Source organism: Pseudomonas sp. StFLB209 (assembly GCF_000829415.1).
Lineage (GTDB): Bacteria > Pseudomonadota > Gammaproteobacteria > Pseudomonadales > Pseudomonadaceae > Aquipseudomonas.
On sequence record NZ_AP014637.1, the window covers coordinates 1,190,001 to 1,302,091 of the forward strand.

Sequence of the window (112,091 nt, forward strand, 5' to 3'; positions counted from 1 at the left end):
ATTAACCAGCCAAGCCCGTAAAACGGCTGCCGATAGCCTCCCGTCATCCGCACCTTATATATAGAGAGAGATAAGGAGTCTATGCCACGGGGCACGAGAAGACGACACCACACCGCAAGATTGTCAGACAAAATTACCAATTAAGCTTGTAGGAACCTTACAGGTACGTTATCTCTGCACCCTTGAACGACAGCCCTGCGGAATTGCCACATGCCTCTTGAAGTCCCTGCGCACAGCTCATCGCCAAGCAAGCCTGCCAGTCGTATCCGGCAGCGAAACCAGCAGCTCATCCTCAGAGCGGCCGAAGACGAATTTGCCCGGCATGGTTTCAAGGGCACCAGTATGAACACCATCGCGCTGAATGCTGGTTTGCCCAAGGCGAATCTGCATTACTACTTCAGCAACAAGCTGGGCCTGTACATCGCGGTCCTGAGCAACATCATCGGGCAATGGGACGAAACCTTCAGTCACCTGAGCGCCGAGGATGACCCCGCCGAGGCACTCGCTTCTTATATACGGACCAAAATGGAGTTCTCCAGGCGCTATCCACAGGCGTCGCGCATCTTCGCCATGGAGATCATCAGTGGCGGCGAATGCCTGAGTGAGCATTTCAATAAGGACTACTGCCTCTGGTTCCAGGGACGGGTTGCCGTGTTCCAGGCCTGGATCGATGCCGGCAAGATGGACCCCGTCGACCCGGTTAACCTGATTTTCCTGCTGTGGGGCAGCACCCAGCATTACGCTGACTTCGCCAGCCAGATCTGTCGTGTTACCGGGCGCAGCCGGCTGAGCCGCCAGGACATGGACCTGGCCACCGAAAATCTGATCCGCATCATCCTCAAAGGTTGTGGGTTAGTGCCGCCGGCCTTGTAAAATGCGCATCCCGCAATCAGACGGATGCAGCGCATGCCCTCTACCCTTGCCGGCTTTTGCGAGTTCCGCGAAGAAATCCGTAAAAGCCGCTTCATCACCTTCGCCGGCCCCGTCTCAAGCCCCGCCCAAGCGCAGGCCTTCATTGAGCAGCACAGCGACCTGAACGCCACCCACAACTGCTGGGCCTGGAAACTGGGTAGCCAGTACCGCAGCAATGATGACGGCGAACCGGGTGGCACGGCAGGCCGGCCCATCCTCGCCGCCATTGAAGCGCAAGACTTTGATCAAGTGGTCGTTCTGGTGATTCGCTGGTACGGCGGTATCCAGTTGGGCACCGGCGGCCTCGCCCGCGCTTATGGCGGCGGCGCGAATAAATGCCTGCAGCAGGCTGAACGAGTGCTGCTGATCAACCGCGAAGCGTTCAGCCTGGCGTGCAGTTTCAGTGAGCTGGCCCTGGTCAAGTTACGCCTCAGCGAGGCCGATGCCCTTATAGAAGAAGAAAGCTTTACCGCCAACGGGGTACAGCTGGACATTGCCGTCAGCCCGGAGCAACTGGAAACCCTGCGCCGACAACTGGCCGATCTGAGCCGCGGGCGGATTTTACTGCACTCATCGAACGCAGACTGAGCGACATACTTGCCCACATCTGCTGTGGGCCTGATTGTGGATAAGCTGAGCACATTACCCCAAGAGCCTTACCGGACAAGACCTGCAGAGTATTGGTCGTTTTTTGTTCAAACCCCTGGTATTTACTAAAAATGGCAGACAAACAAGCACTTAAGCGTTTTTCAAAGCTATCAGCCCAAGCAGTTATCCCCACCTCAGCAGGTTTCGCACATTAACTGTGGAGCAGCCTGTGGATAACAGGTGCACGCCTGACGCTATGGCATGTCGCGCCGGGGCCGCGAACAATCGCTCGTTTTTTGACCAGAATTTGAATGCACTCTCGGCCAATCAGAGGATCTGAAACAAGGTATCCACAGGCCAGAGCCTGGAGTAGGCTGCGAGACCTGATGCCATCGCTATCCACAACAAGGAGTTTTCCATGCCCGCTGAAAAAACGGCGCTGATCATTGGCGCATCTCGCGGCCTGGGCCTGGGTCTTGTCCAGCGCCTGACAGAACAGAACTGGAAAGTCACCGCCACCGTACGCGATCCGTTCAAGGCCGACGCACTCAGAGCCATCCCCGATGTCCGCATCGAGACACTGGACATTGATGAAAACGCTTCGGTAGAGGTCTTGCTGCAAAAGCTCAAGGGCGAAGTGTTCGATGTGCTGTTCGTCAATGCCGGCGTGCTCGGCGCCGCGCACCAGAGCGCTGCGCAGTCCACTGCCGCAGAGCTGGGCCAACTGTTCATGACCAATGCGGTGGCGCCGATCCGCCTGGCCGAATACCTGATCGAACAGATTCGCCCCGATACCGGCGTAGTGGCCTTCATGAGTTCAGTGCTGGGCAGCGTTGCCTGCCCGGACGGCGACACGCTGGGCCTGTACAAAGCCAGCAAGGCCGCGCTCAACTCCATGACCAATACCTTCGTTGGCAAACTGCCAGAGCCTCGCCCGACTGTGCTGTCACTGCATCCGGGCTGGGTCAAGACCGACATGGGTGGCGAAAACGCCGAGATCGACGTGCTGACCAGCACCACTGGCCTGGTCAAGCAACTGACCGACTATGCCGGCAAGGGCGGTCACCACTTTATCAACTACAAGGGCGAAACCATCGCCTGGTGACCCGCCGAGCAAGTGCCTGTGTTATCCACAGGCATTCTCCTCACAATCCAAGGCATGAAAGCATGATAAACGTGGCAAACAGCACGAAGTGCGTCATGCCCTCGATGGCGTTGGTCTGCCCGTCATTGAGATTGATCGCACAGACCAGCAAAGTGATGAATACCATGACTGTCTGCACCGGTGTCATGGCCATCTGAAACGGCTGGTCGTTGTACAGCGCCATCGCTTCCATGACCGGTACGGTGAGAATCACTGTGGATAACGACGCGCCCAGCGCAATGTTGACCACCGCCTGCATCCGGTTGGCCAGCGCCGCACGCAAAGCGGTGAGAATTTCCGGAGAGGCCGAGATTGCCGCGACCAGGATTGCGGTCATCACCGGCGGTGCGCCGCTGCCCTCCAGCCCCAGATCCAGGGTCTGGGCCATGACCTCGGCCAATGCGCCAATCACAACAACGCCCAGCACCAGAATGGCGATAGACATGCTCAGATTGCTGGCGCCGCCTGCGTGCTGGGCGGCGTCCTGGCGGTGCTTCTTTTCCGGGTAGCTGTAGCTGAAAAAGTAACTGTGCGGGCCGACCTGCATGCGCAGAAACAACGCGTAGAGCACCACCATCGCGCCGATGGTGAACATTGAATAAAGCTTCCAGTCACCCTGCGGGATGAACTCCGGCACGACCATCGACACGCCCATGGCCGTCAGAATCATCACACTGTAGGTACGCGCCGAACTGTCGTTGTAGGCCTGCTCGCCGTGCTTGAGCCCGCCCATCAGGGCCGCAAGACCGAGAATGCCGTTGATATCGAGCATCACCGCCGCGTAAATCGTGTCGCGCACCAGGGTTGGCGAGGGTTCATTGCTCATCATGATCGCCAGGATCACTACCTCCACCAGCACCGCTGACAAGGTCAGAATCATGGTGCCGTAAGGATCACCGACCTTCTCGGCCAGGACTTCGGCATGATGCGCCACCCGCAGCGACGCGCAGACGATAAACCCCACCAGCGCCAGACCGGCCACCAGCGCCACGGTCTTGCCATTACCCAACAGCCAGTGCTCAAGCGAGTAAGCGCCAAGCGTCGCGATGATCGCCAGCAGCAGAAACTTTTCCTGCTTGAGTACAGAGCCCATGTGCGTGTCCCTTCGAGTAATACCAGTTGATTGCCGTCTCAGAGCCGTGGATGTGTCAAAAGGTTTCAAGATATCGACATAACCGTCCTCAAAGCTAGCTTTCTGCCCCGCCGCCGTCTTACCGGTTGTAAAATGCCGGGCCATTGCACCTGATGAGAACAGACCATGTACGACTGGCTGAACGCCCTGCCCAAAGCAGAATTGCACCTGCACCTGGAGGGCTCTCTGGAGCCAGAACTGCTCTTCGCCCTGGCCGAACGCAACCGCATCGTCCTGCCGTGGAATGATGTAGACACCCTGCGCAAGGCTTATGCCTTCAACAACCTGCAAGAGTTTCTCGACCTCTATTATCAAGGTGCGGATGTGCTGCGCACCGAGCAGGATTTCTACGACCTGACCTGGGCCTACCTGCAACGCTGCAAGGCGCAGAATGTTATCCACACCGAGCCGTTCTTCGACCCGCAGACCCACACTGATCGGGGCATTGCGTTTGAAGTGGTGCTCAACGGCATTACCCAGGCGCTCCAGGATGGCCGCCAGCAATTGGGCGTCGACAGTGGCCTGATCCTCAGCTTCCTGCGCCATCTTAGCGAAGACGAAGCACAGAAAACCCTCGACCAGGCCCTGCCGTACCGCGATGCCTTCGTCGCGGTGGGCCTGGACAGTTCGGAAATGGGTCACCCACCGAGCAAATTCCAGCGGGTCTTCGATCGCGCCCGGGGTGAAGGCTTCCTGACCGTCGCCCACGCCGGCGAGGAAGGTCCGCCCGAGTACATCTGGGAAGCCCTCGACCTGCTGAAGATCCAGCGCATCGACCACGGCGTCCGGGCCATTGAAGACGAGCGGCTGATGCAGCGCATTATTGACGAGCAGATCCCGCTGACCGTCTGCCCGCTGTCCAACACCAAGCTGTGTGTGTTCGACGACATGAGCCAGCACAACATACTCGACATGCTCGAGCGCGGCGTGAAAGTCACGGTCAACTCGGACGACCCGGCCTACTTCGGTGGTTACGTGACGGAAAACTTCCACGCCCTGTACACCCATCTGGGCATGACTGAGGACCAGGCCCGGCGCCTGGCCCAGAACAGCCTCGACGCCCGACTGGTCAAAGCCTGACGCTGGTCAGGCGGCAGAGGCGATCCTGCTGATTTCGCGCTGACCGTTGGACGACACTTGCAAGGTGTTGGACTCTTCGGTGGCGCGTAACCAGCCCATCTGGATAAACAACTGCAGCAGACCCGCGCCCAGCGCGCCGCCCAGATGCGGGCTGTGCTCGTGGCGGTCGGGGCAGGCACAGACGGTTTCGCGTTCACGCTGAGCCAGGGCCGGAATGTAGATACCGCGTTCGGCAAACTTGGCCATGCCTTTGCTGGTGACCTCGACACGCTGCTCTTGCTGCTCGATCCAGCCATCGCCCAACAACCGCTGGTACAACTCGGCCGCCAGTTCACCCCCCAGATGATCGCAACACACCCGTGCCCGACGCACTGGTGGCACCGGCACAGGTAGCGCCTGGCTGCGGCTGACCTGTTCGGCGCTGATCAGTGACGCACTGGCCAGGGCCTGCACGGCCACACCGATCTGCGGCGCTGCCAGCCGAAAAAAACGCTTACGCCCGCGGGTTTCCTGCTTGAGCATCCCGCCCGCCGCCAGCCTGGCCAGGTGTGCACCCGCCGATGCGGTGGACAGCCCGGCCTGCAAGGCCAGCTCATCGGCTGGCCGGGCGGCGCCATCGAGCAGCGCCCAGAGCATGGCACTGCGTTTGGGATCGGCCAGCAAGGCCGCCATCTGACTGATGCTAGGTACGTGTTCCATGTGTGTTAACTCCCTGTCGATACATTTTCCATCGCGCTGCCACACGACCCTCCATGGCATGAAGTACAACGCGATCCCTCCCCGGCCGGGATTATAGGCATGGCCTGCGAAGCCCCGACACGGGAAAACGGCCATCATCGACGAGGTGCCTGCCAGCCCTCAGGAGCACTCGCCCCATATTGGCACTCCACGGCAGATAGCATTATTAACGCCTGTCACTTTCCGAATTATCTGTAGGTTTTTTCTCCAAGCTCGGCACAGCGCTGACGCAGCATCTCCAGTAACAGATGCACGGGCCGGTTGAGTTGTGCCCGGTGGGTGCAGAGCAAATTCAGCGGCGTCGGCTCACCGAGCAGTTCCGGCATCAGCACCTTGAGGCGACCGGCCTGCACATCGCCGGCCACGTCCAGCCAGGACTTGTACGCCACGCCGGCGCCGGCAACGGCCCAACGGCGCACCACATCGGCGTCATCGCTGAAGCGGTCACCACGCACCGTCAGGCTGACCTGGCGTTTACCATCATGAAAACGCCAATGGTCGTGAACCCGCTCACCGAGCATGTACAACAGGCAGTTGTGCTGCGCCAGTTGCTCGACCTGCTGCGGTTCGCCATGGCGCACCAGATAAGCCGGCGAGGCACAGAGCACCCGGCGGTTATCGACCGCCACCGGCAGCGCCACCAGGCTTGAATCCTCAGGTTCGCCATAACGCAGGGCCACATCCACCGGCTGACGAAACAGGTCGGCAATACGGTCCCCCAGCAACAGGCGCACACTCAGGTTCGGGTGCTGGCGCTGGAAATCGTCCAGCCAGGGCAGCAGCAGGTTGCGGCCGAAATCCGAGGGTGCTGACAACTGCAGTACTCCGCTGCACTGATCTTCACGCCCGCTCAGCAGGCGCTGCCCCTCCTCCAGGCTGGCCAGCGCCGCGCGGGCATATTGCAGAAAACCTTCACCTTCAGCCGTCAGCCGCAGGCTGCGCGTCGAACGGGCCAGCAGGCGTGCTCCCAATTGCTGCTCAATACGTTTGAGTGCCGCACTGGCCACCGCCGCTGACATGTCCATGACCCGCGCCGCCGCCGACAGGCTGCCCAGCTCTGCGGCACGAACGAACAATTGCAGATCATCAAAGCGCAGCATAGCGGGCCTTATTTTCAAAAAAATATTGAAAGAGCCTACCGTTTTAGCCGGTTTTATCTGGCCTGCAAATAGTCAATCATCTGCCCATCCCGTTCACCACTCAGGAAGTGCCCATGAAAGCCATTGCCTACTACCAATCCTTGCCCATCACTGACAGCCAGGCGCTGCAAGACATCGAACTGCCAGCGCCGGTCGCTGGCCCGCGTGACCTGCTGGTGGAAGTCAAAGCCATTTCGGTCAACCCGGTGGATACCAAGATCCGCCGCAATGTACAGCCCCAGGATGGCGCCGCCAAAGTGCTGGGCTGGGACGTAGTAGGCGTGGTCAAGGCGGTGGGCAGTGACGTGACCCTGTTCCAGCCGGGCGACAAGGTGTTCTATGCCGGCGACCTGACCCGCTCCGGCGGTAATGCCGAACTGCATGTCGTGGATGAGCGAATCGTCGGCCACGCGCCCTCATCGCTGAGCTTCGCCCACGCTGCCGCATTGCCGCTGACCGCAATCACTGCCTGGGAGTTGCTGTTCGAGCGCCTGCAGATTGCCGAAGGCCAGGGCGAGGGCCAAAGCCTGTTGATTGTCGGCGCCGCCGGTGGTGTCGGTTCGATTCTGGTCCAGCTGGCCCGCCAACTGACCTCGCTCAAGGTGATTGGCACCGCCTCACGCCCGGAAACTGCGGCCTGGGTACGCGAGCTCGGTGCCCACGAAGTGATCGATCACAGCCAGCCGCTGAGCGAAGAACTGCGCCGTATCGGCATCGAGCACGTCACCTATGTCGCCAGCCTGACCAACACCGAGCAACATCTGGATCAACTGGTCGAGGCCCTCAAGCCGCAAGGCAAGCTGGCGCTGATCGACGACCCGGATAACCTGGATATCAAGAAGCTCAAGCGCAAGAGCCTGTCGCTGCACTGGGAGTTCATGTACACCCGCTCGATGTTCCAGACCGACGACATGCTTGAGCAGCACAAACTGCTGGAGCGCGTTGCGCAACTGATCGACCTCGGCACCCTGAAGACCACCTTCGGCGAACACTTCGGCGCCATCAACGCCGAAAACCTGCGGCGCGCCCAAGCCCTGCTGGAAAGCGGCAAGGCCAAGGGCAAGATCGTGCTGGAAGGCTTTTAACCGCGCTGGGCCACCCAGCGCCGGGTCAGCACCGACATGCTCACCGCCAGTGCCCCGCACAGGCTGATCACCAGCGCCATCGGCGTGGCAGTGCCATCGTGCAGCACGCCCACCAGGCTGGCGGCACCTGCCGCCACGGTGAACTGCATACAGCCGAGCAAGGCCGAAGCGCTACCTGCGCGACGGCCTTGGCCGTCCATGGCACAGGCTGATGCATTGGGAATGATGCAGCCCAGGCTGGCCAGGCAGACAAACAGCGGCACCAGCAACGGCCAGAGTTGCTCGGTGCGCAGCAGGCTGATGCCCAGCACCGTCAGTGCTGCTGCCAGATAGACCCAGATCATCCGCGCCAGCATCCAGGCCGGGCCGAACCGGCGCAGCACCCGCGCGTTGACCTGCGCGACCAGAATGAACCCCGCCGCATTCGTGCCGAACAGCCAGCCGTAGTGCTCGGCGGGCACACCGTAGAGCTTGATGAAGACGAACGGCGAGCCGGCGATATAGGAGAACATCCCGGCCATGGCAATCCCGCCACTCAGCGCGTAACCGATGAACACCCGGTCCTTGAGCAGATTGAAATACTGCCCCAGCGCCCCCGACAGCGGCGCACGCGGCTGATCGGCGCGCATGCTCTCCGGCAACCCCACCGCCACGGCCACCAGACAGGCAGCACTGAACAGGGTCAGGGCCAGGAAGATCGATTGCCAGCCGTAGGCGTTGACCATCACCCCACCGAGCATCGGCGCCAGGATCGGTGCCAGGCCCATGACCAGCATCAGTTGCGAGAACACCTTGGCAGCGCCTATCGCGTCACAACGGTCACTGACAATCGCCCGCGCCACAACCATCCCGGCGCAGCCGCCCAGCGCCTGAACAAAGCGCGCCGCGATCAGCCATTCAAGGGTCGGCGCCAAGGCACAGACCAGCGACGCCAGGCTGAACAGCACCACACCGACCAACAGTGGCTTGCGTCGGCCAAAGCGGTCAGCCGCCGGACCGTAGACCAATTGGCCGATAGACAAGCCAAAGAAGTACGCGGCCAGGGTCAACTGCACATGTTGTTCGTCAGTGCCGAATGCCAGGGCCATCGCCGGGAAGCCCGGCAGGTAGAAATCGATCGCCAGCGGGCCAAACGCCGACAACGCGCCGAGGATCAGGATGATTCGCAGGTTCATGGAAATCCGTAAGCAAGCTAAGTATTCGCTAGTCTACCCGGCTTGTCGGACATTGACCTCTCGACGCAGAGAAATATTACCGGGCCTGGGCCTGATAACCTTCCTCGGCGATCAGTTCAACAATGCGTTGAGCACTCAGTGCACTGTCGACGCGGGCCTGGCCGGCAGGCAGATCGACCTCGACCCGGGCTGCCGGATCTTCGCCCTGAATGGCGTTGATCACCGCCTTTACGCAGTGACCACAGGTCATACCTTGAACATTGAAGACTTGCATGCCATTAACCTCCTTAAGTGGAATGGGCCAATCGTCAACCTTGCCATCATGGCAAAGTCAAGTTTCTCGTGCATCTGCCGGGCTGGTATTCGTCCCGGCTCTGGGCCAAGCTTGTTCATCGTCGTCTATCACAGGAGTATCAGCGATGCGCTGGTCAGCACTGAGCCTCTGCGCCATCCTCGGTCTTTTCGCAGCAGCCCCCGCCGTTCAGGCCGAGGACTACGGCATCCTGATCATTTCCCGCGAGCGCCTGGAAGTTGGCAGCTCCTGTGAAATCGGCGTGTATATCCAGGACCAACTGGCCGGCCGGGTGTTCCAGGAACAGTCGGTGTCGTTCAACCTGCCGCCTGGCCCGGTGGATATCCGCCTGACCCGCCTGCCCGGCAATGTGGTCGGCTGCGCGCCCGGCATGGAAGCTCAGCAGGTCACGCGGGTGAATGTGCGCAGCGGCGACATCCTCAAGTACCGCATTGCGGCCAATATCAGCGGTCTGTATCTCAAGCAGGCCGACCTGAATTATTGATTGCCTTGACCTTGTCCATGGGTCAAGGTTGATCCTTGCAGGCATTGAGCCTTCAAGGAGTGAACACAATGCAAGAGCCCATCGCTTTCGACCTGCCGATCAGCGGCATGACCTGCGCCAACTGCGCCGGTCGGGTCGAGCGTGCACTGGCCAAAGTGCCGGGTGTCGACCAAGTCACCGTCAACCTGGCCAACGAACACGCGTATGTCCAGGCACAGCACGATACTGATCCGCAAACCCTCATCGAGGCCGTCAGCCGTGCCGGTTACAGCGCAAGCCTGAGCCCGCCGTCCAGCCAGGAGCGTGCGCAACACGGGCATCGCGAGCGCTGGTGGGTGCTCGCCGCGCTGCTGCTGGCGCTGCCGCTGGTACTGCCCATGCTGCTGACGCCGTTGGGTATTCACGCAATGCTGCCAGCCTGGGCGCAGTTCGCGCTGGCCACACCGGTGCAGTTCATTTTCGGCGCACGCTTTTATGTCGCGGCCTGGAAGGCGTTGCGCGCCGGCAGCGGCAATATGGACCTGCTGGTTGCACTGGGCACCAGTGCCGGCTACGGCCTGAGCGTCTACGTCTGGGTCATGGCCGCCCCGGATCACGCACCGCATCTGTACTTCGAAGCCTCGGCCATGGTCATTGCCCTGGTGCTGCTCGGCAAACATCTGGAAAGCCGCGCCAAGCGCCAGACTGCCAGCGCCTTGCGCGCGCTGGAAGCGCTGCGTCCGGAACGTGCCTGGCAGGTCATCGACGGCCAGGAACGGGAAGTTGCCATCAGCGCCCTGCGCGTCGACGACAGGGTGCTGGTGCGCCCTGGTGAACGCTTCCCGGTGGATGGCCAAGTCATCGAGGGCCAGAGCCATGCCGACGAAGCGCTGATCAGCGGTGAAAGCCTGCCGGTGCCCAAGCACCCCGGCGATCAAGTGGTCGGCGGCGCCATCAATGGTGAAGGCCGCCTGCTGGTACGGGCCACGGCGTTGGGCGCCGAGTCGGTGCTGGCGCGGATCATTCGTCTGGTCGAAGACGCCCAGGCTGGCAAGGCACCGATTCAGCGTCTGGTGGATAAGGTCAGCCAGGTGTTCGTCCCGGTGGTACTACTGATCGCCCTGATCACCTTGGGTGCCTGGCTGCTCTACGGTGCGCCGCTGGAAGTCGCGTTACTCAACGCTGTGGCAGTTCTGGTCATTGCCTGCCCTTGCGCACTGGGCCTGGCCACTCCGACAGCGATCATGGCCGGCACCGGCGTGGCAGCCCGGCATGGCATTTTGATCAAGGACGCCGAAGCGCTGGAGCGTGCCCATGAAGTCGATGTGGTGGTGTTCGACAAGACCGGCACCCTGACCCTTGGTAGCCCGCGCATCACCAACATGAGCGCCGCGAGGGTCAACGAAGAGCAACTCCTGCAATGGGCCGGCACCCTGCAACGCGGCAGCGAACACCCGTTGGCCAAGGCGGTGCTGGAAGTCTGCGAACAGTGGCAACTGCAACTGGAACTCCCGGAGCACAGCCACGCCCTGGCCGGGCGCGGTATTGCCGCCACCGTGAACGGCCGCCAGTTGGCGCTGGGCAATCGTCGCCTGCTGGACGAGAACGAGCTGCTGCCGGGCGAGCTGGCCGAGTCAGCACAAGCCTGGGAAGCCGAAGGACGGACCATCTCCTGGCTGATCGAGCTGGCTCCGCAGCCCGGCGTGATTGGCCTGTTTGCCTTTGGCGATACCCTCAAGCCCGGTGCCCGGCAAGCCGTGCAGCAACTGAACCAACGCGGCATCGCCAGCCACCTGCTGACCGGCGACAACCAGGGCAGTGCGCAGATGGTCGCGCGCGAGCTGGGCATCTTCGATGTGCACGCACAGATTCTGCCGGCCGACAAAGCCGCTATCGTCGACAACCTCAAGCGCAACAAGGTCGTCGCCATGGTCGGCGACGGCCTCAACGACGCCCCGGCGCTGGCGGCCGCGGATGTCGGCATTGCCATGGGCGGCGGCACCGATGTGGCCATGCAGGCCGCCGGTATTACCCTGATGCGCGGCGATCCACGGCTAGTGCCGGCAGCGCTGGAGATCAGCCGCAAGACCTACGCCAAGATCCGCCAAAACCTGTTCTGGGCCTTCGTCTACAACCTGATCGGCATTCCCTTGGCCGCTCTGGGCTACCTCAATCCGGTGCTGGCCGGCGCGGCCATGGCGCTGTCGAGTGTCAGCGTGGTGAGCAACGCCTTGCTACTGAAAACCTGGAAACCCAAAGACCCGGTGGAGCAACCATGAACATCGGTCAGGCAGCCAGCCGCAGCGGGCTGAGCGCCAAGATGATCCGCTATTACGAAGCCACCGGCCTGCTGCAGCCGGCACCGCGCAGTGACAGCGGTTATCGGCATTATCAGGACAAGGACCTGCATACCCTGGCGTTCATCAAACGCTCAAGGGACCTGGGTTTCTCGCTGGAGGAAGTCGGCAAGCTGCTGACCCTCTGGCAGGATCGCCAGCGCGCCAGCGCCGACGTCAAGGCCCTGGCCCAGCGGCACGTGGATGATCTGCAACGCAAGATCGAGGAAATGGCCAGCCTGCGCGACACCCTGAGCGAGCTGATCGAACACTGCCAGGGCGACCAACGCCCTGACTGCCCGATCCTCAAAAGCCTGGAATCGGGTGCCTGTTGTACCCGACGCTCATAGACCGGTTTATTGCATCCACGGCGGTGTCGGCTCTTCGTCCTGCCGCCCGTTTGGCGCATCGGCAGCCGCCAGGGCTGCCTGACGGCGGGCCTCGTCGCGTTTGGCCGCTTCGATCTCGCGCATCACCCCACGCACATCGGCTTCGCGGGTCGAGTCCTGGAATTGGCCGGTCAGCGGCGTATCCGGGCTCAGGGTGCCGGCTTGATAATGGGCCCACATTTCCTTGGCGTAGCGGGTCTCTCTGAGCTCTGGGGCAAAACGTCCGAAGTAGGCGGCCATGTTGCCGACATCGCGCTCAAGCATGCTGAATGCATGATTGTTGCCCGCCGCATCCACCGCCTGGGGCAGATCGATGATCACCGGGCCGTCCGGGTCGAGCAGCACGTTGAACTCCGACAAATCGCCATGCACCAGCCCGGCACACAGCATCAGCACGATCTGGCGGATCAGGTAGGCGTGATACTCACGGGCCTGCTCCGGCTCCAGCTCGACATCGTTCAGGCGTGGCGCCGCATCGCCGTCACCATCGCTGATCATTTCCATCAACAGCACGCCATCGAGAAAGTCATAGGGCTTGGGTACCCGCACCCCGGCACTGGCCAGGCGGAACAGTGCTGCGACCTCGGCGTTCTGCCAGGCATCCTCGGCTTCCTTGCGACCGAACTTCGAGCCCTTGGCCATGGCTCGCGCCTGGCGGCTGTTACGAACCTTACGCCCTTCCTGGTATTCCGCCGCCTGACGAAAACTGCGCTTGTTCGCCTCCTTGTAAACCTTCGCACAGCGCAATTGCTTGCCACAGCGCACCACATACACAGCTGCCTCTTTCCCGCTCATCAGCGGACGCAGCACCTCGTCGACCAGACCGTCTTCGATCAGGGGTTCAATGCGTTTAGGAGTTTTCATCGGCTTTGAGTGGGGGTCCTTTGCCAGATACGCGTAAGTCGTCGTTATACGGCAATCCGCTACCAGCGAGTAGAGGGGCCGCTTGCTGATCTACACAGCAGGTGCATACAAATGTTTACCAATCGGGGTTGGAGTCACAGTTTTCACAGCCGTTCATCACTGCTTGAACAACTCTCCCGGTGTAAAACCAAACAGATTCCTGAAGGCTGCGATAAACGCGGAAGTCGAGTCATAACCGCACTGCAACGCGGTGTCCGTCACCCGGCTACCGTCTTGCAGTGCGTTCAGCGAGGCCAGCAAGCGCGCTCGCTGGCGCCAGCCACGAAAGCTCAGGCCGGTTTCACGCTGAAACAAACGCATCAGGGTTTTCTCGGATGTGCCCAGCCGTGCGGCCCACTCGTGCAGAGTCACAGGCAGACCGGGGTCGCGGATCAACTCGTTGCACAACGCCAACAGCCGCGCATGACGCGGCAGTGGCAGGCTGAAGCCGACCTCAGGCAAGACCGCCAGTTGATCGAGCAGCACGTGCACCAGACGCGCCTCGGCGCTGTCGTGTTCCGGGTAGGTGGATGGCAACTGACAAAAATGCTTGATCAGCTCGCGGGTCAAGGCCGTGACCTCCAGTACCCGGCAGCGCGGCGGTGCCCATTGGCAATCACGGCTACGCACATACAGGCTGCGCATTTCAGCTTCAGTGGAGGTCACCACTTGATGCTCAAGCCCGGCCGGAATCCACACCGCCCACTGCGGCGGCGCGAAAAAGCTGCCCTCAGGGGTATGCACACCCAGCACCCCACTGATGGCATAGGAAAACTGCACCCAGTCATGGCTGTGCGGCGGCGTCCAGGACCCGGCCCAAAGACTTTCGGCTCTGGCATAGAGCGGACGCGGCAAATCCACCAGGTCAGGAATACTGCGCTGGCCGGCAGCAGATGGCGCGCTGGCCTGTCCGTTGTTCAGCATTCTCGGCTCTTATAGCTCAAGTCGGTAATGGCTTCACAGAGTAGCCTGTCAGCCCGACACTGTACAAAAGGGCTTACATCAATCCTTCATCATCCAGCGTAATCCGGGCATAGAACACAATCGCCACGGTGGGAATCAGCGCTGAATAGCCTGGTCGCAGCGCCGTACCAAAGCGCGTCATCAGGCGTTGCAGCGGCGCGTTCCTGATTGCCCCCAGCACGCCTCTGACAGACCCGGCCACGCCGCTGACCGGCGGGGCGGTGGACGGCGAAACGGTTTTGAATGAAGCGGCCAGTGTCAGTCGCTCGGCCAGTTCATCGATGTGCCGGGCATAGGCATCCCAGGGCATGCTTCTAATACTGCTCAACGGCGCCTGGGCCAGCGGATGATCATCGACGAATGCGTGGGCGAAGAACGTCCTGAGCAGCAACGCCTCGACCTCGACGACGGTGGCGCAGTGATGCAAGGCATTTCCCAGGTCATACTGGCGGGCCAGCATGCTCAGTACCCGGGTGTAGGAAACCCCGTGACGGCGTGCGGCATTGAGCAGAAAGTGCCCGCCCACCAACTGGAACTCACGGGCGAAGGCGTAAGCCCGGTCCGGCTCATGCGCCTGCAGGCGTGTCCAGCGGCTGCTGCGCAGATGCTTGATGGCCTCATCCAGCAGGTAGGCTGGCGAGCGTCGCACCACGTCAAGCAAGTAGGCGTCCTGCAACACCGGATCGAGGTCGGCAACCGGCAACAACGCTGTATCCACCAGTGGCCCGTCGAAACCACTGAACTGCGTGGCCGCCAACACGTCGCCAAGACGCTTCCAGTAATGGTTGTGTCGATAACCGGTCATGCGCACATTGTCAAAGTGCTCCACCGGCATTCGGCCCAGGCTGCGCTCGCCGAGGTTGAGCAGCAGCACCGGGTCTTCACTGGACCAGGCATTGATCAGCCGCCCGGCGATGCGCGGGCGCAACTGCGCAGCTTCCTCTGCTTCGACCCGCACCGCCGCGCCCATCAACAGCACATCACCGATGGTCAAGTCAGGTTCGTTAGCAGCGTCCAGGTGCCTGAGCATGCTGATCAACAGCCGACCGCCCAGCGAATGGCCGATCAGGTTAATGCGTTTGACCTGCGGGTGATGCTGCGCCAGATAACTGCCCAGTTGCCGCAGCAGGACCTTGCCCATGTTCTCGGCACGGCTGCGAATGCGCGCAAAATGCATGGCCCGATCACCTGCCAACGCGGCAGCACCGGCCAACGGGTGCAAACGCGCGGCCGCCATCAGCAAACCACGGGAGCGGTTATCCATCTGCATGAAATGACTGGACGGCCAGAACGCCAGAACGTTGATGCTCTGGCGCAACTCGGCGGGGATGCTGGCCGCCAGCATGCGCCGGTCATCCAGGTCGTGACCGGCCGAATAGCCATGGACAAAGATATTCGCAACATCGCCGGTGGCGTTGGGCAGGGTCAGAAACTTGAAGTGAGTGTCCACCGGATGAAGTCTCGGCTCGCGTTCAATCGCGGAAGATAAACCGCTTGGCAATACGCTTGATAAGCCGCAAACAAAGCATGACCCCGGCCAGGGCAATCACCGCCTTGGCCACCAGCATGAACCAGGCTTCGATGTCGGCCGACAGCAAGCCCATCAGCCAGCCCATACCGGCGATCAGCAAGCCAATCAGCAACAGGCCGATATGCGGCTGCAGCCAACGCGTCCTGGCCCCCTTGTCGAACAGGTATAAGGCAACCCCTACCAGGGTCAGAAATACCAGTACCGCGATGATCAGTCCCATGCTCTACCTGAAGGGTTAGCCGAAAACAAACGCAGGCTGCGCGGGCCGATTATGCCCACGCTTGAACAGCTTTACCACGCGCCGGCCGTCCCGTCCGGAATCAGCGCTCCAGAATCGCGGTTACCCCTTGGCCACCTGCCGCACAAATCGAGATCAACCCGCGGCCCTGGCCGGCCACGTCCAGCAACTTGGCCAGATTGGCGACGATCCGCGCACCGGTGGCGGCAAACGGATGACCGGCCGCCAGCGAACTGCCTTTGACGTTCAGCCGACTCAGGTCAATGCTGCCCAAAGGCGCCGCCAGCCCCAGCCGGGTGCGGCAGTATTCAGGGTCTTGCCAGGCCTTGAGGGTACACAACACCTGTGCGGCAAACGCCTCGTGGATTTCATAGTAATCAAAGTCCTGCAGGCTCAGGCCATTGCGCGCCAACAGCCGCGGCACGGCGTACACCGGGGCCATCAGCAGCCCCTCGGCACCACGCACGAAATCCACCGCAGCCGCCTCGCCATCACGTAAATACGCCAGCACCGGCAAGCCGCGCTCTGCGGCCCACGCTTCACTGGCCAACAGCACCAGCGACGCACCATCGGTCAGCGGTGTGGAATTACCCGCTGTCAGGGTGCCCTTGGCACTGCGCTCAAAAGCCGGCTTGAGGCTGGCGAGTTTGTCCAGGGTCAGGTCATCGCGCAGGTTATTGTCGCGGTTAAGGCCGCGGTACGGCGTCAGCAAGTCGTCGTGCCAGCCCTCGGCATAGGCCGCTGCCATTTTCATGTGGCTATCGAACGCCAGTTGATCCTGACTTTGCCGATCAATACCCCAGGTCTGCGCCATCAGCTCGCAGTGTTGACCCATCGACAACCCGGTGCGCGGCTCGCCGTTGCGTGGCAGCTCCGGCTTGAGGTGCTGCGGGCGCAGTTGCAGCAGGGTCTTGAGTTTGTCGGCCGTGGACTTGGCCCGGTTGGCTTTGAGCAGAATATTGCGCAGCCCTTCGCTGACGCCGATCGGTGCATCCGAGGTGGTGTCGACGCCGCCGGCAATGCCGCACTCGATCTGCCCCAAGGCAATCTTGTTGGCCACCAGCAGCGCGGCCTCCAGGCCAGTGCCGCAAGCCTGCTGGATGTCGTAGGCCGGAGTCTGCGCCGACAGCCGCGAGCCGAGTACGCATTCACGGGTCAGGTTGAAATCCCGCGAGTGCTTGAGCACCGCCCCGGCAACCACTTCGCCCAGCCGCAAGCCATGCAGATTGAAGCGTTCAACCAGGCCTTCCAGCGCGGCGGTGAGCATTTCCTGATTACTGGCCGTCGCATAGGCGCCGCTGGAGCGGGCGAAGGGGATACGGTTGCCGCCGACGATGGCGACACGACGTGGCTGATTCATGGAAAAACTCCGTTTTTTTCAGGGTTCAGAAGAGCCTGCGGGCAAGTTGTTACACAAGATGAGCAGTACAGCGCATAGAAGAACAAATGTCGCATGGCTGTGGTCCACTGCTTTGAACCCAGACTCAAGGAGAGTGTTCCATGCCGTCCGATCGCTACATCGATTTCGCCAATTCCGACATGGGTCGTCGCCTGGTGAAAGCCGTGGGCCTGCCCACACCGACACGCCTGGAACGCTGGCAGGCAGGCCGCCTGCGCCCTATCGAAGGTAACCTGCTGATCAGCAGCGGTCCCTTGGCCGATCAGGTTCGCCAGTTTGCCCCGCGGCTGACTGACGCTCAGTACAGTCTGGGCAATGACGTCCCCGATGCGCCTCAGTGGGTCGCAGGGCAAAGCCCGCGCCTGAAGGCGGTAGTGTTCGATGCCAGCGGGCTGCATCGTGCCGAGCAACTGGTGCAACTGCGCGACTTCTTCAAGCCGGTGCTGCGCGAGCTGGAGCGTTGCGCGCGGATCGTGATTCTCGGCCATGCGCCAGCCAGCCTCGACGATCCGCTGGCGGCCAGCACCCAGCAGGCCGTCGAGGGCTTCAGCCGCTCGTTGGGCAAGGAAATGCGTGACGGCAGCACCGTGCAGTTGCTGCAGATTGCAACCGGCGCCGAAGCTCAGCTCGAAGGCGCGCTGCGGTTTTTTCTTTCCCCCAAGAGCGCATTCATTAGCGGCCAGGTGCTGCAACTGGAACTTAATGGCGATCAGGTCCAGGACTGGAGCCGTCCGCTGGCCGGACGCCGCGCACTGGTGACCGGCAGCGCCCGCGGTATCGGCGCGTCGATCGCCGAAACCCTGGCCCGCGATGGTGCGCAGGTGCTACTGCTCGATGTGCCGCAAGCCCGTGCCGAGCTTGAAGCGCTGGCGGCCCGGCTTGGCGGCCAGGCGCTGGCACTGGACATCAGTGCTCAGGATGCGGCCGAGCAACTGCGCGAGCGGCTGCCCGAAGGGCTGGATATTCTCGTGCATAACGCCGGTATTACCCGCGATAAAACCCTGGCCAACATGACCCCCGACCTGTGGGATGCGGTGCTCGATATCAACCTGCAGGCGCCGCAGCGGCTGACCCAGGCCTTGCTCGATAACGGCACCCTGCGCAGCAACGCGCGCATCGTGCTGATGGCCTCGATCAGCGGCCTGGCCGGTAATCGCGGCCAAACCAACTACACCGCCAGCAAGGCCGGCCTGATCGGCTACGCCAGAGCCATGGCGCCGATACTCAAGGATCGGGGCATCAGCATCAACGCCGTGGCACCGGGATTCATCGAAACGCACATGACCGAGAAAATGCCCTTCGCTCTGCGCGAAGCCGGCCGGCGCATGAACTCGCTGGGTCAGGGGGGCCTGCCACAAGACGTGGCCGAGGCGGTGGCCTGGCTGAGCCAATCAGGCAGCGGCGCAGTCAGCGGCCAGGTCTTGCGCGTGTGCGGGCAGAGCGTGATCGGCGCTTGAAATCCGTCAGGTAGCAACATGGCTGCCGATACAAGGAGAAACAAGATGACTGCACACTGGCGTTACCTGGATAACCTGCCACCCCTGCCAAGCCTGTTTTTCCAGGCGGCCTTGCGCCGCAAGGTCAGCGGCACCCGGTTGCCGGACCTGGGCCTGCGCAGTTGGGTAAGCGTCGATGCCGAGAAGCTTGCGGCCTATCGCACAGTCTGCGGATTCGCCGACAGCCGCCTGTTACCGCCTACCTACCTGCATGTGCTGGCGTTCCCTTTGCAAATGCAATTGATGACCAGCGAAGACTTTCCCTTCCCGTTGATGGGGTTGGTGCATCTGCGCAACCGGATCAGTGTTCACCGGCCACTTGGCGGGGTCGGCAAGGTGTACGTGAGCATTCATGCCGGCAACCTGCAGCCGCATGCCAAGGGCGCGACTTTCAGTCTGTTTACCCAGATCGATGACGGGTTGGGGCTGCTGTGGGCAGAAGAAAGCACTTTTCTGTGCAAAGACGCCAAGGTCGATGGCGTGCTTAACGACGACGTCGAGGTTTCGCATGAACCGCTGAGCGAGGTAGCCCGCTGGGAAACCCCGTCATCCATAGGGCGCCAGTACGCCAGGGTGTCCGGGGACTACAACCCGATTCACCTGAGCGCGCCCAGTGCCAGGCTGTTCGGTTTTCCCAAGGCGATTGCGCACGGGATGTGGCTCAAGGCCCGGGCACTGGCTTCCCTGGATGATCATTTGCCTGACGCGAATGTTGAAATTGCGGTGCAGTTTCACAAACCGCTGCGCTTGCCGGGGGCGGTGATCCTGTCAGCCAGCGCGGCCGGGTCGCATGGCCAATTGCAGGTGGATGGGCTCGAAGGCGGGATCAAGCATATGACCGGCAGTTGGCAACCGCTGTAGGACCGGCTTTAGCCGCAATGCTGTACTTAAGCACTGCATGCCCCTGGTGGGAAGAGCCGGCCGGCGCTCCGGTTGCTCGCGAAGAGGCCAGTAAAAACACTACATCTGCTGTGCCTTTACCGGCCCTTTCGCGAGCAAGCTCGCTCCTACTGCACTTCAAATCAGCATTGAGGTGGGATTGGGCGGGCGGTTTGTGACGCTTGTCCGGGCTTGCTGTATCGTGGCGCCCCGATAAGCTCGATTGCCCGGAGGGATGAAATTGGATCTGTTTGACGATGACAAGCGGCTGGCCCTGAAGCCGGTCGTGGCCTTCAATGCGTTCTTGCTTGAGGCGTTCGCACAGGGTGCGTGTTCTTGCATTCGCTGCCAGAAGAGCAATGGCAACCAGGAAGGCTATACCGAACTGCATACGTTTGAAGCCGATGGCCGCAAGGTTGCCCGACAGTTCACCAAAACCCTGCCCGCCGATGTCGAAAGCGTGCTGAAGAAAGCCTACAAAGCGTTCTACAAGGCCGAGCTGCCCGCACTGAACGAGGCATTGCTGTGCGAGTTGCAGGCCATGGCCAATCACGACCTGGTGGGTCGGGTCAGGCTGCTGCTGGAAGTGTCTGGTCTGTTGGCCAGCGGCGCCGGCAGCGAGCCGCAAGCCGGTCAGGAACCAGAGCCAGAATTTGTGCTGGTGTAACCAGGCAGGCTGAGGAAACCACCATGAACCTTGAAGAACTCACCCAACGCCTGCACCGCATCCGCGATAACAACGATTGGAAGCAGTTCCACGCGCCGAAGAACCTGGCCATGGCCGCCAGTGTGGAGATGGCCGAACTGGTGGAAATCTTCCAGTGGCTCAGCGAAGACCAGTCGCGCCAGTTGCCGCCGGAAAAACTCGCCCACGCAGGCCAGGAAGTCGGCGATATCGTGTTGTATCTGCTGTTGCTGTGCAGCGAGCTGGGGCTGGACATGGATCAGGTGGTGCGCAGCAAACTGGCCGACAGTGAGCGGAGGTTTGCCAAGTGAGCCAACAGCTCAATTCCAGCGACCGGCATTTCGACCAGTTGGCAACCCGCTTTGCGGAAAAAATCTACGGTGGCGCCAAAGGCGCGATTCGCCTGGCCGTGCTGCAAGCCGATTTGACCGAAGCACTGCCCGAGCGCCCGCTCAGGGTGCTGGACATTGGTGCAGGCCTTGGGCATATGTCGTTATGGCTGGCCGGTCGCGGCCATCAGGTTACGGTCAGCGAACCCGCCGCGCCAATGCTTGAGGGCGCGCGCCAACGCTTCGCCGAAGCCGGGCTGGCCGCCACCTTCATTCAGGCGCCCTGGCAAGAGCTGCCCACCCTGCTGGATGAGCCCTATGACCTGGTGGTCTGCCACGCGGTGCTGGAGTGGCTGGCCGAGCCGTTCACCATCTTGCCGGTATTGCGGCAGTTGACCCGCGAAGACGGCTGGCTGTCGCTGGCTTTTTATAATCGCGACGCGCTGGTGTACCGCAACCTGCTTAAAGGCCATTTCCGCAAGCTGCGCAGCAACGAGCTGGCCGGCGAAAAGCAGAGCCTGACCCCACAGGAGCCGCTCGACCCACGGCAACTGGCCGCGCAACTTGCGCCCTTATGGCGGGTCGAAACCCAGAGTGGCGTGCGGGTATTTCACGATTACATGCCCGCCGACTTCCAGAAGCGGGCTGATCTTGAGCAACTGCTGGAAATGGAACTGTCCCACCGCCGTCACCCGGCTTTTGCCGGGCTGGGCCGTTACCTGCACTGGATCTGCCGCCCCAACTAGATAGCGGAGACTGCCATGTACGCTCGTCTTGCCTTGATCACCATCGCCCTGGGAATCAGTGCCTGTCAGAGCGACAACCCTTACCGTGCGCAGTCTGCACCGTTACCCGCCGCACCGGCCACGGCGGCGCAAACGCTGGACCTGAGTGCCTACCCGGCAGCGCCCAGAGACTACAGCCGTTATCGCAGCTGGGGCTGGCAAGACAACCGGCTGCCGGCCGGTTCAGCCTGGCTGGACGCCGCGCAGGTCGCCGAGGCGGTGAGCAACGGCCTCGACCAGCGCGGTCTGCGCCCGGCCCGCAACGCCCCGGCCGATGTGCTGGTCAGTGCTGATAGCCGCCTGGAAACCCGGTTGCGCCAGGTGCGTGAAGATTACCCGGACCCTTACTACAGTGGCGGGCTGGGCTACGGCGGTTACCGGCACGGCTACGGCGGCTATGCGCGGGTGCCGATGGTGCGCACTTATGAAGAACAGGTGCTGGTGGTCAGCATCCGTCTGTTCGACGCCCACAGTGGTCAGCCGGTCTGGAGTGCCAGTGCCGAAACCCGCAGCGGCACGGATCAATCTTCACGCAATCAGGCCTTGCGCCAGGCTGTGCAAAAGGCCCTTACGGCGTATCCTCCCGGGTAACCTTTCGGAGCCACTGCCATGTACCTTCGTCTCGCCCTGCTGTCGTTTACCCTGCTGCTCAGCGCCTGCCAAAGCAGCCAGATCAACCGCGACTTCGACGCCCGCCGTGATTTTGCCGGCTATCGCAGTTGGAGCTGGCAGGAGCCTGCGGTGCAATATCAGCCAGCGGACCCGCGACTCAAGAGTGACCTGACCGAACAGCGCATTCGTGATGCGATCAACCAGCAACTCGACCAGCGCGGCCTGCGCCCGGCCAGCGCCGGAACACCGGCTGACCTCAAGGTTCAAGCCTGGCTGATCGTCGAAGACCGCCAGCAACTGGTCAGCACCAACTACGGCGGTGGCTGGGGCCCATGGGGCGGCTACGGCTATTGGGGCGGACCGCTGGCCAGTGAAACCCGCAGCGTCGACTACAAGGTCACCACCTTGCAGATCGACCTGTTCGACGGCAAGGACGGCAAGCTGGTCTGGCGCGGCAGCACCGAGCGCATCCTGGAGCAGAATCAAGCCAACCCGGCGGCACGGGACACAGCGGTGCGCAACACCGTGGCCAAGATCCTGGAGCAGTATCCGCCGCGATAAACACGGACCTGGTAGGACCGGCTTTAGCCGGGAAGCCTTCGCGGTTAAAACCGCTCCTAGGCCAGTGGAGATCGTAGGAGCGGTTTTAACCGCGAATCTTTTGGCACCACTATCAACCCAAGTCCTGCATTGCACAGGCCTTGGGTTTTGCTCAGTGTTTGAGCTGGACACGCACCTCCCTTTGCGCGCTTTCGCTTAGCCGCAACCGCTCGACCTGACCGGCCTCACACAGATCGGCACTCGCCAGACGAACACTGCTCAGATACACCGCATCGCCCATCACCTCGACCCGTTCCACGGCAGCCTTCATTGACTGCTGGGCATCAGACTTGGCTTTGTGAATGGCCGTCAGCACCTCGCTGGTTGCCTCCAGTAACGGCTCGGCGAAACCCTCGGCAGCCTGCGCGTGTGGCCACTGCGCGCGATGCACCGAGCCTAGCTGCCAGCAACGCCAGACTTCCTCACAGGTAAATGGCAGAAATGGCGCGAACAGGCGCTGCAAGATAGCCAGCGCCTGAGCCAGCGCGTTACGCGCAGAATGGCCGTCGTCACGGTAGGCACGGCGTTTGACGAGCTCCACGTAATCATCACAGAACCACCAGAAGAAACTCTCGATCCGGTTCAGTGCCACGCTGTAGTCATAGCCCTCCAGCGCCGCCGTGGCCTCGCCGGTGACTGCGCCGAGGCGTTGCAGCATGGCCTGGTCCAGCGGCTGATCGACAACGCCTTGCGGGTCGCCGGGCAAGCCAAGCACGAACTTCGACAGGTTGACCAGCTTCACCGTCAGGCGCTGGCCGATTTTCATCTGCCGCTCTTCGAAGGCGGTGTCACTCCCCGGCCGGCCCAGCGCCGCCCAATAGCGCACCGCATCGCTGCCGTATTGCTCCAGCAACACCTGGGGGGCAACGACATTGCCCCGCGATTTGGCCATCTTGTTGCGGTTCGGGTCGAGGATCCAGCCTGACAACGCCACATGCCGCCACGGCGCCTTATCCTGTTCCAAATGGTTACGCACCAGAGTCGAAAACAGCCAGGTCCGGATGATCTCATGCCCTTGAGGACGTAAATCCATCGGGTACACCTGGTCGAACAGGCTGTCCGGCTCCTGCCAGCCGGCCGCGATCTGCGGCGTCAGGGAACTGGTGGCCCAGGTGTCCATGATGTCGCGCTCGCCAATAAAACCCAGCGGCTGGCCGCGTTGCCCGGGCGAGTAACCCGGTGGGGTGTCCAGCGTCGGGTCCACTGGCAGGCTCGCGTCGTCGGGTACTAGCGGCTGCTGGTAATCCGGCTCGCCCTGGGCGTCAAGCCGATACCAGAACGGCAATGGCACCCCAAACACGCGCTGGCGGCTGATCAGCCAGTCGCCATTGAGGCCCTCCACCCAGTGCTGGTAGCGGCTGTGCATGAACGGCGGATGCCAGTCCAGCTCACGACCGCGCGCCAGCAGGCATTCCCGCAACGCCTGATCGCGCCCGCCGTTGCGCAAGTACCACTGGCGGGTGGCAACGATCTCCAGCGGCCGGTCACCCTTCTCGAAAAACTTGACCATATGCCGGATCGGCTGCGGCTCGCCGGTCATGCCGCCACAGGCTTGCAACAGCGGCAGCAGACGTTTACGAGCCTGGCTCAGCGACAAGCCGGCCAGTTGCGCCCAGGCCTCGCGGCCGGCGGCGGTCTGCAGCCAGGGCGGAGTGTCGCCGAGCAACCGCCCGTCTTTACCAATGACTGGCCGGGTCGGCAGGTGCAGCTCGCGCCACCACAGCACATCGGTGAGGTCACCGAAGGTGCAGACCATGACCAGGCCGGTGCCCTTCTCCGGGTCAGCCAGAGCATGTGCAAGCAATGGCACTTCAACGTCGAACAGTGGTGAGCGCAGGGTCTGGCCGAAGCGCTGGCAATAGCGTGCATCCTCCGGGTGCGCCACCAGCGCCACGCAGGCCGCCAACAACTCCGGCCGGGTAGTGGCAATGCTCAGCAGCGAGCCGTCAACTGCGCGAAACTGCAAGTCGTGCCAGGCACCGAGCGCCTCACGGTCTTCCAGCTCGGCCTGGGCCACGGCGGTCTGGTAGGTGACATCCCACAACGATGGCGCCTGTTGGGCATACAGCTCGCCACGCTGGTAGTTGCGCAACAGGGCGCGTTGGCTGACCCGTCGGGAGCGCTCATCGATGGTGGCGTAGTTCAGGCTCCAGTCCACCGACAAGCCAAGGCGGGTGAATACGGCGCGAAACGCCTGCTCGTCGAGATGGGTCAGGCGCTGGCACAACTCGACGAAGTTGCCCCGGCTGACCGCAACGAAGTCGGCACGCCGCGCCGCGACCGTCTCAGGCGGCTGCAAGTCCGCCTGCCAGGGAGCCTCCGGATCGCAACGCACCCCGTAGAAGTTCTCGACCCGGCGCTCGGTGGGCAGGCCGTTGTCATCCCAGCCCATGGGGTAGAAAACGGTCTTGCCACGCATGCGCTGGAAGCGCGCGATGATGTCGGTGTGGGTGTAGCTGAAGACATGGCCGATGTGCAGCGAGCCGGATGCGGTCGGTGGCGGCGTGTCGATGGAAAAGACCTGCTCGCGGCTGGCGCGGCGGTCGAATGCATAAGTGTCCTCGGCAAGCCACTGGTGCGACCAGCGTTGTTCGAGGTTGTCCAGCGAGGGTAAGAGGGTGGGGTCGAGCGGCAGGGTTACACGTTTAACGGTGACATGGCTTCCTCCTGTGATCACCAAACGCCGCCGCAACAAGCAGCAGCCGAAACCGGTTTATAGCGGTTGGCAAAAAAATAGTAAACCACCCATCTGCCTGGCTGGCCTGATGCCAGCGCTGTTGCCGGGGCTTTACTACACTGCCATCCACACAGGTGAGTGAACCTAAGGAAAGGAGTGCCGGATGTCTCCCCTGAATCATTGCTTTGCAATGCCTCACAGGCAGCGGGGTGCCATCGGCCTGGTCGCGGCGCTGACCCTTGGCCTGGCCTTGCTGTTTACCGTGACGGTGCTCGACAGCGGCCGACTGTATCTGGAAAAGCGCTCCTTGCAGCGCATCGCCGATATGGCGGCGCTGGAAGCGGCGAGCCGCAAGGGCAATTGCAACAGTGCCGCGACCGCCTCGCTGTATGCCACCCAGAGCGCGACACGCAACGGTTTCATCCCTGACACCGATGGCCGTACCCTCAACACCCTGTGCGGAACCCTGAGCGTGAATGCCGCAGACGGCCGCCGCGCGTTCGTGGCCAACGCCGCCAGCACCGACGCCATTCGCGTGGTCGCCAGCCACGGTGTCCCCCGCAGCATCGCCGCCGGAGTTGCCGCCCTGTTCAGCAGCGGGCCGCAACCGGCCAATGTGCAGTTGAGTGCGACAGCGGTGGCGGCAGCAACCCCGCCACTGGCGCAGCTTTCAATCCGCAACGTTCTGGCAACCGCCAGCCTGCCAATTCTCAATAGCATCGCTAAAACCAATATCGATCTGCTCGGCTGGCAGGGGCTGGCAAATATCAATCTCAACCTGCTCAGCTATCTGGACCGTTTGAAAACCGATCTGAACCTGACGGCGGTCGGCTACACCCAGGTGCTGTCCGCCAACGCCACGGTCAGCCAGTTGATACAGACCGCCATTAACGTTCTGCAAACGAACGGTACGCTCAGCACCTCGGCAACCATCCTCAATCTGCAGGCGTTGAAAGCCGCAGCGGGCAGCACTACCGTGGTGCTTGGTGACCTGATCAAGGTTCAGGGCGGAACGGACCTTGCCGGCCTGAACTCGACAGTCAATGTGTTCGACCTGATCTCCAGCCTCACTCAGATGGCCAACAAAAAAAATGGCATCACGGCTAACAGCCAGATCAATGTGCTGGGCATCGGGCAAATCACCACACAATTGAAAGTCATCGAGCCGCCACAGCTCTCCGCGATCGGTGATCCGCGCAAGGTCAACCCGGCCCTTGCCGTCGCCGATGATCCGAACCGTATCTACGTGCGTACCGCACAAACCCGCATGCTGGTGTCGGTGAACCTGCCCTTGCTGGATATTCTCAACAAGCCACCGGTCAATGCTGTCACCAAACTGGTCGGTAACCTGACCTCGGTACTCAACAACGCCCTGACCCTGAATATTGCCGGGGTGGTGGGGGATGTGACTTGCCTGCTGGGCGCCAAGTGCCTGGTCACTGACCCCTGGATTCTGCCCTCCAGCAGTTCAAGTCTACTCGGCCCCAGGATAGACCTGAGCCTCAGCCTGGCTGGCGGTGAAGCCTACGTCACCGGTTACACCTGCAACAGCAATACCGACAAGTCGCTGAGCGTACGCACCAACGCTTCGCTGCTCAATGCCCGCCTGGGCCTGATCGACAGCGCTGCGGCCTTTCCGGCCAGTACCGATCCTGCCGCAGTCATTGCCCAGCCTTTGCCCATCGTTGATATCGGCACACAAACCTGCACCCAACTCCTGAATCTGCTGGGCAGTTGCACAGCCAGGGTACCTTTTGCCGGGGGCGGCATCGGCATGAGTTTCAATACGCTGAACAATGCGCTGCTGACCAGCCCTGCCAGCGTCAATACCACCATCAACATGCCTGCAGAAATCGGCCAGCCGCCTACCCGCCTGCCCGCTGCGGCTTATGTCAAATCCAGCACGCTGCTCGATGGCGTGGTTTCAGGTGTGAATATCAATGTCTACAAGCCCCTTAACGGCAACGCTCTGGGCAGTCTCATCAGCGGCACCGGGACATTGCTCAACACCCTGCTGGGGCTGGTCGATCAGCAGGTGGAGTTGCTGCTCAAACCACTGCTGACGTCAGTTCTCGATCCATTGCTCGACACCCTCGGGCTGACACTCAATCCCACCGACGTCGGTGCCAACCTGAGCTGCAACTTCGGTCAGGCCACGCTGGTGATCTAATCCCCGTTGAACACCGGCAAGGTGATCTTGAACCTTGCCCCATCATTGGCATTGCTGACACTCAAGCGGCCCTTCATCTGTTCGATGATGCCGTAGCTCACCGACAATCCCAGCCCGGTGCCGACGCCCACCGGCTTGGTGGTGAAGAACGGCTCGAAGATCTTTTCCAGCAGGCGCGGGTCGATGCCGCCACCGTTGTCCTGGACCGTGACGATGACCTTGTCGTCAACCTGCTGCATGTCGAGGCTGATCGCCGGTTGCAGGTCAGGATTCTGCTCCTTGCGCGAGAGCATGGCGTCACGGGCGTTGACCATCAGGTTGATCAGCACCTGCTCCAGCTGGTCGGCATGCCCGCGCACCTGCACCGGCGCGCCGCGCTCGCCGGCTTCGATGTGCACGCCCTTGCCTTTCATGCTTTCACTGAGCATCGCCAGCGTGCCTTCCAGGGCGTCGTAGGGGTCGAACAGTTGCTCTTCAACCTCGGAACGGCGGCCGAACACGCGCATATGGTCGACCACCCGCGCGGCGCGTTGCACCTGGCTGTCGATGCGGTTGAGCTTGTCAGTGATGTAGTCGACATCCACATTGCCGCGCTCCAGGCGCTTGAGCACGTTGACCACCGCCATGCGCATGACGTTGAGCGGCTGGTTGATCTCGTGAGCGAGACCGGTGGCCATCTCGCCCAACGTAGCCATTTTGGCGCTCTGGTTGAGCTGCATGCGCGAACGCCGCACGTCAGTGTTGTCACGGCCCACGGCCTGGATTTCCACCAGCGTGCCGGACTCGTCGAACACACCGCGATCGGCCCATACCCACCAGGCATGTTCACGACCGGGCAGTTCCAGACAGATTTCGGCCGTGCTCATCGGCGCTTCGGGGGTCAGCAGCGCGATACGCCGCACAAAGGCTTCACGCTGGTCTTCCGAAAACCAGTCACCAAGATTGATCCCCGGCAGTTCTGCCGGGTCGCACTCCAGATAAGTTGCCAGCGGCCGGTTACCGAAACTCAGGACCAGCTGCGGGCTGTAGCGACAGATCATCGCCGGCGAGTCCTCGACCAGAATCCGGTAACGCTCTTCGCTTTCACGCACCCGCTCGGCGGCCAGCGTGGCTTCGGTGACGTCCAGCCAAAGACCGACCGCCTCGACCGGCATACCGAGGTCGTCGCGCAGCAAACGTGCCTCATCCAGCAGCCAGTGATAGTCACCATTCTTGCCACGCAGACGGTAGCGGCGGCTGACGAAACCTTCGCGCAGCAACTGGCGGTTACGCTCGAACCAGATGTCGTGGTCCTCAGGATGGATATAGCCTGCCAGTTGCCCGTCGACACACTCGGCCAGGGTCCAGCCCAGCAGCGGGGTCAGGCTGTCACTGAAGAAACTCGGTTCCAGATTGCCCTGGTCATAGCGCTGCACATAGATCACCGCCGGCGAACTGGCAATCAGGTTGTCGAGCCGCGCATGGGCCGCCGCCGCTTCGGTCTCCTGGTTCTTGATATCGCTGACATCAAGCATGAAGCCCAGCACGCGCTGCACCTGACCGCTGATCAAGGCCTGGCCCTGAATGCGCAGCCAGACAGTTTCCTGCCCAGGGTCGGCATGGGCCAGGCGCACACACAACAACATCGGCGTACCCTTGTCGCGCAGTTGCAGCAGGCGGCTGGACAACTCTTGCCGGTCAGCAGGGTGAATCAGCGCCAGCCAGTCCTGACGCGCCAGACGCTCGACCCGGTCGCTCAGGCGCAGGCTGCGTGCCAGTTGCGGCGCCAGCAGAATCTCATCACTGCCAGGCAACAGTTCCCACCAGCCGGTGCCGAGCAAATCCTGAAGCACTGCCAAGCGTTCGACGTGATGGCGGTTATGTTGCTCGGAAAGGCGGAACAGGACCGGGCCGGCCAGTGCTGAACACAAGTTCAACCATTCTCGCTCGCCCAGATCCGGTGCCTGCCGACGCGGCTCATAAAAGCCGAACATCAACCAGGCCTTGGCCACGCCGTCGCGGCTATGGGGCAGTAGAAAACCATCAGCATTGCCGAACATGCTCTGCAATGGCGACAGCTCGGTATGCCCGCCAAAATGCAGCTCGTGGGCGATGTTGGCATCCAGCAGGTCAAATTCGTTACCCAGCCGTTGGCCGACTTGCCACAGTTCAGGCGCGGTATGGGCGCTGTACTGGCTGTAGACCCGCCAGCCAATACCACTGGCTTCGGGCAAGGCCAGAGCGACGCAGGGAATGCGCCACATCTGCGCCAATTCTTCGAGCTGTTCGGCAACCACGCTCGGCAGCCGCTCGACAATACAGCCGCGAATCTTCTCGGCCATCTGCCCGGCCAGGCGCAAACATTGCTGGCGGGTACGCGCAGCGCTGGCCTCTTCCATCAGATCGCTGATATCGGTCAGTTGCAGCAGCCAGCCCTTGCCATGGTGCTGCACCCAGCCGCGCGCGTGCAGGGTGTGACCATCGTTGCTGCGAAAATCCAGGTCCAGCATGTGCCCGACCCAGTCCCCCGGCACGCCTTCGACCACCAGCGCGCTGTTGGGCAACAGCAGAATCATCAACCGCTGGTTGAGCACGGTATGCGCGCTCAAGCCCAGACGGCTGAGCAGGTGCGCACTGATACTGTGAATCTGCCCCTCGTTATTGAGCAGCAGGTACAGGTCCGCGCCGATCGCGTCAGGCTCGACGACCAGCGGAGTTGAAGGCTCGCGGGCGGGCACCTCGGAGCGCCCCAGCCAACGGCTCAAACGACTTTTTTCATGGGACAAGTTGAATGCTCGCTTGGGCAGACAGTTGGGCGGGCAAGCGCGGCACCTCGCCAATGATCGGCAGGGTCAGCGACGGCAGTACGCGCGCCAGTTTGGTTTTCGGATAGTTGATGCTGACCGTCAGCGCCGTACCGTTGAAGGTCACGCTGTAGTCGGAGGGGCCAAAATTCAGCGCGCTGGGCATCCAGGCCAATTGGCTCTGCAACACGCTCTCGGCCTGGCTGCGCACCAGAGTGCTGTAGTTGGCAACTCCAGGACTCAGCGCCACGCTGCGACGCACCGCCTCGCTGGCAGCGGCATTGAACGACTGGACCATCAGCAACGGCAGGCTATAACTCACCACACCATAGAAAATGGCGAAAAAAATCACGAACACCGCCGCGAACTCGATCGCGGCAGCGCCCTTCTGGCGATGCAGGCCTGATGGACCGCTGGCTGGCATGACGGCGTCTACCCTGACAGTACTACTCCACAGAGCATAGGATCTTTCCGAAATACAGGATGTTTTTTACTCAATGAAATTACTTTTCCTACTCATATGGTTCGCCCTCTGTGCCGAACAGGATGCCCGGCGCAGACAAATCACCAATACCCTGACACTGGGTGCTTGTGCCGCTGCACTGGGGTGGTTGCTGTATAGCGGTCAGACCTGGCTGGGCGCCGAACCCGCCGAGGGTGGCCGAGCCCTGCTATTGGCGCTGGCCATGACCCTGCCCGGTTACGCGCTGGGACGTTTGGGGGGCGGCGACGTAAAGCTGCTGGCGGCTCTGGCGCTGGCCAGTGACAGCCTGTATCTGCTGGGCACATTCATCGGCGCAGCCGTGACGGTGGTCCTGTGGCTAGGCGTCCGACGAGCGGTATTCAGAGCTCTCGGTGATGGCCTGGCTGCACGCTATAGCCCGATGAATCCTGACTCCGGGGAAAAATTTCCGTTCTCGCCGTTCCTGTTTACGGGGCTGCTGCTGGTGGCCCTTTGCATCCGCTAGTCAGAATCAGGTTTTAGTCCTATGTACATAGTCAACAAGTGCGTCTAGGTTTAAGACACACCCGAACTCAAACCCTGCACCCGTGGCAGGGATCAATGTGCAAGGAATTCGGGAATGGTCAGGCAGGGAGTAGCGCGTGAACAAGTATTCGGCAGTGAAAATTCTGGTGGTCGACGATCAGCCGCTGATCGTTGAAGAGTTGGCCGAGTTTCTCGATGGTTGTGGCTATGTCTGTGTGCAGTGCAGCAGCGCCCTGGAGGCCGTTGAGCGGTTTCGCGATGACGCAAGTATCGGCATTGTCCTTTGCGATCTGGAAATGCCCGGTATGAACGGCATTGAACTGGTCGAGACGATGAAGCAGATAGGCGGCAAGAAACACCTGTTCGAAGCCATCATGCTGACCGGGCGCGCCGAAAAAAGGGACGTCATCAACGCCCTGCGCGCCGGGATTTCCGATTACTACCAGAAACCGGTAGACCTCGACGAGTTGCTCGAGGGCGTACAACGCCAGGAATTCGCCCTGCAGGAACGGCAAAACAGCCTGCAGAAGCTTGGCCAGCTCAATGAAAAGCTGCAATTTCTGGCCGCCTCTATCGACGATCTGTACCACGACCTGGACAACGCTCGCCCGCCGCTGGTGCCGCAACTGTCGGCTAACGATCAGAGCAACAATAATGTTGTCGATGTGCCTGACCTGTTCTCTGCCCTCTCGCCTCGCCAGCTGGACGTGGCGCGGCTGGTTGGCAAGGGCCAGACCAACTACCAGATTGCCTGTGAGCTGGGGATTACCGAGAACACCGTCAAGCTCTATGTCTCTCAGGTACTGCGCCTGACCCACATGCACAATCGCACCCAACTGGCGCTGGCCTTGTCGCCGGGCGCTGGTATGGCTCGCAGCCGGGTCACCGAGCACTGAGCTGTGGCTTGACACATCTGCCCCATCAGCTCGTAGCAGCTTTGGCTGCGAAAACTTTCGTGGCTAAAGCCAACACTGTTCTGCCAGTTACCCAGATCTCGGTGGGGGACTCTATGGCCTTGGGCAAGCTCCAGGTTTTGTCTATGGAGGTTGCACAACAGCAGATTGATCCTGCCGGCCTCTTCGCCAGCAAGCTGGCTCCCACCGAGTCGGCGTTGTGCCTATCACTTGAGCCTGACGTGAACCTGGTGGGAGCTAGCTTGCTAGCGAAGACTGCGGCACATTCGCAGCAGATGCCGTGACTTTACCGGCCTCTTCGCGAGCAACCGGAACGCCGGCCGGCTGCTCACACCGGGGGCATACAGTACCTGATTGAACACTAGTGCGGCTAAAGCCACTACTGTTTCAATTGAATCGGTGGCGTCCAACAATCGCCATCAACGACTGCCCCCTGCCACCTTGCCGCCCTGCTCCTGATCGAAAAACTCCGGAATCTTGTGGTTGTTGCTGTCCAGCCAGCGCTGCAGGCTTTGTTCGCGCTCGGTGGGGGTGGCGGTTTGCGGGATTTTCGAGGCAGCACTGCCCTTGACCTGCAGCTGCAACCAGGTTTCGGTCTGTTGCTGGGCCTGCGAGGCCGGCCCCGGCTCGATGGCCCAGGCCATGCTGTGCAGACCGAATAACACAACGATACCGATCAGCGTTTTCATGGTTGGCTCCTGACGTTGGCAGTGCGGGTTGTGTCCATACCGGCGGTCATGGCTGGCGCCTGGGCCGGTGCAAGCGCCTGCGGCCGTTGGGCGGGCGCCGCAAGCTGGGTCGCGCGCTGTTGCGCGGCGCTGACCTGACGCGGCGTCAGCCCGGCGCGGGTGGTCAGCTCGGCGGCCTGCTGCCACTGGTCCTGGTAAATCAGCAGGGTCACCAGGTTCTGCGCCGGCAGGTTGTCCGAGGGTTTGAGTTCCAGCGCGGTCATGAACTGAAAGCGCGCCTGTTCCAGTTTGAGCTGGTTCAGGTAGGCGATGCCCAGGTCGTTGCGGACTTTCTCGTCGGTGGGCGCCAGTTTTGCGGCACGTTGCAGGTGCTGCTGGGCCTGTACGTAGTCACCCCGGGTGGCGGCGATCTGGCCCAGGCCATGCTCGCCTTCGGCGGCGCGGCAGGTGCCCAGCAGGCTGCGGTACAGCGGCTCGGCTTCAGCGCTGCCCAACTGGCGTAACACCCGCGCCTTGCGCAGGCGCACCTCGCCCAGCTCAGCGGGCAGGTCTTCGAGGTTGGCCAGGCTGGCATGCAGACGTCCCTCGTCTGCCATGCCTTGCGCCAGATTGATGGCCAACTCCTGATCGGAACTCAATTTGCCGCAGTTTCCCTGGCTGCTGCCACTCAAGCCCTGAACCCAGGGCGCATGCCCCTCACTGGCACAACCGCTCAACATCAAAAACCCGCATACCGCGATCACTGCTTTCATCGCCCGCTTTCCTTGTACGACGCATTCATTTACTGCCCAGTGCCTGGCTGATGGCAGTAAACCCTGGACCGGCCAGCACGATCAGCAAAGCCGGGAACAAAAACACCATCATCACCACCGACATCTTCGCCGACAGCTTGGAGATGTACTCCTGCAAGCGCGTCAGACGTCGATCGTCGATCAGTTGCTTGAGTGCCAGCAGCGAGCGCAAGGCACCACCGCCCTGATGGATCAACTGGTTGAGGATCACACAGGTGTCACTGAATTCGTCCACCGCCAGCAGGCTGGAGGTCTTGCGCAGCTCGTCACCCAGCTCCAGCCCGGAATCGACGCGCACCAGAATCACACGGATTTCCTCGGACAACACCGGCAGCAGTTCCTTGCCTTCGTTGCTCAGCACGCGCAGCGCCTGCTCCACCGCCATGCCTGACTCAAACAGAATGCGCAGCAGCGGAATGAAGGTCGACACCTCGACCACGATTTGTTTTTGCCGATGCTGAGCGACCGCCGCCAACACCCGCTTGGGTAATAGATAACCCATGCCCAGCGCAAACAACGGCGCGATCAGCGGATTGGCCGCGTCCGCGAAAAACAGCACCTGCACGAACAACGTGAGGCTGACCAGGCCCATGGGCACGCCAATCTGACACGCGGCGTACAACGAGCGCTTACTCGCACGTCGCCAGCCGATGCGGTTGAGCAGGACCTGGCTCTCACTGTCCATGTTCACCGCTTTGCGTCCCAGCGGGGTGTCACCCAGCAGCCGCAGCCAACTGCCGATGCGGCTCTCGCGAATCGTCTGGCCTTGCAGGCGCATGGCAACCTGGCGCTCATTGCGGCGCACCAACGCCATGTGCGACACCAGCAGCCCAAAGGCGGCGAGGAACATCAAGACACTGAGCAGCAGCAAGCCCATCTCAAATGCTCCTCAACATGCGCCATAGCAACAGACAGCCAGTCACTTGCATGGCAAACGCGACCAGCAGCATCTTCTGCCCGCTGTTGTCGTTCCACATGTGCAGCAAGTACTCCGGGCTGGAGAGCATGAAATAGCCGGCCAGCGAAATAGGCAACGCCCCCAGCACCACGGCGGTCAGGCGCGTTTCGCCGGTCATTGCCTTGAGCTGGCGGGACATCTGCTCACGCTCGCGGATCAGCTTGATCAGGTTTTCCATCAGTTCACTGGCATTGCCGCCATAGCGGTGGTTGACCCGCAGGCCGAGGGCGAACAGGTGCAGTTCGTCGCGCTCATAGAGTTCGGCAAAGTCATGGGCGGCATCGGGCAGGCTGACACCCAGTTGGACGTTGCGCTCGATCCTTGCCATGCCATCGCGCAGCGGCTGGTCGGCCGCCTCGATGCCATGCAGCACGGCATCGGCCAGGGTGCGTCCGGACTTGAGGCTGCGCACCGTGTGGTCGAGCATCTGCGGCAGTTGCTCGATCATCCGCAGCACCCGTTTGCGATAGCGCCATGACACGTACATGCGCAAGGTGAAGGGCACACCGAGCAGGCCTGCGAGCAGGCCAAGCCAGTCAGCCAACAGGTAACCAAAGACAATGGCCAGCCCCCAGACCGCCAGCACCAGCTTCATGCGCTCGGCCGGCCGGCCCATGCCGGCACGCAGAAACGCCCGCTCCAGACGCTGCATACCGGGCTTTTCCGGTTTTACCACGACCCGGCCCTGGTTCAGGCGCTGCAAAACCCGCTCATTGGCCCCGCGGTTCAGCGCGGTATAGAACAGATAACCAGCGGCGGCCAAGAGCACAATCGCCAGCAAGACCAGCACCAGGGTCGCTTTCATGGCCGTGTCTCCTTGCGCCTAGTACATCGGCCGCAGTTTGTCGCCTGCGGCATGCACCGCTTCGCGGTGGAAGCCATAGCCGGTGCGCTTGTCGAGGCGGAACAGGGTGTTGGTGACATAGATGTCGTCACGCATGCCCACCACCTCGACCACCTCACTGACACAGCGCCGGCCATCGGGCAGACGGGTCAATTGAATGATCACATCCAGCGCCGCACAGACCATTTGGCGCAGGGTCTTTTCAGCGATCTGGCGGCCGGTAAGGCCGACCAGGGTTTCCAGGCGCAGCAGAGCGTCCTGGGCATTGTTGGCGTGCACGGTGCTCATCGAACCTTCGTGGCCGGTGTTCATCGCGGTAAGTACATCGAGGACTTCGACGCCGCGAATCTCGCCCAGGATGATGCGGTCCGGGCGCATCCGCAGGGCATTGCGAATCAGGTCACTGGCGCGCACTTCGCCATGCCCCTCGGCATTCGGCGGGCGGGTTTCCAGGCGCACCACATGAGGGTGGCTCAGTTGCAATTCGGCGACGTCTTCGATGGTCACCAGTCGCTGGTGAGTGTCGATCAACTGGCTCAGGACGTTGAGCATGGTGGTCTTGCCGGTCCCGGTACCACCGCTGATCAGGATATTGCAGCGTTTGCCCACCGCGTCCTGGAAGAACTCGAAGATCGCCTGGTCGATGGCCTGAGTCGCCACCAGGTCAGCGCTCTTGAGCATGTCTTTGCGAAATTTACGAATCGACAGGCACGGGCCGTCCAGGGCAATCGGCGGAATGATCGCATTGACCCGGCTGCCGTCAGGCAGCCGCGCATCGACCATCGGCGATGACTCGTCCAGGCGCCGCCCCAGCGGGGCGAGGATGCGCTGCATGACCCGCTCGACATGGTGCGAGTCGATGAACCGCAGGTCGGTATGGTGCAACACCCCGTCACGTTCGATGAACACCTTGCCGGGGCCGTTGACCAGAATCTCGGTGACCGACACATCGCGCAGCAACACTTCCAGCGGCCCGAAGCCGGTGAGTTCATCCACCAGTTCTTCGGCCAGGCGCTCCATCTCGTAACGGGAAATCGCCAGCCGCAAACGTGCGACATACTCGGCGACCTTGTCGATGACGAACTGCGCCAGCGCCGGACGCGAGCCTTCCAGCAGGTTGCGGCCGTGCTCTTCGATACCGTCGATGATGTAGCGGTGCAGTACCAGCTTCAGGCCCTGGGCATCATCGCCCGGTTGCTGGCTGCGCGAAGACGCGCCAAACGGTTTGTCAGGCATCAGCGATTCCTCAATAGCCGGCTGAACCAGCCTTCAGTGCGTTTTTCGGCTCGCCCGGAGTGGCTGATCAGGTGCTCGCCCAGTTGCCGCAAACCGGCCGACAACGACTCACGCGGCGCCAGCTCGAACAGGGTCACCCCCTGATTCTTGGCGTTCAGGCGCAACTCCGGACTCAGCGCCAGCACCGAGACCACCGGCAGGCCGAACGTCTTGCCCACCGTCTCGGCATTCGGTGCCACCGCGCGCAGGTAGCGATCGACCAGCAACACCGCGTGCTGCAATTTCATGCCCTTGTCGCGCCACAGGTTGAGGATCGCCAGGTTGCGCCGACACTCAATGACACTTTGGTCGGTGTACCAGACCAATTGATCGCAATGGCTGACCAGGGTGCGCAAGGCCTCGCTGTCAGGCTGGCCGACCAGATTGATGATCACGTGCTGGAAGTGCTGGCGCAGCGCGCTGAGCAGCATGTACAGCTCGGCGGCGCTGGAACGCTCCAGGTCGTCATCGGCATCGGTGTAAGCAAGAATCCGCAGACCACTGTCAGCGGTGGTAAACGCACTGTCGATCAGGGTCGAGTCCAGCCGACGCAGGTGCCGCAGCGCATCGCCAAAACTGAATGATGACTCCAGGCCCAGCAATGCCAGGCTGTCACCGCGTGGCAAGCCCAGGTCCAGCAGCAAGGTGCGCTGCTCGGTCTTCTGCACTACCAGCGCCAGGTGGCTGGAAATCAGTGCTCCGTCGCCGTCGCACTGCGCACCGTAAAGCACGGTCAGGCCGCTCATGTTCGGGTTGGATGCCGCCGCCGGCAGGCGCTTGCCCAGCCGCCGCACCAGACCCGCCACTTCACTGGAGCGCGAGCCATACGCGACAAAGTCCCGTGCCCCGGCACGCATGGCAGTGAGCACCAGTTGATTATCCATGCCGTCGCCCAAGGCGACGATGGCCAGCATCGGCTTGGCTTCCAGCGCGCCTTCGATCAGCGCACTCTGGTTCATCAGGTGATCACGATCCAGCCCCACGAACACCACGCTGGCGAAGGTCACATCGACCAGCGCCAGCAGATCGTCGAGGCTGCCGGAACCGGCGCTGACCACCTGCCCCAACGAGCCCAGGGCGCCCTGCAGCCATTCCAGGTCGGCCGGGTTACGGGTGATCGCCAGAAAGGTCTGGCTCAGGCTCTGGCTCATTGCGACAACCCGCTGCGGCGCTCGAAGTCGCCGCGCTCAAGAAACATCATGCGGTAGAAGTTCGGGTCGTAATTGCGCAGTCCTTCGCCGGGCAACGAAGGCAGTTGCGCATCACGGGCCAGCGGCTGGACCAGGTGGGGAGTCACCACCATCAGCAACTCACGCTCTTCACGGTTGATCTGCGAATTGCGAAAGAACGCGCCCAGCACCGGGATATCGCCAAGGCCTGGAAACTTGCCCACTTCCGAACTGTTCTTGTTGCTGATAAGGCCGCTGATCACGAAGCTCTCGCCATCGGCCAGGGAGATGCTGGTGTCAGTGCGGCGCACATTAAGCGCCGGCACACTGGTGCCGGAAACCGTGATGCCGGCGGTGAAATCCAGCTCACTGACCTCCGGCGCCACTTTGAGCAAAATGCGCTCGTTGCTGACCACGGTAGGCGTCAGGGTCAGGCGCACACCGAACGCTTTGTACTCAATGGAAATCCCGCTGCCCTCGGCGTTGGGCACCGGCACCGGAAACTCGCCACCGGCCAGAAAGCTCGCGCTCTGCCCGCTCAGCGCTACCAGGCTCGGCCGTGCCAGGGTATAGGCAAAACCGCTGTTCTCCATGGCGTTGAGCATGCCCAGCACCTTGCTGCTGCCACCGCCCCAGACGATGTTGAACATGTTGTTGTTCAGCGGCACCACCGTATTGGAAGGCAGGATCGGCCCCACGGTGCCGGCCGGGGCATCAACAATCGACGGCACAATGCCCGGCGTCACCCCTAGCGAGCCGGGCACCGTTCCCGGTGAGCCGAACAGTGAGTTGTTCGAGCCCTTGCCGAAAATCGAGAAGTTGGCTTCTTTGAGTTTGGTGCGGCTGACCTCGACAAAGCGGATGTCGGTCTGCACCTGAATCGGCAGCGGCTCTTGGCCGGCCTGGCTACGCGCGGTTTCAGCCAGTGCCGCGCTGGCCTTGCCGCGCACGAACACCATGCTCTGCTGCGGCGCGCTGGCGCAGCCGGTCCAGACCATCAAGCTGGTGGCGCCGCCACTGATCCCGGTCACAATCACGCCCTGGGTGCCAGCGGCCTGCACATCGGCGATCTTCGGATCACCCACCGCAACGCGAGTAATCGTCACACCGGGGCGGATATCGCGTTGTGCCCCCTGGTCCACTTCCAGCACCGGCGGCAGGGCCGACAGCGCCGCACAGCCACTGGCTGCCGCGCGGGCAGAGCCTGCCCATACCCCTGCCAGCACACACATCGCAGTAACCGAAAGGAAACGACTGCTCATCAACTGCATCCTTGCTCAAATCAGGGGTTCGGTTGGGTAACCTGGTTGCCGCGAATCACTTCCATCGCCTTGACCGCCCGCGGCGCAGCAGCGTCATCGCGGCGCGGTGCGGGCGCCAGGGTCAGTTGGCTAAACCGCGTCAGGCTGCGCGCGGTCGAGTCCAGGCGCAGGGCGACGTCCTGGCTGCCAGGGTCGGCCGCCCAGTATTGCTGCAGGTGCCTTTCGTCGGCGCTGCGTACCGCCAGCCGCAGCACCCCGGTCTGCGAGGCAAGCATCAAGCGGTCCTGCAACGGCGCCGGCACGGCGAGCACGACGCTGCGCACATTGCCCCGCTGCTGCTCTTGCTGGACCCGGATATCGGCACCGGAGGCCTGTACCGGGCTGCCATCGAGCGCCGGGCCGAGCAACGCCCCGACCCCCAACACCCGCAATGCCGGCACCACCACCTGGCTGGAGCGCAGCGGGTTATCAGTGTCCTGCGGCAGGTACAGCAATACATCGACATAGTCGCCGGGGCTCAGATGCCCGGCCGCGCTGGCGACCTCATCCACGGCCACGGCCAGCGCCCGCTCACCCGGGCGGATCATCCGCGCCAGGCCGCCACCGGCCTCGAAGCTGGCGGCATTCAGCCAACTGCCCGCCGCCAGTGGCCGCCAGCTGTTGCGCCCGAGCACTTCTTCAAAGGTACTGAAGCTGCCCTGCGGCGCGACCTTGAGCCGCTCGATGACCAGGTCTTCGGGCTGGATGGGGACATAGGCAGGCAGGTCGCGGGCCAGCACCACGACGTTCTTGCGCAGCGCTTCTTCGGCTGAGGTTGTCGTTGCTGCGGGCGCTGGCGGCAGGGCTTCGACCGGCGCAGCCGGGGCCTGGGCGGTGTCGACAACAGCGGGCGCGGGGGCGGGCGGTTCACGACTGATCACCACCCCGAGATACCCGGCCAGAATCGCACCCAACAGGGAAAGCACCGCCAGGGCCAGGGTAACGCGACTGCTCATGACGACTCTCCGGTTGTCATCTCATGACCACTTCGACGCATCGGGTCGTGATTTCCATGCTCCATTTCGTTATAGGAATGTAGATCACCCATTCGAAAACGCCATGAGCGGTTGCAAATAACCTGTTTATACAAGCGCGTTCATGACTATTGGACGCAAGGCCGACAGTTATAACTTTAGGTTTAATGCTTTATTACGATTGTGGGCCGCGTCATTGCAGACAATGCTGTAGTTGCAACCCGCAAGATTCAGCGGTGCAGTGAAGGCTCACTGCACTGAATACGTGCAAGGAGAACGACCATGTTCATTACTCAGCTGTTTGTACGCGCCTATGTGAGCATCCTTGCTTTCATGAAAAACCGGGAAGCGGCCTCGGCGATTGAATATGCGATTGTCGCTGCCATGGTGGCAGTGGTCATCGTCGGTTTTATGGGCGACATCGGCACACAGGTCGGGAACATCTTCACCAGTATTAAAGATGGCCTGACCCCCTAAAACACCCTGATGCTGAGGTCGTTGCTGACAGTCCCGTGCAAAGGTGCCACCGTGGGCCATTTTTCGCCTCCTGCAGAGAGATAAATACAAATGGCTGTCCAACCTGCCCGCCAACAATTGTTATTGGTTGACGATGAAGAGGACGCCAATGAAGAACTGGCAGAGCTGCTCGAAGGCGAGGGGTTCTGCTGCTTCACTGCGTCCTCGGTCAAACAGGCTTTGCAAGAACTGACCCGCCACCCGGATATCGCGCTGGTCATTACCGACCTGCGCATGCCGGAAGAAAGCGGCATCCAGCTCATCAAGCGCCTGCGCGAACACACCTCACGCCAGCACCTGCCGGTGATCGTCACCTCCGGCCACGCCGATATGGAAGATGTCAGCGACCTGCTGCGTTTGCAGGTGCTGGATCTGTTCCGCAAACCGATCTATCACGTGCGTCTGATCGAAACCCTCAACAGCCTGTTCCCCGAACCGAAGCTTTATCAGGTCAGCCCCTGATCACACTGCACAACCATCCGCCGGTGCAAACGTGTTTGCACCGGCGGATCTTATTGTTGATCAAAGCTGGTAGCTGAAACTCAGGGTGAAGCGTGGGTTGCGGTTGAAGCTGTCCAGGCCGGGGTCGGACAGTGGCTTGGCGGCTTCCAGGGCAATGTTGTAATAACGCGAATCACCAAAGCGCACCCCCAGCGCCGCCGATGACATTTTTGCGTCCTTGACTGGCAAGGCATTGAACGAGGTGCGTGCAGCGTCGAGCACCGCATAAGGCTGGATGACTTTCAGCCAGCGGCCATCATCGCGGTTGAAGCTGTAGTTGAGCTCATAGGCCACCCCCCAGCCCTTGTCACCGGTGGCCTGGTCGTTGGGGTAACCGCGGCCGAAGTTCTGCCCGCCAAACTGCGCCCGTTCGCTGTCGGGCAAATTGTCGTCACTCCAGTACAGCGCTGCCGACAACACCCCCTGCCAGTGCTGCCCAAAGCGGTCGCTCTGCACCCCGGAGACGCGCAGGCGGAAAAAATCCAGGTCGAACAGCTCATCGGTGGTTTTCGCCCCCATGCCATCGATGCCCTGATAGACACCGGCACTGAGAATGCGCAACTGCCGATCCGTGGATTTGCGCCAGTCACCCTCGACCGCCAGGGCGCGCAAGTCGGTGCGGGTTTCGATACTCAACGGCAGGCCGACCACCTGGAAACGGGTCTTGTCGTTGACCGCATACAAGCGCGTACCGACGCTCAACCACTCGTTGGCGGCCGCAATCAGCGGGTGGCTGATGCCCAGCGAAAGGCGGTCGTTCTCGCGGTGCTGGCTCAGTTCCAGACCGTTATCGAGCGCCAGCCGGGTGTGCGGGTCGGCCTTGTAGCGCGAGCCCCACAGGCTCAACTGAGTGCCTTCTGCGTTGAGGTACTGGCTATAGTCCAGCCGCCAGTAGTGCTCTTTGTCATCGCCGGGCGGAAACAGCCCGCTGAGGCTCAGTTGTTCGGCCATCGCCGTCTGTGCATTGCTGTTGAGACCGAGCAGCGCCTGCATGCCCTTGCGGTTGTCATCGGTCAGCCCCAGGCTGCTGGTGAACGGCTTGCGTGACGCTGTGGCAATCAGCGTGGTGGCGCCGTCGGTGGTGCCGGGCGGCGGCACACTGGCCTGCAGGGTCACCCCCGGCACGCGGCTCATCAGGGTGGTGTAACGCTCGAAGGTCTTGCGGGTCAGTGGTCGCTCCTGACGAATCTTGTCGACCAGCTGTTGCAGATACGCTGACACCCGGCCCAGCTCCCCTTGCAGCTGGTAATCGCGCACATAGCCTTCGACCAGCACCACCCGCACCAGCCCGTCATTGAAGTCCTGCGGCGGCAAAAAGGCGTAAGACAGCAGGTAACCGTCCTGCTGATAACGCTGAGTGAGTGCACGAGTGACCTCGATCAGTTCACCCAGCGTCGCGTCGCGGCCGATCATCGGCTTGAACCCGCCAGCCAGTTCTTCAAGTGGGTAAACGCTGCCGCCTTCGATGCGAATCCGCCGCACCGCGACTTTGGTGCTCATCATCAGCGGCGCCGCTTCAGGCGGTGCAGGAGCAGGCAGTTGCAAGGCCGGCGCGGCAGGGCGATAAGCGTCGGCAGGCAGATTGGGCACCGGCAGGTTGTTCTGCCGGTCATTGCTATTGAGAAAGCTCGGCAGAGTCTCTGCCTGAACCAGCCAGGGGCAAACCGCAGCCCCCAGAACCAGAACCCGGACACATGCACGCATAGGGACACTCCATGACCATACAACAGCGGCATCTCATATAGAAAAAGGCAGGGGATCATTCCGACTCCCCTGCCTGAAATCAGCTTAGGCGCTGTGTGAAAAGCCGCTACCGGCTCGCCGCTCAAAAGCTACTGCCGGCCCAGCCCGCCCAGCGCCCCGGTGACATTGCCCAGCACACCGCCCAGACCGGTCGCAGTACCGGTGCCTGGTGTCGCACCAGGGGCATTCACCACAGTGCCGATTTGAGCCACCGTGGCGCCGACGCTGCTGACGGTATTGCCCAGCGCACTGCTGACCGCGTTGTTGCCTGTACCGGCGACCTGACTGCCCAGATTGTTCACGGCACCGCCGACCTGGGTCAGCAGACCATTGACCGGTGCGCCGATACCGGTGGCACCGCCGACTTGCTGGGTGACACTGACCACGTTGCTGACCACCGGTGCCACCGCAGCGCCCACGCTGCTGGTCAGGCCGGCGACCGGCGCGGCCACTGCGGCATTAGGCGTACCGCTACCGCCCAACACGGTGCCGAGCGAGGCGACCGAGCCGCCGATGGCGTTGCCGTTGACGCCCACGGCGTTGAGGACCCCAGCGGTGCTGCTGGCCAGCCCGCTGCCGGCCCCGGACACGACACCACCGACGGTTTCCACCAGGCCGATACCACCGGCACCGCCAATGCCGCCGCCGCCAATACCGCCAAGGGCACCGCCGAGACCGCCACTGCCGCCAGGGGCGGGTGTACCGGTGCCGATGGAGCCGGCATTGACCAGCCCGCCAGCATTGCCAAGGGTGTTGCCCAAGGCTGCAACGGTGTTGCCCAGCCCCGCAGTGACCGGGCTGTCGCCACCGGTGGAATTGGCCAGACCGGTGCCGAGGTTGTTCAGCGTACCTTTGACCTGTTGCAGCACACCGCTGACCGGCGCGCCCAGGCCTGTGGCGGTGCCCAGTTTGTCAGTGGTGGATTCGACCATGGCGACCACTGGAACCAGACGATCGCCCACTTGTTGAGTGAGGTTACCCAGAGGACCAGTGGTGGTCGCGGCGCTCAGGGTGTTGCCGAGCATGGTCACACGTTGCCCTACCCCATCGACCACTTGACCGGTCTTGTTCAGTACACCGCCCACCAGCGGAACCTGTTCGATTTGCGACGATGCACCGAATGCCGCTACGCCGCTGCCCAGCGCCGAGACACCGCCGCCCAGATCAGCAGTGGCCTTGCCGGCACCCGACAAGGTGATGCCCAGTGCGTTGCTGTCAGTGCCCAGAGTACCCAGGCCTTGGGTCACGGAGCCGCCGAGGCTGTTGGTGGCGATGCCGACCGAAGCGATCAGACCGCCGGCGCCACCGGTCAGGTCGGTGCTGTCACCGAGGGAGAGGGTGGAGAATGCCTCGCCGATACCGATTACCGCATCGCCCAGACCACTGAGCGCATTGCCGCCTTCAGAGGCCGTTTGCGCAGTGGCGAGGCTGCTGATCTGTACGCCACCGTCATCGTCACCGCCACCACCACCGCCGTTACCGCCCCCATTACCGCCGGTTCCGGCGCTGCCGCCAGAGCCACCGCCGCCAGTACCGCCGCCGGTGCCGCCTGTGCCGCCGCCATCACCGCCATCGATACCGCCGGTCCCGCCACTGCTACCACTACCACCGCCACCGTCAGTAGCGCCGGTTCCGCCCGAACTGCCAGAACCGCCGCTGCCGGCACCGCTGCCATCGGTGCCCGCAGTGCCGCCTGCGCTACCCGAGCCATCTACATGGCTTTTCGAGCCGCCACCGCCGCTGCTGCAACCGGTCAATCCAAGGCTCAGGGCCAATATCAGTGCTGTGCCTGCCTTCCAGAAATGTTGAGTGTTCATGAGCGAATCCATCCAGCAAGTGATTGCTTACCCCATCGACTCCGGGGTCCCCTTAACATGTCGTCCCTGGGGGCATCTCACGCTTCTGGCTAAACGCTCTCAACTCTCAAATTGGTATTAACCGGATATATATCCTGATCTTTGGCCTGCTGTTTTCAATGCACGCAAGTCAATAAAAACGGGGCGCCGGGAAGTTTGTGAAGCCGGTAATGTGCCGGCTGCACGAAAGTTATATATGACTAATTTATGGGGCGTTCCTGTTATTTTGCAGCCGCCCACATTTTGGTATTCGGTATATGGTCTACAACCCATACTGTTCACATACCCGCCGCATGCCTTTGTGGGAGCGACCTTGGTCGCGAAGAGGCCGGTAAAGTCACAGCATCTGCTGCGAATGGGCCGCTGCCTTCGTTGTGGTCCGGCACCCCGGCAAGCCAACTCCCACCGAGTTAACTGAACAGTATTGGGTCTACAATTGATTCACCCGACTGTTTTCAAACCGCTTACTTGAGCGTTTACAACCAACTCAATCGATGACGTTGAACTGCACCTGGGCGGTCTGGCCGCTTTCGTCCAGCACGCTGAGTTGGTAATGCCCGGAGCGGTTGAGGGTGGTGTTGAAGTCTTGCTGGTTGTCGGTGTCGGCCGCCGGTGAACCGTCGATGAACCACCAGCGCCGGCCGCTGCCGCCAAGTGCCGAGAGTTTCAGGTGCAGGGCCTGGCGGCTGCCGGCGGGCAGGCGCAGGTTGTCGCCCTCGCGCACGCCGACGATGCTCAGCGGCGTGACCATGCTGATGCCTTGCGGCGGGCAGCCAGGGTCGATGGCAGGCAGGCGCGCTTCGCGGCGTTCGGCGCGCGGTAGCCAGGGTTCCAGTGGCGCCGGCCATAGGGCGATGTCGCGGGCCACGGCGCCAGCGCAGCTGGCATCGACCCGCAAGCCTTCGGCGTTGACCCAGACTTTTTCCAGCAGGCCCAGGCCCAATGGCTGGTCGGCGGCCTGCAAGGTCGGCGGGGTGGTGCCCTCCAGGGTCCAGGCAAAGCGCTGCCGGCGGCAGTTCGGGTCGCTCTTGCTCATCGGCTGGCCCAGCGGCCAACAGATAGCCGCTACGCCGACGTTGAAGGGCACCGGTGCCACCGGGGTATTGATCCCACGCTGGCTGTCGCGGTTGGCCAGCACATCGTGGACCTGCAGCATCAGCGGTGCGGCCGAGGCCAGGCCGAACTGGCCGGGTACTGGCGTGCCATCGGGGCGGCCGATCCATACACCGACCAGAAAGCGCGGCCCGACGCCAATCGACCAGGCATCGCGAAAGCCGTAGCTGGTGCCGGTTTTCCAGGCCAGTTGCGGGCGCTGCACCAGTTCAGCGTGCGGGTCGAGGTCCGGCCGTGACTGGCCGCTGAGAATGCGCCGGATGATCCATGCCGCACCCGGCGACATCATGCGTCGCTCGCGCAAGGCGTCTTGTGGTTGCAGGCGAATATCGGCACTGACCCCACCGCGCGCGAATGCACTGTAGCCGGCGACCAGATTTTGCAGACGCGTGCCGGCACCGCCCAGAATCAGCGCCAGGTTCGGTTCGGCCAGCGGCGGCAAGGTCAGGGGAATCCCGCCGTTACGCAGTTCGGCGGCAAACCGCTTCGGGCCATAGACCTCCAGCAGTTGCACCGCCGGCAGGTTGAGCGACATCGACAACGCCGAGCTGGCGGCAATCGGCCCGCCGAACCCCGCCGAAAAGTTGCCGGGCCGGTAATCGCCATAACGCCGTGGCACATCCTGCAACAGCGATTCAGAGTGAATCAGCCCGGCATCCATGGCCATGCCATACAGGAACGGCTTGAGGGTCGAGCCCGGTGAGCGCAGAGCGCTGATCATGTCGACATGGCCGAAACGTTTGGTGTCGTTGATGTCCACCGAGCCGACATAGGCACGCACCGCCATGTTCTCGGCCTCAACCACCAGAATGGCTGCCGAGGTGCGCTCCGGCAGCCGTGCGCGCCAGCCCATCAGCAGGTCTTCCATACGCCGCTGCAGGCTGGCGTCGAGGGTGGTGCGAATCAATGGCGGGCTGTCCGGCCGGTTCAGGCGGCGGGCCAACAAGGGGGCCAGGCTCGGCTCCTGACGGGGCGCCAGCAACAAAGGCTCTTGCAGTGCCTCATCGACTCCGGACTGCGGCCAGACACCGAACTCGGCCAGCCGCCGCAACACTTTGTCCCGCGCTTGCTGGGCCCGCTCCGGATGGCGATCCGGACGCAGGCGGCTGGGCGCCTGGGGCAGCACCGCAAGCATCGCTGCTTCTGAGCGGGTCAGGTGTTGCGGTGACTTGCCCAGATACGCCCAACTGGCGGCCGCCACGCCTTGCAGGGTGCCGCCGAACGGCGCGCGATTAAGATAGATTTCGAGGATTTGTGGCTTGGACAGGTGCCATTCCAGTTGCACGGTGCGCCACAATTGACGCAGTTTGCCCGGTACGGTCCGCGCATGCGGGTCGAGCAGACGCGCCACCTGCATCGACAGGGTGCTGCCGCCCGACACCACACGGGCACCGCTGAGGTTTTGCCAGCTGGCGCGGGCCAGCGACAGCGGGTTAACACCAGGGTGGCTATAGAACCAGCGGTCTTCGTAGGTCAGTAGCGCCTCCAGGTAATAGGGCGAAACCTGGCTGCTGCTTACCGGATAGCGCCACACACCATCAGCATCGGCGAAGCGCCACAGCGGCGTACCGTCTTCGGCCAGCACCACCCTGGCCAGATCATCCTTGGGCAATGGCAACGGCCAGATCCGGTCAGCCAGCCACAACAGCAGCGGCGGCAACAGCACAACCAGCAAGATGAGCAGTAACCAGCGCCGGCTACGCGGCCCCAGGCGCTCAACAAAAAACCATTTCACAGCAAAGACTCTCCCGCCCTCAGGGAACCAGCGATAGTGGCCGACAGCCAAAGCAAACAGGTTCCCCTTTCAATCAGGACATTATCCATGCAAGTAGAAGGCTTCTTCGAGTGGCTGGGCCAGGCGATCGGCGCGGTGATCCGCTTTGTGGTCGATGGTCTGGCGTGGTTTTTCAATCTGTTCGTGCATGCCGGGGGCAACTTCGTCGATGGCTTGTCACGGGCATTGGGCATGGATACATCGCTGGTCAGCATTCTGGCGCTGATCGCCGGCTTGCTGTTTCTTTATTCGGCGATCCGCGCCTTCATGCGCGCCTCGATCATCCTCGGCATCATCTGGCTGGCGCTGGGGCTGTGGTTGTTGAGCTGGATCATTTCGTAACCACAACCCCGTAACCATAATCCCGTAACCGCCCTCGTAGGAGCGGCTTTAGCCGCGAAAGCTTCGCAGCTAAAGCGGCTCCTGCGGGGTCAGGTTTATTTAGCCCTGACCACCATCTGCGCCGGGGCTTCGCCCAGAGCCTGCCAGTTCGGCCGGTACATCGATTCGACCTGCGGCGGCGGCACCTTGTAGATACCCGGGGTTACTGCACGAGCCAGGTACAGCAGGTGCACCGGACGGGTACTGCCCTCGATGTCCAGCGCCGCGACATAACGATCACCACGGTACTCCTGGTGCTTGAGGCTGGCGTTCTCCATCGACTCACGGAACCCCTTGATCGACTCGCTGGCATCTTCCAGGCTGGCCGCGCTTTGCGCCAGGTTCTGGTTTTCCAGTTCCAGGCCCGCCGGCAGCAGGTCGACGATCAGCGCATCCGGTACCCGCTGACGCGCCGACACTTGCAGGTGCACCAGCACCAGTTGGCCGGTCTTCAATGCCTCGACGTTGAGCGGCTGGCCGGACAGGCTCAGGTACTCGCGGCTGATTGTCAGGTTCTCGCCACCGGCCAGCGGTGCCTGGGTCGGGTAACCGGACAGGGTCAACTGCTGGTACAGCGTTTCGCCACTCTGGTTGTGCAGCGCCAGCGGTGCGGCCAGCACTGCACCGGCAAGTTTCTGCCCCGGCTGGCGGTTGCTCAGGTCAAGGTTCTGGCCGGCCGAAGACAACAGCGCGGTCCAGTCTTTCTCCGGTTTGCCCAGCAGGTTGCGGCCGGCCAGGAACAGCGAGTTGCTTTCCTGGGTCGACAGGTAGCGGCTGGCCGCCAGTTGATCGGCCAGGTCGAACAGACGCTGGTTACGCGCCTCGCCACCCAGGTTGTTTTCTTCCAGCAAGGCCAGGATCAGTGCCTGGTCACGCAGCGGGCTGCCGTAGTCGGCCAGCCACTCATTGGGCTTGCGACCGGCCGCAAGACCGGCACGCAGGGCCTGCTCGGCACGGGGTTTGTCGCCCATTTTTTCCAGCGCCACAGCCAGTTGCACCAGCGGCAGGCCGGAGCGTGCATCGCTGCGCCGTTCGAACAGGGTGCGCAGGGCACCCAGCGGCGCCTGTTGACTGCGCGCCAGCACCAGACCGGCGTAGGCCTGCACGGCGAAACGGGTGTGCTCAGCGTTCTGGCTGTAGTTGACCTGCACCTGACCGCGATCCTGCAGGTAGCGCATCAAGCGTTCGTTGGCTTTCTTCAAGGCTTCAGCCGGCACGGCAAAGCCCTGATCGCGGGCGCGCAGCAGGAAGTCGGTGACGTAGGCGGTCAGCCAGTATTCCTCTTCGCCATCGGCGCCCCACAGGCCGAAGCTGCCGTTGTAGCGCTGCATGCCCAACAGCCGCTCGATCCCGATTTCGACCTTGCGCTTGCGCTCGGCATCCGGCTCGCCGGCCAGGCCCAGCCGTTTGAGGGTCGCGGCGTCGGCATACAACGACGGGTACAGGCCGCTGGCGGTCTGCTCGGCACAGCCATACGGGTAGGCTTTGAGGGCGCGGATCTGCTCCCCCAGGTTCAGCGGCGGACGGCTCGACAACGACATCAGCGCCTCACGGCCGGCCGGTTCAAAGGCTTGCAGTGCGCCTTCGGGCAGGCTCCACTCCTGGCCTGGCTCCAGCACGGCGCGGAAATGACGCAACATCGCCGGGTAGGCCGGGCGCACGCCCACGGTCCATTCCCGCGACAGCGGCGGCAGGTCCTCGCCCGGAATGACCAGCCCATCGACCTTGACCCGCAGCTTGCCCTGACCCAGACCACCTTGTGCCTGGACCGGGAATTTCAGCGTGGTGCGCTGACCTTGTTGCAGTTGCACGGTCTTGCTCTGGTCGCCGCCCGGAATGCTCAGTTGGCCTTCGGCGAACAACTGCACATCAAGTTTCTGGGCTTTGCCGGACAGGTTAGCCAAGTCCAGCGCCACGCTGGTCTGGTCACCGCCGGCGAGAAAGCGCGGCGTCGACAGTTCGGCAATCAGCGGCGCGGCGACCACCGTCTTGGCTTCGGCCATGCCATAGCGCTCGTCGGTCCAGGCCTGGGCCATGATCCGCAGTTCGCCGTTGAAGTCAGGAATATCGACACTGACCTCGCCTTCACCCTGCTCGTTCAGGACAACGGGGGCGCTTTGCAGAGCGACGATGGTGACACTGGTGTCCGGGCGCTTGCCGCCCTTGGCCAAGGCATCGCCACCGAACGCCAGGCTGGCCAGCCGGCCTTGCCCTGCTTCGATCAACTGGCCGTACACGTCGAGCTGGTCGGCGCCATATTCCTTGCGACCAAACAGGCTGGCAAACGGATCAGGTGTGGCATAGCGGGTGATGTTCAAAATCCCCACGTCGACCGCCGAGACCAGTACCTGAACCTGCTTGGGCACACTGCCGTCGGCGTTCTTGGCAGCCACTTTCAGCTTCAATGGCTGCTTGGGACGCATCTTCTCCGGTGCCGTAACGGTCAGGCCCAGCTTGCGTTGCGAGCGATCCAGCGGCAGGTGCAGGACACCCACGGCACGCTTGGGCGTAACGTTGGCCTTGCGCTCGCCGGGACGAATCACCAGGGCGCTGACGTACAGGTCATGGCGCGCCCATTTTTTGTCCAGTTGGATATCGAAGGTCTTGCCTTCGGCCGGCACGTCGATCTCTTGCCACCACAGCGGACCTTCGCTGGACTCAACCAGCAGGTAGCCCTTGCCCGCGGCGGGCGGCGTGACGGTGACCCTGGCGGTGGCGTCATCGGCATAAGCCGGTTTGTCCAGCGCCAGCTTGACCTGGTCCGGACGCACCGCGCCGCCTTCGGCGTTGTCCTGCCAGCGGTAGCCGGCCCAGAAGCGCAGGCTGCTGACCAGACCGGTGGCCGGATCTTCAACCTCGACGCGGTACGGACCCCACTCCACCGGGAAGGTGACCTTGGCGGTGGCGTCTTTGTTGATGGTCAGGGTTTCTTCGCTGAGGTTGAGGAATTTCTCGTTGTAGTTGTAGCTCCAGCCATCGCTGTCCGAATAGGTCCAGTAGTAGTCGCGGCGCTCGCGTACCAGCCGCACCTTCACATCGTTGGCAGCCAGTTTGTTACCGGCGGCGTCAGCCACCAGAATTTCGAACTCGGCCGGACCGTCGCCGTCCGTCTGGGCCTCGCCCCGTGCAGCGCCGTAGCCATAATCATCTTCGCCGGTGCTGCTGCCAAACAGCGCACGCAGGCCAGGCAGGCGCTCGGCAGGCCAGACCGGCTGAACCACGCGACGGGTGATCGGGCGGCCACCGGACTCTTGCAGGCTGGCCTGCAAAATCACGTTCAGCGGCGAGCGGGCCTTGGCCCATTCGGTCTGTACGTCCAGTACCGCTTCGCCGTTGGCGTCCAGGGTGGTGGCGTCCAGCTCGCGGTCGAACTTGAGGTCTTCTTCGGTAATCGAACCGAACTGATAGCCCGGCAGTTTCTCCACCGCCTCACGCAGCGGGCGAACATACAACTGGCCGGTCAGGCTGTTGCCGGAGGCCGGCGCACCGTACAGGTAGCGGCCAGTGATTTCGAACTGCGGGTTTTGCTCCGGCGAGATTGGCGTCTCGCTGCCCTTCAGGTCCAGCGCCAGACGTTCCGGGAGGAAGTCTTCGACGTTGAATTCATACAGTTGCGGCTTGCCGTCGCCCAGGTCGTAGACCAACTGCCAGCGCCCGGTGGGGGCTTCGTCGGCCAGTTGCAATTGATACTGGTACAAACCGCTGGCGTCCGGTTCCCAGACGAACTTGCGGCTCACCTGCTCATCAGGACGGCGCACTTCGACATTGATGGGCTGGGTCTTGACGGATTTGCCGTCCTGGTCGCGCAGCAGGCCGTTGAGCAGCACGGTCTCGCCGGGGCGATACAGGTCGCGGGGGCCGAAGACAAAAAACTGCAACGGGTGGGCCTGCGGACCGCTGATGTCGAACTCGGCCAGATCCAGCGCCGGGCTGTTCAGGCGCAGCAGGCTGGTCTGTTCGCCCTTGTGCGCGAGAATCAGGGCAGCCTTGTTGGGCAGCGGCAATTGCGCGTGGCCTTTGCCGTCGGTTTTACCCTGGGCAACCACCTTGCCGTCGTTGTCGTAAACATCGACGTTCACATCACTCTGCGCCTTGCCGCCTTCCAGGGCCTGGGTGAATACGTCCAGGCGCTGGCTGTAACGGTGCACCGACAGACCGATGTCACTCAAGGTGAACAGGGTTGCCGGCAGGGTGTAGTTGTAGCTGCCCGAGGCGCGCATCACGGCCAGGTACACGCCCGGCTCTTGCAGGGGCTTGATGCCACCGATGGGCAGCAGCAGGGTTTCGCGGGTGTTACGCGCAGGCTTGAGGTCGAAGCGCCCGCCGTAGACCAGATCGGCCATCGGCAGCAGCTGTTCGGAGCGATACGCCGACATGCTCGACGAGCCTTCCCATTCGGTCAGGAAGTTGGGCAACTGATCAGGCTTGACCCGGAAAAACTCCACATCGACCTTGTCGACGTTCAGCGCGATCACCGGCAGGCCTTCGGCCAGGCGGGTCGGCAGCAGGCTGCCGCGGCTGGCAAAGCCGACCGTGGCCTGCAGGTCGCGGGTTTCCAGACGGGCACTGAACTCGCTGGCCAGAGTATTGTTATTCACCCCGCGCACGCCGGCGTCGACGGTCAGCACCAGCTTGCGCTGCGGCTCAAGGTGGCGCAGGCGCAGCTCCATCAGGTTATCCGACAGCTCCCAGGCGCCATCGACCTTGCCGGTCTTGCTGTCGACCAGGTGTAGTTTTTCGGCGAATTTCTGCTCCGGGTCCAGCGGCACGGAGAAGCTCACCGACAAGGTGCTGGCGCCTTCAACCTGAATCTCCGAGACATCCACCACGCTCACTTCACGCCCTGTATAACGCTTGGCCAGCGCTGGCAGATCAACCGCCGGTTTCGGCTTGGTCGTCGCAGCGGCGGCAGGCGTCGATGTCTGCGCGGGCGGCGCGGCAGGTTTGTCAGGCGAGGAGGAATCGCAGGCACTAAGCAGCGCAAGCGCGCAAGCCAGGAACAGTCCTTTGTTGAGCATGGGGCACTCGTCGGGAGCAATGGGAAAGGGGTGACTATATAGCAGTCACGGTCAGATACAGCGCAGATCGCGGCAATAGACCGCGGCTTTGTGACTTCGTTCTCAGCACGACATGCCAACGGGCCAGTCGTTACACTAGGGGCTGTTGACGTTTCAGCGCAGGCCTCGTTGCAGCGCCAAATCGTGTCAGGCGAGGCGAAGGACGCAGGAAATGGTCGCTCCCTTTTCAAGTCCTTCAACGAAGCATGGCGCGATTTGGGGCGCAACCCGCAGGGCCGTGGCTGTTTTGTCACACACACTTCAACAGAGTAAAGCCTATGCAGGCCGACAAAACAGACCTCGGCGCGGTTGTGATGAAACGTCAACAGCCCCTAGGCCGCTTGCCAGGAGCCCTCATGTCCAGCCTCATCCACGACTGGCGTCACCGCCCTACCCATAAACGGGTCTGGGGTCTGGCGACGCCAATGATCTTGTCGAATATCTCGGTCCCGCTGGTTGCGCTGGTCGATACCGCCGTCATCGGCCACTTGCCCCACGCCCACCAACTGGGCGCCGTGGCGGTAGGCTCGACGCTGTACAGCTTCATGGCCTCGGGCATGGTGTTCCTGCGCATGGGTTCTACCGGTTTTGCCGCCCAGGCCACCGGCCGCGCAGATGGCGCGGCACTGCGGCAAATTCTGCTGCAAGGCCTGTTGCTGGCGCTGATCCTGTCCATCGGGCTGATCACCCTGGCGCTGCCGTTCAGCCAGGCGGCGATGAACCTTATGCAGGCTTCGCCCGACTTGCATCAGTTGACCCTGGAGTTCTTTTACACCCGGCTGTACGGCCTGCCGGCAACCCTGGCCATTTTCGCGCTGGTCGGCTGGTTGCTCGGCACCCAGAACGCCAGGGCACCGCTGGCGATCCTGCTGGTCACCAACCTGGCCAATATCGCTTTTAACCTGTGGTTCGTGATTGGCCTGGACTGGGGCGTGGTCGGCTCGGCCCGCGCCTCGGTACTCGCCGAATGGCTGGGCGTGCTGCTGGGGCTGGTGCTGGCCTGGCGCCGCCTGCGTCTGTGGCCGGGGCAGATGCTCTGGCAGGCCCTGGCGCGCTGGCATAACTGGCGGCCACTGCTGGGGGTGAATCGCGATATTTTCTTGCGCACCCTGGCGCTGCAATCGGTGATGTTCATGATCACTGCGCAAGGCGCGCGCCTGGGCGATGCGACGGTGGCGGCCAACGCGCTGCTGCTCAATGGTTTGCTGCTGACCGCCCACGCCCTGGACGGCCTGGCCCACGCCGTCGAAGCGCTGTGCGGCCACGCCATCGGTGCCCGCGATCGCACCACCCTGCGCCGCAGCCTGGTAGTGGCCGGCGGCTGGTCGCTGATTGTCAGCCTGCTGTTCGCCCTGGCCTTTACCCTCGGCGGGCACTGGTTTGTATTCCTGCAGACCGACATTGCCCAGATCCGCGAGACGGCCCTCACCTACCTGCCTTACCTGGCACTTACACCGTTGCTCGGGGTCTGGAGTTACCTGCTCGACGGGCTGTTCATCGGCGCCACCCGGGCCCGGGAAATGCGTAATGCAATGCTGGTCAGCGTGGTGTTACTGGCGCCCTTCGCAGCGCTGGCCTCGACGCTGGACAATCATGCGCTATGGCTGACCTTCCTGCTGTTCATGCTGCTGCGTGGCCTGACCCTTGGGATCATTGCCTGGCGCCTGAACCGCAGCGATGGCTGGTTCGCCCACTGATGGGCTAAAGCTCAGGCGCGGGGCGCTCAGGGTCAGGCCATCGTCATCCAGATGCAGGCGGCTGGCGCCGACCTGCAAGGTCAATCTGGCGCCAGCGTCCAGTTGCAGTTGCTGGTCGCCCTGGAGCCACAGGCGATCCTGGGCACCGGTTAGCCAGTTGATCGGAAAGTGAGCCTCGACATGCTCTGGGGCCGTCTCGGGCGCCTGATCGTGCATACAGGCGATCACCAGTGGTTCGCGGCCAGCTTCGCTGGACGGGCTGACCAGCACCGGCATGCCACCACACAGTGGCACCTGCACAGCGGCCTGCACCGGCAACCAGCAATCGGCGAAACGTGCCCCCTCTCCCTGCATGACCCAGTCGAACTGGACCCGCACCCGCCCGCGCGCATCGCGCTCGGCCAGCTGCCCGTCAAGACCGACCACCCAGGCGCGCAGCAAGGCCGGGAAACTGACCGTCGGCACCGCTGGCACATGCACCGGCGCCTCCCACGAACGCACGACAAAGCGGTTGCTGTAGAACGACTCGCCATGATGCTCGACCTGAACCACTCGCCAGAGCTGATTGCACTCGGCACGCGGATGCCCGGTCAATGGCAATAGTTGCCCACAGCCCAGCGCCATCAGCGTGCTGCGCCCCTTGCCATCGCGCCGTCTGCCGGCCTGCGGACCGGTCAGGGCAAAGTCGCTCACGCCAGCGCCCTGCCGATCCTCACAGCATGGGGCCGGCGCCATGCGCCGGGCACCGAACAAGCCACTGCCGAAGACCAACTGATGGTTTTGCCGCGCATGAACAAAGTGATAGTGAATGCCCTCTTCGGCACACAACCGCTGTAGCAATTGCAGGTCGTTCTCCAGGTACTGCGCACAGAACGCCCGCGTGGCACAGGGCTCCTGCAAATGAAAGCGGTGGCTATCGGTCCCGATGCCATGCTCACTGAGCACCTGAGTGATGATCTGCGTCGCACTCATGTCTTGAAACACCCGTGGCGTATAGCGTTGCGCCAGACAGGCCAGGCGTGGTCCGAGCGTCAGGCGGTAGCAGACAACGCCCGTCCCCTGGACACAGCGTTGCACGCTCTGGATCTGCCCGTGCAAGCCGGCCCCGGCAGCGCCCAGGGCGAGAAAGGCCGAACGGTACATCAGCTGCTCGGCGGATATATGGAGATACCCCTCACCCAGCGTCAGCTCAAAGACAAAGGGCCGACTGATGGCCTCGGTGCCGAAAAAGGACGCAACGGCGAGCGGCTCGTGCAAGCCGGCAACGTCCAGTCGATAGGTCGAGGAATCGGTCATGGAGGACTCTCTGCATCGCGGGATGAGCGGCGATTCTGGTCGAGAAGCACGATCAGGTAGAGCGCCGGGCAAACAACCAGATGGCGCCTACGACATGCGGGGATGTTTCCTACAAATGCACTACGCCCTGACGGGGAACAGTGCAGTGCATGTAGTATGAGTGCCCGTCTTCCAGAGCTTCGGAGCCTGCCATGCCTATCGCCAAAGACCCTCGTGCCCATACCGCGCTCAGCCAGGGCGGTCGCAGCGCAGCCAGTGGCGCCGGGCTGTCGGTCAATCCGCCGGTGGTACGCATGAGCACCGTGCTGTTCGACAGCCTGGCCAGCCTGCGCGAAGCCGAAGAGCTGCGGGCGCAAAGCGAACGCTCGCTGACCTACGCGGCCAATGGCAACCCCACCGCCTTTGCGCTGGAGGACCTGATCAATGAACTCGAAGGCGCCCACGGCACCTGCCTGTACCCCACCGGGCTGAACGCGGTTGGGCAGATGTTTCAGGCTTTTCTGCGCCCCGGCCAGCACGTACTGATTACCGAGGCGGTGTATCCGCCCGTACGGCGTCTGGCGCGCACGCTGCTGACCGCCTTCGATATCGAATTCGATTACTACGCCGCTGATGGCAGCGATATCGAAGCCCTGATCAAGCCCAACACACGGATGATCTACGCCGAAGTCCCAGGTTCGCAGACCTTCGCGCTGTGCGACCTGCCGGCCCTGGCCCGGTTGTGTAAAACCCGCGAGCTGTTGCTGGCGGTGGATAACTCCTGGGGCTCGGGGGTGCTGTTCAAGCCACTGGAACTGGGCGCAGATATCTCGCTGATGGCCCTGACCAAATACGTGGCCGGCCATTCGGACGTGATGATGGGCAGCGTCAGCACCACGCAAGCGCACTTCAAGACCCTCAAGACCATGCAGATTGCCATGGGCAGTACCGTCAGCCCGGACGACGCCTATCTGGTGCTGCGCGGTGCCCGCAGCCTGGCCGCACGGCTGGCCATGCATGAGCGCAATGCCTTGCAGGTGGCGCAATGGCTCCAGGCCCAGCCCCAGGTCGCGCAGGTCATGTACCCGGCGTTGCCGGAGCACCCAGGTCATGCCCTGTGGCAACGCGACTTCCACGGCTGCAATGGCCTGCTCAGCTTTGAATTCAACAGCGATGCGGCAGGCACCACCGACCGTTTTGTCAGCGCCCTGAAGTTATTTGGCATCGGTTATTCGTGGGGCGGCTTCGAAAGCCTGGTCAGCGAGGTCTACCTGTTTACTGATGGCCGTAGCCGGCAGGTGCTGCGCTTGCAGATCGGCCTGGAAAATCCCGATGATCTGATCGCTGATTTGCAGGCCGGCTTTGGACACCTCTAAAAACTACCTGCTGGCTGGGCGCCTGCGGCGCTACGCGCGCCATCGCCTCCGTTTTTAGAGGCGCCCTTTTTGCGACTGCAGGCTGACAGCGGTTCGTCCGGCTGTGCAATTTGCCCCGATGGCGCGGCTCTGCTAGTGTCGCGCCGGTTCACCCTGACCGGAAATAGCTCATGGCTCGCAAGAAAGCTGCACTGGATTTCGAACAGTCTCTCGCCGATCTGCAAACGCTGGTAGAGCGTCTGGAAAATGGCGAGTTGTCGCTGGAGGACTCCCTGACGGCGTTCGAACAAGGCGTGCGCCTGACCCGCGATTGTCAGAGTGCGCTGGCCCAGGCCGAACAGAAGGTCCAGATCCTGCTTGAGCGTGATGGCGAACTGGCCGAAGCACCGTTTGAAAGTGACTCACTCCAAGCGGATCAAGCGCAATGATTGCAACCTACCAAGCACTGAGCCAGGCCCGCGTGGACCGTGCTCTGGAACCGCTGTTCAAGGCCCCGACCGCCGAGCTGGACCGCATCTATGCGGCAATGCGCTACAGCGTGATGAACGGCGGTAAACGGGTTCGCCCGCTACTGGCCTACGCGGCCTGCGAGGCCATGGGCGGCATCCCGGAACACGCCAATGGCGCAGCCTGTGCGGTGGAACTGATTCACGCCTACTCGCTGGTCCATGACGACCTGCCAGCCATGGACGATGACGACCTGCGGCGCGGCCAGCCAACGACCCACAAGGCCTTCGACGAAGCCTGCGCGATTCTTGCCGGCGACGGTCTGCAAAGCCTGGCATTCAGTGCCCTGACCGACCCGCAACTGAACGTGCGCGATGCGCAAACCCGCCTGCAGATGGTCGAGACCCTGGCCCGTGCCGCCGGTCCCGCCGGCATGGTCGGCGGCCAGGCCATCGACCTGGGTTCGGTGGGTCTGAAGCTTGATCAGGCTGCACTGGAGAACATGCACCGGCACAAGACCGGCGCCCTGATCGAAGCCAGTGTACGCCTCGGTGCCCTGGCCAGCGGCCACGCCGACAGCGAGCGGCTGGCGGCCTTGCAGGTCTACGCGCGCGCCGTCGGTCTGGCTTTTCAGGTTCAGGACGACATTCTCGACGTAGAGAGCGACACGGCAACGCTGGGCAAACGCCAAGGCGCCGATATCGCCCGCGACAAGCCGACCTACCCTGCACTGCTGGGGCTGGACGCCGCCAAGGCCTATGCTCTGGAGCTGCGTGACCAGGCACTTGAAGCCCTGCGACCATTCGACGCGGCCGCCGAACCGTTGCGCGCGCTGGCCCAGTACATTGTCGAGCGACGTAACTGACTGGCACCGCCTGTCGCCGTATGTTTCCCGCTAGCGAATCAATGCTGATCTGCCACGTCGAAACGTACAGCATTACTCATCCACGACGCGCTTCATGGGCAGCCTGCCATGCTTGATGTAAACTGCCGCGTCTTCTACTTATAACGATTCGCCTGATGCCCAAGACGTTCAAAGAGATTCCCCGCGAGCGCCCCGTCACGCCGTTGCTCGACCGTGCTGGCACACCGGACGCCCTGCGCCGCCTCGGCGAAGCCGAGCTGGAAACCCTGGCCGATGAACTGCGCCTTGAACTGCTCTACAGCGTAGGCCAGACCGGCGGCCACTTTGGCGCAGGTCTGGGTGTCATCGAACTGACCATCGCCCTGCATTACGTGTTCGACACGCCTGATGACCGCCTGGTCTGGGACGTCGGTCATCAGGCCTATCCGCACAAGATCCTCACCGGCCGTCGCCAGCGCATGCTGAGCCTGCGCCAGAAGGACGGCATTGCGGCATTCCCGCGGCGCAGCGAAAGCGAGTACGACACGTTCGGCGTCGGCCACTCCAGCACCTCGATCAGCGCCGCGCTGGGCATGGCCGTTGCCGCTCGTCTGCAAGGCATCGAGCGCAAGTCGATTGCCGTGATCGGCGATGGCGCGCTGACCGCCGGGATGGCCTTCGAAGCGTTGAACCATGCACCGGAAGTCAACGCCGACATGCTGGTGATCCTCAACGACAACGACATGTCGATCTCGCGCAACGTGGGCGGCCTGTCCAACTACCTGGCCAAGATCCTCTCCAGCCGCACGTACACCAGCATGCGTGAAGGCAGCAAAAAAGTGCTGTCGCGCCTGCCCGGTGCCTGGGAAATCGCCCGTCGTACCGAAGAATACGCCAAGGGCATGCTGGTGCCTGGCACGCTGTTCGAAGAGCTGGGCTGGAATTATATCGGCCCGATCGATGGCCACGACCTGCCGACTCTGGTCGCCACCCTGCGTAACATGCGCGACCTCAAGGGGCCGCAGTTCCTGCATGTGGTCACCAAAAAGGGCAAAGGCTTCGCCCCGGCGGAAGTCGACCCCATCGGTTACCACGCGATCACCAAACTCGACCCGCTGGACGCTCCGGCCGCCGCGCCGAAAAAACCCGGCGGGCCGAAATACGCCGGTGTGTTCGGCCAGTGGATCTGCGACATGGCCAGCCAGGACCTGCGGCTGGTGGGCATCACCCCGGCCATGAAGGAAGGCTCTGATCTGGTTGATTTCGCCGAGCGTTTTCCGCAGCGTTATTTCGACGTGGCGATTGCCGAACAACACGCAGTGACCCTGGCCGCCGGCATGGCCTGCGAGGGCAGCAAGCCGGTCGTGGCGATCTATTCGACCTTCCTGCAACGCGGTTATGACCAGTTGGTGCATGACGTGGCGGTGCAGAACCTCGACGTGCTGTTTGCCATCGACCGCGCAGGATTGGTGGGCGAAGACGGCCCGACCCACGCCGGCAGTTTCGACCTGTCTTACCTGCGCTGCATCCCGGGCATGCTGATCATGACCCCGAGCGATGAGAACGAGCTGCGCAAGATGCTGACCACCGGCTACCTGCACGAAGGCCCGGCGGCGGTACGCTATCCACGCGGCACCGGTCCGAACGCCACCATCGAGGCGGGTCTGGCGCCGATCGAGATTGGCAAGGGTGTAATCCGTCGCCAGGGTAACGGCGTAGCGATTCTGGTGTTTGGCGTGCAGTTGGCCGACGCGCTAAAAGCCGCTGAGCCGATTGATGCGACGGTGGTCGACATGCGTTTCGTCAAGCCGCTGGACGAAGCGCTGCTACGCGAAATCGCTGCCGGTCATGAGCTGTTGGTGACTGTCGAGGAGAACTCGGTGATGGGTGGCGCTGGCGCTGCGGTCAGCGAATTCCTCGCCCAGGCCAATATTCTCAAATCGGTACTGCATCTGGGGCTGCCGGACACCTATGTAGAGCACGCCAAGCCGGCGCAAATGCTGGCTGAATGCGGCCTGGATGCCGAAGGGATCGCGGCGGCGATTGCGCGGCGTCTGGAGTTGATGGGTAACTGACGCCTTCGCGGCTGAAGCGGATCGCCGCCCGGCCTCTCCTACGGTTTCACAAACCTTGCAGGAGCGGCCGGGCGGCGATCCGCTTCAGCCGCGAACGATCCGGTTCGGTGTATCGATCATTACCGCTTAGGCCGCAGGCTGCGGCGGCACCAGACGTGGAATACGGTACAGGAACAACAACCCGATACTGGCAAACGCCAGCAGGAACACCAGCGCGGCGTGAAGGCTGAACAACACGCCAATCGCCGCAAACCACGCCGGGGTACTGGCCGCCAGAAACGCGATACGCCGCACCGCCGCCAGGTTCAGCCAGGCAGCGGGCTCCTGCGCTGTATCCAGGTGAGTACGGGTGGTTTCCAGCGCACGCTTGTAGACGCCATGGGTCCTGACGCTGATCAACAACGACCCAGCGCCCATTGCAAACAACAGCAACGCCATGATCCCCGGCTCCGAAGCCTTGAAGAACAGACAGGCGAGCAGCAACGGCGCAAGGGTCAGGCCCAGTTGCCGCCACCAGGCCAGCTCCAGTCGCTGATACACCTCGCCCCGGGTCACGCCGGATCGACCTCGCTCTGATGCTCATTGCCCATCATATGGCCCAGCTTGCCGGCCTTGGTAGCCAGGTACAGCTTGTTATGCGGATTGCGCCCGGTGTGCAGCGGCACCCGCTCGGCAACCTTGATGCCCATGTCGGTCAGCGCCTTGACCTTGCGCGGGTTATTGGTCATCAGCCGTAGCGACTCCACGCCAAGGTGCTCAAGCATCGGCAGGCAGATCCCGTACTCACGCATGTCGGCGGCAAAGCCCAGGCGCTCGTTGGCCTCGACGGTATCGGCACCACCATCCTGCAGCTCATAGGCGCGGATCTTGTTCATCAGGCCAATACCTCGGCCTTCCTGGCGCAAATACAGCAACACACCACGGCCTTCTTCAGCAATCGCCCGCAGGGCTGCTTCGAGCTGGGAGCCGCAATCGCAACGCTGGCTGAACAACGCATCACCTGTCAGGCATTCGGAATGCACCCGGCCGAGCACAGGCGCGCCATCGGCGATCTCGCCAAGGCTCAGGACAACGTGTTCACGCCCGGTGGCCGACTCAAGAAAGCCGTGCATGGTGAATTGCGCAAAAGGCGTGGGCAATTTGGAAGCGGCGACAAAAACGACGGGCACCCTGTGCTCCTAAATGTGAAATCAGGCAAGCCGGCATTGTAACAGCAGGTTTGACACTCGCTTATGCCGAATTTTCGTACGTCAATATCAGAAAACTAGATTAAGTCGACGATCCACACCAGCCCTTGTAGCGACAACCAGGCCATCACACCGGCCAGTACGTCGTCGAACATGATGCCGATGCCGCCCTGGATATTCCGGTCGCACCAGCAAATGGGCCAGGGTTTAAGAATGTCGAAAAACCGAAACAACACAAAACCTGCGAGCAGCCAGTGCCAGCCCTCGGGAACCAGCCACAGGGTGATCCACATGCCGGCAATCTCATCCCAGACGATGCCTTCATGATCGTGCACGCCCAGATCATCGGCGACTCTGCCACACAGCCAGCAACCGAAGATCAGGGTGATCGCCAGCATCAGGCCGTAGCCCCAGCCCGGCAGCATCTGCCACAGGGGAATGAACGGCAGGGCGATCAGCGAACCCCAGGTGCCCGGTGCCTTGGGCAGGGTTCCGGTACCGAAACCAAACGCCATGAAATGCCAAGGGTTGGTCCATACCGAAGGCGGCACGTACTCGGCAGAAATCTTGTCGGGATTGTTATTCACTGTGAATCTCGAAAATGTTGATAACCGCGCACTGCCGGGGTGATGTCCTGGCCGTCTCGGTCGATCAGCGCAACGCCTTCGCCGGCAGTCACCTGACCGATGACAGTGATCGGCCAACCAGCGGCTTGCAAGTCGGCCAGCTGAGGGGCTGGCAGAGTAAAAGCCAGGACATAATCGTCACCGCCGCTCAGGGCTGCCTGTTGCGCAGCAACGTCGCCCAACAGGTCGAGCAGTGCACTGGACATCGGCAAACAGTCGCGTTCAACCAGCAGGCGCACGCCTGACGCCTTGGCGATATGCCCGCAGTCGGCCAGCAAGCCGTCGGAAATATCCAGCGCGGCCGTGGCCTTGCCGCGCAGGGCCATACCCAGCGCCAACTGCGGTTGTGGCGACCAGTAGCGGGCCAGCAGTGGCTCGCTGACAGCAGGCTCAGTGCTGCGCTCGCCCAGCACCAGCGGCAAGGCGCCCGCCGCATCGCCCAACGCCCCGCCGACACACAGCAGCTCGCCAATCTGCGCGCCGCCACGGGTCAGCGCCTGGCCGGCAGGCACAGCGCCAAAAACTGTCAGGGTCAGGCTCAGCGGGCCACGGGTGGTGTCGCCACCGATCAGGCGCAGCCCGCAGGCTTCGGCCATCCGATTGAGACCTTCGGCAAAGGCTTTGAGCCAGTCGGCCGTGAAGTCAGGAAGGGTCAGCGCGAGGGTGAAGCCAATCGGCCGGGCGCCCATCGCCGCCAGGTCGCTGGCGGAAACACCCAGGGCGCGCTGGCCAAGCAGGAAGGGATCACAGACAACCGGAAAGTGCACCCCGGCCACCAGGGTGTCGGTAGACACCGCCAGTTGCTCGCCCGCCGCCAGGCTGAGCAAGGCGCAATCGTCACCGATGCCCAGCGCGACCGACTCGCCGGGACGCGCACAGGGCGCGGCGGCGAAGTAGTGACGGATCAGTTCAAACTCACCCATGACAGCCTGCCTTATCGACAAGCCGATCAGCGCTTGTGAGCTTTGACTTCAGCAGCACGCAGGCTTGGCGCCAGTTTGTCCAGCACACCGTTGACGAACTTGTGGCCGTCAGTGGAGCCGTAGACCTTGGCCAGTTCGATCGCTTCGTTGATCACCACGCGATACGGCACGTCGATGCGACGCAGCAGTTCGAAGGTGGACAGCCGCAGCACGGCCAGTTCAACCGGGTCGAGTTCTTCGATGGTCAGGTCCAGGCACGGCTTGAGCGCGGTGTCGATCTCGCCCTTGTGGCTGGCCACGCCGTGCAGCAGTTCGCGGAAATAACCGCCGTCAACATTGCTGAAGTCGTTATCGACGCGAAACTGCGCTTCGATCTCGTTCAGCGAATGACCGGCCATCTGCCACTGGTACAACGCCTGGGTCGCCAGTTGCCGTGCTTCGCGGCGCTTGGCGGACTTGCTCTTGGCGACGTCCGGTGACTTGGGTTCGCGCGGGTTGAACTTGTCGCTTTCGTCGGAAATCACTTGGCCTCCAACTGCGCCAGCAGGCTGACCATTTCCAGAGCCGACAAGGCCGCTTCAGCACCTTTGTTACCGGCCTTGGTGCCGGAACGCTCGATGGCTTGCTCGATGGTGTCGACAGTCAACACGCCGAAGGCAACCGGTACGCCGAACTCCATGGAGACCTGGGACAGGCCCTTGACGCATTCGCCGGCAACGTATTCAAAGTGCGGGGTACCACCGCGAATCACCGCGCCCAGAGCAACGATGGCGGCAAATTCGCCGCGCTGGGCGACTTTCTGTACGACCAGCGGGATTTCGAAGGCACCCGGCGCGCGGATGATGGTGATGTCGCTTTCTTTGATGCCGTGGCGAACCAGCGCATCGATAGCACCGCTCACCAGGCTTTCCACTACGAAACTGTTGAAACGGCCAACCACAAGGGCGTAGCGGCCTTGTGGTGCGATGAAGGTACCTTCGATGGTCTTCAGGGTCATGCGCTTGAGTCCCGTATAAAGAGCGGGTTCGCCTCAGTGGCGAACATTGAAAATGTCAGGGCACCTCTAAAAACTACCTGCGTTGCCATCGCTGCATTGAAAACCGGCTCAAAATGCTCATTTACACCCCGTAAACTCCGCTTTCTCGCCGGTTCTCGCCTTGCGCTGACTGCCTCGCCTACATTTTTCGAGGTGCCCATTAGGTCATCAATCAAAAAGCACGACGCGCAGACGGCAAAAACCTGGGTTTTTGCTCTATCTGCGCGCGAGTTGTCATTCCGATGGCACGTATTCTACAACTTCCAGATCAAAACCGGATATCGCATTGAACTTCATTGGCGAACTCATCAGGCGCATCTTGCGCACACCGAGGTCGCGCAGGATTTGCGAACCGGCGCCCACCGTGCTGTAGGTGCTCGGCAACTTGATCGGCTGTTGCCCGGCGGTTTCCCGAATATGCGCCAACAGCACATCGCCATCAAGCGGGTGACCGAGCAGCAGCACGACACCGCTGCCGGCCTCTGCCACGGCTGCCATGGCGGCGCGCAGGCTCCAGCGGCCGGGCTGTTTGACCAGCAGCAGGTCGCGCAGCGGGTCCATGTTATGGACCCGCACCAGAGTCGGCTCTTCGGCGCAGATCTTGCCCAGGGTCAGGGCCAGATGCACTTCGCCTTCGACCGAATCACGGTAGGTCACCAGGTTGAAGTGCCCCACTTCGCTGTCCATCGGCTGCTCGGCAATCCGCTGAACGGTACGTTCGTGGGTCATGCGATAGTGAATCAGGTCGGCAATGGTGCCGATCTTGATGTCATGTTCAAGGGCGAAAGCTTCCAGCTCGGCGCGACGCGACATGGTGCCGTCGTCGTTCATGATTTCGCAGATCACCCCGGACGGCTCGAAACCGGCCATCCGCGCCAGGTCGCAGGCGGCCTCAGTGTGCCCGGCACGCGCCAGGGTGCCGCCAGGCTGGGCCATCAGCGGGAAGATATGGCCGGGGCTGACGATGTCTTCAGCCTTGGCATCCCTGGCCGCTGCCGCCTGCACAGTGCGTGCACGGTCGGCAGCAGAGATACCGGTGGTCACGCCTTCGGCGGCTTCGATGGACACCGTGAACTTGGTGCCGAAGCCAGAACCGTTGCGCGGCGCCATCAGCGGCAGCTTGAGCGTTTCACAACGCTCGCGGCTCATGGGCATGCAGATCAGGCCGCGCGCGTAGCGGGCCATGAAGTTGATGTGCTCAGGCTTGACGCATTCGGCGGCCATGATCAGGTCGCCTTCGTTCTCGCGGTCTTCGTCATCCATGAGGATGACCATCTTGCCCTGACGAATGTCTTCGATCAGGTCTTCAATCGTGTTGAGCGCCACGCGGCACCCCCTTAATTCAGGATTTCAGGTAGCCGTTGGCGGCCAGAAAGCTTTCGGTGATACCGCCCTGGGTCGGTTCGGCGGCCTTGTCGCCCAACAGCAGGCGCTCCAGATAACGCGCCAGCAGGTCGACTTCAAGGTTGACCTTACGCCCCGGGCGGTAGTCAGCCATGATGGTCTCGGCCAGGGTGTGCGGCACGATGGTCAGCTCGAACTCGGCGCCGTGCACGGCATTGACGGTCAGGCTGGTGCCATCAACGGTGATCGAGCCTTTGTGAGCGATGTATTTGGCCAGCTCACGCGGCGCACGCACACGGAACTGGATCGCCCGGGCGTTTTCTTCCCGCGAAACGATCTCGCCCACGCCATCGACGTGACCGCTGACCAAGTGGCCGCCCAGCCGTGAGCTGGGAGTCAGGGCCTTTTCCAGGTTGACCCGGCTGCCGGTCTTGAGGTCGACGAATGCGGTGACGTCGAGGGTTTCGCGGCTGACATCGGCCCAGAAACCGTCGCCTGGCAGTTCAACCGCGGTCAGGCACACGCCGTTGACCGCGATACTGTCGCCGAGCTTGACATCGCTCAGGTCGAGTTTGCCGGTCTCCACATACACCCGAACGTCGCCGCCTTTGGGAGTCAGTGCACGGATGCTGCCGATCGATTCGATGATGCCGGTAAACATGGGGATCCTCCGCAGGAACAGGCTGCACGCCAACAGGCGCCAGGGCAAAGCCGGAAATTATACGCCGCGTCTGGGCGCAGGCAGAGCAATGACGTGCCAATCGCTGCCAACTGCACGCATTTTCACGATATTGAGCTCCAAGGCTTCATCCATTCGCGACAACGGCAAATCCAGCAACGGCCTGGCGCTGGAGCCGAGGAACTTGCCGGCGATGAAGATCTGGTATTCGTCGACCAGGCCAAGCTGAGCGAAGGCCCCGGCCAGTCGTGGGCCGGCCTCGACCAACACGTCATTGGCACCGCGCGCGCCCAGCTCAAGCAGCAAAGCGCGTAAATCGACATGCCCCTGCGCACCGGGCAGGCTGAGCAATTCATGGCCCTGCGCCTGGTAATGCGCCACGGCATCGGCGCCCGCACAAGCCGCCACCAGCGCCGGGCCAGCCTGGAAGAAAGCGCTGTCCAGAGGCACTCGCAAGCGGCCATCGACCAGGACCCGCAATGGTGCCCGGCTGGCGGCCAGAGCGGTCTGCTCTGGGTCCAGAGCCAGTTGTTCGGGGCGCACTGTCAGCCGTGCGTTGTCGGTGAGTACCGTGTCGGCACCGCTGAGCACTACGCTCGATTGGGCGCGCAAACGCTGGACGGCGGCACGCGCCTCGGGACCTGTGATCCATTGGCTTTCGCCGCTGGCCATCGCCGTGCGCCCGTCCAGGCTCATGGCCAGCTTGACCCGCACATAAGGCAGGCCGCTTTCCATACGTTTGATAAAGCCTTTGTTCAGCTTACGCGCCTCGGCTTGCAGCACACCGCTGTGGACTTCGATGCCAGCGTCGTGCAGGCGCTGCAAGCCACGCCCGGCCACTTGCGGATTGGGGTCCTGCATCGCCGCCACCACCCGCCCCACGCCTGCCTTGACCAATGCGTCAGCGCACGGTGGGGTGCGGCCATGATGGCTGCACGGTTCAAGAGTGACATAGGCGGTGGCCCCACGGGCCTGTTCACCGGCCTGACGCAGGGCATGCACTTCGGCATGCGGCTCACCGGCCCGTACATGCCAGCCTTCGCCCACCACCTGAGCATCGCGCACGATCACGCAACCGACCCGCGGGTTGGGATGGGTGGAGTAACGCCCCTTGCGTGCCAGCTCCAGCGCGCGAGCCATGTAACCGGCGTCGAGTACCGCTTGCTGCGCGCTCATTCCTTGCCCGGCTCACGAGCCAGGCGCTCGATCTCTTCGCGAAATTCGTTGAGGTCCTGAAAGCGCCGATACACCGAAGCAAAGCGGATGTAGGCAATCTCATCGAGCTTTTGCAACTCGCCCATGACCAGCTCACCCACCACAAGCGACTTGAGCTCACGCTCGCCGGTCGCTCGCAGCTTGTGCTTGATATGCACCAGCGCCGCTTCCAGGCGTTCAACACTGACAGGACGCTTTTCCAGCGCCCGCTGCATGCCGGCCCGCAGTTTTTCTTCATCGAAAGGCTGACGTCTGCCGTCCTGCTTGATCAGCCGCGGCATGACCAGTTCGGCGGTCTCGAAGGTGGTAAAACGCTCGCCGCAGGCCAGACACTCGCGACGGCGACGGACCTGCTCGCCTTCGGCAACCAGGCGCGAGTCGATGACTTTGGTGTCATTGGCAGCGCAGAAGGGACAGTGCATGGTGGCAAGCCACTGAAAAAGGGGAGCGCCATGGTAGCGCATCTCGTCGCCAAGACAAGACTCAGAGCGCTGGACACAGCGCCACGGCAATATGAAACTGCCGTCACGTTTACCCGATGCCGGAGCCGATGCGTGCTCCTCCACTGTTTTAGCTGGAGTATTCATGTCACCAAGACATTTCGCCGTGCTCGGCCTGGTTGCACTGCTGGGCGCCTGCAGCAGCAATGAAGCACCGGAGCCGACCCCGGCCCGCCCGGCGCAAGCCGTCGTCAAGAAGCCGGAAGGTCCAGGCCCGCTATTGCCACATCAGCGTGAATTGAGCGGCCAGTTGCTGGGCATCCCGGCAGGCGCGGAAGTCGAACTGGCGATTCTGGTGATCGACGAGCGCGGTCGGCCGCAGAAGCTGCTGGCCAGTACCAAACTCCAGGGCAACGGCCAGTCGCTGCCGTTCCAGGTGCGCTTCAACCCCGAGGCGTTCCCGGCCGGCGCGCGGGTCGAGCTGCGCGGGCGTGCCAGCCAGTCCGGCCAGTTGATCCTGCATCTGCCTGCGCTGCGCATCGAGCAGCCCAATACCCAGGCACTCGGCCCGTTGCAACTCGTCAAGGCGCCGTGAAAGTCCTGCAACACGCATTAAGCCAATTACTTGGCGATGCCCGGCTGGTGGTCACGCCGCTGCCGGGCACCGACCTGAGCCTGTGGCTGATCGACGAGCAGAACATGGACCGGGCATTCAGCCCCGAAGAAACCCGGCGCATTCTCGAACAACCGCCCTACTGGGGTTTCTGCTGGGCCAGCGGCCTGGCACTGGCGCGCTTTGTGGCCGAGCAGCCGCACTGGGTGGCCGGCAAGCGGGTGCTGGATTTCGGCTCTGGCTCCGGAGTGGCGGCCATTGCTGCGGCCAAGGCCGGGGCACTGGAGGTGGTGGCTTGCGACCTTGACCCGCTGGCCCTTCATGCCTGCCGAGCCAACGCCGCACTCAATGGCGTGAAGCTCAGTTACTCGACAGACTTCTTTGCCGAGGCCGACCGCTTCGACCTGATTCTGGTCGCTGACGTGCTCTACGACCGCGCCAACCTGCCACTGCTGGATCATTTTCTCAGCCGCGGCCATCAGGCACTGGTGGCCGACTCACGGGTGCGCGACTTCCAGCATCGGTCCTACCAGCGCCTGGCCAGCCTGCAGGCGCTGACCTTGCCGGACCTGGCCGAGCCCCATGAATTTCGCCATGTCAGCCTGTATCACGCCAGCCGCTCGGAGCACACAGCTTTCAGCAATGCCTTGTGACCTTTATAGTTGGCAGCATCCCGAGATGCGAGACGCGCAATGAGCCAGGACACGCCTTATATCTACGACGTAACCGTCGCCACCTTCGATCAACAGGTCATCGAGAAGTCCTTCCAGCAACCGGTACTGGTCGATTTCTGGGCCGAGTGGTGCGCGCCATGCAAGGTACTGATGCCGCTGCTGGCACAGATCACCGAGGGCTATCAGGGCAATCTGATACTGGCCAAGGTCAACTGCGACATCGAACAGGAAATCGTCGGCCGCTTCGGCATCCGCAGCCTGCCGACCATCGTGTTGTTCAAGGACGGCCAGCCGGTCGACGGGTTTGCCGGCGCACAACCGGAGTCGGAAATCCGCAAATTCCTGGAGCCGCACGTGCAACTGCCGGCACCGGCGGCTGCCGACCCGTTGCAACTGGCCGGGCAACTGTTTGCCGAAAGCCGGTTTGCCGAAGCCGAAGCGCAGCTCAAGGTGCTGCTCAGTGAAGACAACAGCAACGCCAAGGGTCTGATCCTGTATGCACGCTGCCTGGCTGAACGCGGTGAACTGGGCGAAGCACGCACCGTACTGGATGCGGTCAACAGCGACGATGCACACAAGGCTGAACTGGCCGGTGCCAAAGCGCAATTGACCTTCCTCGGCCAGGCCGCGCAACTGCCGCAAAGCGCTGAGCTCAAGAGCCGCCTGGCGCAGAACCCACAGGACGACGAAGCCGCTTACCAACTGGCCGTCCAGCAACTGGCGCGCCAGCAGTACGAGGCGGCACTCGAAGGCCTGCTCAAGCTGTTTGTCCGCAACCGTGGTTACAGCGAAGGCCTGCCGCACAAGACCTTGCTGCAAGTGTTCGATCTGCTCGGCAATGACCATCCTCTGGTCACGACCTACCGCCGCAAGCTGTTCGCCGCGCTTTATTGAACCCAGCTGTACAGCGGCGCATCAGCGCCGCTTTCGACCTTGACCTGGGCGTTGTGACGTAGCCGCACCAGCAAGCGCTTGGCCGCTGCGGCGCTGCCGGCCAGGCTTTCAAGTTGCCCGAGCAGGTCCGGGCCGCTCAATGCACCGGCTTGTTGCAGCAGCTGTTGGGCGTGTTGCCACAGCCGGTCGTCCTGGTTGAGCGGCTGGCTGGTCGCCGTAGGCCGGGCGTCCTCGGACGTCGCAGCCTGCTGGCCATTGCCTGGCTGCGCGGTGCCGAACCCGGCAAACAACCTCGCCCAATCGCCTTCATCCATTTCAATCTCAAGGTCCACCGGCCACTGGCCGATGCTTCCGCGAATCCGCAGCATGGTCTGCCCCTTCCAACAATCAGATACGCATGCTCCCACAGCTGCCCTCGGCAGCGGCAAAAAAAACCGCTATCATTGCCGACCTCTGTTATAAGATTACATTACATTACATTTCAAGTCATCCCGCCGGAGTCCGTTATGCGCCGTCTGTTGCTCGCCCTGCCCTTCGCCCTGCTGCCGCTGGCTTTCGCCCAGGCCGCAGCGGAGCACGATCATGACCATGAGCACGACCACGGCAGCCTGGGCGCCCATGAACACGGTGTCGGTCGCCTGGATGTGGTACTTGAAGGCAAGACACTGCAAGTGCAATTCGAAAGCCCGGCGATGAACATTGTCGGCTTCGAGCACGCCCCGAGCAGCGCTGAAGACAAAGCCAAAGTCGCCAAGGCCCGCGAATATCTGCTCAAGCCCAACGCGCTGTTCAGCATCTCTGAAGCCGCCCATTGCTCGGCCCGTTCGGTGAAGCTGGAAAGCCCGCTGTTTGGCGACAAGCCAGATGAACATGACCACGCCAAGGATCACGATCACGCGAAACCTGCCGAGAGCGGCGAGCACGAACACAGTGAAATCCACGCCAACTACATCTTCACTTGCGATGCACCGGCGATTCTGAAGAAACTCGACCTGAGCCAGGTCTTCAAGACCTTCCCTGACACCAAGAAGCTCCAGGTGCAGCTGATTTCTCCTGGCGGCCAGTCCGGTGCCGAGGTCATCGCAGCCAATCCGAGCGTCAAGTTCTGAGTCTGTGGCTGTATCAGCGACCGGGCTTGCCCGGTCGTTTCGTTTTCCCCATTTGAGAGTCAGGGCATGAACCAGGCACTTATCGAGCTGAGCGAACTGGGCTTTAACTGGCCCGGCCAACCACAGTTGCTGGACATCCCGGCTTTTCGTCTGGAGGCTGGCGAAACACTGTTTCTCAAAGGCCCCAGTGGCAGCGGCAAAACCACTCTGCTGGGCCTGCTGGGCGGTGTGCAGACGCCGGTCAGCGGCAGTGTCCGGCTGTTGGGGCAAGAGCTGACCGGGCTGTCAGCCGCCGCTCGCGACCGCTTCCGGGTCGACCACACCGGGTATATTTTTCAGCAGTTCAACCTGCTGCCGTTTCTGTCGGTACGGGAGAACGTCGAACTGCCCTGCCACTTTTCCAAAGTCCGTGCAGGTCGCGCCAGCCAGCGTCATGGGTCAGTGGCCAAGGCAGCCAGCGAGCTGCTGAGCCATCTGGGCCTGCACGATGCGACCTTGCAGGAACGTCGCGCCGACTCGCTGTCGATCGGCCAGCAACAGCGGGTCGCCGCCGCCCGCGCATTGATTGGCCAGCCGGAGCTGGTAATCGCCGACGAGCCGACCTCGGCGCTGGACGCCGACGCCCGCGAGGCCTTCCTGCAACTGCTGTTCGCCGAGTGCCGTGCCGCCGGCTCCAGCCTGTTGTTCGTCAGCCATGACCAGAGCCTGGCGCCGCTGTTCAACCGCAGCCTGTCGCTGGCCGAACTCAATCGCGCCGCCGCCGTGGAGAATTGAGATGTATCTGTTTCGCCTGGCCATGGCCAGCCTGGCCAACCGCCGCTTCACCGCATTCCTGACCGCCTTCGCCATCGCCTTGTCGGTGTGCCTGCTGCTGGCCGTGGAACGGGTACGCACCGAGACCCGCAGCAGCTTCGCCAGCACCGTCAGCGGTACTGATCTGATCGTTGGCGCCCGCTCCGGCTCGGTCAACCTGCTGCTGTACTCGGTGTTCCGCATTGGCAACGCGACCAACAATATTCGTTGGGAGAGCTTCGAACACTTCGCCCAGCATCGTCAGGTAAAGTGGGCAATTCCGATTTCCCTGGGCGACTCGCACCGTGGCTATCGGGTGATGGGCACCAGCGAGGCGTACTTCGAGCACTACCGCTACGGCCGCCAGCAACCGCTGGAACTGGCCCAGGGCCGCGCATTCCAGACCGACCCTTTCGAGGTGGTGCTGGGCGCCGAGGTGGCCGAGGCGCTGCATTACCAGTTGGGCGACAAACTGGTGCTGGCCCATGGTGTGGCCACCATCAGCCTGGTCAAGCACGACGACAAGCCCTTTACCGTGGTGGGCATTCTCAAGCGCACCGGCACGCCGGTGGACCGCACCCTGCACATCAGCCTCGGCGGCATGGAGGCGATTCACATCGACTGGCACAACGGCGTACCCGCGCGCGGCAACCAACAAATCTCCGCCGACCAGGCGCGCAATATGGACCTGACGCCCACGGCGATCACCGCCATGATGCTCGGCCTGAACAGCAAGATTTCGACCTTTACCCTGCAGCGTGAAGTCAACGAGTACCGGGGTGAACCGCTGCTGGCGATCCTGCCGGGCGTGGCCTTGCAGGAGCTGTGGAGCCTGATGGGCACGGCTGAGAAAGCGCTGTTCGTGATCTCGCTGTTCGTGGTGCTGACCGGGCTGATCGGCATGCTCACGGCCATCCTGACCAGCCTCAACGAGCGGCGCCGGGAAATGGCGATCCTGCGCTCGGTGGGCGCACGCCCCTGGCATGTCGCCAGCCTGCTGATTCTGGAAGCCTTTGCCTTGGCCCTGATTGGCGTATTGGCTGGGCTTGCGCTGTTGTACACCGGCATCGCCGCCGCACAAGGTTACGTCCAGTCCGAATACGGTCTGTATCTGCCGCTTTCCTCGCCCAGCCAATATGAATGGAGCCTGCTTGCTGGCATTCTGGGCGCTGCGCTGGTGATGGGTGTGGTGCCAGCCTGGCGTGCCTATCGTCAGTCACTGGCCGACGGGCTTTCGATTCGTTTATGAGGATGTTGATCATGCGGCGCCTGCTGCTTGCCCTGTTGCTTTCGGTCCCCCTGTCGTCCTGGGCGGCCGAGCCCCGCGTGCTGACCTGGAACGACATGATTCCAGCAGACGCGCCGCCGGTGACGCCAATCACCCAGCCGATCCATGACCTGTCGAAAATGGCCGACGCGCTGAGCATGGAATCAGCCCCCGCCGCCCACCAGCAAGCCCCCGACGCGCCGGTGGTCAAAGCGCTGGACGGCAAACTGGTGCGCCTGCCGGGTTATATCGTGCCACTGGAAGTCAGCGAGGAAGGCCGGGTGACCGAGTTTCTGCTGGTGCCGTTCTTTGGCGCCTGCATCCACGTACCACCACCACCGGCCAATCAGATCGTGCATGTCACCAGCGAGCTGGGCGTGAAGGTCGAAGAGCTGTACCAGCCGTACTGGATCGAAGGACCGATGCAGGCCAAACATACCAGCAGCGAACTGGCCGAGGCCGGCTACCAGATGGTGGCAGACAAGATTTTTGTCTACGAACTGTCGGATTCCTGAAAGGTCGATTTCAACGCAGTGTTGCCGAGTGCAGCCATTTTGTAGACACCCTCTGAGTGTCATCACACTTTCATTGAGCTGAGTCAAAACCGCGACGCAGACGCTTTTTTAACATGGCTCCAGACTTTTTAACCGCTCTGGAGCCTTTGATGAACAAGTCCCTGCTGTGCGCATCCCTTTGTGCACTCGCCCTCGCCGCCCCGCTGGTTGCCCATGCTCACCAGGCCGGTGATTTCATCGTGCGTGCCGGCGTTGCCCACGTCGACCCGCATGAAGACAGCGGTGAAGTGCGTCTGGATGGCAGCAAGGTTTCCGGCACCAAAGCCTCGGTTGATGGCGAAAACCAACTGGGCCTGACCTTTGCCTACATGCTGACCGAGCATGTCGGTATCGAGTTGCTGGCCGCTACACCGTTCAGCCACACCGTCTCGGTTCATGGCCTCGGCCCAGGTCTGGATGGCAAGCTGGCCGATATCAAGCAACTGCCACCAACCCTGTCGCTGCAGTACTACCCAATGGCCGCCTCGTCTGCCTTCCAGCCGTATGTCGGCGTGGGCATCAACTACACCAAATTCTTCGATACCGACCTGGCGGGTAACCGCAAGGACCAGGGCTTCAGCAACCTTAAGCTCAAGGACTCGGTGGGCCTGGCCGGTCAGGTGGGCGTGGATTACCAACTGACCGATCACGTCATGCTCAACGCCTCGGTGTGGTACGTGGACATCGACACCAAGGCCAGCGTCGACGGTCCGTCAGCGCTGAGTGTTGGCAAGACCAAGGTGGATGTGGATATCGACCCGTGGGTTTACATGGTGGGTGTGGGTTACAAGTTCTGAGCCGGCACACCGGATAAATAAAAAAGGCACTTCAGTGATGAAGTGCCTTTTTTGTAGCGTTGCATCAAGCGCTATTCAGCGCCCCAACAGCCTGGCCAGGCCGTCAGTCAGCGGCATCGGCGTTTCGAGGGTGAAACGCTGCAACAGGCGCTGGTTATTGGCCCGGGAATGGCGGATATCACCAGGGCGCGCCTGCTGATAGCTCACCTCTGGCAGGCTGCCAACCACATCCTTCAGAGCCGCCAGCAACTGATTGAGCGAGGTGGTCTGGTTCAGGCCGACGTTGATCGCGCCCTCTTCAACTGTCGGCTGCTCCAGTGCCTGGACCAGTAGCTTGACCAGATCGCCAATGTAGAAGAAATCGCGGGTCTGCTCGCCATCGCCGAACACACTGATCGGCTTACCCTGGGTGGCGCGCTCGGCGAAGATGCTGATCACCCCCGAGTACGGCGAGGACGGGTCCTGGCGTGGCCCGAAGATGTTGAAGAAGCGGAACACCACCGGCTCCAGCGCATGCTGACGGCGATAGAAATCCAGGTAATGCTCGCTGGACAGTTTGTCGCTGGCATAGGGAGTCAGCGGCGCCTTGGGGGTGTCTTCGCTGATCGGCTCGCCTTCGCCATTGTTACCGTACACAGCAGCACTGGAGGCGAACACCACCCGCTTGATGCCCGCCTCGCGCATGGCCTCACAGACGTTCAGGGTCCCGATGAAGTTGCTCTGGTGCGTCTTTACCGGGTCGTCCACCGAAGCCTGTACCGAAGCCACAGCGGCCAGATGCACTACCGCCTGACAACCCACGGCAGCGCGTGCGACCAGTGCCGCGTCAGCCACATCACCTTCGATCAGTTCGACGTTGGGGTTATCCAGCGGCAGGTTGCTGCGCTTGCCGGTGGACAGGTCGTCGAGAATCCTGACCGGGTAACCTTTGGCCAACAGGGCGTCGGCCAGATGTGAGCCGATGAAACCGGCACCGCCGGTAATCAGGATAGGAGCGTCAGACATGCCGATAATACCGGTCTAGCAGAACGGGCAACCCGGCGCGCCAGGCGCGTGGCTTGATCCCGAAGGTATGAAGGATTTTCTTGCAGGCCAGCACCGCGTGCTGCGGCTCTTCAGCTGCATCGGGCCGCGCCGCGTGAGCCTGTGCGGTCGGTGCTTCGATGGCCAGCGGGTGCAACAGCCGCGCCTCGGTAAGAATCGCCTGGCCCAGGGCAATCGGCGTGGTGGCTTCGTGGCCGGCGTAGTGATAGGTGCCCCACAGAGGTGCCTCGCAGTCGAGCTGCTTGAGCACCGAGAGCAGGACCCGCGCGGCGTCATCGACGGGCGTCGGATTACCGCGTCGGTCATCGGCCAGCAACAACTCTTCAGCGTCCTTGGCGCGGCTCAGAAAACGCCCGAGCACGCCATCCGGGCTGTCGTCGAGCAGCCAGCCAAAGCGTACCAGCACATGCTGCGGACACGCGGCGCGAACGCTCTGCTCGATCCGCCAGAGTGCCTGGCCGCGCAGGCCCAGCGGCACCGGCTCGTCCTTTTCGCTGTAGGCAGTCGCTCGCGAGCCGTCGAAGACCCGGTAGCTGGACGGTTGCAGCAAGGTAATACCGTGATGCTGGCACAGTTCGGCCAAGCGCTCTACGGAGCGTTCCTGGGCGTCCAGGCGCGCTTCGTTGACAGTTTCGGCCTGGAACCAGTCGTAGTAATAGGCCAGGTTGATCAGGGCGTCGGGGCGGGTGTCGTCGAGCAGTTGCGTGAGGCTGGCTGCGTCCCAGCCGTCTTGCGGCGGACGCGGTGCGAGGAACGCGATATCGTCCTCGGCACCCAGTCGTATCAGCGCCTGCCCGAGGGCATTCCCGCCGCCCAACAGCATAAGGCGCATTCGCATAGAGTCAGCAGGCTCGGTCTCGGTTTTTATCAAATCATCAGGTTCAAAACGCCTGCAAACATAACACGTTGCCCGCCGGTGCCCAACAGTTGTGCGCTGCCCTTGCCGTCATGCGCCAGCAGGGGCTGGTGGCCCTTCTAGCGCCGGCGGGCGGTGCGCGGCTCCGGGGTTCATGACCATCTGCGGGTAAGTCTGGGCGAAGTGGACCTTCGGATGCTGGTCAACGCGCTTTTTGAGCCGTTCGTTAAAGGCTCGGCCAACGCTGTATTGCCCGCCTGAAGAGGTGCGGAACTGCGCGGTCAGCACCACGCCGTTGAGGTCCATACGGTCGACACCGAAGACCTCCAACGGACCTTGCAGGTTGTTCTTGAGCAGGATGTCTTCAGTGATCGAATGACCGGTCTCGCGGATCAGCGCCAGCGCCTCGTCAATATCGGTGTCATAAGTGAACTGCACCGAGAAGAACGCATAGGCAAACTGCCGCGACTGGTTAGTGACTGCCTTGATCTGGCCGAACGGCACCGAGTGCACAAAGCCTTTGCCGTCACGCAGGCGCACCGTGCGGATCGTCAGGCTTTCGACCGTACCTGAATGGCCGGTGCTGAGCACCACCCAGTCGCCGACCGAAAAGGTGTCTTCGATGATGATGAACAGGCCGGTGATCACATCTTGCACCAGTTGCTGCGAGCCGAAACCGATTGCCAGGCCCACGACACCGGCACCCGCCAGCAATGGCGCAACGTTGATGCCCAGGTTGGCCATGGTGGTAATGGCGCAGATCACCACGAGGATGATTTTTATCGCATTACGCAGCAGCGGCAAAATGGTCTTGACCCGGGTGCTGGGCTGGCGGCCGGAGCGATGGTTGACCGGCGGCTTGAGCGCTTCCTGAATCGCCGTATCAAGGACCACCCAGAGCAGCCAGGTCACCAGGAAAATCAGGCCAATACTGCTCAGCGAATCGCTGATCGCCCTGCCGAGGCTGTTGCGCTGGGCGAACTCGAACAGCGAAAAGCCCCATATACGCCCCAACACCTCAATGAAGGTCACCGCCAGCACGATGCGCAGGCAGGCATACACCAGGCTGAGCAAGCGCGCTTTATAAGCATGGCCGGTGCGTACCGCAGGGTCCGAGGGCTGCTTGAAGAAGTGCTGGAACACGGTACTGAGAAACACCGTGGCAATCAGCAACAAGGTTGTGAACAGCGCGCAGCGCAGGGTCTCTTGGCTGTCCTCACCAGCGCCGATCAGATTGATTGCCGAGACCATGATCATCAACAGAATCGGCAGATTCCACAGGTTGGAGAAGATCTTCAGCGACTGTTGCAGCGCTGGCTGGCGCATACGGCTGCTCAGCGCCCGGTTGCGAATCAGGTGTGCCACCGGGCGGCGCATGCGGATAACCAACACACAGAACACCGCAGAGGCAAACAGGCCAGTGAACACCGCGATGCTGGTCGTGACGTTGCTGCCAATCTGCCGCGCGATCTGCGGGCTGGTCAGGGCATCGCTGAGCGCCGCCAGAAAGCCGATGACGAACAGCGGCGTCGGCGTGTAACGACGCAGGATCTTCACCGCCGTACGCTTGTGCCCGGCATTGAACATGACAATCACGCACAGCAGTACCGAGGTCGAAAACACACCGCTGCTGGTGGCGTAGGCAAAACACAAAGCCAGCGCCCGGCCAATCGAAGACGGTAGAAATTGGCTGACATACAGGGTCAAGGGCAGGCAGATCAGCGCTGGAACCGTGAACGGCAATACGTACTTGAGCAGCGCCTGACTGCGCGTTCGGGTCCTCATGAAGGCTCGCCGGTTCAGGCGTTTGGCGATAAAGCGCCCCAGACCATGGAGCAGCACAAATGTACCGATCCAGACCACCGACAGCACCAGAAAGTCGCCCACCATCTGCCAGGCGCTGCGTTGCGAAGGCTTGTTGACCAGCTTGTCGAGCTCTGTGGCGGCCCGGTCTGCACGCAGCCGCCAGGTATCGACCAGGTCACCGTTGAGATTCAGCGCTCGCTGAACATCGTCGATGCTGCTGCTCAGAGCCCCCAGCAGGCCGCCCTCGACAAGGATTTCAGCGGCTGGCGGTTCCGCCTCGGCGGGTTTGTCGGTTTCAGGCTCCTTTTTCTCCTCGACCGAAGTTTTCTCGGCAGGCCCGGAGGCGGCCTTGTCATCGGGCTTGTCGGCAGCAGCAGCGCCGAGCGGCAGGGCCGGGACTTCAGCAGCGTGCACGGTCAGGTTGCCCGCAAACGAAAGCACCACTAACAGAATCAGGATCTTTAACTGAACCGCCACGCTGCACTCTCCTCCATCCAGATATCCGATGGGGCTTATCCCCAAGGAACTGATCCCTGCGCGACCCGCAAAGTTCGCCTGAGTGGGCAAGAAATTGGCTGATATTGCGATGCAGGACATTTCAAGGACAACAGCGGGAGGTTGCCGTTAGGCATGCGCCCATCAGACGCTTACCGCGGATCTGTGCACTGCCTCCCTGAGAACCTGACGGCTTTTTTTGATTGACGGGTCCATCTCACAAAGATGCTGCCAGAACTTCTCTGCCTGAGTCTCCAGAGGCTGCTTAAGGCGAATCAGCTCGATACTCAAGGTGATGTCATGCTCTTCCCCGCCCGCCCGAACCAGCCTTTTTCGTTCCATGTCCTGGATGACAATTGCCCATGGCAACCAAGCCACGCCAAGTCCCATAAGCGCCATGGAATGCAAGCCATCGGCCAGCGAGCTGTCATGAATGGCAGTGAGCACCGGCAGGTTTTTTGCGATATCGAGTTTTCTTTCCAGCGCCCAGCCCAGAGAGCACTCAGGCTGATAGCGCAAATAAGATACCTCACCGCTCGCCGGCTCAAGACTGTTCAGTGCCGCCCCCAGCATGTCAGGGGCACTGACCGGGACCAGGCGCTCATGGCCCAGCGTCAGGATGTCGAACTGCTGAAAGTCGACGGCGCCTGACAAACAATCACGGATACCGTTGCCCTCATCGCTAAAGGCGACGACGAAGTCTGCCTTTCGATCAGATAACGCGCGAAAACAGCCAGGCAAGTTGGCGAAGTCAATCGAAAACCGTGTAGCGCTCGACTGATTGCGCACTCTGGGCAGCCAGTCAGGGAAGAAGGCCCTGGACATGATATGCGGGGCTGCCAGGGAAATATGCAAGCGCTTGTGCTCTCTGGCGCGGGCGACTGCAGCTTTGGCGTTGTCCAGCAACGCGACCGCGTCAAGCGCAGCGGCCTGCAACTGTTCGCCTGCATCGGTCAGCTCAAGCCGGTGTCGGGACCGATCAAAAACCGGTGCGCCCAACCACTCTTCAAGACTGTTTATGCGTCGGCTCAACCCTGAGGTCGTCACATTGCAACGTTCAGCGGCCTGAGAAAAACTGAGAATACGCGCCAGCACCAGGAAATCTTTCAAAGTCCGAAGATCGCTCATCTTGCGAATCTCGCCATATCCGTTGACGCCGCATCATGGCATGACCGATTCAGCGCGGCAAAGCGCTGCGCACTCATCCGACGCCGCCATTGTTGCAACGCCTCTTGCCAAAACCGCAATGGCATCTGTCAGCGGTACTGCTAAAAAGCGGACGCTGCCCGGATGGCAGTCAGATGGAATGACTTTTACAAGGAAGTGCAGATGAGTACGCCACACAAGACATTGATCCTCGGGTGCGCTTCCACGGGCGCCAAGTTCACGCCGCGCAATCATTACATCACGGGTGATCAACTGCTGGACTCTATTTGCACCGGGGCAACCATTCATGCCAGCGAACAAGCGATCGTCGACGAAGCGATCGAACTCTATGAATCAGGCTGCCGCTACTATCACTACCACGCTCGTAACCCGCTGACCCGGGAACAGACCACCGACAATGAGATTTATCAGTCGGTCAGCCGCACCATTCAGCGCGCCTGCAAAGACACCCTGCTCAGTTTTGGCGCCAGCCGCAATGGTCGTGAAGTACAAGACAACATCAAGAAATTCGGCGAATGGGAGCGCGTCAGCCAGTGTGCCTTGCCTTTGCACTTTGGTGGTGCCCACTTCGTGACGATTCAGGCTGCCATCGAGCTGCAAGTCATCTGTGACATGGAAAGAAAGCTGAGGAAGTTTGACATCGAGTACCTGTCCAGCGCTCAGTTTTCTCAGGACATCAACAGCTACACGCCCTCTGACCGCGTGGTGAAAGCCACCATGGAAACAAACTCTACAAGTAAAGGCGCTGATTACGGCAGCACCTCGCCGTTGATCCAGTTCCAGATCTACCGCAACGCCATTGCCGCACGCCAACAACTGGGCCTGTTCCATGAAGTGGAATGGGTGCAACTGACGCGCAGTTACGGCATGACGCGATTTGCCGTCGAACACCCGGCCCTGCGCCTGGGCAGTTCGGGGCAGTTGAATATCATCCTGCTGTTCGGTTTTTCGAGTCGCCTGCCGTTTCCTCAGACCTACGAAGAGTTCTGCAATATCGTCGACATTGCCAAGAGCCTTGAATACGACCTGGCCAACCCGAACGAAATAAAGCGCAAGGTGACCATCACTGTTGGCGCTGCGGTCATGCCACAACATGCCGAGCTGCACTACCAGCCTGTCGATGTAGGGCCACAGAAAGGCACGCCAATGTGTGCGCTCAGACGTCTGGCCACCTATGCCGCGCAACCCGACAGCAAGGTCGATATTCTTCGTGTGGGCATGGAGGACACGCCGTACAGCGTGGATAACGAGGGACGTGTGCATATGGGCGATAATCTGCAACTGCTGCATATCGCCCTTGAACAGGTCACGGCCAACGGCGCGAGCATAGAAACGGCTCCGGAAAGCATCATTCATCGAATGGGGCTGGATCTGGTCAGGACGGAATACCTGGCCACCCAACGCCAGACGCCACTGGGCGACTGTGGACCGACCTCCTTGTATCAGGAAACTGTTCTATGAGCGCTACAGACAACCCGCGCCAGCAATCAAACTATCGCTGGGTCATCCTCTTGATCGCCACCATTGCCCAAGCCAGTGCGTGCTTCTTCGTTCAAGGGATTGGCGCAATTGCGATTTTCATTCAACAGGACTGGCACCTGTCGGTCTTGCAGATTGGCCTGTTAGTGTCTGCCGCGCAGCTGATTCCGATAGTGGGGCTGCTGGTGGCGGGTGAGTTACTGGATCGTTTCGATGAGCGCTGGGTTGTCGGTATCGGCACCTTGCTTGTGGCAGCGGCGCTCTGTGCGGCGATGTTCGCCAACAGCTACCTTATGTTGTTGCTGTTTCTGATCATCGTCGGTGCCGGCTATAGCACCGCTCAGCCAGGCGGCAGCAAATCGGTTTCCAGTTGGTTCTCCAGGCACCAGCGCGGCTTTGCGATGGGCATCCGCCAAGCCGGGCTGCCACTGGGGGGCGCGTTGTCGGCCGCGATGCTGCCGTATATTGCCACCCGCTGGGGCTGGCAATGGTCGTTTCTGGCCGGCGGGCTGGTGGCCCTTGCCGGTGCCGTGATCTTCCTGCTGTTTTACCGCAGCGCCAACCCGGCCCCAGGCGAGCAAGGCCCGGCGCGAGCTGCTGCGCAGGATCTCAAGGCAACCCTGGCATCGCGCTTCTCGATGCTGAAGGAGCCGGCGATGAAGCAGATCATGATCTCCGGGATCAGCCTGATCTCGGTGCAATACGGCATCCTGATTTTCACCGCACTGTATCTGTACGACCGACTGGACTTGAGCATCACGGCGGCGGCCTCATTGCTCTTTATCGCCCAAGGGGCCGGGGTAATGGGCCGGATCATCCTGGCGGCATGGAGTGACCGGTGTCAGTCAGGGCGCTACTTTCCCGTTATGACTTGCATGCTGGCCATTATCGTTGGCCTGTTGACCCTGATCTGGATGCCTATGCATACCTTCGTCCTGCTGGCGCTGCTGGCAGGCTGGCTCGGCTTTTTCGGGTTTGGCTGGTACGGTCCCTGGGTCGCCTATGTCGCGGAGTCCGCCCCGGCGAGCAAAACCGGTTTTGCACTGGGACTGGCCATGGCCTGTAATCAGGTCGCTATTGTGCTCATGCCACCTGCGCTGGGCTTACTCAAAGACCTGACGCACAGCTACATTCCCGGCTGGAGCCTGTTGATCGTCATGACGCTGGTGGCGCTGGTCATCTCCGCACGCAATGCCTTGAGCTTTCCCAGGCTGGCCTGGGGACGCAAATAACCCGATGCGTAACCACTCAAAGGAAGACTGGCAATGACTGCCCTTCGCTACATTGATTTCCCTGAATTGCTGGAACGGGCACAGCGCGCCAGCAATATCGAAGTCAGTTGCCGATGTAATACCAAGGTCCTTACCGGCTGGGAAAGTCCACTGGTCTCGTCCAATGCCCATCATCTACTGGACATCGGCACGCTGAGCAACGCCGACGAGGAAGATCTGACCATCAACGAGTATCACCCGTCAGGCACCCATTACTGGTCAACGCAGGCCCCCATTGCGCCCCGTTACTACCCCTACAACCGCTGCAAGGTGTCTGAATGTCTGTTGTGCGGGCGCTGCTACCTGCGCTATTCGGAAAGCGGGGCTTATCACATTGAACCGAGAATTCGCTATCTGGACCCGGCGCTGATCGTGGATGCACCTCTGCCAGCCTGATCAGCCGTCTGCCAGATTACAGTCAGAGCTGCACGAGCAGTTGCGGCAGGCCGGCAATCGATGCCAGGCAGTAACTCGCCAAACCACTGTCGTCGCGCTGCAGCCCAGCGGACTTGCCGGTCAGTACCCGCACACTGCGCGCCCCGATGCCTGACGCGCCCGCCATATCGGTGCCTGGATCATCGCCAATCACCAACACCTCGCGGGCCTGGCAACCGATCGACTGCAGGGCCATCTCAAAGAACAATGACGAGGGCTTGCCCGTAACCTGCGCAGTTTGCCCACTGGCGTACTCCAGCGCCGCCACGAAGGCGCCGCAATCCAGGCTCGGGCCATCTGCCGCAAACCAGAACGGATTCTTTTGCAGGGCAATCAACCGTGCGCCGCCGCTCAGCAGGCGAAACACCCGATTCAGGTTGTCGTAGCAAAAGGCCTGACCGATATCGCCGATCACCACATAGTCGGGGTTGCGCTCATTGATGAGCAGTCCATCGAACAGCGGCCGAACCGAATCGGGCACCAGCAGATAGCTGCTGCGCCCCTGCTGAGTGTGCAGCCAGGCAACGCAGGCAGTGGTTGCGGTTTGAATGTGCTGCGCCGGTACGGCAAGACCCAGCACGGCGAGTTCGGCACTGATGGTTGCAGGCGAGCGTGCCGTGATATTGGTCAGCAGGCGATAGTCGAGCCCTTGCTCATGCAGCCAGGCCAGTGACTCGGCCGCGCCGGCAATCAGCGCCCCCTGATGGGTCAGCGTGCCTTCGATATCGAGTAGCAGTCCTTTGCAGTTCATCTTTATATCCTCTACACAATGCGAAAGCCCCCGCTGGGCGGGGGCTTTCACTGTAGGGCAGCTTGCAGTCAGTTGCTTGTCAGAACGGAATATCGTCATCGAAGCTGTCGAAGTCGGCCGCCGGCTGCGGAGCCGGTTTTGGCGCTGGTCGCGACTCACGCTGCGGCTGGCTGTACGACTGTTGTGGCGATTGGTCGTAAGACTGATGCTGCGGTGACTGATCGTAGGACTGCTGTGGCGCCGGAGCCGGACGTGACTGCTGCGGGCGCGACTGGCCGTAGTTGCCACCACCCTGGTTGTCGCCCTGCTGCGGACGGCCACCGAGCAGTTGCATGGTGCCCTGCATGTCGACGACGATTTCAGTGGTATAACGCTTGATGCCGTCTTTTTCCCATTCGCGAGTCTGCAGCTTGCCTTCGATGTAGACCTGCGAGCCTTTGCGCAGGTACTCGCCGGCAATTTCCGCGACCTTGCCGAACAGCGAGACGCGGTGCCATTCGGTACGCTCGACCTTCTGGCCGCTCTGCTTGTCGGTCCATTGTTCACTGGTAGCCAGACTCAGGTTGGTCACGGCGTTGCCGTTAGGCAGGTAACGGACTTCGGGATCCTGGCCGCATGTACCGACCAATATGACTTTGTTAACCCCACGGGCCATAACGTTCTCCTAGACTTCACACGTTTGAGTGGCTGGACTGTTGACCAGCTTTTCGAGCGACGCGCGATCCAATAGTTTTGTATCAAGTTTGATATAGATGGCCGCCTCTTCGGCAACCACCACGGCATCTGTTACGCCCGGTACGGACTTCAGGCGTTGTGCCAGGCCTGTTTCTCGCTGTGCCTCAGGCGACAGCGGCAGGCGCAGGCTGGTCACGTAAGGCGGCTCGCGCATGCTCATGGCAACGATCAGCCAGATGGCCGCCAGCGCTGCGCAGCCCAGAAACACCACGTCCAGCCCGCCCTGCTGAAATAGCCAGCCGCCCATGATTCCGCCGACCGCAGAGCCGAGGAACTGGCTGGTGGAATACACCCCCATGGCCGTGCCTTTGCCGCCTGCCGGCGAAACCTTGCTGATCAGCGATGGCAGTGTGGCCTCCAGCAGGTTGAACGCGGTGAAGAATACCACGCTGCCGATCACCAGCGTTCGCAGCGTGTCGCCAAAAGCCCAGAAGAATATTTCAGAGAGCATCAGCACCGTAACAGCGCCAATCAGCACGGCCTTCATGCGGCGCTTCTTTTCGCCATAAATGATGAACGGCAGCATGGCAAAGAACGACACCAGCAGCGCCGTGAGATACACCCACCAATGCTCTTCCTTGGGCAGGCCGGCCTTTTCCACCAGCGCCAGCGGCAAGGCCACGAAACTGGACATCAGCATGGCATGCAGGACGAAGATTCCCAGGTCCAGACGCAGCAGGTCTGGATGGCGCAAGGTCGCGCCCAGGGCTGCCTTGTCGACCCCGGACTCTCGATGCATCAACGGCCCCGAAGACCTGGGCACCATGAACGCCACGATCAGGATCCCCAGCAGCGCCATGGCGCCGGTGGCAAGAAACAGACCGGACAGGCCGAATGCACTGGTCAGCACCGGGCCGATCACCATGGCAATGGCAAACGACAGGCCGATGGTCATGCCAATCATGGCCATGGCCTTGGTGCGGTGCTGTTCCCGGGTCAGGTCCGAGAGCAAGGCCATGACGGCGGCTGAAATTGCCCCGGCACCTTGCAACACACGACCGGCAATCACCCCTTCGATGGAATCGGCACCCGCGGCCACCAGGCTGCCGAGTGCGAATACCAGCAACCCCAGGTAAATCACCGGGCGTCGGCCGATGCGGTCGGAGATAAAGCCCAGCGGGATCTGCAAAATGGCCTGGGTCAGGCCATAGGCGCCGATGGCCAGGCCGATCAGTGCTGGCGTAGCGCCCGCCAGGTCCATGCCATAGGTGGACAACACCGGCAGGACCATGAACATGCCGAGCATGCGAAAGGCGAACACCAGCGCCAGCCCGCCCGCCGCGCGGGTCTCGGCACCACTCATGCGTTCGCTATGGGAGTCTTGCATGGAAAAACCTCGTGTGAACCGGCGGCGATTCTACCAGTCCCAACGAGGTACGGCACATACGCGGCGCTTTGCCGCGTAATGGCGTGGAGCCGTATACTCCGTCGTTTATGCCCGCCAGCGAGGCCGCAGTGGATAAAATCCTGATTCGTGGGGCTCGGACCCACAACCTGAAGAACATCGACCTGACCCTTCCTCGCGACAAGCTGATCGTTATCACCGGGCTGTCAGGCTCCGGCAAGTCTTCGCTGGCGTTCGACACGCTATATGCCGAAGGCCAGCGCCGTTATGTCGAATCGCTGTCGGCCTATGCCCGGCAGTTCCTGTCGATGATGGAAAAGCCCGATGTCGACACCATTGAAGGTCTGTCGCCCGCCATCTCCATCGAGCAGAAATCCACCTCACACAACCCGCGCTCGACCGTCGGCACCATCACCGAAATCTACGACTACCTGCGCCTTTTGTATGCGCGGGTCGGCCAGCCGCGCTGCCCGGACCACGATATCCCACTGGAGGCCCAGACCGTCAGCCAGATGGTCGATCTGGTACTGGCCGAACCTGAAGGCCGCAAACTGATGCTGCTGGCCCCGGTGGTGCGCGAGCGCAAAGGCGAGCACCTGTCGGTGTTCGAAGAGCTGCGTGCTCAAGGGTTCGTCCGCGCCCGGGTCGACGGCACCCTGTATGAGCTCGATGAAGTCCCCAAACTCGACAAACAGAAGAAGCACTCCATTGATGTGGTGGTCGACCGCTTCAAGGTGCGTGGCGACCTCCAGCAGCGCCTGGCCGAATCTTTCGAGACCGCCCTGCAACTGGCCGATGGCATCGCCTTGGTCGCACCGATGGATGACGAGCCAGGCGAAGAGATGATCTTTTCGGCGCGCTTCGCCTGCCCGATCTGCGGTCATGCGATCAGCGAGCTGGAGCCCAAGCTGTTTTCCTTCAACAATCCGGCCGGCGCCTGCCCGAGCTGCGACGGCCTGGGCGTCAAACAGTTCTTCGACGTCAAGCGCCTGGTCAATGCCGAGTTGACCCTGGCCGAGGGGGCGATACGCGGCTGGGACCGACGTAACGTCTACTACTTCCAGATGCTTGGCTCACTGGCCCAGCACTACAAGTTCAGCCTGGAGGTGCCGTTCAAGGAGTTGAAAGCCGATATCCAGAAGGTGCTGCTCAATGGCAGTGGCACGCAGAGTGTCGATTTCCGCTACCTCAATGACCGCGGCGATATCGTCAAGCGCGCCCACCCGTTCGAAGGCATCGTGCCGAACCTGGAGCGTCGTTATCGGGAGACCGAATCGGCCACCGTACGCGAAGAGCTGGCCAAGTTGCTCAGCACCCAATCCTGCCCGGACTGTCGTGGTACCCGCCTGCGCCGCGAAGCCCGGCATGTGTGGGTCGGTGAGCGGACCCTGCCCGCCGTGACCAATATGCCGATTGGCGACGCTGCCGAGTATTTCGCCGGGCTGACCATGACAGGCCGGCGCGGTGAGATCGCCGCGAAAATTCTCAAGGAAATCTGCGAGCGTCTGCAATTTCTGGTCAACGTCGGCCTGGACTACCTGACCCTGGACCGCAGCGCCGACACACTGTCGGGTGGCGAGGCGCAGCGTATTCGTCTGGCCAGCCAGATCGGCGCCGGCCTGGTCGGGGTCATGTACATCCTCGACGAGCCGTCGATCGGCCTGCATCAGCGCGATAACGACCGACTGCTGGCAACCCTCAAGCATCTGCGCGATATCGGCAACACAGTGATCGTGGTCGAGCACGACGAGGATGCGATCCGCCTGGCCGATTACGTGGTGGATATCGGTCCTGGCGCCGGCGTACATGGCGGGCAGATCGTTGCCGAAGGCACGCCTGCCGAAGTCATGGCGCATCCCGACTCGCTGACCGGTAAATATCTGTCAGGCCGAGTGAAGATCGAAGTCCCGGCCAAACGCACAGCGCGCAACAAGAAGCTGTCGCTGACCCTAAAAGGCGCACGCGGCAACAACCTGCGTAACGTGAATCTGGAAATTCCGATCGGCCTGCTGACCTGTGTGACCGGCGTATCCGGCTCGGGCAAGTCGACGCTGATCAACAATACGCTGTTCCCCCTCGCCGCCACTGCACTCAACGGTGCCACCACGCTGGAAGCCTCTGCTCACGACAGCATCAACGGCCTGCAGCATCTGGATAAGGTGGTGGATATCGACCAGAGCCCTATCGGCCGCACACCGCGCTCCAACCCGGCGACCTATACCGGGCTGTTTACGCCGATTCGCGAATTGTTCGCCGGGGTACCGGAGTCGCGCTCGCGGGGTTATGGCCCCGGCCGCTTCTCGTTCAACGTCAAGGGCGGACGCTGCGAGGCCTGTCAGGGTGACGGCCTGATCAAGGTAGAGATGCACTTTCTGCCGGACATCTACGTGCCCTGCGATGTGTGCAAGAGCAAGCGCTACAACCGCGAAACCCTGGAGATCAAGTACAAGGGCAAGAACATTCACGAGGTGCTGGAAATGACCATCGAGGATGCCCGCGAGTTCTTTGATGCCGTACCTGCTCTGGCGCGCAAGCTGCAAACCCTGATGGACGTCGGCCTGTCGTATATCAAGCTGGGTCAGTCAGCAACCACGCTGTCCGGCGGCGAAGCACAACGGGTCAAGCTGTCACGCGAGCTGTCCAAGCGCGACACGGGCAAGACCTTGTATATCCTTGATGAACCAACCACCGGCCTGCACTTTGCCGATATCCAGCAGTTGCTCGACGTGCTGCATCGTCTGCGCGACCACGGCAACACCGTGGTGGTAATCGAGCATAACCTGGATGTGGTCAAGACCGCAGACTGGCTGGTCGACCTGGGACCTGAAGGTGGATCACGCGGTGGCCAGATCATCGCCACCGGTACGCCGGAAGACGTGGCGGCCATGGAGCAATCGCATACCGGCCACTATCTCAAGCCGTTGCTGGAGCGTGATCGCGCCTAAGGGCAGCTACAAGCTTCAAGTTATAAGCTGCAAGCAGAAGCAACACCGCACTTTCTTGCAGCTTGCCGCTTATAGCTTGCAGTCCAATAAAAAAGCCCCTGTCACAGCAATGTGCAGGGGCTTTTTAATGATTTACTGCCTGTCAGAACTGCGACTGCAGGTAGTTCTGCAGGCCGATGGATTTGATCAGGCCTTGCTGTTTTTCCAGCCAGTAGGTGTGATCTTCCTCGGTATCGGCCAGTTGCAGGCGCAGGATGTCGCGGCTGATGTAGTCACCGTGCTTTTCGCACAGCTCAATGCCTTTACACAGTGCAGCACGCACTTTGTATTCCAGGCGCAGGTCGCTGGCCAGCATCTCCGGTACAGTCGTACCGACATCCAGATCGTCCGGGCGCATGCGCGGAGTGCCTTCAAGCATGAGAATCCGGCGCATCAACGCATCGGCGTGCTGCGCCTCCTCTTCCATCTCATGATTGATGCGCTCGTAGAGCTTGGTGAAGCCCCAGTCTTCGTACATGCGCGAGTGAATGAAATACTGGTCACGCGCAGCAAGTTCGCCGGTGAGCAAAGTATTGAGGTAATCAATGACGTCTGGATGGCCTTGCATCGCCAAACTACTCCCTACAGAAAGGCTGTAGTTTGAACCAAGCCTCTCTTGAGGTCACGGCCATTCGCGCAATAAAACGATAAAAAGCAGTGAAAATCGGTTATCAAGAAGCGAAAAACCGCCCAAATGAGGGCGGTTCTGTTTATCACTATTACTTAGCTAACGGTTACACCCAACGCCTTGGCAATGCCTTCACCATAAGCTTGGTCAGCCTTGTAGAAGTGCTGTAGCTGGCGCTGCACAACGTCGCTGCTGACCCCGGCCATGGCGCCGGCAATGTTGTTGATCAGCAACGCTTTCTGCTCATCATTCATCAGGTTGAACAGCTTGCCGGCCTGGCTGTAGTAGTCAGTGTCCTCACGGTGATCATGACGGTCCGCAGCGCCACTGAGCGCCAGCGCCGGCTCTGCGTAACGCGGCGACTGCTTAGGGGCATCGCCATAGCTGTTGGGCTCGTAATTCGGAGCAGCGCCACCGTTGTCACCATAGGCCATGGCGCCATCGCGCTGATAGGTGTTCACCGGGCTCTTGGCCGCATTGATGGGCAGGTGCTGATGGTTGGTGCCTACCCGGTAGCGATGCGCGTCGGCATAGGCAAACACGCGGCCCTGCAGCATACGGTCTGGCGACAGACCAACGCCTGGAACCATGTTGCTCGGTCCAAATGCCGCCTGCTCGACCTCGGCAAAATAGTTCAGCGGGTTGCGGTTCAGCTCCAGCTCACCGACCTCGATCAGCGGGAACTCCTTCTGCGACCAGGTCTTGGTCACGTCGAACGGGTTCTCGTGATGCTGATTGGCCTGTTGTTCGGTCATGATCTGGATGCAGACCTGCCATTTCGGGAAATCACCGCGCTCAATGGCTTCGAACAGATCGCGCTGTGCGTAGTCAGGATCGGTACCGGCAATGCGTGCAGCATCGGCCGGCGCAAGGTTCTTGATGCCTTGTCTGGTCTTGTAGTGCCATTTCACCCAATGCCGCTCACCGGCAGCGCTGATCAGGCTGTAGGTATGGCTGCCGAAGCCGTGCATATGGCGGTAGCCATCCGGGATGCCGCGATCGGAAAACAGAATAGTGACCTGGTGCAGCGCCTCAGGCGAATGCGACCAGAAGTCCCACATCATCTGCGCGCTTTTCAGGTTACTTTGCGGCAAGCGCTTCTGGGTGTGGATAAAGTCCGGGAATTTGAGCGGGTCACGAATGAAGAACACCGGCGTATTGTTGCCGACGATGTCCCAGTTGCCTTCTTCGGTGTAGAACTTCAGCGCAAAGCCGCGTGGGTCACGCTCTGTGTCGGCCGAGCCACGCTCGCCACCGACAGTAGAAAAACGCAGGAAAATCGGGGTCTGCTTGCCCACCGCCTCGAACAGCTTGGCGCTGGTGTACTGAGTGATGTCGCGGGTAACCGTAAAGGTGCCATGCGCGCCCGAGCCTTTGGCGTGTACACGGCGCTCAGGGATGTTCTCACGGTTGAAATGCGCGAGCTTCTCGATCAGGTGGAAGTCATCGAGCAACAATGGGCCGCGAGGGCCTGCCGAGCGAGAGTTCTGGTTGTCAGCAACAGGTGCGCCGCTTGCGGTGGTAAGGGTCTTGGTCTGGCTCATCGGTAATCCTCCTCAGGCATTGAAGCATCCGTTTAAACGGCTTGAGGAAGAGTATTGTCCATATTCGTTACAAGGGTAAATTGATTGCTTGTTAAACGTTGATAGCAATTACCAATCTACAGACAACAAAAAACCGGGCACTAGGCCCGGTTTCTTGTGATCAGACTGACGTCTTACTCGGCATCTACAGCAGCAGCACCGACTGGACGATCAACCAGCTCGACGTACGCCATTGGCGCGTTGTCGCCAGCGCGGAAACCGCACTTCAGGATACGCAGGTAGCCACCCGGACGGGTTGCATAGCGCTTGCCCAGATCGTTGAACAGTTTGCCTACAGCGGACTTCGAACGAGTACGGTCGAAAGCCAGACGACGGTTGGCAACGCTGTCTTCCTTGGCCAGAGTGATCAGCGGCTCGGCAACGCGGCGCAGTTCTTTGGCTTTTGGCAGGGTAGTTTTGATCAGCTCGTGCTCGAACAGCGACACTGCCATGTTTTGAAACATGGCCTTGCGGTGCGCGCTGGTGCGGCTCAGGTGACGACCACTTTTACGATGACGCATGGTTCATTCCTTACCAAACTCGCGTTCGGTGATTACGACGATCAGGCCGTGGCCTTGTCGTCCTTCTTAAGACTTGCCGGCGGCCAGTTGTCGAGGCGCATGCCGAGTGACAAACCGCGGGAGGCCAAAACGTCCTTGATTTCAGTCAGGGACTTCTTGCCCAGGTTCGGAGTTTTCAACAGCTCTACTTCGGTGCGCTGAATCAGATCACCGATGTAGTAGATGTTCTCCGCCTTCAGGCAGTTGGCCGAACGCACGGTCAGTTCCAAATCGTCAACCGGACGAAGCAGGATCGGATCGATCTCGTCTTCCTGTTCGATTACAACAGGCTCACTGTCACCTTTGAGGTCGACGAACGCAGCCAACTGCTGTTGCAGAATGGTTGCAGCACGGCGGATAGCCTCTTCAGGATCCAGAGTACCGTTGGTTTCCAGATCAATAACCAGCTTGTCCAGGTTGGTACGCTGTTCGACACGGGCGTTTTCCACCACGTATGCGATACGACGGACCGGGCTGAACGAAGCGTCCAGCTGAAGACGGCCAATGCTACGGCTTTCGTCTTCATCGCTCTGACGCGAGTCGGCCGGCTCATAACCACGACCACGAGCTACGGTGAGCTTCATGTTCAGGACGCCGTTGGACGCCAGGTTAGCGATTACGTGATCGGGGTTAACGATCTCGACATCATGATCCAGCTGAATATCGGCAGCGGTAACCACCCCCGAACCCTTTTTCGACAAGGTCAGCGTAACTTCGTCTCGACCGTGCAGCTTGATAGCCAGGCCTTTGAGGTTCAACAGGATTTCAATGACGTCTTCCTGTACACCTTCGATCGCGCTGTACTCGTGGAGTACACCGTCGATCTCGGCCTCGACTACTGCACAGCCGGGCATGGAGGACAACAAGATGCGACGCAACGCATTGCCCAGGGTATGGCCGAAACCACGCTCGAGAGGCTCGAGCGTAATCTTGGCGCGGGTTGGACTGACAACCTGAACGTCGATGTGACGTGGTGTCAGAAACTCATTTACCGAAATCTGCATGGATGCACCTATTTTCTAGCCCTTACTTGGAGTAGAGCTCGACAATCAGGCTTTCGTTGATGTCGGCGGATAGATCACTGCGAGCAGGAACGCTTTTGAAAACGCCCGACTTCTTCTCAGTGTCTACGTCTACCCATTCTACGCGGCCACGTTGGGCACACAGTTCAAGAGCCTGGCCAATACGCAGCTGGTTCTTCGCCTTTTCACGGACAGCAACAACGTCGCCGGCACGTACTTGGTACGAAGGAATGTTTACAGTCTGACCATTGACGCTGATCGACTTGTGCGAAACCAGTTGACGGGATTCAGCACGAGTCGAGCCGAAGCCCATGCGGTATACAACGTTGTCCAGACGGCATTCGAGCAGTTGCAGCAGGTTTTCACCGGTTGCACCTTTCTTGCTAGCGGCTTGCTTGTAGTAGCCGCTGAACTGACGCTCGAGAACACCGTAGATACGACGTACTTTTTGCTTTTCACGCAGCTGGGTGCCGTAGTCGGACTGACGGCCACGGCGCTGGCCGTGGATACCTGGGGCTGCTTCGATGTTGCACTTGGATTCGAGTGCGCGCACACCGCTCTTCAGGAAAAGGTCAGTGCCTTCACGACGAGCAAGTTTGCATTTTGGACCAATGTAACGAGCCATTTCTTACAGTCTCCTGGATTACACGCGGCGCTTCTTCGGCGGACGGCACCCGTTGTGCGGGATTGGTGTCACGTCGGTGATGCTGGCGATCTTATAGCCACAGCCGTTCAGAGCGCGAACAGCGGACTCACGACCTGGGCCTGGACCCTTGACGTTGACGTCGAGGTTCTTGAGACCGTATTCCAGCGCGGCTTGACCAGCACGCTCGGCAGCTACCTGAGCAGCGAACGGGGTGGACTTACGCGAACCACGGAAACCCGAACCGCCGGAGGTAGCCCAGGACAGGGCGTTACCTTGACGATCGGTAATGGTGACGATGGTGTTGTTAAAAGACGCATGGATGTGGGCGATGCCATCAACCACTGTCTTTTTAACTTTTTTACGAGGACGAGCAGCAGGTTTTGCCATGACTAATTTCCTGTCGAAACGCTGGAGCGATTACTTGCGGATCGGCTTACGCGGACCTTTGCGAGTACGTGCGTTGGTCTTGGTACGCTGACCGCGTACTGGCAGACCGCGACGGTGACGCAGACCGCGGTAGCAGCCCAAGTCCATCAAGCGCTTGATTTTCATGTTTATTTCGCGACGCAGGTCACCTTCAGTGGTGATCTTCGCCACTTCGCCACGCAGCTGTTCGATCTGCTCGTCGCTCAGATCCTTGATTTTTACAGCCGGGTTTACGCCGGCATCTGCACAGATTTTCTGTGCAGTAGTGCGACCAACACCATAGATGTAGGTCAGCGAGATAACAGTATGCTTGTTATCTGGAATGTTAACGCCTGCAATACGGGCCATTCAGTGGGACTCCAGTTGACAGCTACCTACGCCCCGGAAGCCAAGAAATAGGGCGCGAGATAATATCGCTGTAGTAACAATTAATCAACCCAGCAGCACACTAGCTGCTGGGCTTAAGCACAGCTCACAATCAGCCTTGGCGCTGCTTATGACGTGGTTCCGCGCTGCAAATTACTCGAACAACACCTTCGCGGCGAATAATTTTGCAGTTACGGCACAGCTTTTTCACCGATGCACGAACTTTCATCACCAACTCCTCGAACCTTATGGGTCTCTCAGCGCAGCATGCCGCTGCCGCCGTAGCCCTTCAGGTTGGCTTTCTTCATCAGGGATTCATACTGGTGCGAAACGAGGTGCGATTGTACTTGCGACATGAAGTCCATCACAACCACGACCACGATCAGCAACGAGGTCCCGCCAAGGTAGAACGGAACGTTGGCAGCCACCACCAGGAACTGGGGAAGCAAGCAAACGGCCGTCATATAAAGAGCACCGAACAGGGTCAAACGGGTCAAAACGCCATCAATGTAGCGCGCCGACTGCTCGCCTGGACGAATGCCCGGAATAAAGGCACCGGACTTTTTCAGGTTTTCCGCTACGTCTTTCGGATTGAACATCAACGCCGTATAGAAGAAGCAGAAGAAAATGATCCCTGCACTAAACAGCAGAATGTTCAACGGCTGACCAGGAGCGATCGACTGCGAAAGGTCCTGCAACCAGCCCAAACCTTCAGACTGACCGAACCAGGAACCCAGCGAAGCCGGGAACAGCAGAATGCTGCTTGCAAAAATGGCCGGGATCACACCAGCCATGTTCACTTTCAGCGGCAAGTGGCTGGTCTGTGCAGCGAAGACCTTGCGGCCCTGCTGACGCTTGGCGTAGTGCACAGCAATACGACGCTGGCCACGCTCAATGAACACCACGAAACCGATGATCGCTACCGCCAGCAAACCGATGGCAACCAGCGCGAAAATGTTGATATCGCCCTGACGTGCAGACTCGAAAGACTGCCCGATTGCCCTCGGAAGACCAGCAACGATACCTGCGAAGATCAACATCGAGATACCGTTACCAACACCACGCTCGGTAATCTGCTCACCCAGCCACATCATGAACATCGCACCAGCCACGAAGGTGGTAACGGCCACGAAGTGGAAGCCGAAGTCTGCAGCGAACGCCACACCCTGACCGGCCAGGCCGACGGACATGCCGACAGCTTGAACCAGAGCCAGGATGACGGTGAGATAGCGGGTGTACTGGCTGATCTTGCGACGGCCAGCTTCACCTTCCTTCTTCAACTGCTCCAGCTGCGGACTGACGGCGGTCATCAGCTGCATGATGATCGATGCCGAAATGTACGGCATGATCCCCAATGCAAAGATGCTCATCCGCTCCAGCGCGCCACCGGAGAACATGTTGAACAAGCTAAGAATGGTCCCCTCATTCTGTCGAAACAGTTCCGCCAGCCGGTCCGGATTGATACCAGGCACTGGGATATGCGCACCGATCCGATAGACGATAATCGCCAGGAACAGAAAACGCAGTCGAGCCCAGAGCTCGGACAGTCCGCCTTTGCTGAGCGCTGAGAGAGCACCTTGCTTAGCCATTTATTCCTCGAACTTGCCGCCAGCTGCTTCGATAGCCGCACGTGCACCTTTGGTGACGGCGATTCCCTTGATAGTGACAGCGCGAGTAACTTCGCCCGACAGCATGATTTTCACACGCTGAACGTTCTGGTTGATCACGTTGGCATCTTTCAGGGTCTGTACAGTTACGACGTCGCCTTCCACTTTGGCCAGCTCGGACAGACGCACTTCTGCGCGGTCCATGGCTTTCAGGGAAACGAAACCGAACTTGGGCAGACGGCGATGCAGAGGCTGTTGACCACCCTCGAAACCAGGGGCAATGGTGCCACCGGAACGGGAAGTCTGACCTTTGTGACCACGGCCACCGGTCTTGCCCAGGCCACTACCGATACCACGGCCTGGACGATGCTTCACGGGACGGGAACCCGGAGCTGGACTCAGATCATTGAGTTTCATCGATTAACCCTCGACGCGCAGCAGGTAGTAAGCCTTGTTGATCATCCCGCGATTCTCGGGAGTATCCTGGACTTCTACGGTGTGACCGATGCGACGCAGACCCAGACCCTTAACGCACAGTTTGTGGTTAGGCAGACGGCCAGCGACGCTCTTGATCAGCGTTACTTTTACGGTAGCCATGATCAGATGATCTCCTCAACGCGCTTGCCACGTTTGGCAGCGATGGAATCAGGAGACTGCATAGCCTTCAGACCCTTGAAAGTGGCGTGAACCACGTTTACAGGGTTAGTCGAGCCGTAGCACTTGGCCAGGACGTTCTGAACACCAGCAACTTCCAGAACAGCACGCATCGCGCCACCGGCGATGATACCGGTACCTTCCGAAGCAGGCTGCATGTAGACCTTGGAGGCGCCATGAGCAGACTTGGTAGCGTACTGCAGAGTGGTGCCGTTCAGGTCAACCTGAATCATGTTGCGACGAGCAGCTTCCATCGCTTTCTGGATGGCGGCAGGCACTTCGCGGGACTTGCCACGGCCAAAGCCTACACGGCCCTTGCCATCACCTACCACGGTCAACGCGGTGAAGGTGAAGATACGACCGCCTTTGACGGTCTTGGCAACGCGGTTAACCTGAACCAGCTTCTCGATGTAGCCTTCGTCGCGTTTTTGATCGTTATTTGCCATAACTTAGAACTCCAGCCCGCCTTCACGAGCAGCATCAGCCAGCGCCTTGACACGGCCGTGGTACTTGAAGCCAGAACGGTCGAAGGCAACTTGCGATACGCCAGCGGCTTTAGCGCGCTCAGCAACCAGCTTGCCAACCTTAGTGGCCGCGTCGATGTTGCCAGTGGCACCATCACGCAGTTCTTTGTCCAAAGTCGAAGCGCTTGCCAGGACTTTGCTGCCGTCGGCCGAAATGACCTGGGCATAGATGTGCTGCGAAGAGCGGTGCACGCAGAGACGAACGACTTCGAGTTCGTGCATTTTCAGGCGTGCTTTGCGAGCGCGACGCAGTCGGGTAACTTTTTTGACGGTCATTTGCTATGCCCTACTTCTTCTTGGCTTCTTTACGACGGACGACTTCGTCTGCGTAACGCACACCTTTGCCTTTGTAAGGCTCAGGACGGCGGAAGTCGCGGATCTCAGCGGCCACCTGACCAACCAGCTGCTTGTCGATACCACGAATCAGGATATCGGTCTGGCTAGGAGTCTCAGCGGTGATGCCATTCGGCAATTCGTAATCCACTGGGTGCGAGAAGCCAAGCGCCAGGTTCAGGACGGAGCCTTTTACCTGAGCCTTGTAACCAACACCTACCAGCTGGAGCTTGCGCTCGAAGCCTTGGCTAACGCCCTGGACCATGTTATTGACCAGTGCGCGAGTGGTACCGGCCATTGCGCGAGTCTGTTGATCGCCATTGCGAGCAGCAAAACGCAGCTCACCAGCTTCTTCAACGACTTCAACGGACGAGTGGACATTCAGTTCGAGGGTGCCTTTGGCGCCCTTGATGGAAAGCAGCTGGCCGGCGAGTTTGATCTCGACGCCCGATGGCAGCTTAACGGGGTTCTTCGCTACGCGTGACATAGTTATCCCCCCTTAGAACACAGTGCAAAGCACTTCGCCGCCGACACCGGCAGCGCGCGCAGCACGATCAGTCATCACACCTTTGTTGGTGGAGACGATAGACACACCGAGGCCGCCACGTACTTTTGGCAGATCATCGGAGGACTTGTACTGACGCAGGCCTGGACGGCTGACGCGTTTGACTTCTTCGATGACCGGACGGCCTTCGAAATATTTCAGCTCAATGGACAGCGAAGGTTTGACTTCACTGCTGACCTGATAACCCGCAATGTAACCTTCGTCTTTGAGAACTTTGGCTACAGCTACCTTCAACTTGGAAGATGGCATGCTCACAACGGGCTTTTCAGCCATCTGGGCATTACGGATACGAGTTAGCATGTCCGCTAACGGGTCCTGCATACTCATGGGCTAGACGCTCCTGATACAGATAAAATTAGCCTTCCGGCTACTACATTTCGCCGAGACAACCGGGCAGAGAAAAACACGGGCTCAGGCGAGCCGGCAATTCTAGTCTTCCCCCAGAAATGAATCAAGCCCCATAAGGGGCTTGATTCAGTCTCGCAACATCCAGCGACCAGCGGTAGAACCACCGGGCGCCGTTGTCGAGATACGTGTTACCAGCTGGCTTTCACCAGACCTGGTACGTCACCACGCATGGCAGCTTCACGCAGCTTGTTACGGCCGAGGCCGAACTTGCGGTAAACGCCGTGCGGACGACCAGTCAGGCGGCAACGGTTACGCAGGCGCGAAGCGCTGGCGTCACGTGGTTGCTTCTGCAGAGCTACGGTAGCTTCCCAACGCGCTTCTGGACTTGCGTTCAGATCAACGATGATAGCTTTCAGCTCGGCACGCTTCTTGGCGTACTTGGCAACGGTGAGCTGACGCTTCAGCTCACGGTTTTTCATGCTCGTCTTGGCCATTATCCGGACTCCAATCAGTTACGGAACGGGAACTTGAAAGCACGCAGCAGGGCGCGGCCTTCGTCGTCGTTCTTGGCAGTGGTGGTCAGGGTGATGTCCAGACCGCGCAGAGCATCGATCTTGTCGTAATCGATTTCCGGGAAAATGATCTGCTCTTTCACGCCCATGCTGTAGTTGCCACGACCATCGAAGGACTTGGCATTCAGGCCGCGGAAGTCGCGAACCCGAGGCAGGGAGATCGACAGCAGACGATCCAGGAACTCGTACATACGATCACGGCGCAGAGTAACCTTCACGCCAATCGGCCAACCTTCACGAACCTTGAAACCTGCAATCGACTTGCGAGCGAAAGTCACAACGGCCTTTTGACCGGTGATCTTTTCCAGGTCAGCAACAGCGTGCTCGATGACTTTCTTGTCACCGACCGCTTCGCCCAGACCCATGTTCAGGGTGATTTTGGTAACGCGCGGAACTTCCATCACGTTCGCCAGCTTAAGTTCTTCCTTAAGCTTGGGAGCGATATCCTTCCGGTAAATCTCTTTCAGTCGTGCCATGGTCTTCTACCTAGCAGTGTTCAAGCATCAACCGCTTTTTGGGTCGACTTGAAGACACGAATTTTTTTGCCGTCTTCTACTTTGAAACCAACGCGGTCAGCCTTGTTGGTTTCGCCGTTGAAAATGGCGACGTTGGAAGCGTGCAGAGGCGCTTCTTTCTCGACGATACCGCCCTGAACGCCCGACATCGGGTTCGGCTTGGTATGACGCTTCACCAGGTTCACACCACCAACAACCAGACGGTTGTCAGCGAGGACCTTCAGCACCTTACCGCGCTTACCTTTGTCTTTGCCGGCGATCACGATGATCTCGTCGTCACGACGAATCTTTTGCATGTCGGATCTCCTTACAGCACTTCAGGGGCGAGCGAGACGATCTTCATGAACTTCTCACCGCGAAGTTCACGAGTCACTGGCCCGAAGATACGGGTGCCGATCGGCTCTTGCTTGTTGTTCAACAGAACAGCAGCGTTACCATCGAAGCGAATGATCGAACCGTCTGCACGGCGAACGCCGTGACGGGTGCGGACTACAACAGCAGTCATCACCTGGCCTTTCTTCACTTTACCGCGAGGAATGGCTTCCTTGACGGTAACTTTGATGATGTCACCGATACCAGCGTAACGACGATGGGAGCCACCCAGCACCTTGATGCACATAACGCGGCGAGCGCCGCTGTTATCGGCCACATCGAGCATGGATTGAGTCTGAATCATATAATTTCTCCGACCCCTAGTCCTTAGACTTCCACAGCGCGTTCGACGATTTCAACCAGTGCCCAGGACTTGGTCTTGGCTACCGGACGAGTTTCACGAATAGTGACCTTGTCGCCGATATGGCACTGATTGGTTTCGTCATGCGCGTGCAGCTTAGTCGAACGCTTAACGTATTTACCGTAGATCGGGTGCTTTACGCGACGCTCGATCAATACGGTGATGGTCTTGTCCATCTTGTCGCTGACGACACGGCCAGTCAGCGTGCGGACGGTTTTTTCAGCTTCAGCCATGATCACTTACCTGCCTGCTGGTTGAGCACAGTTTTCACGCGAGCGATGTCACGCTTAACTTGCGAGAGCAGGTGCGACTGCCCCAACTGGCCAGTTGCTTTCTGCATGCGCAGATTGAACTGGTCGCGCAGCAAGCCGAGCAGTTGCTCGTTCAGTTGCTGTGCTGATTTTTCACGAAGTTCATTCGCTTTCATCACATCACCGTCCGCTTAACAAAGGAGGTGGCAAGTGGCAGCTTCGCAGCAGCCAGGGCAAAAGCCTCACGCGCCAACTCTTCAGAAACACCCTCGATCTCGTACAGGACTTTGCCTGGCTGGATCTGGGCAACCCAGTATTCAACCGAACCCTTACCTTTACCCATCCGCACTTCGAGAGGCTTCTTGGTAACCGGCTTGTCCGGGAACACACGGATCCAGATCTTGCCGCCACGTTTTACGTGACGGGTCAGGGCACGACGTGCCGACTCGATCTGACGGGCGGTGAGACGACCGCGGGCTACAGCTTTCAGCGCGAACTCGCCGAAGCTGACTTTGCTACCGCGCAGAGCCAGACCACGGTTGTGGCCGGTCATTTGCTTGCGGAACTTCGTACGCTTTGGTTGCAACATTTGGCGTACCCCTTACTTGGCAGCTTTTTTACGAGGCGCTGGTGCTTGCGGCTTCAGCTCTTCCTGGCGACCACCAATTACTTCGCCTTTGAAGATCCAAACCTTTACACCGATCACACCGTAAGTGGTGTGCGCTTCGTAAGTGGCATAGTCGATGTCGGCACGCAGGGTGTGCAGAGGCACACGACCTTCGCGATACCATTCAGTACGTGCGATTTCAGCACCGCCGAGACGACCGCTAACCTGAATCTTGATACCTTTGGCACCAATGCGGATAGCGTTCTGTACGGCGCGCTTCATGGCGCGACGGAACATGACACGACGCTCCAGCTGCTGAGCAACGCTCTGGGCAACCAGCATACCGTCGAGCTCCGGCTTGCGGATCTCTTCGATATTGATGTGCACAGGCACACCCATTTGCTTGGTCAGGTCCTGACGCAGTTTCTCAACATCCTCACCCTTCTTGCCGATCACGATGCCGGGACGAGCGGTGTGGATGGTGATGCGTGCTGTCTGAGCCGGACGATGAATATCGATACGGCTAACGGACGCGCTTTTTAGTTTGTCCTGGAGGTACTCACGCACTTGCAGATCTGCCAGCAGGTAGTCTGCATAAGTGCGACCGTCTGCGTACCAGACGGAGGTGTGCTCCTTGACGATTCCCAGGCGAATGCCAATGGGATGTACTTTCTGACCCATCTCTTCGACTCCGTTACTTGTCAGCAACCTTGACAGTGATATGGCAAGACCGCTTGACGATGCGATCAGCACGGCCTTTGGCACGTGGCATGATGCGCTTCAGCGAACGCCCTTCGTTGACGAAAACAGTCGAGACCTTCAGGTCATCAACGTCTGCGCCTTCGTTATGCTCGGCGTTGGCTACGGCCGACTCCAGCAATTTTTTCAGGATCTCAGCGGCTTTCTTACTGCTGAAAGCCAACAGGTTGAGCGCTTCGCCCACCTTCTTCCCGCGGATCTGGTCGGCGACCAAGCGGGCTTTCTGGGCGGAGATTCGAGCGCCCGACAACTTAGCGGCTACTTCCATCGTTCCTTACCCCTTAACGCTTGGCTTTCTTGTCAGCCACGTGCCCGCGATAAGTACGGGTACCGGCAAACTCGCCCAGTTTATGGCCAACCATATCTTCACTTACCAGAACCGGTACGTGCTGACGGCCGTTGTGTACTGCGATGGTCAGACCGACCATTTGTGGCAGGATCATCGAACGACGAGACCAGGTCTTAACTGGTTTGCGATCGTTCTTTTCCGCCGCCACTTCGATCTTCTTCAGTAGGTGAAGATCAATAAAAGGACCTTTTTTCAGAGAACGTGGCACTGTCGTATCCCTCTATTTACTTGCGACGACGGACGATCATTTTGTCGGTACGCTTATTACCACGGGTTTTAGCACCCTTGGTTGGGAAGCCCCATGGCGATACCGGATGACGACCACCGGAGGTACGACCTTCACCACCACCATGTGGGTGGTCAACCGGGTTCATGGCAACACCACGAACGGTTGGGCGAACGCCACGCCAGCGCTTGGCACCGGCTTTACCCAGCGAACGCAGGCTGTGCTCGGAGTTCGAGACTTCACCCAGGGTCGCACGGCACTCGGCCAGAACCTTGCGCATTTCGCCGGAGCGCAGACGCAGGGTCACGTAGACGCCGTCACGAGCGACCAGCTGAGCCGAAGCACCAGCGGAACGAGCGATCTGGGCACCTTTGCCAGGCTTCAGTTCGATAGCGTGAATGGTGCTACCAACCGGGATGTTGCGCAGCTGCAGGGTGTTACCGGCCTTGATTGGGGCCAGGGCACCGGAGATCAGCTGGTCGCCTGCACTCACGCCTTTAGGGGCGATGATGTAGCGACGCTCGCCATCTGCATAACGCAGCAGGGCGATGTGAGCAGTACGGTTCGGGTCGTATTCGATACGCTCAACGATGGCAGCGATGCCATCCTTGTCGTTGCGACGGAAGTCGACCAGACGGTAATGCTGCTTGTGGCCACCACCGATGTGACGAGTGGTAATGCGACCATTGTTGTTACGACCACCAGACTTCGATTTTTTCTCGAGCAGCGGTGCGTGAGGAGCGCCTTTGTGCAGCCCCTGGTTGACCACCTTGACCACGAAACGGCGGCCAGGGGAAGTCGGTTTGCATTTAACGATTGCCATGATGCACCCCTTCCTTACTCAGCACTGCTGCTGAAATCGAGATCTTGGCCTGGCTGAAGGGAGATAACTGCCTTCTTCCAGTCATTGCGTTTGCCCAGACCGCGAGCAGTGCGCTTGCTTTTACCCAGAACGTTCAGGGTAGTCACGCGCTCTACTTTCACGCCGAACAGAACTTCAACGGCCTTCTTGATTTCCAGCTTGGTTGCATCAGTAGCAACCTTGAAAACGAACTGACCTTTCTTGTCAGCCAGAACTGTGGCCTTCTCGGAAACATGCGGGCCAAGCAGAACTTTAAATACGCGTTCCTGGTTCATCCCAGCAGCTCCTCGAATTTCTTCACGGCCGACACGGTAATCAGAACCTTGTCGTATGCGATCAGACTGACCGGATCGGAACCTTGCACGTCACGTACATCGACGTGTGGCAGGTTGCGAGCAGCCAGGTACAGATTCTGGTCAACGGCGTCGGAAACGATCAGCACGTCGGTCAGACCCAGACCGTTCAGTTTACCCAGCAGGTCCTTGGTTTTCGGCGCTTCGACAGCGAAGTCCTGAACCACGACCAGACGGTCGGTACGAACCAGCTCAGCGAGGATGGAGCGCAGAGCTGCGCGGTACATCTTCTTGTTGAGCTTCTGGGAGTGATCCTGAGGACGAGCAGCAAAAGTGGTACCGCCGCCGCGCCACAGCGGGCTACGGATAGTACCGGCACGAGCACGGCCAGTACCTTTCTGACGCCATGGGCGCTTACCGCCACCAGAGACGTCGGAACGGGTTTTTTGCTGCTTGCTGCCCTGACGACCGCCAGCCATGTAGGCGACGACTGCCTGGTGCACCAGGGTCTCGTTGAACTCGCCGCCAAATGTCAGTTCGGAAACTTCGATGGCTTGAGCGTCATTTACATTTAATTGCATGTCAGCTTCCCCTTAACCGCGAGCCTTGGCTGCCGGACGTACAACCAGGTTGCCGCCAGTAGCGCCAGGAACAGCGCCCTTGACCAACAACAGATTGCGTTCAGCGTCCACGCGCACTACTTCAAGGGATTGCACGGTCACGCGCTCAGCGCCCATATGACCGGACATTTTCTTGCCCTTGAATACACGACCAGGAGTCTGGCACTGGCCGATAGAGCCCGGGACGCGGTGGGAGACGGAGTTACCGTGGGTGTTATCTTGACCGCGGAAATTCCAGCGCTTGATAGTACCCGCGAAACCCTTACCTTTGGACTGACCGGTCACGTCGACCAGTTGACCAGCAGCGAAGATTTCGGCGTTGATCAGATCACCAGCCTTGTACTCGCCTTCTTCAAGACGGAATTCAAGAACGGTACGACCTGCGGCAACGTTCGCCTTGGCGAAGTGACCTGCCTGAGCAGCAGTCACGCGCGAAGCACGACGCTCACCAACAGTGACTTGCACTGCACGGTAGCCATCAGTTTCTTCAGTTTTGAACTGAGTGACGCGATTCGGCTCGATCTCAATGACCGTAACCGGAATAGAGACACCTTCTTCGGTAAAAATGCGGGTCATACCGCACTTACGACCGACTACACCAATAGTCATGTTGTAAACCTCATGAGTGTACGGGGCTTTCACCCGCTATGGCCGCCCATTTCAGAGCGTTACACGACCAAGACCCAAGTCTTAGCCGAGGCTGATCTGCACTTCCACGCCAGCCGCAAGATCAAGCTTCATCAGAGCGTCAACGGTTTTATCCGTTGGCTGGACGATGTCCAGGACGCGCTTATGAGTGCGGATTTCGTACTGGTCGCGCGCGTCTTTGTTGACGTGCGGAGAAACCAGAACGGTGAACCGCTCCTTACGGGTAGGCAGTGGAATAGGACCACGCACCTGTGCCCCAGTACGCTTCGCGGTTTCCACGATTTCCTGGGTAGATTGGTCGATCAGGCGATGGTCAAAAGCCTTCAACCTGATACGGATTTGCTGATTTTGCATTGGATTCCAGACTCCGATTGCTATCCCGACGAGCGCAATACGCCCGTTTAAAGGAGGCGCAATTCTATAGACGCTTCAGAATAGTGTCAACCCAATAAAAAAGCCCCCGCTAGGCGGGGGCTTCTTCAACCTATCGCTTATTAGGCGATGATTTTTGCAACGACGCCAGCACCAACGGTACGGCCGCCTTCACGAATGGCGAAACGCAGACCGTCTTCCATTGCGATTGGCTTGATCAGGGTGACTTCCATCTGGATGTTGTCACCTGGCATCACCATCTCAACGCCTTCTGGCAGTTCGCAGTTACCGGTTACGTCAGTAGTACGGAAGTAGAACTGAGGACGGTAGCCTTTGAAGAAAGGAGTGTGACGACCACCCTCTTCCTTGCTCAGAACGTAGACTTCAGCTACGAACTTGGTGTGAGGCTTGATGGTGCCTGGCTTGGCCAGAACCTGACCACGCTCAACGTCGTCACGCTTGGTGCCACGCAGCAGAACGCCGCAGTTCTCACCAGCACGGCCTTCGTCCAGCAGCTTGCGGAACATTTCAACGCCGGTGCAAGTGGTCTTGGTGGTGTCACGCAGACCAACGATTTCAACTTCTTCCTGGATGCGAACGATACCACGCTCAACACGACCAGTTACCACGGTGCCACGACCGGAGATCGAGAACACGTCTTCGATTGGCATCAGGAAGGTCTTGTCGATAGCACGCTCAGGCTCTGGGATGTAGCTGTCCAGAGTCTCAACCAGCTTCTTGACAGCCGAAGTACCCATTTCGTTGTCGTCTTGGCCGTTCAGAGCCATCAGAGCCGAACCGATGATGATTGGAGTGTCATCACCTGGGAAGTCGTAGGTGCTCAGCAGGTCGCGAACTTCCATCTCGACCAGTTCCAGCAGCTCAGCGTCGTCAACCATGTCAGCCTTGTTCAGGAAGACAACGATGTACGGAACGCCAACCTGACGGGACAGCAGGATGTGCTCACGAGTTTGTGGCATCGGGCCATCGGCAGCCGAGCAAACCAGGATCGCGCCGTCCATCTGGGCAGCACCAGTGATCATGTTTTTGACGTAGTCGGCGTGACCTGGGCAGTCAACGTGCGCGTAGTGACGAACAGAAGAGTCGTACTCTACGTGAGCAGTGTTGATGGTGATACCACGAGCCTTTTCTTCTGGCGCGCTGTCGATTTTGTCGAAGTCGACTTTAGCCGAACCGAAAACCTCGGAGCAAACGCGAGTCAGAGCAGCGGTCAGAGTGGTTTTACCGTGGTCAACGTGACCGATGGTGCCAACGTTGACGTGCGGTTTGTTACGTTCAAATTTTTCTTTAGCCACGACAGTGAACTCCTAGCCTAAAGGGGGTTAGATCAACCTTGTTTTTTAACGAGCGCTTCGACGATGTTCGACGGAGCTTCAGCGTATTTGGAGAATTCCATGGAGTAGCTCGCGCGACCCTGAGACATGGAACGAACGTCGGTCGCATAACCGAACATTTCTCCTAGCGGTACTTCAGCACGGATAACCTTGCCGGAGACCGAGTCTTCCATACCCTGGATCAGACCACGACGACGGTTCAGGTCACCCATCACGTCACCCATGTAGTCCTCAGGGGTCACTACCTCGACCTTCATGATCGGCTCAAGCACCTTACCGCCACCCTTTTGGGCCAGTTGCTTGGTCGCCATCGAAGCAGCGATCTTGAACGCCATCTCGTTGGAGTCGACGTCATGGTAGGAACCATCAAATACGGTAGCCTTCAGGCCGATCAGCGGATAGCCGGCAACAACGCCGTTCTTCATCTGCTCTTCGATACCCTTCTGGATCGCCGGGATGTATTCCTTAGGAACCACACCACCTACAACTTCGTTGGCGAAGACCAGACCTTCGGTAATGTTGCCCTTGTCGTCCACGTCCGGAGTCGAGAAACGAACCCAGCAATGGCCGAACTGACCGCGACCACCGGACTGACGAACGAATTTACCTTCGATCTCGACATTGTCCTTGGTGATGGTTTCACGGTAGGAAACCTGCGGCTTACCGATGTTGGCTTCGACGTTGAACTCACGCTTCATGCGGTCAACGAGGATGTCCAGGTGCAGCTCACCCATACCGGAGATAATGGTCTGACCAGTCTCTTCGTCGGTACGAACGCGGAACGATGGGTCTTCCTGAGCCAGCTTGCCCAGTGCGATACCCATTTTTTCCTGGTCCTGCTTGGTCTTCGGCTCAACAGCTACCGAAATTACAGGCTCAGGGAAGTCCATACGCTCCAGGATCACCTGCTTGTCGGCGTCGCAAAGGGTATCACCAGTGGTGACGTCCTTCATGCCGATCAGCGCAGCGATGTCGCCGGCACGTACTTCTTTGATTTCTTCGCGCTGGTTCGCGTGCATTTGCACCATACGACCCACACGCTCTTTCTTGCCCTTGACCGAGTTGATCACGGAGTCGCCCGAGCTCAGGAAGCCCGAGTAGACGCGCACGAAAGTCAGAGTACCAACGAACGGGTCGGTGGCAATCTTGAACGCCAGAGCCGAGAACGGCTCGTCGTCGCTGGCGTGACGCTCGATTTTCGGAGCGTTTTCGTCTTCGACGTGATCAGGATGGATACCCTGGATCGCAGCGATTTCGGTCGGAGCCGGCAGGAAGTCGATAACGGCGTCGAGAACCAGAGGAACACCCTTGTTCTTGAAGGACGAACCGCAGACCGCAGGAACGATTTCACCAGCCAGGGTGCGCGCACGCAGACCAGCCTTGATCTCTTCTACAGTCAGCTCACCTTCTTCAAGGTACTTGTTCATCAGCTCTTCGCTGGACTCGGCAGCCGCTTCAACCATGTTGGAGCGCCACTCTTCAGCCAGCGCCTGCAGATCGGCAGGAATTTCTTCCTCACGATAAGTGGTGCCTTTGTCGTCTTCGTTCCAGTAGATCGCCTTCATCTTGATCAGATCGACCTGACCGGCGAACTCTTCTTCAGCACCGATAGCGATCTGGATCGGAACCGGGGTGTGGCCCAGACGGTTCTTGATCTGACCTACTACGCGCAGGAAGTTTGCACCAGCACGGTCCATCTTGTTCACGTAGACGATACGTGGAACGTTGTACTTGTTCGCCTGACGCCATACGGTTTCAGACTGAGGCTCGACACCGGAGGTGCCGCAGAACACAACGACCGCGCCGTCGAGTACACGCAGCGAACGCTCTACTTCAATGGTGAAGTCAACGTGGCCAGGGGTATCGATAACGTTTACGCGATAGTTGTCGTACTGACCGCGGGAACCTTTCCAGAAGGTGGTGATGGCAGCGGAGGTAATGGTGATACCCCGCTCCTGCTCTTGCACCATCCAGTCAGTGGTCGCAGCGCCGTCATGCACTTCACCGATCTTGTGGCTCAGACCGGTGTAGTACAGGATCCGCTCGGTAGTGGTGGTCTTGCCCGCGTCAACGTGAGCACAGATACCAATGTTACGGTAGCGGTTGATTGCAGTAGTACGAGCCATAAAGCCCTCGCAAAAAGATTGAAGCCGAAATTAGAAGCGGTAGTGCGAGAAAGCCTTGTTGGCTTCGGCCATACGGTGAACGTCTTCACGCTTCTTGACAGCAGCACCTTTGCCTTCGGCAGCGTCCAGCAGCTCGCCGGCCAGGCGCAGCGCCATGGACTTCTCGCCGCGCTTGCGGGCGAAGTCTACCAGCCAGCGCATTGCCAGCGCGTTACGGCGGGACGGACGAACTTCAACAGGAACCTGGTAAGTAGCACCGCCTACACGGCGCGACTTCACTTCGACCAGCGGAGCGATGGCGTCGAGAGCTTTCTCGAAGATTTCCAGGGGATCGCTGTTCTTGCGTTCTTTAACCTTGTCCAGCGCGCCATAAACGATACGCTCGGCAACGGCTTTCTTGCCGCTTTCCATTACGTGGTTCATGAACTTCGCCAGGATCTGGCTTCCGTATTTCGGATCGTCAAGGATCTCGCGTTTTGCTGCTACGCGTCTTCTTGGCATGGATAAGCCCTCAAACGGTCTTCAGGTTAGCCCGGGACAGCACTCCAGAGGAGCTTGCCCGACCTTACTCTTATCGACTCAAAAAAATAGAAAAGTGCAAAATCAGTCAGAAACCAAAGCCACTTAGGCTTTTTTAGGCTTCTTGGTACCGTATTTCGAACGACCTTGGTTACGACCTTTGACGCCGGAAGTATCCAGAGAGCCGCGAACGGTGTGGTAACGAACACCTGGCAAGTCTTTTACACGACCGCCGCGGATCAGTACCACGCTGTGCTCTTGCAGGTTGTGGCCTTCACCACCGATGTACGAGGAAACCTCGAAACCGTTGGTCAGACGCACACGGCATACTTTACGCAGTGCCGAGTTAGGTTTTTTCGGCGTAGTGGTGTACACGCGGGTGCACACGCCACGACGTTGCGGGCAGTTCTGCAGCGCAGGAACGTCGGACTTCTCGACGATACGCTTGCGCGGCTGACGTACCAGCTGGTTGATAGTTGCCATCTACTAGCTCCACTGTTGACTTGCAGACGCTATTGCCTGCAAGAAAGCAAATGACAGGGCGATAGGCCCTGTCAAATTTAGGGGTACAAGAGTCTAAAGAGGATCTCGCCCCCAGTCAAGGCAATGCCCCGACCTCTTCCACCGTCTTGCGACAACTGAATGTTGCCGCAAGACCTGAAAAACGCCGGGGCACGACCCTTAGTTACCGCTGGAGTTCAACGCCTCGGTCAGAGCGGCCTCGACTTCGCTGGCGCTGACGCGCTGCGGCTTGTCGATATCACGGCGACGCTTACGCTCGCTGTGGTAAGCCAGACCTGTACCTGCCGGGATCAGACGACCCACGACGACGTTTTCTTTCAGGCCGCGCAGGTAATCGCGCTTGCCGGTTACTGCTGCTTCGGTCAGTACGCGGGTAGTCTCCTGGAAGGAGGCCGCGGAGATGAACGACTCGGTCGACAGCGATGCCTTGGTGATACCCAGCAGTACGCGGGTGTACTTGGCAATGAACTTGTCTTCGCTGGCCAGACGCTCGTTTTCCATCAGGACCTGGGTCAGTTCGACCTGATCGCCCTTGATGAAGCTGGAGTCGCCCGATTCAGCCACTTCAACCTTGCGCAGCATCTGACGCAGGATGGTCTCGATGTGCTTGTCGTTGATCTTAACGCCTTGCAGACGGTAAACGTCCTGGATCTCGTTAACGATGTACTTGGCCAGCGCGCTCACACCCAGCAGACGCAGGATGTCGTGCGGATCGCTCGGACCGTCGGAGATAACTTCGCCGCGGTTGACCTGTTCGCCTTCGAAAACGTTCAGGTGGCGCCACTTCGGAATCAGCTCTTCGTACGGCTCGCTGCCATCGTTCGGCGTGATGACCAGACGACGCTTGCCCTTGGTCTCTTTACCGAAGGCGATGGTACCGCTGACTTCTGCCAGGATCGACGCCTCTTTAGGACGACGCGCCTCGAACAGGTCGGCAACGCGCGGCAGACCACCGGTGATGTCACGGGTCTTGGACGTTTCTTGCGGAATACGCGCGATAACGTCACCGATTGCGATCTGAGCACCGTCAGCGACGTTGACCAGAGCGTTGGCCGGCAGGAAGTACTGGGCCGGTACGTCGGTACCAGGCAGCATCAGGTCCTTGCCATCGAGGCCGACCATCTTCACCGCAGGACGGATGTCCTTGCCGGCAGCCGGACGATCTTTGACGTCGAGGACTTCGATGTTGGTCATACCGGTCAATTCGTCTGTCTGACGCTTGATGGTAATACCTTCTTCCATGCCCACGTAGGTCACGGTACCTTTCATCTCGGTAACGATCGGGTGAGTGTGCGGATCCCACTTGGCCACGATCGAGCCAGCGTCAACCTTGTCGCCTTCCTTCACCGAAATCACAGCACCGTAAGGCAGCTTGTAGCGCTCACGCTCACGACCGAATTCGTCGGCGATTGCCAGCTCACCGGAACGCGATACCGCGACCAGATGACCGTCGACACGCTCTACGTGCTTCAGGTTGTGCAAACGAACGGTACCGCCGTTCTTGACCTGTACGCTGTCGGCAGCGGAAGTACGGCTTGCCGCACCACCGATGTGGAACGTACGCATGGTCAGCTGGGTACCCGGCTCACCGATGGACTGGGCAGCGATAACGCCGACCGCTTCACCGATATTGACCTGATGACCGCGAGCCAGGTCGCGACCGTAGCAGCTCGAGCAGATACCGAAACGGGTTTCGCAGCTGATCGGCGAACGCACGATGACTTCGTCGATGCTGTTCAGCTCGATGAATTCAACCCACTTCTCGTCAACCAGAGTGCCGGCCGGAACGATGACGTCCTCGGTGCCTGGCTTGAACACGTCACGGGCGATTACACGACCCAGTACACGCTCACCCAACGGCTCTACAACGTCACCGCCTT

At 60.8% G+C, this 112,091-nt stretch carries 117 protein-coding genes (1 of these 117 only partly in view); 38 read left to right on the top strand and 79 right to left on the bottom strand.

Annotated features, from left to right (window positions below):
• Nucleotides 1–210 precede the first annotated feature (210 nt).
• The 3 genes from PSCI_RS05470 to PSCI_RS05480 all read left to right on the top strand — a co-directional run bounded on the left by PSCI_RS05470 (nt 211) and on the right by PSCI_RS05480 (nt 2,605).
• Nucleotides 211–873, top strand: a complete 663-nt coding sequence (locus PSCI_RS05470) for a TetR/AcrR family transcriptional regulator (RefSeq protein ID WP_045483811.1) — start codon at nt 211–213, stop codon at nt 871–873.
• 33 nt (nt 874–906) lie between these two features.
• Nucleotides 907–1,500, top strand: coding sequence for an IMPACT family protein (locus tag PSCI_RS05475; RefSeq protein ID WP_045483814.1), 594 nt, complete (start codon nt 907–909; stop codon nt 1,498–1,500).
• A gap of 418 nt (nt 1,501–1,918) precedes the next feature.
• Complete coding sequence (locus PSCI_RS05480; RefSeq protein ID WP_045483816.1) at nt 1,919–2,605, top strand: SDR family oxidoreductase; 687 nt, start codon at nt 1,919–1,921, stop codon at nt 2,603–2,605.
• 40 nt (nt 2,606–2,645) lie between these two features.
• Here the strand turns inward: PSCI_RS05480 and PSCI_RS05485 are convergent, their stop codons facing one another.
• Nucleotides 2,646–3,737 carry a calcium:proton antiporter gene (locus tag PSCI_RS05485; RefSeq protein WP_045483819.1) on the bottom strand — a complete coding sequence of 364 codons (1,092 nt, stop codon included), beginning with the start codon at nt 3,735–3,737 and terminating at the stop codon, nt 2,646–2,648.
• 165 nt (nt 3,738–3,902) lie between these two features.
• On the opposite strand from PSCI_RS05485, the gene PSCI_RS05490 reads away from it, so the two are divergent.
• Nucleotides 3,903–4,856 (top strand): adenosine deaminase, encoded by a 954-nt coding sequence (locus tag PSCI_RS05490; protein WP_045483822.1) that lies wholly within the window; start codon nt 3,903–3,905, stop codon nt 4,854–4,856.
• Between the two features lie 6 nt (nt 4,857–4,862).
• On the opposite strand, the gene PSCI_RS05495 is transcribed toward PSCI_RS05490, so the two are convergent.
• Nucleotides 4,863–5,555, bottom strand: coding sequence for an ArsR/SmtB family transcription factor (locus PSCI_RS05495; RefSeq protein ID WP_045483825.1), 693 nt, complete (start codon nt 5,553–5,555; stop codon nt 4,863–4,865).
• Nucleotides 5,556–5,782: 227 nt separating this feature from the next.
• A complete protein-coding gene (locus PSCI_RS05500; protein ID WP_045483828.1) occupies nt 5,783–6,694 on the bottom strand; it encodes a LysR family transcriptional regulator in 912 nt (303 codons plus the stop codon).
• 113 nt (nt 6,695–6,807) lie between these two features.
• Between PSCI_RS05500 and PSCI_RS05505 the strand changes: the two genes are divergently transcribed.
• The gene (locus PSCI_RS05505) at nt 6,808–7,818 is read left to right on the top strand and encodes a zinc-binding alcohol dehydrogenase family protein (RefSeq protein ID WP_045483832.1); all 1,011 of its coding nucleotides are present in this window, start codon (nt 6,808–6,810) and stop codon (nt 7,816–7,818) included.
• Here PSCI_RS05505 and PSCI_RS05510 read toward each other — a convergent pair.
• Nucleotides 7,815–8,993 carry a multidrug effflux MFS transporter gene (locus PSCI_RS05510; RefSeq protein ID WP_045483835.1) on the bottom strand — a complete coding sequence of 393 codons (1,179 nt, stop codon included), beginning with the start codon at nt 8,991–8,993 and terminating at the stop codon, nt 7,815–7,817. The two genes, PSCI_RS05505 and PSCI_RS05510, sit on opposite strands and share 4 nt — an antisense overlap.
• Nucleotides 8,994–9,069: 76 nt before the next feature.
• A complete protein-coding gene (locus PSCI_RS05515; RefSeq protein WP_045483838.1) occupies nt 9,070–9,267 on the bottom strand; it encodes a heavy-metal-associated domain-containing protein in 198 nt (65 codons plus the stop codon).
• A 145-nt stretch (nt 9,268–9,412) separates the two neighbouring features.
• On the opposite strand from PSCI_RS05515, the gene PSCI_RS05520 reads away from it, so the two are divergent.
• From PSCI_RS05520 to cueR, 3 genes are all read left to right on the top strand, one after another.
• On the top strand, nt 9,413–9,790 hold the full coding sequence (locus PSCI_RS05520; RefSeq protein WP_045483841.1) for a hypothetical protein: 378 nt from the start codon (nt 9,413–9,415) through the stop codon (nt 9,788–9,790).
• Nucleotides 9,791–9,858: 68 nt separating this feature from the next.
• A complete protein-coding gene (locus tag PSCI_RS05525) occupies nt 9,859–12,048 on the top strand; it encodes a heavy metal translocating P-type ATPase (protein WP_045483845.1) in 2,190 nt (729 codons plus the stop codon).
• A complete protein-coding gene (cueR, locus tag PSCI_RS05530; RefSeq protein WP_045483848.1) occupies nt 12,045–12,455 on the top strand; it encodes a Cu(I)-responsive transcriptional regulator in 411 nt (136 codons plus the stop codon). Before PSCI_RS05525 ends, cueR begins: the two co-directional genes overlap by 4 nt.
• Before the next feature lie 6 nt (nt 12,456–12,461).
• Here the strand turns inward: cueR and PSCI_RS05535 are convergent, their stop codons facing one another.
• From PSCI_RS05535 to PSCI_RS05555, 5 genes are all read right to left on the bottom strand, one after another.
• Nucleotides 12,462–13,358, bottom strand: a complete 897-nt coding sequence (locus PSCI_RS05535) for a PA4780 family RIO1-like protein kinase (protein ID WP_045483851.1) — start codon at nt 13,356–13,358, stop codon at nt 12,462–12,464.
• Between the two features lie 156 nt (nt 13,359–13,514).
• Nucleotides 13,515–14,321 carry an AraC family transcriptional regulator gene (locus PSCI_RS05540; RefSeq protein WP_045483853.1) on the bottom strand — a complete coding sequence of 269 codons (807 nt, stop codon included), beginning with the start codon at nt 14,319–14,321 and terminating at the stop codon, nt 13,515–13,517.
• A 73-nt stretch (nt 14,322–14,394) separates the two neighbouring features.
• Nucleotides 14,395–15,810 carry a DUF726 domain-containing protein gene (locus tag PSCI_RS05545; protein WP_045483856.1) on the bottom strand — a complete coding sequence of 472 codons (1,416 nt, stop codon included), beginning with the start codon at nt 15,808–15,810 and terminating at the stop codon, nt 14,395–14,397.
• Nucleotides 15,811–15,832: 22 nt separating this feature from the next.
• A complete protein-coding gene (locus PSCI_RS05550; RefSeq protein ID WP_045483859.1) occupies nt 15,833–16,111 on the bottom strand; it encodes a hypothetical protein in 279 nt (92 codons plus the stop codon).
• A 100-nt stretch (nt 16,112–16,211) separates the two neighbouring features.
• Entirely contained in the window at nt 16,212–17,489 is a 1,278-nt protein-coding gene (locus tag PSCI_RS05555) for an acetyl-CoA C-acetyltransferase (RefSeq protein ID WP_045483862.1), read from the bottom strand.
• Between the two features lie 140 nt (nt 17,490–17,629).
• On the opposite strand from PSCI_RS05555, the gene PSCI_RS05560 reads away from it, so the two are divergent.
• The 7 genes from PSCI_RS05560 to PSCI_RS05590 all read left to right on the top strand — a co-directional run bounded on the left by PSCI_RS05560 (nt 17,630) and on the right by PSCI_RS05590 (nt 22,875).
• A complete protein-coding gene (locus PSCI_RS05560; RefSeq protein ID WP_045483864.1) occupies nt 17,630–18,985 on the top strand; it encodes a 3-oxoacyl-ACP reductase in 1,356 nt (451 codons plus the stop codon).
• Nucleotides 18,986–19,030: 45 nt separating this feature from the next.
• The gene (locus tag PSCI_RS05565) at nt 19,031–19,885 is read left to right on the top strand and encodes a MaoC family dehydratase (RefSeq protein WP_045483867.1); all 855 of its coding nucleotides are present in this window, start codon (nt 19,031–19,033) and stop codon (nt 19,883–19,885) included.
• Nucleotides 19,886–20,138: 253 nt separating this feature from the next.
• Nucleotides 20,139–20,570, top strand: coding sequence for a hypothetical protein (locus PSCI_RS28170; RefSeq protein WP_052483356.1), 432 nt, complete (start codon nt 20,139–20,141; stop codon nt 20,568–20,570).
• Nucleotides 20,571–20,593: 23 nt separating this feature from the next.
• On the top strand, nt 20,594–20,899 hold the full coding sequence (locus PSCI_RS05575) for a MazG-like family protein (RefSeq protein ID WP_045483870.1): 306 nt from the start codon (nt 20,594–20,596) through the stop codon (nt 20,897–20,899).
• Nucleotides 20,896–21,663 carry a methyltransferase domain-containing protein gene (locus tag PSCI_RS05580; protein ID WP_045483873.1) on the top strand — a complete coding sequence of 256 codons (768 nt, stop codon included), beginning with the start codon at nt 20,896–20,898 and terminating at the stop codon, nt 21,661–21,663. The genes PSCI_RS05575 and PSCI_RS05580 overlap by 4 nt, the downstream gene beginning before the upstream one ends.
• A gap of 15 nt (nt 21,664–21,678) precedes the next feature.
• Nucleotides 21,679–22,293: a DUF4136 domain-containing protein gene (locus tag PSCI_RS05585; RefSeq protein ID WP_045483876.1), complete on the top strand. Its 615-nt coding sequence runs from the start codon at nt 21,679–21,681 to the stop codon at nt 22,291–22,293.
• A gap of 18 nt (nt 22,294–22,311) precedes the next feature.
• The gene (locus PSCI_RS05590; RefSeq protein WP_045483879.1) at nt 22,312–22,875 is read left to right on the top strand and encodes a DUF4136 domain-containing protein; all 564 of its coding nucleotides are present in this window, start codon (nt 22,312–22,314) and stop codon (nt 22,873–22,875) included.
• A gap of 151 nt (nt 22,876–23,026) precedes the next feature.
• On the opposite strand, the gene valS is transcribed toward PSCI_RS05590, so the two are convergent.
• On the bottom strand, nt 23,027–25,591 hold the full coding sequence (valS, locus tag PSCI_RS05595) for a valine--tRNA ligase (protein ID WP_231906370.1): 2,565 nt from the start codon (nt 25,589–25,591) through the stop codon (nt 23,027–23,029).
• 163 nt (nt 25,592–25,754) lie between these two features.
• Between valS and PSCI_RS05600 the strand changes: the two genes are divergently transcribed.
• Nucleotides 25,755–27,761 (top strand): pilus assembly protein TadG-related protein, encoded by a 2,007-nt coding sequence (locus tag PSCI_RS05600; RefSeq protein ID WP_045483882.1) that lies wholly within the window; start codon nt 25,755–25,757, stop codon nt 27,759–27,761.
• Here the strand turns inward: PSCI_RS05600 and PSCI_RS05605 are convergent.
• Together PSCI_RS05605 and PSCI_RS05610 are read right to left on the bottom strand one after the other, a co-directional pair.
• Entirely contained in the window at nt 27,758–30,526 is a 2,769-nt protein-coding gene (locus PSCI_RS05605) for an ATP-binding protein (protein ID WP_045483884.1), read from the bottom strand. The genes PSCI_RS05600 and PSCI_RS05605 overlap by 4 nt on opposite strands.
• A complete protein-coding gene (locus PSCI_RS05610; protein WP_045483886.1) occupies nt 30,516–30,968 on the bottom strand; it encodes a TadE/TadG family type IV pilus assembly protein in 453 nt (150 codons plus the stop codon). The genes PSCI_RS05605 and PSCI_RS05610 overlap by 11 nt, the downstream gene beginning before the upstream one ends.
• 73 nt (nt 30,969–31,041) lie before the next feature.
• On the opposite strand from PSCI_RS05610, the gene PSCI_RS05615 reads away from it, so the two are divergent.
• Together PSCI_RS05615 and PSCI_RS05620 are read left to right on the top strand one after the other, a co-directional pair.
• Nucleotides 31,042–31,512: a prepilin peptidase gene (locus PSCI_RS05615; RefSeq protein ID WP_045483887.1), complete on the top strand. Its 471-nt coding sequence runs from the start codon at nt 31,042–31,044 to the stop codon at nt 31,510–31,512.
• Between the two features lie 136 nt (nt 31,513–31,648).
• Nucleotides 31,649–32,428, top strand: coding sequence for a response regulator transcription factor (locus tag PSCI_RS05620; RefSeq protein ID WP_045483889.1), 780 nt, complete (start codon nt 31,649–31,651; stop codon nt 32,426–32,428).
• Between the two features lie 437 nt (nt 32,429–32,865).
• Here PSCI_RS05620 and PSCI_RS05630 read toward each other — a convergent pair whose 3' ends face one another.
• Genes PSCI_RS05630 through cpaB form a run of 8 tightly spaced genes read right to left on the bottom strand, consistent with a single transcriptional unit; the run spans nt 32,866 to nt 40,429 of the window.
• Entirely contained in the window at nt 32,866–33,135 is a 270-nt protein-coding gene (locus tag PSCI_RS05630) for a DUF3613 domain-containing protein (protein ID WP_045483894.1), read from the bottom strand.
• Nucleotides 33,132–33,887 carry a tetratricopeptide repeat protein gene (locus PSCI_RS05635; protein WP_045483897.1) on the bottom strand — a complete coding sequence of 252 codons (756 nt, stop codon included), beginning with the start codon at nt 33,885–33,887 and terminating at the stop codon, nt 33,132–33,134. Before PSCI_RS05635 ends, PSCI_RS05630 begins: the two co-directional genes overlap by 4 nt.
• Nucleotides 33,888–33,912: 25 nt before the next feature.
• Nucleotides 33,913–34,803 carry a type II secretion system F family protein gene (locus tag PSCI_RS05640; RefSeq protein ID WP_045483900.1) on the bottom strand — a complete coding sequence of 297 codons (891 nt, stop codon included), beginning with the start codon at nt 34,801–34,803 and terminating at the stop codon, nt 33,913–33,915.
• 1 nt (nt 34,804) lies between these two features.
• Entirely contained in the window at nt 34,805–35,689 is an 885-nt protein-coding gene (locus PSCI_RS05645; protein ID WP_045483903.1) for a type II secretion system F family protein, read from the bottom strand.
• 18 nt (nt 35,690–35,707) lie between these two features.
• A complete protein-coding gene (locus tag PSCI_RS05650) occupies nt 35,708–36,964 on the bottom strand; it encodes a CpaF family protein (protein ID WP_045483906.1) in 1,257 nt (418 codons plus the stop codon).
• Complete coding sequence (locus PSCI_RS05655) at nt 36,964–38,154, bottom strand: pilus assembly protein (RefSeq protein WP_045483918.1); 1,191 nt, start codon at nt 38,152–38,154, stop codon at nt 36,964–36,966. Before PSCI_RS05655 ends, PSCI_RS05650 begins: the two co-directional genes overlap by 1 nt.
• Nucleotides 38,151–39,434, bottom strand: a complete 1,284-nt coding sequence (locus tag PSCI_RS05660; RefSeq protein ID WP_231906372.1) for a type II and III secretion system protein family protein — start codon at nt 39,432–39,434, stop codon at nt 38,151–38,153. The genes PSCI_RS05655 and PSCI_RS05660 overlap by 4 nt, the downstream gene beginning before the upstream one ends.
• A 20-nt stretch (nt 39,435–39,454) precedes the next feature.
• On the bottom strand, nt 39,455–40,429 hold the full coding sequence (cpaB, locus tag PSCI_RS05665; RefSeq protein ID WP_045483924.1) for a Flp pilus assembly protein CpaB: 975 nt from the start codon (nt 40,427–40,429) through the stop codon (nt 39,455–39,457).
• Nucleotides 40,430–40,729: 300 nt separating this feature from the next.
• On the opposite strand from cpaB, the gene PSCI_RS05670 reads away from it, so the two are divergent.
• Both PSCI_RS05670 and PSCI_RS05675 read left to right on the top strand, forming a co-directional pair.
• Nucleotides 40,730–40,924, top strand: a complete 195-nt coding sequence (locus tag PSCI_RS05670) for a Flp family type IVb pilin (RefSeq protein WP_045483927.1) — start codon at nt 40,730–40,732, stop codon at nt 40,922–40,924.
• Between the two features lie 90 nt (nt 40,925–41,014).
• Entirely contained in the window at nt 41,015–41,425 is a 411-nt protein-coding gene (locus PSCI_RS05675) for a response regulator (protein ID WP_045483930.1), read from the top strand.
• Between the two features lie 60 nt (nt 41,426–41,485).
• Here PSCI_RS05675 and PSCI_RS05680 read toward each other — a convergent pair whose 3' ends face one another.
• From PSCI_RS05680 to pbpC, 3 genes are all read right to left on the bottom strand, one after another.
• A complete protein-coding gene (locus PSCI_RS05680) occupies nt 41,486–43,168 on the bottom strand; it encodes a ShlB/FhaC/HecB family hemolysin secretion/activation protein (protein WP_045483932.1) in 1,683 nt (560 codons plus the stop codon).
• A 128-nt stretch (nt 43,169–43,296) separates the two neighbouring features.
• A complete protein-coding gene (locus PSCI_RS05685; RefSeq protein ID WP_045483934.1) occupies nt 43,297–45,024 on the bottom strand; it encodes a collagen-like triple helix repeat-containing protein in 1,728 nt (575 codons plus the stop codon).
• Between the two features lie 526 nt (nt 45,025–45,550).
• Nucleotides 45,551–47,887 carry a peptidoglycan glycosyltransferase PbpC gene (gene pbpC / locus PSCI_RS05690; protein WP_442965467.1) on the bottom strand — a complete coding sequence of 779 codons (2,337 nt, stop codon included), beginning with the start codon at nt 47,885–47,887 and terminating at the stop codon, nt 45,551–45,553.
• A 111-nt stretch (nt 47,888–47,998) separates the two neighbouring features.
• On the opposite strand from pbpC, the gene PSCI_RS05695 reads away from it, so the two are divergent.
• Nucleotides 47,999–48,292, top strand: coding sequence for a hypothetical protein (locus tag PSCI_RS05695; RefSeq protein ID WP_045483941.1), 294 nt, complete (start codon nt 47,999–48,001; stop codon nt 48,290–48,292).
• 95 nt (nt 48,293–48,387) lie between these two features.
• Here the strand turns inward: PSCI_RS05695 and PSCI_RS05700 are convergent, their stop codons facing one another.
• A complete protein-coding gene (locus tag PSCI_RS05700; RefSeq protein ID WP_045483944.1) occupies nt 48,388–53,349 on the bottom strand; it encodes an alpha-2-macroglobulin family protein in 4,962 nt (1,653 codons plus the stop codon).
• A gap of 395 nt (nt 53,350–53,744) precedes the next feature.
• Between PSCI_RS05700 and PSCI_RS05705 the strand changes: the two genes are divergently transcribed.
• On the top strand, nt 53,745–55,085 hold the full coding sequence (locus PSCI_RS05705) for an MATE family efflux transporter (RefSeq protein ID WP_045483947.1): 1,341 nt from the start codon (nt 53,745–53,747) through the stop codon (nt 55,083–55,085).
• Here the strand turns inward: PSCI_RS05705 and PSCI_RS28430 are convergent.
• Nucleotides 54,987–56,381 (bottom strand): contractile injection system protein, VgrG/Pvc8 family, encoded by a 1,395-nt coding sequence (locus PSCI_RS28430; protein ID WP_084709860.1) that lies wholly within the window; start codon nt 56,379–56,381, stop codon nt 54,987–54,989. The genes PSCI_RS05705 and PSCI_RS28430 overlap by 99 nt on opposite strands.
• 191 nt (nt 56,382–56,572) lie before the next feature.
• Here PSCI_RS28430 and metC point away from each other — a divergent pair, with 191 nt between their 5' ends.
• The 4 genes from metC (at nt 56,573) to dxs (ending at nt 61,102) form a co-directional block, all read left to right on the top strand.
• A complete protein-coding gene (gene metC / locus PSCI_RS05725) occupies nt 56,573–57,736 on the top strand; it encodes a cystathionine beta-lyase (RefSeq protein WP_045483956.1) in 1,164 nt (387 codons plus the stop codon).
• Between the two features lie 170 nt (nt 57,737–57,906).
• Nucleotides 57,907–58,164, top strand: coding sequence for an exodeoxyribonuclease VII small subunit (locus PSCI_RS05730; protein ID WP_045483958.1), 258 nt, complete (start codon nt 57,907–57,909; stop codon nt 58,162–58,164).
• Nucleotides 58,161–59,048 (top strand): (2E,6E)-farnesyl diphosphate synthase, encoded by an 888-nt coding sequence (gene ispA, locus PSCI_RS05735; protein WP_045483960.1) that lies wholly within the window; start codon nt 58,161–58,163, stop codon nt 59,046–59,048. Before PSCI_RS05730 ends, ispA begins: the two co-directional genes overlap by 4 nt.
• A gap of 155 nt (nt 59,049–59,203) precedes the next feature.
• Entirely contained in the window at nt 59,204–61,102 is a 1,899-nt protein-coding gene (gene dxs / locus PSCI_RS05740; protein ID WP_045483963.1) for a 1-deoxy-D-xylulose-5-phosphate synthase, read from the top strand.
• A gap of 126 nt (nt 61,103–61,228) precedes the next feature.
• Here the strand turns inward: dxs and PSCI_RS05745 are convergent, their stop codons facing one another.
• The 10 genes from PSCI_RS05745 to nrdR all read right to left on the bottom strand — a co-directional run bounded on the left by PSCI_RS05745 (nt 61,229) and on the right by nrdR (nt 68,534).
• Nucleotides 61,229–61,657 carry a hypothetical protein gene (locus tag PSCI_RS05745; RefSeq protein ID WP_045483966.1) on the bottom strand — a complete coding sequence of 143 codons (429 nt, stop codon included), beginning with the start codon at nt 61,655–61,657 and terminating at the stop codon, nt 61,229–61,231.
• Nucleotides 61,654–62,271, bottom strand: coding sequence for a GTP cyclohydrolase II (ribA, locus tag PSCI_RS05750; RefSeq protein ID WP_045483968.1), 618 nt, complete (start codon nt 62,269–62,271; stop codon nt 61,654–61,656). The genes PSCI_RS05745 and ribA overlap by 4 nt, the downstream gene beginning before the upstream one ends.
• 95 nt (nt 62,272–62,366) lie before the next feature.
• Entirely contained in the window at nt 62,367–62,876 is a 510-nt protein-coding gene (locus PSCI_RS05755) for a phosphatidylglycerophosphatase A family protein (protein ID WP_045483972.1), read from the bottom strand.
• Nucleotides 62,873–63,838: a thiamine-phosphate kinase gene (thiL, locus tag PSCI_RS05760; protein WP_045483975.1), complete on the bottom strand. Its 966-nt coding sequence runs from the start codon at nt 63,836–63,838 to the stop codon at nt 62,873–62,875. The genes PSCI_RS05755 and thiL overlap by 4 nt, the downstream gene beginning before the upstream one ends.
• A gap of 26 nt (nt 63,839–63,864) precedes the next feature.
• Nucleotides 63,865–64,362 carry a transcription antitermination factor NusB gene (gene nusB / locus PSCI_RS05765; protein ID WP_045483978.1) on the bottom strand — a complete coding sequence of 166 codons (498 nt, stop codon included), beginning with the start codon at nt 64,360–64,362 and terminating at the stop codon, nt 63,865–63,867.
• Entirely contained in the window at nt 64,359–64,835 is a 477-nt protein-coding gene (gene ribH / locus PSCI_RS05770) for a 6,7-dimethyl-8-ribityllumazine synthase (RefSeq protein WP_045483981.1), read from the bottom strand. Before ribH ends, nusB begins: the two co-directional genes overlap by 4 nt.
• Before the next feature lie 273 nt (nt 64,836–65,108).
• Nucleotides 65,109–66,200 (bottom strand): bifunctional 3,4-dihydroxy-2-butanone-4-phosphate synthase/GTP cyclohydrolase II, encoded by a 1,092-nt coding sequence (ribBA, locus tag PSCI_RS05775; RefSeq protein WP_045483984.1) that lies wholly within the window; start codon nt 66,198–66,200, stop codon nt 65,109–65,111.
• Between the two features lie 16 nt (nt 66,201–66,216).
• Nucleotides 66,217–66,879: a riboflavin synthase gene (locus PSCI_RS05780; protein ID WP_045483987.1), complete on the bottom strand. Its 663-nt coding sequence runs from the start codon at nt 66,877–66,879 to the stop codon at nt 66,217–66,219.
• Between the two features lie 57 nt (nt 66,880–66,936).
• Nucleotides 66,937–68,073, bottom strand: coding sequence for a bifunctional diaminohydroxyphosphoribosylaminopyrimidine deaminase/5-amino-6-(5-phosphoribosylamino)uracil reductase RibD (gene ribD, locus PSCI_RS05785; protein WP_045483990.1), 1,137 nt, complete (start codon nt 68,071–68,073; stop codon nt 66,937–66,939).
• Complete coding sequence (gene nrdR, locus PSCI_RS05790; RefSeq protein WP_045493887.1) at nt 68,070–68,534, bottom strand: transcriptional regulator NrdR; 465 nt, start codon at nt 68,532–68,534, stop codon at nt 68,070–68,072. The genes ribD and nrdR overlap by 4 nt, the downstream gene beginning before the upstream one ends.
• Nucleotides 68,535–68,697: 163 nt before the next feature.
• On the opposite strand from nrdR, the gene PSCI_RS05795 reads away from it, so the two are divergent.
• From PSCI_RS05795 to trxA, 3 genes are read left to right on the top strand one after another with little or no spacing between them, the layout of a single operon-like run.
• Nucleotides 68,698–69,147, top strand: a complete 450-nt coding sequence (locus PSCI_RS05795) for a YbaY family lipoprotein (RefSeq protein WP_045483993.1) — start codon at nt 68,698–68,700, stop codon at nt 69,145–69,147.
• Complete coding sequence (locus PSCI_RS05800; protein ID WP_045483996.1) at nt 69,144–69,818, top strand: class I SAM-dependent methyltransferase; 675 nt, start codon at nt 69,144–69,146, stop codon at nt 69,816–69,818. The genes PSCI_RS05795 and PSCI_RS05800 overlap by 4 nt, the downstream gene beginning before the upstream one ends.
• A gap of 39 nt (nt 69,819–69,857) precedes the next feature.
• Nucleotides 69,858–70,733 (top strand): thioredoxin, encoded by an 876-nt coding sequence (gene trxA, locus PSCI_RS05805; RefSeq protein WP_045483998.1) that lies wholly within the window; start codon nt 69,858–69,860, stop codon nt 70,731–70,733.
• Here the strand turns inward: trxA and PSCI_RS05810 are convergent.
• A complete protein-coding gene (locus PSCI_RS05810) occupies nt 70,727–71,101 on the bottom strand; it encodes a hypothetical protein (protein ID WP_045484001.1) in 375 nt (124 codons plus the stop codon). The genes trxA and PSCI_RS05810 overlap by 7 nt on opposite strands.
• A 138-nt stretch (nt 71,102–71,239) precedes the next feature.
• On the opposite strand from PSCI_RS05810, the gene PSCI_RS05815 reads away from it, so the two are divergent.
• The 5 genes from PSCI_RS05815 to PSCI_RS05835 all read left to right on the top strand — a co-directional run bounded on the left by PSCI_RS05815 (nt 71,240) and on the right by PSCI_RS05835 (nt 75,252).
• A complete protein-coding gene (locus tag PSCI_RS05815) occupies nt 71,240–71,842 on the top strand; it encodes a DUF2796 domain-containing protein (RefSeq protein ID WP_045484004.1) in 603 nt (200 codons plus the stop codon).
• A gap of 66 nt (nt 71,843–71,908) precedes the next feature.
• On the top strand, nt 71,909–72,616 hold the full coding sequence (locus PSCI_RS05820; protein WP_045484007.1) for an ABC transporter ATP-binding protein: 708 nt from the start codon (nt 71,909–71,911) through the stop codon (nt 72,614–72,616).
• A gap of 1 nt (nt 72,617) precedes the next feature.
• A complete protein-coding gene (locus tag PSCI_RS05825) occupies nt 72,618–73,883 on the top strand; it encodes an ABC transporter permease (RefSeq protein ID WP_045484010.1) in 1,266 nt (421 codons plus the stop codon).
• 11 nt (nt 73,884–73,894) lie between these two features.
• Nucleotides 73,895–74,416 (top strand): DUF3299 domain-containing protein, encoded by a 522-nt coding sequence (locus PSCI_RS05830; protein ID WP_045493890.1) that lies wholly within the window; start codon nt 73,895–73,897, stop codon nt 74,414–74,416.
• Between the two features lie 149 nt (nt 74,417–74,565).
• On the top strand, nt 74,566–75,252 hold the full coding sequence (locus PSCI_RS05835) for an OmpW/AlkL family protein (protein WP_045484014.1): 687 nt from the start codon (nt 74,566–74,568) through the stop codon (nt 75,250–75,252).
• A 75-nt stretch (nt 75,253–75,327) separates the two neighbouring features.
• On the opposite strand, the gene PSCI_RS05840 is transcribed toward PSCI_RS05835, so the two are convergent.
• The 4 genes from PSCI_RS05840 to PSCI_RS05855 all read right to left on the bottom strand — a co-directional run bounded on the left by PSCI_RS05840 (nt 75,328) and on the right by PSCI_RS05855 (nt 80,581).
• Nucleotides 75,328–76,257 (bottom strand): NAD-dependent epimerase/dehydratase family protein, encoded by a 930-nt coding sequence (locus PSCI_RS05840; protein ID WP_045484035.1) that lies wholly within the window; start codon nt 76,255–76,257, stop codon nt 75,328–75,330.
• A complete protein-coding gene (locus PSCI_RS05845; protein ID WP_084709864.1) occupies nt 76,250–77,134 on the bottom strand; it encodes a sugar nucleotide-binding protein in 885 nt (294 codons plus the stop codon). The genes PSCI_RS05840 and PSCI_RS05845 overlap by 8 nt, the downstream gene beginning before the upstream one ends.
• Nucleotides 77,135–77,242: 108 nt before the next feature.
• Entirely contained in the window at nt 77,243–79,435 is a 2,193-nt protein-coding gene (locus PSCI_RS05850) for a mechanosensitive ion channel family protein (RefSeq protein ID WP_045484038.1), read from the bottom strand.
• A gap of 162 nt (nt 79,436–79,597) precedes the next feature.
• Nucleotides 79,598–80,581, bottom strand: a complete 984-nt coding sequence (locus PSCI_RS05855) for a LysR family transcriptional regulator (protein ID WP_045484039.1) — start codon at nt 80,579–80,581, stop codon at nt 79,598–79,600.
• 201 nt (nt 80,582–80,782) lie between these two features.
• On the opposite strand from PSCI_RS05855, the gene PSCI_RS05860 reads away from it, so the two are divergent.
• Genes PSCI_RS05860 through PSCI_RS05870 form a run of 3 tightly spaced genes read left to right on the top strand, consistent with a single transcriptional unit; the run spans nt 80,783 to nt 83,766 of the window.
• Nucleotides 80,783–82,081: a 3-keto-5-aminohexanoate cleavage protein gene (locus tag PSCI_RS05860; protein WP_045484045.1), complete on the top strand. Its 1,299-nt coding sequence runs from the start codon at nt 80,783–80,785 to the stop codon at nt 82,079–82,081.
• Nucleotides 82,078–83,331 (top strand): MFS transporter, encoded by a 1,254-nt coding sequence (locus PSCI_RS05865; protein WP_045484050.1) that lies wholly within the window; start codon nt 82,078–82,080, stop codon nt 83,329–83,331. Before PSCI_RS05860 ends, PSCI_RS05865 begins: the two co-directional genes overlap by 4 nt.
• 33 nt (nt 83,332–83,364) lie before the next feature.
• Nucleotides 83,365–83,766, top strand: coding sequence for a hypothetical protein (locus PSCI_RS05870; protein ID WP_045484053.1), 402 nt, complete (start codon nt 83,365–83,367; stop codon nt 83,764–83,766).
• A 22-nt stretch (nt 83,767–83,788) separates the two neighbouring features.
• On the opposite strand, the gene PSCI_RS05875 is transcribed toward PSCI_RS05870, so the two are convergent.
• From PSCI_RS05875 to PSCI_RS05885, 3 genes are all read right to left on the bottom strand, one after another.
• A complete protein-coding gene (locus PSCI_RS05875; protein WP_045484056.1) occupies nt 83,789–84,556 on the bottom strand; it encodes a TIGR01458 family HAD-type hydrolase in 768 nt (255 codons plus the stop codon).
• Nucleotides 84,557–84,635: 79 nt separating this feature from the next.
• Nucleotides 84,636–85,211, bottom strand: a complete 576-nt coding sequence (locus tag PSCI_RS05880) for a single-stranded DNA-binding protein (protein ID WP_045484060.1) — start codon at nt 85,209–85,211, stop codon at nt 84,636–84,638.
• Nucleotides 85,212–85,220: 9 nt separating this feature from the next.
• Nucleotides 85,221–86,618 (bottom strand): MFS transporter, encoded by a 1,398-nt coding sequence (locus tag PSCI_RS05885; protein ID WP_045484063.1) that lies wholly within the window; start codon nt 86,616–86,618, stop codon nt 85,221–85,223.
• Between the two features lie 128 nt (nt 86,619–86,746).
• Between PSCI_RS05885 and uvrA the strand changes: the two genes are divergently transcribed.
• On the top strand, nt 86,747–89,581 hold the full coding sequence (uvrA, locus tag PSCI_RS05890) for an excinuclease ABC subunit UvrA (protein WP_045493892.1): 2,835 nt from the start codon (nt 86,747–86,749) through the stop codon (nt 89,579–89,581).
• A gap of 142 nt (nt 89,582–89,723) precedes the next feature.
• Here uvrA and bfr read toward each other — a convergent pair whose 3' ends face one another.
• From bfr to rpoC, 35 genes are all read right to left on the bottom strand, one after another.
• A complete protein-coding gene (gene bfr / locus PSCI_RS05895) occupies nt 89,724–90,188 on the bottom strand; it encodes a bacterioferritin (protein ID WP_045484066.1) in 465 nt (154 codons plus the stop codon).
• A 155-nt stretch (nt 90,189–90,343) separates the two neighbouring features.
• On the bottom strand, nt 90,344–91,792 hold the full coding sequence (locus PSCI_RS05900; RefSeq protein WP_045484068.1) for a catalase: 1,449 nt from the start codon (nt 91,790–91,792) through the stop codon (nt 90,344–90,346).
• A gap of 173 nt (nt 91,793–91,965) precedes the next feature.
• Nucleotides 91,966–92,352 (bottom strand): 50S ribosomal protein L17, encoded by a 387-nt coding sequence (rplQ, locus tag PSCI_RS05905; RefSeq protein ID WP_045484071.1) that lies wholly within the window; start codon nt 92,350–92,352, stop codon nt 91,966–91,968.
• Between the two features lie 41 nt (nt 92,353–92,393).
• Nucleotides 92,394–93,395 carry a DNA-directed RNA polymerase subunit alpha gene (locus PSCI_RS05910; protein ID WP_045484073.1) on the bottom strand — a complete coding sequence of 334 codons (1,002 nt, stop codon included), beginning with the start codon at nt 93,393–93,395 and terminating at the stop codon, nt 92,394–92,396.
• A gap of 22 nt (nt 93,396–93,417) precedes the next feature.
• Nucleotides 93,418–94,038: a 30S ribosomal protein S4 gene (rpsD, locus tag PSCI_RS05915; protein WP_045484076.1), complete on the bottom strand. Its 621-nt coding sequence runs from the start codon at nt 94,036–94,038 to the stop codon at nt 93,418–93,420.
• Between the two features lie 18 nt (nt 94,039–94,056).
• Nucleotides 94,057–94,446 (bottom strand): 30S ribosomal protein S11, encoded by a 390-nt coding sequence (gene rpsK, locus PSCI_RS05920; protein ID WP_002555466.1) that lies wholly within the window; start codon nt 94,444–94,446, stop codon nt 94,057–94,059.
• A gap of 30 nt (nt 94,447–94,476) precedes the next feature.
• Complete coding sequence (gene rpsM / locus PSCI_RS05925; protein WP_045484080.1) at nt 94,477–94,833, bottom strand: 30S ribosomal protein S13; 357 nt, start codon at nt 94,831–94,833, stop codon at nt 94,477–94,479.
• A 130-nt stretch (nt 94,834–94,963) separates the two neighbouring features.
• A complete protein-coding gene (rpmJ, locus tag PSCI_RS28435; protein ID WP_002555468.1) occupies nt 94,964–95,080 on the bottom strand; it encodes a 50S ribosomal protein L36 in 117 nt (38 codons plus the stop codon).
• Between the two features lie 28 nt (nt 95,081–95,108).
• Complete coding sequence (gene secY, locus PSCI_RS05930) at nt 95,109–96,440, bottom strand: preprotein translocase subunit SecY (protein WP_045484083.1); 1,332 nt, start codon at nt 96,438–96,440, stop codon at nt 95,109–95,111.
• Nucleotides 96,441–96,875 carry a 50S ribosomal protein L15 gene (gene rplO / locus PSCI_RS05935; protein ID WP_045484086.1) on the bottom strand — a complete coding sequence of 145 codons (435 nt, stop codon included), beginning with the start codon at nt 96,873–96,875 and terminating at the stop codon, nt 96,441–96,443.
• Nucleotides 96,876–96,878: 3 nt separating this feature from the next.
• Nucleotides 96,879–97,055: a 50S ribosomal protein L30 gene (gene rpmD / locus PSCI_RS05940; RefSeq protein ID WP_045484089.1), complete on the bottom strand. Its 177-nt coding sequence runs from the start codon at nt 97,053–97,055 to the stop codon at nt 96,879–96,881.
• A gap of 2 nt (nt 97,056–97,057) precedes the next feature.
• Nucleotides 97,058–97,558, bottom strand: coding sequence for a 30S ribosomal protein S5 (rpsE, locus tag PSCI_RS05945; protein WP_045484099.1), 501 nt, complete (start codon nt 97,556–97,558; stop codon nt 97,058–97,060).
• A 3-nt stretch (nt 97,559–97,561) separates the two neighbouring features.
• Nucleotides 97,562–97,912 (bottom strand): 50S ribosomal protein L18, encoded by a 351-nt coding sequence (gene rplR, locus PSCI_RS05950; RefSeq protein ID WP_002555473.1) that lies wholly within the window; start codon nt 97,910–97,912, stop codon nt 97,562–97,564.
• Between the two features lie 10 nt (nt 97,913–97,922).
• On the bottom strand, nt 97,923–98,456 hold the full coding sequence (rplF, locus tag PSCI_RS05955; protein ID WP_045484102.1) for a 50S ribosomal protein L6: 534 nt from the start codon (nt 98,454–98,456) through the stop codon (nt 97,923–97,925).
• Nucleotides 98,457–98,468: 12 nt separating this feature from the next.
• Nucleotides 98,469–98,861, bottom strand: coding sequence for a 30S ribosomal protein S8 (gene rpsH, locus PSCI_RS05960; protein WP_045484105.1), 393 nt, complete (start codon nt 98,859–98,861; stop codon nt 98,469–98,471).
• 209 nt (nt 98,862–99,070) lie between these two features.
• A complete protein-coding gene (rpsN, locus tag PSCI_RS05965) occupies nt 99,071–99,376 on the bottom strand; it encodes a 30S ribosomal protein S14 (RefSeq protein WP_045484107.1) in 306 nt (101 codons plus the stop codon).
• 14 nt (nt 99,377–99,390) lie between these two features.
• Entirely contained in the window at nt 99,391–99,930 is a 540-nt protein-coding gene (gene rplE / locus PSCI_RS05970) for a 50S ribosomal protein L5 (protein WP_045484112.1), read from the bottom strand.
• 20 nt (nt 99,931–99,950) lie between these two features.
• Nucleotides 99,951–100,265 carry a 50S ribosomal protein L24 gene (rplX, locus tag PSCI_RS05975; protein WP_045484115.1) on the bottom strand — a complete coding sequence of 105 codons (315 nt, stop codon included), beginning with the start codon at nt 100,263–100,265 and terminating at the stop codon, nt 99,951–99,953.
• An 11-nt stretch (nt 100,266–100,276) separates the two neighbouring features.
• Nucleotides 100,277–100,645, bottom strand: coding sequence for a 50S ribosomal protein L14 (gene rplN, locus PSCI_RS05980; RefSeq protein ID WP_045484118.1), 369 nt, complete (start codon nt 100,643–100,645; stop codon nt 100,277–100,279).
• A gap of 23 nt (nt 100,646–100,668) precedes the next feature.
• On the bottom strand, nt 100,669–100,935 hold the full coding sequence (rpsQ, locus tag PSCI_RS05985) for a 30S ribosomal protein S17 (RefSeq protein WP_045484121.1): 267 nt from the start codon (nt 100,933–100,935) through the stop codon (nt 100,669–100,671).
• A gap of 2 nt (nt 100,936–100,937) precedes the next feature.
• Nucleotides 100,938–101,129 carry a 50S ribosomal protein L29 gene (gene rpmC / locus PSCI_RS05990; protein ID WP_002555481.1) on the bottom strand — a complete coding sequence of 64 codons (192 nt, stop codon included), beginning with the start codon at nt 101,127–101,129 and terminating at the stop codon, nt 100,938–100,940.
• Nucleotides 101,129–101,542 carry a 50S ribosomal protein L16 gene (rplP, locus tag PSCI_RS05995; protein WP_009397508.1) on the bottom strand — a complete coding sequence of 138 codons (414 nt, stop codon included), beginning with the start codon at nt 101,540–101,542 and terminating at the stop codon, nt 101,129–101,131. Before rplP ends, rpmC begins: the two co-directional genes overlap by 1 nt.
• A 12-nt stretch (nt 101,543–101,554) precedes the next feature.
• Nucleotides 101,555–102,241 carry a 30S ribosomal protein S3 gene (rpsC, locus tag PSCI_RS06000; protein ID WP_045484124.1) on the bottom strand — a complete coding sequence of 229 codons (687 nt, stop codon included), beginning with the start codon at nt 102,239–102,241 and terminating at the stop codon, nt 101,555–101,557.
• A 13-nt stretch (nt 102,242–102,254) separates the two neighbouring features.
• Nucleotides 102,255–102,587 (bottom strand): 50S ribosomal protein L22, encoded by a 333-nt coding sequence (gene rplV / locus PSCI_RS06005; protein WP_045484127.1) that lies wholly within the window; start codon nt 102,585–102,587, stop codon nt 102,255–102,257.
• A gap of 13 nt (nt 102,588–102,600) precedes the next feature.
• On the bottom strand, nt 102,601–102,876 hold the full coding sequence (gene rpsS / locus PSCI_RS06010; protein WP_004883670.1) for a 30S ribosomal protein S19: 276 nt from the start codon (nt 102,874–102,876) through the stop codon (nt 102,601–102,603).
• 16 nt (nt 102,877–102,892) lie between these two features.
• Nucleotides 102,893–103,717 carry a 50S ribosomal protein L2 gene (gene rplB, locus PSCI_RS06015; RefSeq protein WP_045484132.1) on the bottom strand — a complete coding sequence of 275 codons (825 nt, stop codon included), beginning with the start codon at nt 103,715–103,717 and terminating at the stop codon, nt 102,893–102,895.
• A gap of 14 nt (nt 103,718–103,731) precedes the next feature.
• Nucleotides 103,732–104,031, bottom strand: coding sequence for a 50S ribosomal protein L23 (gene rplW / locus PSCI_RS06020; protein WP_045484135.1), 300 nt, complete (start codon nt 104,029–104,031; stop codon nt 103,732–103,734).
• Nucleotides 104,028–104,630: a 50S ribosomal protein L4 gene (rplD, locus tag PSCI_RS06025; protein WP_045484138.1), complete on the bottom strand. Its 603-nt coding sequence runs from the start codon at nt 104,628–104,630 to the stop codon at nt 104,028–104,030. Before rplD ends, rplW begins: the two co-directional genes overlap by 4 nt.
• A 12-nt stretch (nt 104,631–104,642) precedes the next feature.
• A complete protein-coding gene (rplC, locus tag PSCI_RS06030) occupies nt 104,643–105,278 on the bottom strand; it encodes a 50S ribosomal protein L3 (protein ID WP_045484141.1) in 636 nt (211 codons plus the stop codon).
• Between the two features lie 81 nt (nt 105,279–105,359).
• Nucleotides 105,360–105,671: a 30S ribosomal protein S10 gene (gene rpsJ, locus PSCI_RS06035; RefSeq protein WP_003186070.1), complete on the bottom strand. Its 312-nt coding sequence runs from the start codon at nt 105,669–105,671 to the stop codon at nt 105,360–105,362.
• Between the two features lie 140 nt (nt 105,672–105,811).
• Nucleotides 105,812–107,005, bottom strand: coding sequence for an elongation factor Tu (gene tuf / locus PSCI_RS06040; RefSeq protein WP_045484144.1), 1,194 nt, complete (start codon nt 107,003–107,005; stop codon nt 105,812–105,814).
• A gap of 32 nt (nt 107,006–107,037) precedes the next feature.
• Nucleotides 107,038–109,170 carry an elongation factor G gene (gene fusA, locus PSCI_RS06045; RefSeq protein ID WP_045484147.1) on the bottom strand — a complete coding sequence of 711 codons (2,133 nt, stop codon included), beginning with the start codon at nt 109,168–109,170 and terminating at the stop codon, nt 107,038–107,040.
• A gap of 30 nt (nt 109,171–109,200) precedes the next feature.
• Entirely contained in the window at nt 109,201–109,671 is a 471-nt protein-coding gene (rpsG, locus tag PSCI_RS06050) for a 30S ribosomal protein S7 (RefSeq protein WP_003186074.1), read from the bottom strand.
• 123 nt (nt 109,672–109,794) lie between these two features.
• The gene (rpsL, locus tag PSCI_RS06055) at nt 109,795–110,172 is read right to left on the bottom strand and encodes a 30S ribosomal protein S12 (protein ID WP_045484153.1); all 378 of its coding nucleotides are present in this window, start codon (nt 110,170–110,172) and stop codon (nt 109,795–109,797) included.
• 198 nt (nt 110,173–110,370) lie between these two features.
• Nucleotides 110,371–112,091, bottom strand: partial view of a DNA-directed RNA polymerase subunit beta' gene (gene rpoC / locus PSCI_RS06060; RefSeq protein ID WP_045484156.1) — the 3' portion only. 2,479 nt of this gene lie beyond the right edge of the window; the window shows 1,721 of its 4,200 coding nt (coding positions 2,480–4,200); the start codon falls outside the window, past its right edge — the gene reads right to left on this strand; its stop codon occupies nt 110,371–110,373.

Excerpts from the sequence above, each read along its gene's own strand:
- PSCI_RS05585 (WP_045483876.1), top strand. The coding sequence starts at position 21,679 with ATGTACGCTCGTCTTGCCTTGATCACCATCGCCCTGGGAATCAGTGCC.
- rplP (WP_009397508.1), bottom strand. The coding sequence starts at position 101,542 with ATGTTGCAACCAAAGCGTACGAAGTTCCGCAAGCAAATGACCGGCCAC.
- PSCI_RS28170 (WP_052483356.1), top strand. The coding sequence starts at position 20,139 with ATGAAATTGGATCTGTTTGACGATGACAAGCGGCTGGCCCTGAAGCCG.
- PSCI_RS05590 (WP_045483879.1), top strand. The coding sequence starts at position 22,312 with ATGTACCTTCGTCTCGCCCTGCTGTCGTTTACCCTGCTGCTCAGCGCC.
- rpmJ (WP_002555468.1), bottom strand. The coding sequence starts at position 95,080 with ATGAAAGTTCGTGCATCGGTGAAAAAGCTGTGCCGTAACTGCAAAATT.
- bfr (WP_045484066.1), bottom strand. The coding sequence starts at position 90,188 with ATGCAAGGCCATCCAGACGTCATTGATTACCTCAATACTTTGCTCACC.
- secY (WP_045484083.1), bottom strand. The coding sequence starts at position 96,440 with ATGGCTAAGCAAGGTGCTCTCTCAGCGCTCAGCAAAGGCGGACTGTCC.
- ribD (WP_045483990.1), bottom strand. The coding sequence starts at position 68,073 with ATGAGCGCGCAGCAAGCGGTACTCGACGCCGGTTACATGGCTCGCGCG.
- PSCI_RS05630 (WP_045483894.1), bottom strand. The coding sequence starts at position 33,135 with ATGAAAACGCTGATCGGTATCGTTGTGTTATTCGGTCTGCACAGCATG.
- PSCI_RS05875 (WP_045484056.1), bottom strand. The coding sequence starts at position 84,556 with ATGAACTGCAAAGGACTGCTACTCGATATCGAAGGCACGCTGACCCAT.
- rpsN (WP_045484107.1), bottom strand. The coding sequence starts at position 99,376 with ATGGCCAAGACGAGCATGAAAAACCGTGAGCTGAAGCGTCAGCTCACC.
- PSCI_RS05700 (WP_045483944.1), bottom strand. The coding sequence starts at position 53,349 with ATGCTCAACAAAGGACTGTTCCTGGCTTGCGCGCTTGCGCTGCTTAGT.
- PSCI_RS05525 (WP_045483845.1), top strand. The coding sequence starts at position 9,859 with ATGCAAGAGCCCATCGCTTTCGACCTGCCGATCAGCGGCATGACCTGC.
- PSCI_RS05835 (WP_045484014.1), top strand. The coding sequence starts at position 74,566 with ATGAACAAGTCCCTGCTGTGCGCATCCCTTTGTGCACTCGCCCTCGCC.
- rplC (WP_045484141.1), bottom strand. The coding sequence starts at position 105,278 with ATGACTATTGGTGTAGTCGGTCGTAAGTGCGGTATGACCCGCATTTTT.
- PSCI_RS05540 (WP_045483853.1), bottom strand. The coding sequence starts at position 14,321 with ATGCTGAACAACGGACAGGCCAGCGCGCCATCTGCTGCCGGCCAGCGC.
- PSCI_RS05470 (WP_045483811.1), top strand. The coding sequence starts at position 211 with ATGCCTCTTGAAGTCCCTGCGCACAGCTCATCGCCAAGCAAGCCTGCC.
- PSCI_RS05655 (WP_045483918.1), bottom strand. The coding sequence starts at position 38,154 with ATGAGCCAGAGCCTGAGCCAGACCTTTCTGGCGATCACCCGTAACCCG.
- PSCI_RS05885 (WP_045484063.1), bottom strand. The coding sequence starts at position 86,618 with ATGCAAGACTCCCATAGCGAACGCATGAGTGGTGCCGAGACCCGCGCG.
- dxs (WP_045483963.1), top strand. The coding sequence starts at position 59,204 with ATGCCCAAGACGTTCAAAGAGATTCCCCGCGAGCGCCCCGTCACGCCG.
- PSCI_RS05865 (WP_045484050.1), top strand. The coding sequence starts at position 82,078 with ATGAGCGCTACAGACAACCCGCGCCAGCAATCAAACTATCGCTGGGTC.
- PSCI_RS05560 (WP_045483864.1), top strand. The coding sequence starts at position 17,630 with ATGCCGTCCGATCGCTACATCGATTTCGCCAATTCCGACATGGGTCGT.
- PSCI_RS05555 (WP_045483862.1), bottom strand. The coding sequence starts at position 17,489 with ATGAATCAGCCACGTCGTGTCGCCATCGTCGGCGGCAACCGTATCCCC.
- PSCI_RS05900 (WP_045484068.1), bottom strand. The coding sequence starts at position 91,792 with ATGAGCCAGACCAAGACCCTTACCACCGCAAGCGGCGCACCTGTTGCT.
- ispA (WP_045483960.1), top strand. The coding sequence starts at position 58,161 with ATGATTGCAACCTACCAAGCACTGAGCCAGGCCCGCGTGGACCGTGCT.
- PSCI_RS05670 (WP_045483927.1), top strand. The coding sequence starts at position 40,730 with ATGTTCATTACTCAGCTGTTTGTACGCGCCTATGTGAGCATCCTTGCT.
- PSCI_RS05515 (WP_045483838.1), bottom strand. The coding sequence starts at position 9,267 with ATGCAAGTCTTCAATGTTCAAGGTATGACCTGTGGTCACTGCGTAAAG.
- ribH (WP_045483981.1), bottom strand. The coding sequence starts at position 64,835 with ATGACCCTGAAGACCATCGAAGGTACCTTCATCGCACCACAAGGCCGC.
- PSCI_RS05675 (WP_045483930.1), top strand. The coding sequence starts at position 41,015 with ATGGCTGTCCAACCTGCCCGCCAACAATTGTTATTGGTTGACGATGAA.
- PSCI_RS05635 (WP_045483897.1), bottom strand. The coding sequence starts at position 33,887 with ATGAAAGCAGTGATCGCGGTATGCGGGTTTTTGATGTTGAGCGGTTGT.
- rpsD (WP_045484076.1), bottom strand. The coding sequence starts at position 94,038 with ATGGCTCGTTACATTGGTCCAAAATGCAAACTTGCTCGTCGTGAAGGC.
- cpaB (WP_045483924.1), bottom strand. The coding sequence starts at position 40,429 with ATGAGCAGTCGCGTTACCCTGGCCCTGGCGGTGCTTTCCCTGTTGGGT.
- trxA (WP_045483998.1), top strand. The coding sequence starts at position 69,858 with ATGAGCCAGGACACGCCTTATATCTACGACGTAACCGTCGCCACCTTC.
- PSCI_RS05815 (WP_045484004.1), top strand. The coding sequence starts at position 71,240 with ATGCGCCGTCTGTTGCTCGCCCTGCCCTTCGCCCTGCTGCCGCTGGCT.
- PSCI_RS05645 (WP_045483903.1), bottom strand. The coding sequence starts at position 35,689 with ATGAAAGCGACCCTGGTGCTGGTCTTGCTGGCGATTGTGCTCTTGGCC.
- PSCI_RS05695 (WP_045483941.1), top strand. The coding sequence starts at position 47,999 with ATGCAAGTAGAAGGCTTCTTCGAGTGGCTGGGCCAGGCGATCGGCGCG.
- rplO (WP_045484086.1), bottom strand. The coding sequence starts at position 96,875 with ATGAAACTCAATGATCTGAGTCCAGCTCCGGGTTCCCGTCCCGTGAAG.
- metC (WP_045483956.1), top strand. The coding sequence starts at position 56,573 with ATGCCTATCGCCAAAGACCCTCGTGCCCATACCGCGCTCAGCCAGGGC.
- PSCI_RS05640 (WP_045483900.1), bottom strand. The coding sequence starts at position 34,803 with ATGGGCTTGCTGCTGCTCAGTGTCTTGATGTTCCTCGCCGCCTTTGGG.
- rpsK (WP_002555466.1), bottom strand. The coding sequence starts at position 94,446 with ATGGCAAAACCTGCTGCTCGTCCTCGTAAAAAAGTTAAAAAGACAGTG.
- rplV (WP_045484127.1), bottom strand. The coding sequence starts at position 102,587 with ATGGAAGTAGCCGCTAAGTTGTCGGGCGCTCGAATCTCCGCCCAGAAA.
- nrdR (WP_045493887.1), bottom strand. The coding sequence starts at position 68,534 with ATGCACTGTCCCTTCTGCGCTGCCAATGACACCAAAGTCATCGACTCG.
- PSCI_RS05780 (WP_045483987.1), bottom strand. The coding sequence starts at position 66,879 with ATGTTTACCGGCATCATCGAATCGATCGGCAGCATCCGTGCACTGACT.
- rpsC (WP_045484124.1), bottom strand. The coding sequence starts at position 102,241 with ATGGGTCAGAAAGTACATCCCATTGGCATTCGCCTGGGAATCGTCAAG.
- rpmD (WP_045484089.1), bottom strand. The coding sequence starts at position 97,055 with ATGGCTACCGTAAAAGTAACGCTGATCAAGAGCGTCGCTGGCCGTCTG.
- rpsG (WP_003186074.1), bottom strand. The coding sequence starts at position 109,671 with ATGCCAAGAAGACGCGTAGCAGCAAAACGCGAGATCCTTGACGATCCG.
- PSCI_RS05880 (WP_045484060.1), bottom strand. The coding sequence starts at position 85,211 with ATGGCCCGTGGGGTTAACAAAGTCATATTGGTCGGTACATGCGGCCAG.
- PSCI_RS05910 (WP_045484073.1), bottom strand. The coding sequence starts at position 93,395 with ATGCAGATTTCGGTAAATGAGTTTCTGACACCACGTCACATCGACGTT.
- PSCI_RS05845 (WP_084709864.1), bottom strand. The coding sequence starts at position 77,134 with ATGCGAATGCGCCTTATGCTGTTGGGCGGCGGGAATGCCCTCGGGCAG.
- PSCI_RS05820 (WP_045484007.1), top strand. The coding sequence starts at position 71,909 with ATGAACCAGGCACTTATCGAGCTGAGCGAACTGGGCTTTAACTGGCCC.
- rpsQ (WP_045484121.1), bottom strand. The coding sequence starts at position 100,935 with ATGGCTGAAGCTGAAAAAACCGTCCGCACGCTGACTGGCCGTGTCGTC.
- PSCI_RS05475 (WP_045483814.1), top strand. The coding sequence starts at position 907 with ATGCCCTCTACCCTTGCCGGCTTTTGCGAGTTCCGCGAAGAAATCCGT.
- PSCI_RS05535 (WP_045483851.1), bottom strand. The coding sequence starts at position 13,358 with ATGAAAACTCCTAAACGCATTGAACCCCTGATCGAAGACGGTCTGGTC.
- PSCI_RS05490 (WP_045483822.1), top strand. The coding sequence starts at position 3,903 with ATGTACGACTGGCTGAACGCCCTGCCCAAAGCAGAATTGCACCTGCAC.
- PSCI_RS05480 (WP_045483816.1), top strand. The coding sequence starts at position 1,919 with ATGCCCGCTGAAAAAACGGCGCTGATCATTGGCGCATCTCGCGGCCTG.
- rpsE (WP_045484099.1), bottom strand. The coding sequence starts at position 97,558 with ATGGCAAATAACGATCAAAAACGCGACGAAGGCTACATCGAGAAGCTG.
- PSCI_RS05680 (WP_045483932.1), bottom strand. The coding sequence starts at position 43,168 with ATGCGTGCATGTGTCCGGGTTCTGGTTCTGGGGGCTGCGGTTTGCCCC.
- PSCI_RS05520 (WP_045483841.1), top strand. The coding sequence starts at position 9,413 with ATGCGCTGGTCAGCACTGAGCCTCTGCGCCATCCTCGGTCTTTTCGCA.
- PSCI_RS05610 (WP_045483886.1), bottom strand. The coding sequence starts at position 30,968 with ATGCCAGCCAGCGGTCCATCAGGCCTGCATCGCCAGAAGGGCGCTGCC.
- PSCI_RS05510 (WP_045483835.1), bottom strand. The coding sequence starts at position 8,993 with ATGAACCTGCGAATCATCCTGATCCTCGGCGCGTTGTCGGCGTTTGGC.
- PSCI_RS05840 (WP_045484035.1), bottom strand. The coding sequence starts at position 76,257 with ATGTCTGACGCTCCTATCCTGATTACCGGCGGTGCCGGTTTCATCGGC.
- PSCI_RS05565 (WP_045483867.1), top strand. The coding sequence starts at position 19,031 with ATGACTGCACACTGGCGTTACCTGGATAACCTGCCACCCCTGCCAAGC.
- PSCI_RS05860 (WP_045484045.1), top strand. The coding sequence starts at position 80,783 with ATGAGTACGCCACACAAGACATTGATCCTCGGGTGCGCTTCCACGGGC.
- PSCI_RS05730 (WP_045483958.1), top strand. The coding sequence starts at position 57,907 with ATGGCTCGCAAGAAAGCTGCACTGGATTTCGAACAGTCTCTCGCCGAT.
- PSCI_RS05485 (WP_045483819.1), bottom strand. The coding sequence starts at position 3,737 with ATGGGCTCTGTACTCAAGCAGGAAAAGTTTCTGCTGCTGGCGATCATC.
- rplD (WP_045484138.1), bottom strand. The coding sequence starts at position 104,630 with ATGCAATTAAATGTAAATGACGCTCAAGCCATCGAAGTTTCCGAACTG.
- rplF (WP_045484102.1), bottom strand. The coding sequence starts at position 98,456 with ATGTCACGCGTAGCGAAGAACCCCGTTAAGCTGCCATCGGGCGTCGAG.
- PSCI_RS05615 (WP_045483887.1), top strand. The coding sequence starts at position 31,042 with ATGAAATTACTTTTCCTACTCATATGGTTCGCCCTCTGTGCCGAACAG.
- rpsH (WP_045484105.1), bottom strand. The coding sequence starts at position 98,861 with ATGAGTATGCAGGACCCGTTAGCGGACATGCTAACTCGTATCCGTAAT.
- PSCI_RS05830 (WP_045493890.1), top strand. The coding sequence starts at position 73,895 with ATGCGGCGCCTGCTGCTTGCCCTGTTGCTTTCGGTCCCCCTGTCGTCC.
- PSCI_RS05500 (WP_045483828.1), bottom strand. The coding sequence starts at position 6,694 with ATGCTGCGCTTTGATGATCTGCAATTGTTCGTTCGTGCCGCAGAGCTG.
- PSCI_RS05685 (WP_045483934.1), bottom strand. The coding sequence starts at position 45,024 with ATGAACACTCAACATTTCTGGAAGGCAGGCACAGCACTGATATTGGCC.
- rpsL (WP_045484153.1), bottom strand. The coding sequence starts at position 110,172 with ATGGCAACTATCAACCAGCTGGTACGTCAGCCGCGCAAGCGTATCGTC.
- rpsM (WP_045484080.1), bottom strand. The coding sequence starts at position 94,833 with ATGGCCCGTATTGCAGGCGTTAACATTCCAGATAACAAGCATACTGTT.
- rplR (WP_002555473.1), bottom strand. The coding sequence starts at position 97,912 with ATGACCGTCAAAAAAGTTACCCGACTGCGTCGCGCTCGCAAAGCACGC.
- PSCI_RS05705 (WP_045483947.1), top strand. The coding sequence starts at position 53,745 with ATGTCCAGCCTCATCCACGACTGGCGTCACCGCCCTACCCATAAACGG.
- rplW (WP_045484135.1), bottom strand. The coding sequence starts at position 104,031 with ATGAACCAGGAACGCGTATTTAAAGTTCTGCTTGGCCCGCATGTTTCC.
- thiL (WP_045483975.1), bottom strand. The coding sequence starts at position 63,838 with ATGGGTGAGTTTGAACTGATCCGTCACTACTTCGCCGCCGCGCCCTGT.
- PSCI_RS05600 (WP_045483882.1), top strand. The coding sequence starts at position 25,755 with ATGTCTCCCCTGAATCATTGCTTTGCAATGCCTCACAGGCAGCGGGGT.
- PSCI_RS28430 (WP_084709860.1), bottom strand. The coding sequence starts at position 56,381 with ATGACCGATTCCTCGACCTATCGACTGGACGTTGCCGGCTTGCACGAG.
- PSCI_RS05855 (WP_045484039.1), bottom strand. The coding sequence starts at position 80,581 with ATGAGCGATCTTCGGACTTTGAAAGATTTCCTGGTGCTGGCGCGTATT.
- PSCI_RS05795 (WP_045483993.1), top strand. The coding sequence starts at position 68,698 with ATGTCACCAAGACATTTCGCCGTGCTCGGCCTGGTTGCACTGCTGGGC.
- PSCI_RS05870 (WP_045484053.1), top strand. The coding sequence starts at position 83,365 with ATGACTGCCCTTCGCTACATTGATTTCCCTGAATTGCTGGAACGGGCA.
- PSCI_RS05810 (WP_045484001.1), bottom strand. The coding sequence starts at position 71,101 with ATGCTGCGGATTCGCGGAAGCATCGGCCAGTGGCCGGTGGACCTTGAG.
- cueR (WP_045483848.1), top strand. The coding sequence starts at position 12,045 with ATGAACATCGGTCAGGCAGCCAGCCGCAGCGGGCTGAGCGCCAAGATG.
- rpmC (WP_002555481.1), bottom strand. The coding sequence starts at position 101,129 with ATGAAAGCGAATGAACTTCGTGAAAAATCAGCACAGCAACTGAACGAG.
- rpsJ (WP_003186070.1), bottom strand. The coding sequence starts at position 105,671 with ATGCAAAATCAGCAAATCCGTATCAGGTTGAAGGCTTTTGACCATCGC.
- PSCI_RS05660 (WP_231906372.1), bottom strand. The coding sequence starts at position 39,434 with ATGAGCAGTCGTTTCCTTTCGGTTACTGCGATGTGTGTGCTGGCAGGG.
- rplE (WP_045484112.1), bottom strand. The coding sequence starts at position 99,930 with ATGGCACGACTGAAAGAGATTTACCGGAAGGATATCGCTCCCAAGCTT.
- PSCI_RS05505 (WP_045483832.1), top strand. The coding sequence starts at position 6,808 with ATGAAAGCCATTGCCTACTACCAATCCTTGCCCATCACTGACAGCCAG.
- rplN (WP_045484118.1), bottom strand. The coding sequence starts at position 100,645 with ATGATTCAGACTCAATCCATGCTCGATGTGGCCGATAACAGCGGCGCT.
- rplQ (WP_045484071.1), bottom strand. The coding sequence starts at position 92,352 with ATGCGTCATCGTAAAAGTGGTCGTCACCTGAGCCGCACCAGCGCGCAC.
- PSCI_RS05825 (WP_045484010.1), top strand. The coding sequence starts at position 72,618 with ATGTATCTGTTTCGCCTGGCCATGGCCAGCCTGGCCAACCGCCGCTTC.
- rplX (WP_045484115.1), bottom strand. The coding sequence starts at position 100,265 with ATGCAAAAGATTCGTCGTGACGACGAGATCATCGTGATCGCCGGCAAA.
- PSCI_RS05575 (WP_045483870.1), top strand. The coding sequence starts at position 20,594 with ATGAACCTTGAAGAACTCACCCAACGCCTGCACCGCATCCGCGATAAC.
- fusA (WP_045484147.1), bottom strand. The coding sequence starts at position 109,170 with ATGGCTCGTACTACTGCAATCAACCGCTACCGTAACATTGGTATCTGT.
- PSCI_RS05495 (WP_045483825.1), bottom strand. The coding sequence starts at position 5,555 with ATGGAACACGTACCTAGCATCAGTCAGATGGCGGCCTTGCTGGCCGAT.
- PSCI_RS05650 (WP_045483906.1), bottom strand. The coding sequence starts at position 36,964 with ATGCCTGACAAACCGTTTGGCGCGTCTTCGCGCAGCCAGCAACCGGGC.
- PSCI_RS05550 (WP_045483859.1), bottom strand. The coding sequence starts at position 16,111 with ATGGGACTGATCATCGCGGTACTGGTATTTCTGACCCTGGTAGGGGTT.
- rplB (WP_045484132.1), bottom strand. The coding sequence starts at position 103,717 with ATGGCAATCGTTAAATGCAAACCGACTTCCCCTGGCCGCCGTTTCGTG.